Source organism: Rhodococcus sp. IEGM 1409, from assembly GCF_030056735.1.
In the GTDB taxonomy this organism is placed as follows: Bacteria; Actinomycetota; Actinomycetes; order Mycobacteriales; family Mycobacteriaceae; genus Rhodococcus_F.
Genome location: NZ_JASHKN010000005.1, coordinates 211,656 through 326,998, shown reverse-complemented (window position 1 = coordinate 326,998; position 115,343 = coordinate 211,656). Strand labels below are relative to the sequence as shown.

The following is a 115,343-nucleotide window of genomic DNA, read 5'->3' as shown; positions in this document are numbered from 1 at the left end:
TGTCGCACAGTTCGATGAAATGTGCTCCCTTCATGGCGGATTCGCCGAAGAGAACGCCGTTGTTGGCGATGATGCCGACCGGATGTCCCTCGATGTGGGCGAAACCGGTGACGAGCGTCTTGCCGTATTCAGCCTTGAACTCCTGGAACGCGCTGGAAGAATTTCCGGCACCGCCGGGGCCGTCGACGAGCTTGGTGATCACCTCGTGCACGTCGTACGGAGTACGGGGATCAGTCGGAACGACGTCGTAGAGCTCGCTCTGGTCGGCGACGGGCGGAACCGTGGAGATGACGTCCCACGGGCGCTCGGAACGGGGGCCGAGTGTGGCAATGATGTTGCGCACGATCCGAAGTGCGTCGCGGTCGTCCTCGGCCAGGTGGTCGGTGACGCCGGAAACCTTGGAGTGCAGGTCGCCGCCGCCGAGTTCTTCGGCCGTCACGATCTCACCGGTGGCAGCCTTCACAAGCGGCGGTCCGCCGAGGAAGATGGTGCCCTGGTTGCGGACGATCACTGCTTCGTCGCTCATCGCGGGCACGTAAGCGCCGCCCGCGGTGCACGAACCGAGAACTGCGGCGATCTGGGGAATCCCCTTGGCGCTCATGGTCGCCTGGTTGTAGAAGATCCGGCCGAAGTGCTCACGGTCCGGGAAGACTTCATCCTGGCGCGGTAGGAAGGCGCCGCCGGAGTCGACGAGGTAAATGCACGGAAGGTTGTTCTGCAGCGCAACTTCCTGCGCGCGCAGGTGCTTCTTCACCGTCATCGGGTAGTAGGTGCCACCCTTGACCGTCGCGTCGTTGGCAACGATGACGCACTCGCGGCCCGACACACGGCCGATGCCGGTGATGACGCCGGCGCCGGGGCACTCGTCGTCGTACAGGCCGTTGGCCGCCAGCGGGGACAGCTCGAGGAACGGGCTGCCCTGATCGAGCAACGAGTCGACGCGATCTCGCGGCAGCAGCTTCCCTCTGCTCACGTGGCGCTCGCGAGAACGCTCGTTGCCCCCCAGCGCTGCTTGCGCCAGTTTCTTCTTCAGTTCGTCCACCAGAACGGTGTGATCGGACCGGTAGCCCGATCCTTGCGTGATTCCACTGGGAGTCATCCCGCCGCCTTCGCCATGAGTTAATGCTCGATAACTGAAACTAGATTAACTATGATTAACTGAGTTGTCCAGAACACAAGCGAAGAAAGATCGAGAGAATGACCTCTGAGCAGGTAGCAGCTCCGACGCGACGCGATCAGATGAAGGCCGATCGTCGTCGTCAGCTCTTGGACGCCGCCGCCCGGTTGATCGCCGAGCGCGGATTCGTGAGTGTGCGACTCGAAGACCTGGGTGCGGCCGTCGGCATCAGCGGCCCGGCCGTGTACCGGCATTTCCCGAACAAGGATGCCGTCCTCGTGGAGCTTCTCGTCGGCATCAGCACGCGCCTGCACGAAGGCGGATCAGCCGCGGCGGAGGCTGCTGACTCCCCGAGTGCCGCTCTCGACGCACTCGTGGAATTCCACCTCGACTTCGCTCTCGGCGAGCCGGACCTGATCCGCATCCAGGACCGCGATCTCGAAAGCCTGCCGGCCGACGCACGTCGACAAGTACGTCAAACACAGCGCAAGTACGTCGAGGTGTGGGTTGGTGTGCTCGAACAACTCGATCCTCAGCTCGACCAAGCGGATGCACGCATCAAGGCACATGCCACCTTCGGTCTGATCAACTCGACCCCACACAGCGCCAACCCCGCTTCGCCGGCATGCGCACGGCGCGTCCTGCGGGATATGACACTCGCCGCACTGCGCACCCGCTGAAACCGGACACGGCACGATCGGTGGCAGACTGGTTACACCAGCTAACAGATGAGGGTGCCGAACGTGGAAGACAGCAGTGGTGTCAGCAGGGCCGATTTTGCCGAACTGCGGACCGAGTTCTCCCGCTTCATGATGTTGTACCAATTCGGAATCTCCGAACTGATGACCAAAGTGAACATCCTCAAGGACGAGTTCACTCACATCAATCAGTACAGCCCCATCGAACACGTCACGTCACGGGTCAAGTCGCCGGACAGCATCCTGCGTAAGGCTCAGCGCCTGAACATTCCGCTCACGATCGACGACATCTCGAAGAACATCTTCGACATCGCCGGAATACGCATCACCTGCAGCTTCATTTCCGACACGTACCGCATCGCCGAGATGCTCACCAGCCAGACGGACCTTCGTGTGATCGAGCGCGAGGACTACATCGCCGATCCGAAACCCAACGGCTACAAGAGCTTGCACCTGATCGTCGAGGTCCCGGTTTTCATGAGCGACCGCGTCCGGCACGTTCCGATCGAACTCCAGATCCGCACCATCGCGATGGATTTCTGGGCGAGCCTCGAACACAAGATCTACTACAAGTACAACCGCGAGGTTCCCGTCGAACTCCTCGACGAACTCACCGAGGCTGCTGCCGCGGCACACCGACTCGACGTCAAGATGGAACGCCTCAACGACGAGTTCGCAAAGATCAAGGCTTTGCCACATCCCGACGACGAAATCCTCGAGCAGGATCTACCGGCCCAGTTCCTCGAGGCCTTGCATCTTCAGCGACGGGCGCTCTGAATTTACGCGCCCTCCCCCTGAGCGAACGCGCCTTTCGGCGCATCTGAGGCGACGAGAGTGCCGTTCGCTCACAATTGGGCGCACAGAACTGGGGACACAAAACTAGGATCAGCCGAAAAAGTGCGCCCTCCCGAGCCTCGGGAGGGCGCACTTTTCGAATTACGTAGGCTTGCTATTTCTTGCCTGTGACGGCGCTGTAGCCGATCGAGAGCACTGCCGCTGCGGCGATGCTGATGATCCACCGGATCCAGTCAATCCCATCTGTGTTGCCCTTGTCCGAGATCGCTCCCCAGACCCAGTACCCGATAAGCGCTCCGGCGACACCGAGGACGACGGTGATGATCATGCCGTACTGCTGCTTACCTGGCAGTACGAGACGAGCCAGGATTCCGATGACTGCGCCGAAAATGATGGTTCCGATAATTTGCCCCATGACAGCCCCTCTCACACGTCGTGCATGCACGCGGACGGAAGATCACCGCTCAGGGAAACAATAACCACAGTCACACACAACTGTCGCTTGTTGACCGAATTGTTGTCCGAGCTGCAACCTGGACGTGTTACACGCAGGACATTCGCGAGTTATTCTTTCGCAATCAAGCGGACCTAGCGTTCTCGTCCATGGCCACTTCCGTAAAACTGCCGAACAGCGAGCTCGAGCGGCTCGCCAACAAACCACCCTGGTACCGATCCCTGTTTGTGCAATTGATCGCCGCTATCGCCATCGGTGTTCTCATCGGCTGGTTGTGGCCGGAATTCGGCGCGAATCTCAAGCCCCTTGCCGACGGGTTCATCAACTGATCAAAATGCTGATCGCTCCGATCATCTTCTGCACCGTCGTGATCGGGATCGCCCACGTCGGCGACCTGAAAGCGGTGGGGCGCATCGGCGTCAAGGCTCTCATCTACTTCGAGGTCGTGACCACCTTCGCGCTGCTGTTCGGACTGCTCATCGGCAACCTGATGAAACCAGGAGCGGGATTCAACATCGATCCGGAGACACTGGCGAACGGTGCGGACGCCGTGGCCGCCAAGACTGGAAGTGGCGAACTTCCCCACACCGTCGAGTTCCTGCTCAATATCATTCCGGTGTCCATAGTTTCAGCCTTCGCCGAGAACGCACTCCTCCAAGTCCTCTTCTTCGCAGTACTGTTCGGACTCGCCTTGGCCAAGGCAGGCGAGAGCGGCCCACCGATCGTGTTCGAACTCGTCGATCGCCTGAGCCATCTGTTCTTCACGATCATCGGCTGGATCATGAGACTCGCACCATTAGGCGCTTTGGGCGCGATGGCGTACATCGTCGGCCAGTACGGGATTGCTTCGCTCGGAAGCTACGGAAAGCTGATCGCCGCATGCTATCTCGCGGCCGTCCTGTTCATTCTCATCCTGGCCGCGATAGTCAGGTACTTCGCGGGTGTGAACCTGTGGAAGTTCGTCAAGTACATCAAGGACGAACTCTTCCTAGCGTTGGGAACGGCGTCGACCGAAGTAGTTCTGCCCCGAATCATGGTCAAGCTCACCAACGCCGGATGCTCGCGAACGACCACAGGATTGGTGGTACCAACCGGGTACTCGTTCAATCTCGACGGCGCAACGCTGTACCTGTCGATATGCATGCTGTTTCTGGCTCAGGCACTCGGTGTGGACCTGACGCTCGGCGAACAGATCACTGCCGTCCTGGTACTGATGCTCACGTCCAAGGGAATGGCCGGGGTACCGGGATCTTCGTTCCTCGCACTGTCCGCCACCGTGGCCGCAATCGGTCACGGCGCAATTCCGGTCGCCGCAGTCGCCCTCCTACTGGGCGCCGATCGAATCATGGACTCGATGCGGGTGTCGGTGAACCTGCTCGGGAACTGTGTCGCAACCTTCGTGGTCGCCAATTGGGAGGGGCAGCTCGACAAGGAGCGCATGCGCCGCGTGCTCGACGGCGAAGACGTTCCGCCGCTCGAGGAAGTCGATCCGCTCACCGGGAAACCTGTTCCGGCACCCGAAACGGAAGGCATCCTGACCCGGTAGGTAAGTGCCGACTACTGGTTGCACATCGGAAATCGGTGCTGAAGAGTCGCGGGGGGCGTACTTCACTGGAAGATCCAGACCGGACAAGTGCGAAGGCAAATATTTGCAGATGGCGGCAACCTTGCCGACAAGGGACCGTTGAATCCACAAATATGACGCTTGCGCTGCACTGACCCGACATCACTGAAAAGCAACTTGCGATATCTCGATATTGCTACCCGGTTGCCGCAGCGGTGATTCAGAAATCAGCGAACTGCCAGCATTATGTTTGCCGGAATTAAAAGGACTAAAGTCCGGTGTTCAACCGACGAATAGACTTGAGTGGGTAAAAATCAATCAGTGCCGAAACCATTCGCCTGCATGCAGTTATACCTTCTCACCTGCACTTATATTGATAATTTCACGCAATGAGCTATTGCGGGATTGATCGTATGCCCATCGATTCAAATTGTCCGAATGGTCACCTATTGCTATCGTAACCTTTGCGAAGGACTGGACCCAGTTGCCCAGCAAAGGAATACAGTGACCGCATCCATGCAGGATATTGAACACTTGTCCACTAATCGACTTTCGGTGGTTGTTCCGGTATTCAACGAAGAAGACGCAGTTTCCGACTGCATCGAGCGTCTACTGACCCAGTCGGAAATCGATGAGATTCTGATTGTCGACAACAACTCGACGGACGGCACTGCATCGATCATCCAGGAGTTCGCCCAGAAGTACGACAGAGTCAGATATGTCTTCGAGGCCCGCCAAGGCGTCGTACACGCACGGAATGCGGGCTTCGACGCCTCGACCGGCAACATCATCGGTCGGATCGACGCGGACACGCGGGTACAACCGGGGTGGGCTCGTGCCGTCAAAAGATTTTTCCAGCGCAGCACCGCTCATTCAGCGGTCGCCGGACTCACCTACCTCTTCGAATCGCCATTTGCTCGAATCCACCGTTACGCGCTGGACCGGCAGGTCAAGCAAGGAAAGTTCGATTGTGAGCGTCAAGTACTTGCTGTCGCCGGAGCAAACATGGCGATCAGAAAAAGCGCATGGCTGACCGTCCGCGAGCAAGTCAGTGACCGGCCGGACATCCACGAAGATATCGACCTTTCACTGTGCCTTCGGGAGGAAGGGATGACGATCGGTCAGATCGCCGACATGCGAGCAGAAACGTCCGGTCGACGCGGTGAAACCCCTCCGTTGGAGTACCTGAAGTACAACCAGGCATCCGAATCGGTTCTGCACCTTCACAACATCATGAATTGGCGCCTCAAACTGACAATCTGGGGCGACTCGATGCTCCACGCGCTCGCGTGGCCCGTCTACCGCCTCTACAACTTCGAGCAGGAGCGCTTGGAATTCAGACGTTTGTTCGCCAAGCCGCAAGGTCGAATCATGCCGGTTCACCAGTAGCCCATCGAGTTTCATTACTCACCTCAGATTCGAAGTGATAGCGCAGCAGACGGTCACGCAGTTGATCTGCACGATCGTCCGCCGTGTCCTCAGCGAGTTGCACCGACACGCGGTCGCCATCGATTACCGTTCGGCCTCGAAGCCCGAGTTCGACCAATTCCGCGTCGACCACCCGTCGTGTTGCATCGTGAACCAGCGGAACCTTGAATACCTTTCCGACTGCGGTGAGCGGAAGTTCGTCGATTTCATGAATGAAGACCGGAGCTGCAGCCGGCTCGGGCGCGTGGGCTCCAGCCCAGGTGAGCAGGGCGTCGATGTCTGGCGAGGAGTCGACGCTCAGTACGACGTAGGCGACCGGGACCTCCCCGGAATGTGCGTGGGGTCGTCCGACCGCCGCCACCGCGTCGACGTCCGGGTGCTGCAGGAGGACCTCCTCGATGGTTCTCGGGTCGATATTGTGCCCGCCCCGGATGATGAGGTCTTTCGCCCGCCCGCCGAGGCTCACGAATCCTTGTCCGTCGACAGACCCTCGATCGCCGGTCACGAGCCAGCCGTCGAAAACCGATCCCGAGGAATCCAGCCTGGCGTCCTGTGAATGGCGTCTCAAATATCCAGGAAAGACGCACGGCCCCTTGATCGCGAGGATGCCTACCTCGCCGGCCGGGCAGTCACGAATCGGTGCACCTCCTGCGTCCACGTCGACAGCCTTGACGTGCTGATACGGCAAGCGGAGACCGGTGGTGCCGGGAACCCGACCCCCCAGCGGTTCCAGCACACTCGCGCACGTGGCTTCGGTCAGTCCGTACCCTTCGATCATCGGGACGCCGGTGTTCGACTCGAAATGCCGACGCACTCGCGCAGGCAAGGGTGCCGCGCCGACAATTCCGCATCTCAGCGAGGAGATGTCGACTCCGGTCGGAACCTCGGGGAGGGACGAGAAAACCGTGGGAACGCCGGAGAACAATGACACTTCGAAATGCTCGACGATCCGCCAGAAATCTTCGACGGCCATTCTGTCTCGATAGCCGAGTGGACCGAGAGCCACGATCGTGCTGCCTCCGTATAGCGGAGCCAACCCGGTGACGTGGACGGCATTGACATGAAACAACGGAAGACCGCTCAGCACAACAGCATCGACGAACTCTGTGCGCTGCGCGAGCGACCATGCCAACGAGACTTCGTTCAGGTGCGTGTGAGCGGCGACTTTGGGGGCACCCGTCGTTCCCCCGGTGTGGAAGTACGCCGCTACGTCGTTGAGAGTCCGACGTTCTTCGAACTCCAGGTTCGAACCTGATTGCTCGGCACACAACAGATCGAAGTCACCGGTCGCAGTCTCGGCCACGGACTGGGGCGGACCTCCGACAGCGAGCACCATCCGCACAGTCGGTACAGCGGCAGCGATGTCGAGCGCCTTCTGCCAGAGCAACAGATCAAGGCCAGGGGCAGGGGCCAACAAGATCTCGGCCTCTGTCAGTGTGAAGATGTCGATCAGATGTTCGCGCGCGAGCATGGGGTTGACCGGGTTCACGATTCCGAGCGCTTGCGCACCCCACAGTGCGGCGTACGCGGATCCGGAGTTGGGCAACATCAGCGCCACCACTCCCCCCGACGGAACATCCAACGCGGCAAAGAGATTCGCGGCCTTGTTCACTCGACTCAGCAACTGCGAGTACGACCAGGAATTCGGCTCTCGCCAACCCGTTCCACCCGGCAGCAGGTGCAGGGCAATCTTGTCTGGGTGGCGTTTGGCGGATCGCTCGATCAACTCGTAAGTACTCGCCGGCAGATCTCGATCCGACAATGCGACAGCTTCGAGACCCGCCAACTCCTCGAGAGCACTCATCGTGCTGCTACCACAGGATTTCGCAGCATCCCGATACCCTCGATCTCAACCTCTACGATGTCACCCGGAGAGAGGAACCGTCCGCTGAAGATTCCGGCACCGGCGGGCGTCCCGGTGCAGATGACGTCGCCGGGTTCGAGCGTCTGAAATGCCGACAGGTACGCGATCAATGACGGGATGTCGTGGATGAGACTTCCTGTCCGGTCATTTTGGCGTAGTTCACCATTCACGCGGGTGGTAATACGCAAGTCCACCGCGGGTCCGAATTCATCGGCCGTCACAAGGCACGGGCCGAAGGGCGCAAAGCTGTCGAAACTCTTGGCGACGCCGATGGACGCAACAGGGTCACCTGCCATGGCTCGCTTCTGGATGTCGCGCGCCGACACATCGTTCACCACGCTCAGGCCGGCAACGTGTGACCACCCGTTTTCGATCGACACGTCCTTCGCAACGCTGCCGATGACGACGGCCAATTCCCCCTCGTAGTCCACCTGTGCCGGGGCAATCCTCGGCAGCACGATAGGTGACTCTGTGGCCGTCACCGCAGAGCCCGCGGTGACTTGAAAATTGGGTTCGGTAGGGAGATTGCTGACGGTTTTACCCAACGAAGCGAGCATGTCCAACGCTTCGTCCCCATGCGAGGAATAGTTGAGTCCGACGATCAGCACTTTGCCCGGACGGAGCACGGGCGCCAACACCTCCACTTCGACGAAGTCCACCCGCCGCAGAACCGAAGCAGCATGCGCCGCCTCGATGCCCGGTCCACGAAGCAGCGCCCCGATGTCTTCGAACGGCAGATCGAGCACAGACAGGCACCCGGGTTCGTCTTCGCGAGCAAGTCCGTTGTCGGTACTGAACAATCGCATGATGGCTCCTCGTCGTTGACAGGTAGTGAATGCTCTTAACTTATAGTTAAGAGCATCTCATGGCCAAGAGTCAAGAGCGGGCGTGAACCCATAGACTCGAAGGCATGCCGAAGAATCGACAAGACATACCCAAGGCCGAGCGTCAGGCCGAGGTCGTAGAGTGCGCCCGAGAGCTGTTCGTCACCAACGGATTCAAAGGAACGAGCGTGGCAGCGGTGGGCAGAGCGGCCGGTATTGCACCCGCCGCCGTGCACTGGTACTTCCCCACCAAGGATGATCTGTTCGCAGCAGCGCTCGAACAACTCTTCACGAACGCACGTCTTACAGTCCAATCCGATCCGGAGATCGCCGGCAACCCTCGCGGCGAGCTTCTGGCACTCCTCGCTGCGATGCAGCCTTACCGCGGCCTACATCGGGAGGCTTACGAGCGCATCGAGTCATCCAGCGCAGTCGGCGAAGCGTACGCGGAGATGCAGAACTGGCTTGACGAACACCTGCTTGCGATCATCGGCAACCAACTTCCTGCCGGCGCCGACACCTCACTGATCGCCGACACTGCCCATGTCCTCTTCGAGGGGCTGCTCATCAGTTCCAGACGACTCGACCGGCCTACCAGCGACCTGGTCGACTTGCTGACGGAAGCTCTTGTCGCAGTGGCAAAGACGAAAGCCCCTTGACTTTCGAGGCAAATCTTCACATTCTCTTGACTTCCAATCAAGAACCCGTACCTTCTCTTATATGGCATTCAAGAGAGATGCCCCATACGAGGAGGTTTTGTCATGGCTTCACCCGACAAGCTCGCCCACATCGTCTTCAAAACAGGTCAACTCACGCAGATGACGGAGTGGTATACCCATGTACTCGAAGGCAGTGTCACGTTCGGAAATGACTTCCTTGCCTTCATCACGTACGACGAGGAGCATCATCGAGTCGCATTCATCGCCAGTGGCGCGACCGACAAGCCGGAACCGCATCACAGCGGTCTGCATCATGTCGCGTTCACCTACGCCACACTCGGAGATCTGATCGGCACGTATCGTCGGCTTGCCGCGGACGATGTTCGACCCTTCTGGTGCATCAACCACGGTCCGACTACGTCGATGTACTTCGAGGATCCCGACGGCAACCACGTCGAACTGCAGATCGACAACTTCGCCACGGAAGCCGAACTCGACGATTTCTTCCGCTCGGGCGCCTTCGAGGCCAATCCGATTGGTACAGAGTTCGATCCGGACGAACTCGGTCGACGTTTCGACAACGGCGTGCCGTTCGCCGAGCTGGTCAAGCAGTCATGACCGGGCCCGACTCCTCGCCGGTCGTCATCATCGGCGGAGGACCCGTCGGCCTGGCGACGGCCTTGGTTCTTGCCCGCCACGGTGTCCGGAGCATCGTGTGCGAACAGTACTCCGGAATCAATCCACACCCGCGCGCCCACGTCGTCAACACCCGTTCGATGGAGTTGTTCAGGACCTGGGGCATTGCCGACGCGGTGCTGCGCGACGCAGTGGATCCCATGTGGATGATGAACATCTTGTGGAAGAGCACCCTCTCCGGCGAAGAATTCGGCCGCGTGAGCATGCTGGAAGTTCCGGAAGACCAGATTCTTGCTCGCCTGAATTCTTCTCCGGTCTCAATCACCTCCTGCGCGCAGGACCGCGTACAAGAGCACCTGCTCGAGGCTGTCCGCGCGACAGGGCTCACCGAGGTCCGATACGACACCACTGTCACGGCAATCGACAACCTGAACCAACAGGTACATCTCACGACCCGATCGCAGGCCGGTACCGACGCTCTCACCGCCCAGTTCGTCGTCGTGGCAGATGGTGCCACCGGCAAGTTCCGCGACTCGCTCGGGATCGGAATGAACGGACAACCCGATCTCGGCCATCAGCTCAACATCTACTTCCATGCAGACCTGTCACCGTGGACCGATCACTCACCCGCGCTTCTCGTCTGGGCGATCAATTCCCTCTCGCCCGGCGTTTTCATCGGAATGGACGGGCACAACCGCTGGACGTTCAACAGGAATTTCGATCCCGCTACCGAGTCGATCGAGCAGTTCACGCCCGAGCACTGCCGCACGTTGATTCGAGACGCAATCGGAGACCACAGCGTCGATGTCGAGGTCTGCTCGGTGGGGACGTGGACGATGTCGGCGCGAACAGCGGCGAATTATCGCAAGGATCGGGTACTGCTGGCAGGCGATGCAGCGCACCAGTTCCCACCTACCGGCGGGCTCGGCATGAACACCGGGCTCGCCGATGCAGACAATCTCGGATGGAAGCTTGCGGCCGTCGTGCAGGGATGGGCTTCTGATGCTCTTCTCGACACGTACGAATCAGACCGCCGACCCGTCGCCGAATCCAATACAGCGCACAGTGTCCGCAACGCGATTTCCATGGCGCAGAGCGGAATCGGTCCAGGAAGCGCTGATGTGGCTCGCCAACTCGAGAGCCACGACCCGTCGGTGGCTTCGCAGGCCCGCATCAACCTCGGCGCTTCTATTCCGCTGCAGCGCGCGCACTTCGATTGTCTGGCGCAAGAACTCGGCTACGCCTACGACAGTACGTATGATGCGCCGGTCGCCGAGTCTCACGTGCAATCGAATCGGGTAGGCGCCCGGCTCCCTCATGTGTGGATCCAACGCGATGGGTCACAAATATCGTCGCACGATCTCCTAAAGGTGGGCTTCACCTTGATCGCGGGTCCTGCCGGCACAATGTGGGTGGAGGAGTTGAACCGATCCAGCACTGCTGTTCCACACTCGTCAGTCGTGTTCGGTAGCGATGCACATGCCGATCCTCTGGCACTCGCCACACTTGGCCTGGAAGACGATTCGGCGATCCTCATCCGTCCGGACGGTCATATCGCCTGGCGCAGCAACGAGTCCGATGTGCCGTTGACCGTGGGACTCGCGCACGCCGTAGCAGGCGCTCCTACGAGACAGGCGACGACGGCATGACCGATACCCCTTCGGTCCTGAGCATCACCGACCGCTACCGTGAGGAGCCTGGACGTCTGCATCTCACCGGAATCCAGGCACTTGCGAGACTCCCCATCGACCTTCGCAGGATCGACCGTCAGGCCGGGCGCGACACAGCTGCTTTCATCTCCGGATATGAAGGTTCCCCTCTTGCGGGCTACGACATGGAGCTCGAGCGCAATCGAACACTTCTGGACGAGTTCGACATAGTCTTCCGGCCTGGCGTCAACGAAGAACTGGCGGCCACCGCTGTCCAGGGCACCCAACTCGCCGGGATGCAACCGGACAAGCGTGTCGAGGGAATCATCGGTATTTGGTACGGCAAGTCCCCCGGCCTCGACCGAGCTTCGGATGCGTTCCGCCACAACAACATGATGGGAACGCATCCCGAAGGCGGAGCGCTCGCGCTGGTCGGAGACGATCCCGCGGCAAAGTCGTCAACTGTTCCAGGCGCATCCGAGTTACTGCTGGCCGACTTGGGAATCCCGACGCTCTACCCTTCGGACCCACAAGAAGCACTCGATTTCGGGATCCACGGAATCGCGATGTCGAGGGCATGCGGACTGTGGGTTGCACTGAAGATCGCCACCAACGTTGCCGACGGCTCGGGCACCGTCGACATCGACCCGCAGCGAGTTCAGCCCGTCATTCCGGATCGTGTGGTCGACGGCGCACCGTACCGCCACGAAGTAACCGCACAGATTCTTCAACCAACCCTCGGAAGGCTCGAGAAAAGCCGTGACGGAGCGCGATTGGAAATCGCTCGCCGCTACGCCGCAGACAACGAGCTCAATCGCATCACTCACAGCACGCCGAGCGACACGATCGGCATCATCGCACCGGGCAAAACGTATCTTGATCTACGCCAAGCACTTCGAACACTGGGACTCGACGACGACGAGTTGGCACGGCGTGGCGTTCGTCTCCTTCACCTCGGAATGATCTTCCCCCTCGAACCAACGGTGATCGGAAAGTTTTCGGCTGGGTTGAGCCACATCATCGTTGTGGAGGAAAAGCGGCCGATCATCGAAACTGCGGTGAAGGACCTGCTGTACGGCACCGAGAACCCGCCCACCGTCGTCGGCAAGAGGTTGCCGAACGGCCGACCGTTCTTTCCACTCGACGGCGAACTCGACCCCGACTCCATCACCACCCGTCTGGCGGGTCGACTGATTTCCTTCGGATCGTTCCCGACTGTCGATCGTTGGCTACTGGATTCTCGCCCGTCGAGCGCTCGCATAGAACTCCCACTACTCGCCCGGACACCGTACTTCTGCTCGGGATGTCCCCACAACGTATCGACGAAAACGCCGGAGGGTGCGACAGTTGGTGCCGGAATCGGTTGCCACGGAATGGTATCCCTCATGGATCCGGTGCAGGTGGGATCAGTCATAGGTATGACCCAGATGGGCGGCGAGGGGGCACAGTGGATCGGCATGGCTCCCTTTCTGTCCCGGAAGCATCTCATCCAAAACCTAGGCGACGGAACCTTTCACCACTCCGGCAGTCTCGCCATTCGCGCCTCCATCGCGGCCGGCACGAACATCACTTACAAGATCCTCTACAACTCGGCCGTCGCCATGACCGGCGGACAGCAACCCGGCGGGGTCATGTCGGTTCATGCGATCTGTGCCGCACTGACAGCCGAGGGGGTTCGGCGCATCATCGTCACTACCGACGACACCAAGCGCTACCGCAAGGCGAAACTACCTCGGAACGTTGAACTCTGGCATCGAGACCGGTTGATCGAAGCGCAGGAAGAACTCGCGAGAATCTCGGGAGTTACGGTTCTGGTTCACGATCAGGAGTGCGCGACCGAACTGCGACGCAAACGTAAGCGTGGGCTGGTTGCCGAACCGGTGGAGCGCATCGTGATCAACGAGCGTGTCTGCGAAGGCTGCGGTGATTGCGGACAGAAGTCCAATTGCCTCTCCGTTCAACCTGTCGGAACGGAATTCGGGCGCAAGACGCGGATCGATCAGTCGTCGTGCAACAAGGACTACTCATGCCTCGACGGCGACTGCCCATCATTCCTGTCCGTTGAGCCAGGTTCGAAGCTAACAGCCCGTCCATCCTCCGAGCCGCTCGACACCTCCGATCTACCCGAACCCGGATACGAACTCCCTTCGTCGTACACCGTCCGGATCACCGGCGTGGGAGGCTCCGGTGTGGTCACGCTGTCCCAAATCATCAGCACGGCAGCCACACTTGCCGGCAGGCACGTACGCACCCTCGATCAGACTGGTCTGGCGCAGAAAGGTGGTGCCGTTGTCTCCGACGTCAAGTTCACGCTCGACCCACTCGATCAGGGCAGCAAAGCAAGTAACGCAGAGTGCGATCTGTACCTCGGTTGCGATCTGCTCGTCGCCGCCGACGCGAGGTATCTCACGGCCACGGATGCTTCACGCACCACCGCGGTGGTCTCGACCTCCGAGGTTCCCACCGGTCAGATGGTGATCGACACCTCGGTGGACTTCCCTGATGTGGCGAAGGTATCGGAGAGGATTTCTCGGGAGGTCGCACAGCACAGGCTGGTGGACGCGCGTGATCTTGCTGTGAGACTTTTGGGAGAGGACCAGTTCGCAAACCTCCTCCTGACCGGCGTTGCTTACCAAATCGGAGCGCTGCCGGTGTCATCCGAATTCATCGAGGAGGCAATAGCTCTCAACGGAGTCAAGGTCGAATCGAACCTCCGCGCCTTTCGCTACGGCCGCTTGTTCGTTGCAGACCCGTTGCGTTTCGACAACACCCTTCGCGCAGCGGCGGGTAGTTCGAGACGACAGACACCTGTCGACGATCGATCCGTGGCACTTGCACACACTGTTGCAGCGACGCGAGGCTCGGAACTCGAAAGGTTGATGTCGATCCGTGTAACCGAGCTGATTGCCTACCAAAGCGTTTCCTATGCAACGAAGTACACCGAGTTCGTCGAACACGTGCGTGAAATCGAGGCACGCCGCGCCGCAGGTTCGGACGAGTTGACGCAGTCCGTTGCCCGCAATCTGTACAAGCTGATGGCGTACAAGGACGAGTACGAAGTCGCGAGACTGTCCCTCGATCCCGAGGTCCGGCACACCATTGCTGCTCAATTCGGTCCGGATGCAAAGGTTTCGTATCGCCTACACCCGCCTGCGCTGCGCGCAATGGGTATGAAGAAGAAGATCGTGCTGGGGCCGTGGTTCACACCGGCATTTCGCGCTCTTGCCGGGATGCGACGCATCAGAGGTACACGCGCCGACCTCTTCGGGTTGGCTCACGTGCGAAGAGTCGAACGTGAGCTGATCGTCGAGTATCAGGCGCTTATCCGGAATCTGTTGAAAGAACTGACAACTGAAAACCTTCACCTTGCAGTCGAAATAGCTGAGCTACCCGATATGGTCCGCGGATACGAGGGCATCAAACTCGCTGCGGTCGAGCGCTACCGCTCGCGGATCGACGAGTTGAGCCACGGGTTCACTCGAGACTGAATCGTGGCCGGTGTGGTGTGCTGTGACGGACGTGCACGCCACACCGGATCTCACGACAATTTCAACGCCGTGATCCGATCTTCACTGGAGCGCAACAGCACCTTGTCCCCCGCCCACAGCTCCCGCGGCATCGCCCAGGGGGTGAACTCGTCGTCCCCGTCCTGGTCGACGTGAACCTCCCAACTCCGTTGACCCGTGCTGACATCCGTTCCATAGACGTTGCCCTCGTCGATGACGACATCCCCGTGCCAGACGATCTCTCCGGCGCGCTCGGCGTTCGATCGCCACAGGACCTCACCGGTGAGCAGGTCCACGAACTGGACCTCGGGCTCGGAACCGGAACGAGTCACGGCGACCACGTTGCCGATCACCGCCAACGACTGCGCGGTGCCGAACACCTCACTGTTGGTCCACAGCTTCTCGCCGGACTTCCGGTCGAAACCGCTGTCTCCCAGAATGATCGGAGACGATCCTCCGGCGGGATCATCTCGGCTGTATCGCCCGCCGAAATACGAGGACTCAGAGGGGAGTTCGTCCGTCCTGGCGAACTCGCGCCCGTACTGATCGAGTGCGTACTCACTTGTCGGACGGCCGTTGCCCTCGCAACCGCCGTCCGACACCAAAGTCACGCCGTCCGGTGATGTGTGCGCGGTCGAGCAGGTGGAGTAACCGTGCACCCACCGCTGTTCGCCAGTCTTCAGGTCGAATCCCAAAGACTCGTCGAGAGCGATCACACCCAGGTCGCCGTGAACCGACATCACGGGATCCACGTATCCGGCTTCCCACGATCCGCCGACGTCGAATGCTTTGGACCAGTTCACTTCCGGATCGTCGACGGTTCCGCTGTGCACGCGAACGTCGTTGCTCTCGATATCACCTTCGAGAGCGAGGACAGTGTCGCCCGAGACAACCGCGATGATCGGCGACCACGGCGTCTTGACGTCTCGCCGCTCTCCCGTCTCGATGTCGAACAGAGAGTACGAACCACCGGATACGTACGGCCCGGAGAAACAGAGCACCGAGCTGCCGAGCAGAGTCTCGGAACAACCACCGATATCGACCGCCGACGTGCGCCAGCGGACTGTGCCGTCCTCGGCGTCCAACCCGACCAATTCCGCGTCGTCCAACGAATACGCCTGACGGTCCGGCATACCGATCATCGTGACCACGAGTGATCCGGCGTCGATGAATCCGCCCATGTCCATGTTGAATTCGGTTCCCACGAGTGGGCTCCGAAATATCGCGAACTCACGCCCGAGAATCTCGGAGGCCTCGACGCTCCACAACGGCGACGAGGCCGCTGTCGGTTCGGAATTCGTCGACGTGACCACCGTGGCGACGGCGGCAGTGACGGTGACAACGGCAGTGGCGGCCGCGATCCGAAGGCGGGCCTTGGGCGAATACCTGTTGGTCATCGAATCTCCAGCCCGTCGATCGTCGCGAGAAACTCCAACTGCTCGAACGTCATCGGCACGTTCGGTGCCTCCGCCGACGAGCTCACCGTTACTCGCGTCCCACCGGGATGGGTAACGACTACCGATCTGTGGACCTTGTCCCCGCGACTCTCATCGCGTTCGATCACGGATCCATCTTCAGTGGTCTCCATCGAGAGCGGGTGTCCGTCGTACGAAGGGTCGTACTTGTTCGGAGGTGCGGGAAGCTGCTGTCCGCTGGTGATCGAGATGCTCAGACGCGACTCGTTGTTGCCCGACCGCGCAACAAGATCCTGGCATGTGGTGGTGTCGTCGTATTCGGCCAGAACCAGATCACCCAGCTGACTGCCGAGGTCAGGCGATTCTGGAGGTGCTGCGCGCCAACCCGATCGGAGCGCTTCACCGAGTGCGTCTACGATTCCCCGATCCAGTTCCCGCCCTGATGACTCGTCCGTCCAACCGCCACAAACAGTTTGAAGCGGGGCAGTCTCCGGCGGAGCAGGCGTCGTGATTCGCAGTTGCGGCAGGCTGACCAGAGAAACCAGTTCGTCGATGGTCAGTGGAAGCGCGCCGCTTGCCTGAACCTCGGCACCGACCCGATCGGCAGTGTCATCGGTATAGGCGCGAACTCGCGTGCCATCGATGCCGTAAAGGAACGCCGAACGGGAAAGAGTGCGTTGTCCGTTGATTTCACTCCATGTGTCCTGCACGTCTACAACTGAACGGTCCGGAAGGAAGCGGCGTTCGACGAGAGAGCCGGCAACACACGGAGGAATCGGAGCCGTACTGCTGTTGACCGAAACCGTCAACCCACCACTGGATTCGCCGCGAAGTAGCGTCGCCGACGCGTCAGTGGAAGCCAAATCCTCGATCGCCCATCCCTCGGGCAAATCGTCCGAGCTCGACGGTGCCGAGATCGGACCGAACTGGAGTGATCGACTCGGGCTGGCAAACTTGATCTCGACGCCGTCCGGAATCGCATCGGCGACCGCATCCGACATCGATGCAGCCTTAGCGCCGGAGAACCACGGAAAACGTGGGTCGTCGTACGCGTCGTCGCCGCCTGTCGACGTGAAGATCGAGATTCCGTGTTCGTCGTCCGGCGCTTCGACGCTCTCACATCCCGGAATGGTGGTCGGGTAGACCGCTGTCGGTGTCACATACGAATATTCGGACATGTCGCCGGATGGCACCTCGTCCGGAATGGACGTCATGCTGACCGAAGTCGATGCAGCTACCGAGATGCCGGCGGACTGCGAGCCACTCCACCGATCCACCAACCCGGCAACCACTGTGCCGCCGGCGATCAGGGAGACGACCGTCAACGCGAAGGTCCACTTCTCGGCCCGCTTCGAATCGGTTTGCTCGTTCGGCACGAGTCCTCACAGTCATCGTCACGGCTCGCCCCCGATGCGCGTCGCCTCTGGAAGTCCTGTCGCGATCACAGCAATTTCTGTTACCAACCGGATGGTTTCCTAGGTGTGAGCCCCGTAGAGACACAAACGAACGGGGTGCCAGTTGCTCTGCAACCGGCGCCCCGTTCGTTTCACGACCTGAGTGCTTACACCCTGACAGGCACCTGATTCAGGTCTGGATCGGAGTCCGGATCTTGCTCGATCGGAATCCGCCGAATCGCTTCACCCTCAATGTCGACGTTCGGCAGGATCTTGTCGAGCCACGCGGGCAACCTCCACGCCGAATCACCGAGAATCGACATGACCGCAGGGATCACGATCATGCGGATGATGAAGGCGTCGAAGAAGACTGCCGCTGCCAGACCGAAGCCCATCATCTTGCTCGTCGTCTCCGAGGACAGCATGAATGCGCCGAACACGGAGATCATGATGATGGCCGCCGACGCAACCACGCGAGCACCATGGGTGTAGCCGGAGATGATGGCGTCCTTGGCCGACAATCCGTGCACGTATTCCTCGCGCATTCTCGTCACGAGAAACACTTGATAGTCCATCGCCAGCCCGAACACCACGCCGATCATGAAGATCGGTAGGAACGAGATGATCGGTTGAGTGTGCTCGATCAGCCCGAAGTCGCCTTCCTGGAAAATCGCCACCGTGGCGCCGAAGGTCGCACAGACGGAGAACAGAAATCCGAGAGTTGCGGTCAGCGGCACCAGGATCGAGCGGAAGACAACCATCATGATGATGAACGCCAGCCCGACCACCACGATCAGATAAGGGATGAGCGCGGAACTGAGCTTCGACGACATGTCGGCAACGATCGCGGTTTGACCCGCTACACCGAGTTCAGCTCCCTCCGATTTCACCGTCGATCCGTAATCCCGGATCTGATTCATCAGTTCGTGGGTTTCGGGTCCACTCGGTGACATCTGCGGGGTGACCGCGATCAGGGCAGAGTTGGCGCCCGCCATCGGGTTTGCCGCGTCTGGTCCGTTTCCGACCCACATCAGCTGATCCGGTGTTGCGACGTAATCCAGGCCCTTGATGTGGGCGATAGCGTCATCGGCAATCGTTGCGATGTCCGTACCGGCCGGGGCGTCGAGAACGACGAACAGCTCACCGTTGACGCCTTCACCGAATCCGCGTTGCAACAGTGCAAGAGCCGGCCTCTCCTCGTCCGATGTGAAGGAGAGCCCGAGTTCGAGCTTGGTCATCGGAATAGCCGCGATCACCAGGAGAACCAGCGCAGCACCCGCGATCGGCCACGGGTATTTGGTGACTATCTTGGCCCAGCGATGTCCGTTGGATTCCATAGTCTCGGGCTCGTCACCGTGGCGAAGCCCGGGGATACGAGGCGAGAACGCGAACCTGCCGAAGATACCCAGAACAGCGGGGATCAACGTGATTGCGCCGAGGACGGCGATGATGACGGCAACCGCTGCCGAGATTCCCATCTGGGTGATCATCGGAACCCCGACCACCGCCAGGGCTGCCAGCGCGACCACAACCGTCAGGCCTGCGAAGACGACAGACGAACCGGCAGTACCCACTGCGCGCCCGGTGGCGGCTTCCCTCGTTCCGCCCAGATTGAGCTCACTGCGGTAGCGCGAAACGATGAACAACGCGTAGTCGATCGAGACTGCGATGCCGATCATCGTGACAATTCCCGTGACGCCTTCGTTGATGTCGAAGAAGCCCGAGCCGAGTGTGACCGTCAGAGTGGCCAGCGCAATTCCCAGAATTGCAGTGAACAACGGGATGAACGCCGCAATGAGTGCGCCGAACGCCACGATCATCACGATGAACGCCACCGCGAAGCCGAGCATCTCGGCGACGCCACCGGCCTCCTGCACCTGCATCATCGAGCCAGTGCCCTCGACTTGCAGGCCGCCGTCGCGGAACTCCACCATCAAGTCGAGGAACGCCGTCTTGTTGGCCTGCGTCTGATCCTCGATGCGAATCGACTGATTGAGCTGGATCAGCCCGACCTTGCCGTCGTCGCCGAGAACGGCCGACGCCACCGCCGGATCTGCCTCCGCGAGAGTCACCGGGTTGACGATCTTCTCGGGATCGACGATGTCCGGCAACGTCTTCGCCTGCGCGATCAACTGGTCGATCTGATCGCTGTGCGCGGCAAGTCCGTCGTCTGCCGCGATGAGAATGCTGGTCGACGCCTGAGTTTGCTGCTCGGCCGCCGCTGCAAAGTTCTCGTTCATCAACTCGGTCGCACGTTGGGAATCAGTGCCCGGAAGATTGAATTCTTTGGAGAACGTCGGATTTGTGGCGCTGATTGCGCCCCCCACCACCGCGATCACGATGATCCACGCGGCCACCACAAGATACTTGTGGCGGAAAGCAAACTTCCCCAACCTGTAAAGATACGTAGCCAACGTAGGCCTCTCTCGCCGTGGACTGGTCTGTCCGAAGAACACGGAGTCTTTCGGTGCCAAGGACATACGGTACGGACCGATCGGCCCGTTGGCACCCGGTATATCTGCGAAAACGACATATCCGACGCGCCTTCGTCCCGTTTTCAGACCGCTCGGTACCGTGGACACGACACGGGCGGGCGCCTCACCAGAGCAGACATCACGTAGTACGAAAGGCAATCCCATGAATCACGGCCAGGCCGTCGATCGCGATCTCCTCATTGCCGGCCAACAGCGACTCGACGCGCTGGGTCCACGATTGACGGGATCGCCTTCACACCACGCGGTGGTGGAAGAAGTCGCCAACGAACTGACCGAACTGGGCCTCGACGTCCAGCGTGATTCGCATACTTTCGAACGCTGGGATCTACCGGCCACACCTGACGGACTTCGCATCGAATTGCCGACGGGACCGATCAGCGTTTCGTCCGCATTCCCCTACTCCGGATTGACCGGGCCACAGGGAATCTCCGCTCCCCTGGTCTACGTCAGCGCGCGACGTCCCAAGTGGTCGGCGGCCAAGGGCGCGATCGCAGTGATCGAGGTCCCGCACATCGATCTTCCCCGCAAGCTACTGGTCAGCGAGTGGGGCCCGATCGCCACCGACGAGACACTTCGTAATCCGGTTCTCTCCGCGACTCTTCTGGGTCCGAAGCTCGACAAGGCCCGCAAGGCCGGTGTCCTCGGCGTGATCGCGGTGTGGCGTGACATCGCTCCGGACAACGCGCTGGGACAGTATCTTCCGTTCACGCAGCCCTACCACGACATCCCCGCCGTCTGGGTGGCCGGCGACGAGGGCACGAAAGTTGTCGCTGCAGCTCGTTCCGGTCAGCGGGCGACTCTGGTACTGGATGCGACTCTGCATCCGGACACCCGGACTGACACGGTGTGGGCGGTGTCCCCCGGAACCTCACCCGAAGAGACGATTCTGCTCATCACTCACAGCGACGGAACCAACGGCGTCGAGGAGAACGGCCATCTAGGAATGTTGGCGTTGGCGCGGCACGCCGTCGCGCAGCCGCATCGACGGTCGTACGTTTTTGTCCTGACGACTGGCCACCTTCGTATTCCAGCGGTGTCCAAGCACGGACAAGCAACATCCACCTGGCTCGAAGCGCACCCCGAGATGTGGAAGGGCGAAGCCGGTCAGGCGCGCGCAGTAGCCGGGATCGCAATCGAACATCTCGGCGCATTGGGTGACACCGAGGACAACTCGACCGGCAGCTATGCGTTGGAGACCACTCCGGAACCGGAAATGCTCTACGCGACGAGTCGGGAAGTACACGACATCGTTGCACCGCTGTGGCGCGACATCGGGGCGGGCGATCGCCGAATCGTGGCGCCAGGACCGGTCATTCATTTCGGTGAGGGTGAACCACTGTTCGAGCGGAAGATCCCGGCAGTCGCCTTGGTGACGGCGCCGCAGTACCTGCTCGCTCTGCGTGAGGCCGATGCCGTCACGCATGTCGATTTCGATACGATGATCAAGCAGATCGAAAGCTTCCGAGATCTGCTCGACGCATTCGATGCGACCGACACCGCGGCTTTCGGTCCGGTGGTTTCGCGCTCGGTGTTCGCGAAGTTCTCGGCACTCCTTCAGTTGATGCAGATTTTGTCGAGAGCCAAGAAATAGTGCTGTGCGCCTTTATTAACCGCGGGTGGTTAACAAAGGCGCACAGCACTTGGGGTTACTTGTCGTGGATGATCACGCCACGGATGTTCTTGCCGTCACGCAGATCCTGGTAGCCCTGGTTGACGTCTTCGAGGCTGTACGTGTTGGTGATCAGTTCGTCGAGCTTGAGCTGACCCGCATCGTAGAGACGTAGCAGTCGCACGATGTCGTACTGCGGGTTCATCGAACCGAACAGCGTGCCCTTGATCGTCTTCTGATTCAGCGTCAGGTCGGTACCCGACACGTGAACGGTCAGCTTGGCCGGATCGGCGAGACCCGTGATCACCACGGTGCCACCCTTGCCGATCACTGCCGTCGCTGCACTGACGACGTCCTCGTCGACGGTGCCGACAAGGATGAGCGCAGCGTCGGCGCCCTGTCCCCAAGTCAGCTCGTTGACCTTGGCAGCCGCACTCTCGGCGTCTGCAAAGGCATGCGTGGCACCGAATTTCAGAGCAGTGTCACGCTTGAGAGCAACCGGATCGACCACCACGACGTACTTGCAGCCAGCCGAAACAGCGCCCTGGACCGCGTTGATACCGAGACCACCGATACCGTAGATCACCGCGGTGTCACCGGCGCGAAGGTTACCGGCGTTGACGGCCGTTCCCCAACCCGACGGCACGCCGCAGCCGACGACCACTGCCGTCTCCAACGGAAGCCAGTCGTCGATCTTGACGACCGAATGCTGGGAGATGGTCGCTCGCTCGGAAAACGTTCCTAGCATGCACATTCCGCCGAAATCCATTCCGTTGCCGTGGAAACGGAAGGAACCGTCCGGCATCGAACCTTCGAGGATGGTGGCACCCATGTCGCAGAGGTTCTGGCGACCGGTCGAGCAGTAGCGACAGGTGCCGCAGTTGGGAATGAAGCTACACACGACGTGGTCGCCCGGCTTGACCTTCGTGACGCCGGGTCCGACCTCTTCGATGATGCCCGAGCCTTCGTGTCCGCCGACGATCGGATAACGCGGCGGGAGATCACCGTCGGTCAGGTGCAGATCCGAATGGCACAGTCCGGCAGCGGTGTACTTGATCAGTACCTCACCCACACCCGGGCCGTCGAGGTCGAGTTCCATGATCTCGAAAGGCTTTCCGGGCTCGAGCAGTACAGCAGCTTTGGTCTTCACTGGTGATCTCCTTGAATTGTCGGGCGGGGGTTCGAAAGTGGGGATGAACTCAGAGAGCGATGTTGACGGCCTTCGTCTGGGTGTAGAGATCGATGGCAGAAGCGCCGAGTTCGCGGCCCCAACCGGACTGCTTGTATCCACCGAAAGGCATTGCGGTGTCGAAGCCGTTGTACTGGTTGATCCACACCGAGCCGGCCTTCAGACGCTTTGCGGTGCGATGGGCCTTGGAGATGTCGCGGGTCCAGATGCCGGCGGCGAGGCCGTAGATGGAATCGTTTGCGGCAGTGATCGGTCCGTCGTCCGCGTTGAACGGCAACGCCGCCACGACCGGTCCGAAGATCTCCTCCTGGACGATGGAGAATTCGGGCTTCACGTCGACGAAGACAGTAGGCTCGACGAAGTAGCCCTGATCGCCCCAGCGGTTGCCTCCCGTCAGTGCGCGTGCGCCGTCGGCGATCCCCTCACGGAGGTAGCCGGTGACCTTGTCGAACTGCTCCTGCGAGACCAGCGGTCCGAGCTGGGTGGTGGGATCGAGGCCGGGCCCGATCTTGACCTGGCTCGCAGCGTGCGCGACAGCCTCGGTGAACTTATCGAAGATCGTGTCCTCGACGTACAGGCGAGTGCCCGCAACGCAGCACTGTCCGTGGTTGAAAAGCCACGCGTTGAGCGAACCCTCCACCGCGGAATCGAAATCCGCGTCGGCGAACACGATGTTGGGGCTCTTGCCACCGAGCTCGAGCGTGACCTTCTTCAGATTGCCCTTGGCGGCGTCGACGATCTTCTTGCCTACCTCGGTAGAACCGGTGAACGCGACCTTGTCCACGTCATCGTGGCCGGACAGTGCAGCACCGGCATCGCCGAATCCGGGAACGATGTTCACGACGCCGGGCGGGAAGCCGGCTTCTTCGAATACCTCTGCGAGAAGAAGTGCGGTGAGCGGGGTCTGCTCGGCGGGCTTGAGGATCACGGTGTTGCCGGCAGCGAGCGCGGGTGCGAGCTTCCACGACGACATGAGCAGCGGGAAGTTCCACGGCACGATCAGTCCACAGACGCCGATCGCCTCACGCAGTGTGTAGGCGTGGAACTCGCCGCCCGGAGAGAATGGCATCGACACGTTGACAGTGCTGCCTTCGATCTTGGTGGCCCAGCCCGCATAGTAGCGGAAAACGTCTGCGGCCCAAGCCACGTCGACGGCGGTGGCGATGGCAACGGACTTGCCGTTGTCGAGAGCTTCGAGCTGGCCGAACTCTTCGGCACGGGCAGTGAGAATGTCGCCGACGCGCCAGATCATCCGCTCGCGCTCGTTTGCCTTCATACGTGACCAGGGGCCGTCTTCGAAGGCCGTGCGAGCGGCGCGCACCGCGCGGTCGATGTCTTCGGCCTGTCCGTGTGCCACGTCTGCGAGCTTCTGTCCGTCAGCCGGGTTGTATGTCGCGAACGTCTGACCCGAAGCGGCGTCGACGAATTCGCCGCCGATGTAGAGCTTCTTCGGTCCGTTCAGGAAACCCTGTACCGCGGAACTGATGGTGTGCTCGGCTACTGCCGTCATCGGAAACTCCCCTGAAGTAGTGAGGTGCGAATGTGATGCACGCCATACTTCCGCGCTTCCGGGGGTGCTAACTGTCCGAACTTTGTACAACTGGAATCGGACAGCGAACTACACAGTGATGTCCAGCGCCCGCATACGTGTGTAGAGAGTGCTTCGGCTGATTCCGAGCTGCGCCGAGGCGTGAACCTTGTTGCCGCCGCAGTCTTTCAACGCTCCGATGATCGCCTGACGCTCGGCCTTCTCCCGCCCCGCCAACCGCGACACCTTGGTAGTGGTGCGGTAGTCCTCGGGCAGATCGACGACGTCGATGCGGTTGCTGGAGCGATCGCCTGAGGCGCGATGCAGTACGACGCGTAACTCGGCCAGATTGCCCGGCCAACTGGCCGCCGCGAGCGCTTCGGTAGCACTGGCGGTCAACCTCAGTTCGGGCGATATCCCCTCCAGCATCGCCTGCGCCAACTCGGCGATCTCTGCTTGTCGCTCACGCAGTGGGGCTATGACAACCCTGGAAGCACAACGCGAGATGAGCGATGCGATGGTCGGCGGTAGATCAGCTATCGCGCCGCTGGTCAGCACGATCCGCGGCCCCTCGGCGCTGGCGTCGATCAGCTCTGTAACCAGCGGCAACATCGAATCGGGAAGAAGTTGCACCTGTTCGATCACGACGACGCCCGAACGCTTACGGGCGGCTCGCACAAGATCGGTAACCCATTGCTCACGTCCGTCGAATGCGATCCGCGTGGCATCGAGCCAACTCGCGTCGACGCTGCCAACGACGTCGGAAGCTGCCGAGGTTCGGCCGGAACCCGCCTCACCCGAGATCGCCACAGCGGCAGAACCAGCCCGCGCTCGCATCAAGTCTCGGCGCAGTCGTTCACCCGGAGACGGGGCCCGCTCATGTGTTCTACGGATCGGTGCCCGTTCACGCTGGAGCGGTTCGACCAGGAAGAGCGCCCCGCCGTCGGCCCCGGAAATACGGTCGGCCTGAACTCGCGCCAGCGCACCGGACGCCAATTCGACTGTCACCAATCGTGATTGATCCGGGTTGAGGTCGGCGATCAAGGAACGGAGCGACACGTGATCAGCAGTGTCCAGCAGGTCCAGGGCGGTTCGATTACTCAGCAGGATGTCGTCGCCGATGGCCGCGACGGCGATGTGTCGTTGATGTGAAACTCGTTGGAATGCGTCGACCAAACGCTGCTCCGACGCTTTCGAGCCCTCGAGCAGTCGCTTCTCGATGTCCGCTGCCGCACGTGCGAGGAACGGCGCGAACAGCGGGTTGGCCTGCGAGACAACGCCCGTCATGTCGAGTATTCCCTCGACGCGACGGGTGACGGGGTGCAGGATCGGCTGGCCGTAGCAGCTCAATCCCTTGAGGCTCTCGAGGAAATGCTCGTCACCGTGGATCACCACACTGCGTCCGACCTCGAGCGGCGTACCGAGCGCGTTGGTGCCGGCGTGCTCTTCGCCGAAGCGTGAACCGTTGACGACGCCCAACCGCTCGATCGTCCGCTCGACTCGACTGTCGGAGTACACCGAGGCGACCACTCGGCAGTCCCGATCGGCCAGCAGGACGCAAAAACCGGTGCCCGCGATCTGTTGCGAAACCTCGTCCAGCACAGGTGCGGCGGCCCGGAGCAGACGAGACTCGCCGTCCTGCTCCTCGGTGTCCACGGCGATAGCCGACGACGGATCGAGGCCACTGAGTCGAGAACGCTTCCAGGAGAGCGCGATCTCGGGGCGTACCGGCTCACGCTCCCCTGGGTTCGCGGACATACTCTCAGGCCTGACCGATCAATTCGATTGCCTGTTCTCGCATCGCGATCTTGCGGACCTTGCCCGTCACCGTCATCGGGAACTCGTCCACGACGTGGACGTACCGCGGGATCTTGTAGTGCGCGAGCTTGCCGGTGCAGAACGCACGGACCGAATCAGCGTCCAGATCGTCTGCGCCTTCACGCATCTGGACCCACACCATTAATTCCTCGCCGTACTTTGCGTCGGGCACACCGATGACCTGAGCATCGAGAATGTCGGGGTGGGTGTAGAGGAACTCCTCGATCTCACGCGGATAGACGTTCTCACCACCGCGGATGACCATGTCCTTGATGCGTCCGGTGATAGCGACGTACCCGGCCTCGTCCATCACTCCGATGTCTCCGGTGTGCATCCACCTGGCAGCGTCGATCGCCTCGGCGGTCTTCTCCGCGTTCTCCCAGTAGCCGAGCATGACCGAGTACCCGCGGGTGCACAGCTCACCGGGTTCGCCGCGGGATACCGTCAATCCGGTTGCCGGATCGACGATCTTGATCTCGAGGTGCGGCCCTACCCGTCCGACCGTTTCGGTGCGTTGCGCGATCGAATCGTCCGAGCGAGTCTGCAGCGACACCGGCGCCGTCTCCGTCATGCCGTAGCAGATGGACACCTCTTCCATCCCCATGCGATCGATGACCTGCTTCATCACCTCGACCGGGCAGGGCGAACCCGCCATGATGCCGGTACGAAGACTCGACAGATCGAAGCTCTCGAAGTCCGGCAACGCCAACTCTGCGATGAACATCGTCGGAACGCCGTAGAGGGATGTGCACTTTTCGGCCTGAACAGCTTCGAGTGAAGCACGCGGATCGAATGCCGGACCCGGAATGACCATGGCCGCACCGTGACTGGTGCACGCAAGGTTACCCATCACCATGCCGAAGCAGTGGTAGAACGGCACCGGGATGCACACCCGATCAACCTCGCTGTAGTGGCACAACTCACCGACGAAGTAGCCGTTGTTGAGGATGTTGTGGTGACTGAGCGTCGCGCCCTTCGGGAAACCGGTAGTCCCCGAGGTGTATTGGATGTTGATCGCGTCGTCGGCCGACAGCGCGGCTTGGGCAGCGGCGAGCGGAGCCGGATCGATTGCCTGCGCCGCCAACCCGCCTGCAAGCACTGAGTCCCACTCGGGTGAACCGAGCAGGATCACCGACGTCAGATCGGGGCACTGCGGCCGCACCGTCTCGATCATCGACGCGTAGTCCGAAGTCTTGAAGCTCGCCGCAGACACCAGCGTCGAGATTCCGGCCTGCTCGAGCACGTACTGCAACTCGTGCGAGCGGTACGCCGGGTTGATGTTGACCAGGATCGCCCCGATCTTTGCCGTCGCATATTGCGTGAACGTCCATTCCGGACAGTTTGGAGCCCACATCCCTACCCGATCGCCCTTCCCCACACCACGGGAAAGAAGTCCGGCAGCGAGCCCGTTCACCTGCTCGGCGAACTCCCGGTACGTCCATCGTCGACCGCTGGCATGGTCGATCAACGCATCACGGTCACCGTGCGCGGCAACCGTGCGATCCAGGTTGTCTCCGATGGTGTCGCCCAGCATCGGACCGTCCCATACTCCGGACGTATAGCTGGGCAGCGGCGTACTCATGTGTTCTGTCCTCTCCGGTTACCTGTTCAGGCACCTATGAGAGGGGCCGCCGCAGCGGACCCTCTCATCTACGAATTTACTCGATTCGGTGTGATGCACGACATACTTCCCGGTGCGGGGTGCCCGTAACTGTCTGAAGTCCGGACACCCCACCCGCCTGCTGTGCGCCTTTATTAACCGCCGGCGGTTAATAAAGGCGCACAGTGTTTACAGCGCGTGATCCTTGGTCTCGACGAGCGCCCAGGTGCAGATCAGGCTCAGCACACCCAGGATCGACAGCATGACTCCGATGGCCATACTCCCGTAGGCCGAGGCCAGCGGTGCGGCGATCAGCGGCGGCACTGCGCCACCGAGCACTCCGGCGAGGTTGTAGCCGAGGCCGGCACCTGTGTAGCGGTAGCGGGTATGGAACATTTCCGGAAGCAGCGCACCGCAGGGGCCGTATGCGATTCCGAAGATCATCAGCGTGCCGAACATTCCGATGATGAACGCGATCGGCGATCCCGTGTCGAGGAGCGGGAACAGCACCAGCGCCCAGACGACGGCCAGACCACACGAGATCATGATGACTTTGCGACGCCCGATGCGGTCCGAGTACAGAGCGGAGACGATGATCGCCGCACCGAAGACGAAGGCGGAAGCGATACCGACCGACAGGACGAACGGGCGGGAGAAGCCGAGAGTCTTGGTTCCGTAGCTCGTGAGGAACGCCGTGCCCATGTAGAAGAACGCGAACAGGCAAGCCAGGGCGCCGGCCGAGAGCAGGATCTCCTTGGTCTGGAACCGCCAGGCATCCAGGAACGGGAGGGTGCGAGGTGCTTCGTTCTTCTGCTCTGCGACGCGCTCTGCCTGCTCCGCTTTGAAGACCGGGGTCTCCTCGATAGCGAGTCGCATGTAGAGGCCGATTCCGACCAACACGATGGAGAACAGGAACGGGATACGCCAGCCGTAGTCGAGGAAGGCCTGGTTGGTATCGCCGAGAACAACGCCGGTGATGAGGAAGGTGCTGCTCGAGAGTACGAAGGCGATTGCGGGGCCGAGCTGCGGGAACATCGCGTACAGACCACGTTTGCCCGGTGGAGCGTATTCCGCGGTAAGCAGGGTTGCGCCTGCCCATTCGCCACCGACCGCGAAGCCTTGGCCGAATCGCAAGAGCACCAGGATGATCGGAGCGGCGACACCGATAGTTGCCGCACCGGGCAGCAAACCGATCAGGAGCGTCGAAATACCCATGAGCAGAAGCGTCGAGATCAGGGTCTTCTTGCGACCGATGCGATCGCCGAAGTGCCCGAACAACATTGCGCCGACGGGCCGGGCGATGAAGGCGACTGCGAAGGTCGCAAACGATGCGACAGTTCCCGCGGTGGCACCGAGCGCGGGGAAAAACACTGTCGGAAAGACCAGTGCCGCAGCGGTTCCGTAGATGAAGAAGTCGTAGAACTCGATGGTGGTGCCGATGCAGCTCGCGATCGCAACGCGCCGCACGCTGGTGGTATTTGTCGGGGGTACTGCGATGCCGGAGGCATCCGCTCCGCCCGTGGGAGAGACTGTGGTCACTCGTTTCCTCCGTGGTCCGGTGGTGTCGCCCTGTGGGCCTCACCGTCGATAGGAAGAAAGGTAGTGATGTGGCTCACCCCCCACTACCCCCGAAAGGGGGTGAGGCGTGACTCCCGTCACGATTTGTACGCAACTCTAACGAGTTTCACACCTCACCCACCCAACAGGATCAGGACTTACCAGCGGCCCCCAACAGCTCCTGGCGAGCTTCCGCCCACACCGTCGCATAGGAGTCGATGATCGGCTCCGAGATCCACTTGGACTCCCCTGCTTGAACTTTCGCGAGAGCAGCCGCGAAAAGATCCTGATAGCGCGACAGTCGTGGCACGAAGGCGGACAGGTCGTCGAACAGATTCTCGGCCCGACGATCAAGTTCGGCAAGCGAATCCGCATCCGCCGAGCCGATCAGAGCGACAAACTCTGCGTCCAACGGCGCGAAGGATTCGTACACCTCGCCGATGGAATCCTCGTCGATGGAGACGCGCTCGGCGTCGAGCTGATCGTCGAGCTCCGCCAGACCCTTCGCGGTCAGACTGATCGCATCATCCGACTCGGTTGCTTTACCCTGCTCGACGAGCGCGTCGTACGCAGCTCGACCTGACGCTGCACTGACACCCAGGTGCTCGGCGAGAACTACCGAACCCACCCGCTCCTTGAGACGTACCGCCTGAAGCAGTGCCAACTCGTCCACATTGCCAGCAAAGGCCATCGAAATTCTCCTCGTCACGTGCCGCAAGCGGCTCCAGCGTCGTCGCGGACGCCCGAGGGCTCCGCGGCCCGATGATAGGGCTCGAAAAGAATCAGATCACACGGCGCACCCCCGCTGTGAAGTCACCGTTCACAGCGGGGCGCGGGTGGCAAGAAAGTGCGTAGTGGTTGCCACGACAACCGGGCGCTCCGTCGCATAGCCGCCGAGAAACCAGGTCAACGCAATGTGGCTGATCCCGCCGACCGCCGCGGTCACGAGCAACTCGACATCGATTCCGTCGTGAGGACTGAGATCAGCACCGACTCCGCGGAGATAGTCCAACATCAAGGCACCGAACTGTTTCATCGCGCTGAGATACGTCTGCTCCACCCGGGCACTGACGCCAAGAACCTCCAACCAGACGACGCGAGCGAGGTGCGGGTCCTCCACGACGCTGAAGAACGCGTCCAGCCCCCGTTCGGCCACAATCGCAACATCGGTATCCACATCCAACCCTGCCACCGCCTCGACAGTCGTCGTCGTGAGGCGCTCCATGCACTCGCCGTACACAGCCAGAAGAAGGTCTTCGATCCCATCGAAGTACTGGTAAAAGTATCGATCTGCAACTCGGGCTTCACGGCAAAGTCCGCGCACGGTTGCAGCGCGATATCCAGAGGTCCCGAACACCCGCAACCCCGCGTCCACAAGCTGACGTCGGCGACGCTGATCTCGATCGGCGGCACTCTCGCCGCCGTACGATCGCAAACCTCCCTGCGAAACCCCGGTCACGACTACATCAGAACACAAGCCTCGACGTCACCTTGCACGACGGTCCAACTCCGCAGTCAGCCGGGTGACCTCGCTGTCATGCTCCAATATGAAGTCCGACACCGGGTTGACCATGCCGCGCAACCACGAGACCGGAATCCAGCGGCCGGGTACCTGGATGCGAGGTGCGCGCCTGCCAACACCCCGAACCACCGCTCGCGACAGCTTTTCCGGGGTTATCGGGCGCCGCAAGAAGCCTGGGAAGGCACGCGAGACGAGCGACGTCGCAATCGCGTCGCCGCCGAACGCGATGTCGGCGATCGGAGTTGCCACCCATCCGGGATAAAGGACACCCGCACTTGCTCCGGTTCCGGACAGCTCTGTCCGGAGCGCCCGGCCGATCTGCTCGACAGCAGCCTTGGACGCTGCGTACGGGGCATTGACCAGTCCGTTGAGGTATGCGTATGTCGACGACGTGACGAGCACGTAGCCACCGGAGCCGAGAATGTGTGGCAGCGCAGCGCGCACGGTATTCCAGACTCCGAGAAGGTTGACGCCGATCACCCGTTCGAAAACACCGTCTTCGGCCGAGCGAATTGTCAAAGCTGCTGGACCACTGGATATTCCGGCATTCGCAAACACAATGTCGAGTCGGCCGAATGTGTCGATGGTGGCAGCGATCGCCGCGTCGAGTTGCTCGCGCTTGGTCACGTCGGCATGAACGAGCAGTACCCGGTCCGGCCCCAGGCGGTCTGCGACGGCATCGACGTCGGACAGTTTCAGGTCGACCAGCACGACAGACGCACCGTTTCGGTGCAACGCGCCGGCCACCGCCGCTCCGATTCCGCCGCCGGCCCCAGTCACGAAGACAACGCTGTCGCGCCGCTGCCGAGGCTTTCGGATGGACATCACGACTGCGCGCCGTCGACGACAGCGAATCTTGTTACCGCAGACTGGATATAGTGATCTTTCCGGCGGAACCGCCGCGCCCACCGGCGGAAGGTGAAACTGAAGCCGGGGAACATGGCTACGACGTGACCGGAACGAGACTGATACCAGCTGTGGCAGCCACCCTCCTTCCAGACCGTGCCCTCCATCTCCCGATGAATCTTCTCGGTATATGCCTTCTCTGCATCCTCTCTGACTTCGATCGACACCGCTCCGGCTGCGGTCACCGCAGATATGGCTTGTACGATGTACTCCATCTGAGCCTCGATGAGGAAAATCGCCGATGTATGCCCGATACCGGTATTGGGGCCGGTCACGATGAACAGATTCGGGAATTGGGGGATCGTCGTACCGAGATATGCGCGGGGATAGGGGTTCCACGTCTCGGCCAGTTCGCGCCGGCCGCGGCCGATGACCGGATAGGAGATGAGACCGTCGGTCGCGTCGTAGCCGGTAGCCCACACCAGCAGGTCGACGTCGACACGCGCTCCACTCGTGGTCACGATGCCGGTTTCGGTGATTTCGGCAATGCCGTCCTCTCGGTCGTGCACCGAGACGTCGGGCGAACCCAAGGCTGGATAAAGCTTGTTGGACAAAATGATTCGCTTGCACCCGATAGTGTAGTCCGGGGTGATCTTGGCGCGGAGCTTGTCGTCGGTCACCTGCGACTTCAAGAGACCGCGAGCCTTCCTCTCGGCAACAAGTCGCAGACCCAGCTTCGAGTACTTGAACCCGACGATCCTCGTTTCGAGACTCCAGTAGATGGTTGAACGCACTGCTCGGCGAATCAGGCTCACCTTCAACAACTTCCGCTGCAACGGGGTGAAGTCACGGTCGGGCCGCGGCATCACCCAGTGCGGAGTTCGCTGGAATACGTGCAGGTGCGCCACGTCGGGCTGGATCGCCGGAATCACCTGCGCGGCACTCGCCCCACTTCCGACGATCGCTACACGTTTGCCTCGATAGTCGTAGTCGGTATCCCAGTCATTCGTGTGGAACTGGGCTCCGCGGAAGCGATGTCGTCCGGGATATGCGGGAATCACGGGTGAACTGAGTGGCCCGGACGCATTGATCACGAACCTTGCCAGGTAGTCACCGCGAGAAGTCGAGATGAACCAATGATCCCCACACCACTCGACCTTGGTGACGTTCGTATCGAGATGAGTGAGTGCAGCCAGACCGTTGGACTCGATGACGTGCTCGGTGTACCTCTCGAGTTCGTCCTGCTCAGCGAACATTCGGGTCCACTCGAACGGTTCGGAAGCAATCGAATACAACGGGCTTTGGACGTCGACTGCAGCGCCCGGATAGCGATTCTGCCGCCACGTCCCCCCGGCAAACGACCGTCGTTCCAAGATGACGAGGTCATTGATTCCTTGTTCCAACATAGCCTTGGCTGCGCACTGCCCGCCAATCCCGCTTCCGACAACTACAACTGTGTAGACATGCATCGAGCCCCCCGGCGCCGAATATCATCTGATGATGAAGAACATCACTTTAGGGTGACCGCGCTCGATCCGCAACGCCGACTTTCTGCAGGATCGGGATGCAGTGTCTGGACCGACTCCGGTCGCTCGGGCGAGATATGAAGGGCAGGAGACTCAGTCGAGCGTGATGGCCTCACCTGAAGCCACCACGCCTGTGGTCACAGCGTCGGCGCGAGAGGTGTCCTTGAGGTCGACGCCGGAGCGGCCCAACTGGCGCGCTCCCGCCACCAACCCCAGGACGACACGAGCAGCCTGCTCGTATCCGAGACCCTCGGGCGGGTGGACATTGGAAATGCAGTTTCGATCCGCGTCGGTACGACCGACGCGCGGAAGGTGAGTCAGATAGATCCCGACGCTGTCCGCAACAGAGAGCCCTGGACGTTCGCCGATCAGGACGATCGCCGTCTGCACTCCCATCGCGGCGGCGATGTGATCGCCCAGTGCAACACGAGCGTTCGTGGCGATCACGGGCGGCGCTATGGAATACCGCTCCCCCAGCACCGTGACCAATGCGGACAGGAGTTGTTCGCCGTGGTCCATCAGCGCGCGCGGGGATAGTCCGTCGGCGAGGATGAATCCGATTTCCTTGTCGGAACTCGTGATCGCACTCAGGTCGGCAGGCTGGCGTCCCAGATCTGGCCGCCGGAGATACTCGCTACGCGTGGAGACGCTGCTCGCCACCACCGCCGGCGCCCCGATGCCCACCCCTTCGACCCGGCTGGCAAGCGTCTGCGAATCGAGTGGCTCGTGGACTGCGTCGCGAGCTGCGGCGTGCGCTGCCTTGAATTCGAGAACCCGTTTGGTGGGCAACGAATCACCGGCACGACCCAACCCGATACGCGATTGCGTGGTCTTGCGCAGTGGACCCCAGAAATCGAGGATCGGAGCCTGATCTTCGGTCATGAGTTCACCGTCAAAGCCCGCAGGGGTGAGATCCCGGCATCGATCGGAAGAACCCGACCGTTCGAGTCCGTCATCCCCAAATTGTGGAGCCACGTCTCGAATTCCGGTGCCGGTTGCAAACCGAGCACTTTGCGGACGTACAGCGCGTCGTGGAACGCCAGACTTTGATAGCCGAGCATCACGTCGTCAGCGCCAGGGACCGCGATAACAAACGCAGCGCCGGCGACGCCCAGCAAGGTGAGTAGGTTGTCCATGTCGTCTTGATCGGCTTCGGCGTGGTTGGTGTAGCAGACGTCCACTCCCATCGGTAGCCCGAGTAGTTTTCCGCAGAAGTGATCTTCCAAGCCCGCACGAATGATCTGCTTGCCGTCGTAGAGATACTCGGGACCGATGAAGCCGACCACCGTGTTGACCAGTAGCGGTTCGAGATCACGTGCCACCGCGTATGCTCTCGTTTCGAGAGTCTGCTGATCGACCGGGGCGCCGCCGGTGCCGTAGTGCGCCCCTGAACTCAGGGCGGACCCCTGCCCCGTCTCGAGGTACATGACGTTGTTGCCGACCGTTCCGCGGTTCAAGGAACGCCCGGCCTCGTTACCCTCACGCAACAGCGGAATATTCACTCCGAAACCGGAATTCGCGCCTTCGGTGCCGGCGATCGATTGAAAAACCAGATCGACCGGCACTCCCGATTCGATCAGTCCGATCGTGGTGGTCACGTGCGAGAGCACGCACGACTGAGTCGGGATCTCGAAACGCTGACGGATGTCGTCGAGCAGGTGGAGCAGATCCGAGGTGGCCTGGGGCGAATCCGTCGCGGGATTGATACCGATGACGGCGTCGCCGCATCCCATCAGGAGGCCGTCGAGTGTTGCCGCCGCGATGCCGCGCGGATCGTCCGTCGGGTGATTCGGTTGCAGGCGAGTGCTCAACCGTCCAGCCAGACCGATGGTCGTGCGGAACCCCGCAGTGACCGTGATGGCCTTGGCGACAGCGATCAGGTCCTGATTGCGCATGATCTTGCTGACCGCGGCAACCATTTCCGGGGTGAGCCCGGGACTGACGGCAGACAAGCGTGCGGAAGCTTCCGGTGCCGACGCAGTCTCGAGCAACCAGTCCCGCAATCCGCCGACGGTCAGGTGCGCCACCGGCGCAAAGGCCAGGCGATCGTGGCTGTCGACGATGAGCCGAGTTACCTCGTCGTCCTCGTACGGAACCAAAAGATCCTCGAGGAATATCGTCAAGGGAAGATCAGCCAGAACCCATTGGGCAGCAGCACGTTCGGCGTCGGAGCTTGCCGCACAACCGGCGAGCTCGTCGCCTGAGCGCAGCGGTGTCGCCTTCGCCATCAGATCGACGAGACCGTCGAACGAGTAGTTGGTTCCGGATACCTGCTGGTGATACTTGGCCATCCCGCGACTCATCCCAATTCTTCTTCCGCCTGTGCAAGTACAGCAAACTCCTCGTCCGGCGAGTTGGCAACAAGGTGGTGACGACTGTAGAGGCCGAAGTAGGCCATCAGAACACCGAAGGCGACCAACGTCAGCAGTGCCGCAACGGGATCGACCAGGAAGGTGGCCACCACTGACACTGCTGCGATCACGAGTGCAAACGAGGTGGTGACGATGCCGCCGGGCGTGCGGTAAGGGCGCGGCATGTTCGGCTCACGCTTACGAAGGACGATGTGACTCACCATCATCAGGACGTAGCTGACGGCCGCGCCGAACACCGCCATGTTGAGCAACATGGCACCTTCACCGGTGAGTGAGAGCGCGAAGCCGATGATTCCGGGAACGACGAGCGCAAGAGTGGGTGCCTTGCGCTTGTTGGTCACCGACAGGTTCTTCGGCAGGTAGCCGGCACGTGAGAGCGCAAACGTCTGACGTGAGTATGCGTACATGATCGAGAAGAAGCTCGCGACCAGACCGGCAAGCCCGATGTAGTTGACCGCCTTCGCCGCTCCGCTGTCCCCCAGAGCCTCGACGAGCGGATTTCCGGAGGTGGACAGGGCGTCGGCACCGAGCGCGCCGGTAGCGAGGAAGAGAACCGTTGCGCCTGTGACGATCAGGATCAACATGCTGATGATGATGCCCCGCGGGACGTTCTTCTCCGGCTCCCGCGCTTCCTCGGCGGCCAGCGGCACACCTTCGACGGCAAGGAAGAACCAGATCGCGAAGGGCACGGCGGCCCAGATACCCAGCAGACCGAACGGCAGGAACGACGACGATCCGACTGCACTGGTGTCGACGGCGATATCGGTGAGGTTGGACGAATCGAAAAGGCCGACAGCCGAAACCGCGAACACAATCAGGCCGACAAGTGCGATGGCCGTGATGATGAACATCGCCTTGAGTGCCTCACCGGCACCGGTGAGGTGAATTCCGATGAAGATCGCGTACACCGCGAGGTACACCCACCACCCGTCAGTGATCCCGAACAGGTTCAGGGACTCGACGTACGCACCGATGAAGGTCGCGATCGCTGCGGGCGCTATCGAGTACTCGATGAGAATTGCTGTGCCGGTGGCAAATCCACCCCAGGGCCCCATGGCCCGTCTGGCGAACGTGTACCCGCCGCCCGCAGCAGGAAGCGCCGACGACATCTCGGCCATACCGAGCACCATCGCCAGGTACATACCCGCAATGACGACAGCCGCGATGAGAAGACCACCGAAGCCTCCTTCGGCCAGTCCGTTGTTCCAGCCGGCGTAGTCACCGGAAATCACATAGCTGACGCCCAACCCCGCAAGCAGCACCCACCCTGCTGTTCCCTTTCGGAGTGTTCGTTTCTCCAGATACGAATTGTCTTCCGCATGGAAGTCGGCGCCGTCGTGGTGTGCACCCGCGGCACCGGCGTTTTTCCCGGTTGCGTGGTCGGAAAGAGACATGTCCATCCTCTGAATCAGTCAAGAATGAGACGACGCACGGTGGATGCGTCGCGTGAAGTGAACGGTATGTGGGCGATGTACGGAGAAGGTCGCCTGGAGATGACCGCTCTGTTAACTGGCTGTCATGTGGTCGGCCCCCGCGTTTCTTCAGGCCCGGCGGGCCGCACCCGGCACCGGGCAGGCGTCGACGGCCTCGGCGACCACCTGGGGAACTGTCGGCGGCAAAGGCCGCACGCCCGATTCCCAATCGGCGCCTACTAGAATGCTCGACGCACTGAGTGCTTCGTTCTCTTCCGGTGTGAATGCCCTTGCTCGACTGAGGAATCTGAATCCTTCAGGAGACTCCAAGCTGAATCCACTGCCTCGCCCGGGCACGACGTCCAGAACCAACTGGGTGTGCTTCCAGGCTTCGAACTGTGATCCGGAAATCCAGACCTGTACAGCGTCCGTTCCGGTGGGAAGGTTTTCGGGAATCTCTCCGACAGCGAGCCGGAGGTCGACAATTCCAAGTAGTACGTCACGGTCTCCGACGATGAATTCCCCTGAGGGATAGCACATCGGGGCGGAGCCGTCACAGCATCCACCGGATTGATGCATCATCAGTTCGCCGTGAGTCCCGCTGAGGCGGCGCAGGAGGTCAGCCGCCCCAGCGGTGGTCACCAACCGGGGTGGAACGGCGCCGGTATCGGGTGTCACCGTGGCGCTCATTCCAACCTCCGTGTTGTTGTGCAGGCGTGTTGTTGTGCAGGTTTGCGTGTTGCAGTCGTGCTCACCGGCACCCGCAGCGAGGGGCTCACGGGTGCCGGGGGTCGATCAGAAGAAGCCCTGAGCCTTCTGGGCGTAGCTGACCAGGAGGTTCTTGGTCTGCTGGTAGTGCGAGAGCATCATCAGGTGGTTCTCGCGACCGATGCCGGACTGCTTGTATCCACCGAAGGCGGCGTGTGCCGGGTACTGGTGGTACGTGTTGGTCCAGACGCGACCGGCCTGGATGTCGCGCCCTGCGCGGTACGCAACTCCGCCATCGCGGGACCAGACACCGGCACCCAAACCGTAGAGGGTGTCGTTGGCGATTTCGATGGCCTCGTCGTAGTCCTTGAACGAGGTGACCGAGACGACGGGTCCGAAGATCTCTTCCTGGAAGATGCGCATCTTGTTGTTGCCGGTGAACACCGTCGGCTGGACGTAGTAGCCGCCGGACAGGTCTCCGCCGAGTTCGGCCCGCTCGCCGCCCGTGATGACCTTGGCGCCTTCGGCCTTGCCGATCTCGATGTACGAAAGAATCTTCTCGAGCTGGTCGTTGCTGGCCTGCGCGCCGATCATGGTGTCGGTGTCGAGCGGATCTCCTTGGCGCACAGCCTTGGTCCGGATGGCTGCCATCGCGAGGAACTCGTCGAAGATGTCTTCCTGGATCAGCGAACGCGACGGGCAGGTGCAGACCTCGCCCTGGTTGAGGGCGAACATCGTGAAGCCCTCGAGCGCCTTGTCCTGGTAATCGTCGTTGGAGGCGAGAACGTCGGAGAAGAAGATGTTGGGGCTCTTGCCACCGAGTTCGAGGGTGACGGGGATGAGGTTCTGCGATGCGTACTGCATGATCAGGCGACCGGTGGTGGTTTCGCCGGTGAACGCGATCTTCTTGATTCGCGGGCTCGACGCCAGCGGCTTTCCGGCCTCCACGCCGAAGCCGTTGACGATGTTGAGAACACCGGCCGGCAGCAGGTCACCGATGATGCCGATGAGATGCAGGATCGAGACGGGTGTCTGCTCGGCAGGCTTGAGCACGATGGCATTGCCGGCAGCGAGGGCGGGAGCAAGCTTCCACACGGCCATGAGGATCGGGAAGTTCCACGGAATGATCTGGCCGACTACACCGAGCGGCTCGTGGAAGTGGTAGGCCACGGTGTCGGAGTTGATCTCCGAGAGCGAACCTTCCTGTGCGCGAATAGCTCCCGCGAAGTAACGGAAGTGATCGATGGCGAGCGGAATGTCGGCGTTGATGGTCTCGCGGATCGGCTTGCCGTTGTCCCACGACTCGGCGAGTGCGATCGATTCGAGGTTCTCCTCCATACGGTCAGCGATCTTGTTCAAGATGATCGCGCGCTCGGCGACCGAGGTCTTGCCCCAGGCCGGAGCTGCTGCGTGCGCTGCGTCGAGAGCGAGCTCGATGTCTTCTGCGGTGGAACGAGCCACATCACAGAAATTCTGTCCGGTCACCGGTGTCGGGTTCTCGAAGTACTGACCCTTGACCGGAGCAACCCATTCGTTGCCGATCCAGTTGTCGTATCGAGACTGGAAGGACATGATCGCGTCGGCGGTACCTGGGCGGGCGTACACGGTCATTGCAAGCTCCTATGTAAACGTGTTCTTCCTGGGCGCACCCACCAAATCGGTGACTGCAATCCCACCCCCCGATGGGGTGTGATTCACAACACTAGGAGTTGCAACGTTGCAAGTACGTTGCGTGCGAGAAACGCAGCTGATTCTCAGATGCCCAATTGGCGGTCGAGGAGATCAATTCTTGCTTGGACCTGCGAATACAGCGGAGATTGCGGATCCAACGTGGAGAGGTAGGCCTCCCACACGACGGAGTCTTCGCGGCCGTGTACGGACGTGGTCCACCGGGCCAGGAGGTTCGCGTCGCCTCCACGCAGCAGAGCTGCCTGAACCCTGGTGCGCAGTTCTTCCCGTACCTCTTCGATCCCGGGAGAGGCCGAGCCTGCAAGCACGGGGCCCGAATACAGTTTCATCGCCGTCGCCGCGTCTCCGCGATCCAACGCTGCCCGCACGTCGCCGACGTCTGTCGTGAACTCCGTGATGATCCGATAGGGGCGCGAAGCCAGCCGGTCCGCGCCGAAAACCTTACGAAGCCGCGACATTTCCGCACGAATGGTCACTGCGTCGAGTTCACCCTCGTCGAGCAGGACTGCAAGGTGGTCGGAGCTGAGACCCTCCGGATGTTCGGAGAGCAGCAGGAGAATTTCGGCGTGCCGCTGCGAAATCGGAATTCGGTCGCCACCGCGAACCAGCGTCGGCCGGCCGGCACCGAAGGTTTCGAGGCGCGGAGCCGTGGCGCTGAGCGGGATGGGCGAGTTCAAGAGGTGGAATCGCAATTCCGATTCGGCGGCAGCAACAGTTGCACGGATCAGCGACAGCACTTCGGGAACCGCGACCCTGGGTCCACCGGTGATGTCGATGGCACCGAGGATTTGCCCAGTGGTGGGGTCGTGGACGGGTGCGGCCGAACAACTCCAGTCGTGCACGGTTCGGTTGAAATGCTCGGATCCGAAGATCTGTACGGAGTGATCGAGAGCAAGCGCCGTTCCCGGCGCGTTGGTACCGACACGATCTTCGCTCCAGTCGGCGCCTTCGACGAAGTTCATGGACAACGCCTTGTCCTTGGCCGAGTTGTCACCCTCCACCCAGAGCAGTCGACCGTGTGCGTCACTGATCGCGATCAGCAAGCCGGTCTCGGCGGCATCTTCCACCAGCAGTTTCCGGATCACCGGACGTATCAGTGACATGGGATGCGCGGATCGATACTTTTCGAGCTCCAGTCCTTCGAGCATTTCGGGGTTGCCGACAACGTCGGGATTTACTCCCTTGTTGCGGCTCCGCATCCAGGATTCGAGCACGACCGAACGGACATGGGAGTCGTCGGTAAGTCCTTGGCCGGGCACGCCCCGGGCATCGATGAACGACTGATGGGCAGAGGAAAGTCGCCGCGCAAGTAACGCGACGTCATCGCCTGGCCTGACCGCCACCCACGGGTTGCCGGACACAGCCTGTTCACGTGCCATATTTTGCGTTCCTCCGCTCCGTGGACCACTGTAACGCCGATCACAGCTCATCGGCGAGAACGACCATTCGGTTCGCCTCTCGGTACCTGCCTGTTGCCGCCCGTGGTCACTCGTCACCGAGCAAGATGGCGCTTGCTCGTTCCGCGACCATCACTGCGGTCGCGTGCGGGCCGCGAGTCGGGATCGTCGGCAGGATTGACGTGTCAACAATACTGAGCCCTTGCACACCGATCACACGGCACCGACCATCGACGACTGCGAACGGGTCCGACTCGGCCCCCATCACGCAGCTACCGGACATGTGCAACGACGTTCCTAGACGGGATTCGATCCACTCGTCGGCGTACTCCACAACGGGGCGGTCGATCAAACCGGTCTCGGCGATCGACTCGAGAAGATTCTCGGCGATCTGAATCCCTTCCCGCATGGCAGCTCGATCGTGCGCCGACGCGACGTAGTTGTATCGAATACGCGGCGCCCCAGCGGGATCCCCCGATGCCAGTTCGATGCTTCCCCGACTGCGCGGCGCCATGAGGACCACCCCGACGCCGTGATCCATGCGAGGCACACCGGGTACCAAGTCAGTGAAAGACGAAGTGTACGGCCGGATTTCGAGCTCAGCGAGATTGAGGGCCGTCTCCAGCACCGGAGTCTGCGATCGAATCGTTCGGGGCGTCGAAAAATTGCACGGCAGAAGCACTTCCGGATGGTCGACGAAGTTCTGTCCGACGCCTGGTAGGTCGAGGATGACGGAAACTCCTTGCTCTGCAAGTTGTTCCGCTGGACCGATGCCGGAATTCAATAGAATGTGTGGCGTCGCCACCGCACCCGAACACACGATCACGTGGTCGGCACGAATGCGCCGGACGTTACCGCCGTCGAGTACCTCGACGCCGATCGCACGGGTTCCCGAGAACGCGATGCGAATGACGTTCACGCCGGATTCCACCCGCAAATTCGGGCGGTGCAACACCGGCATCAGATAGGCGATCGCAGTACTGATCCGACGATGATCCGCCACGTTCAGTGGAACCCGGCCCACGCCGAACGAGTCGGGCGCATTCTTGTCGACGTCGTCGGGGAAGCCAGCCGCGAGCGCTGCGGCCTGGAACTCACCGCTCAGTGGATGCAGTTGGTCCCACGCTCGACGCTCGACCGGGATCGGACCGGCGCTCCCGTGGAACTCGCCCTCGAAATCGCGATCGGATTCGGACTTCTTGAAGTACGGCAATACGTCCTCGTATCGCCACGAACTCGGCCAGTTCTCGAAATCAGCGCGGGTTGCGCGGGTGAAGTACGCACCGTTGACGGCCCCGGACCCACCGAGTGTCCGCCCGCGCGCAATCGTGGACGCCCGACGCGGGGTCAGCTCGACCGGATACGTCCACGTGTATTCGCTTGCAGGTCCGACCGGCAGTCGGTACGGATCACTCAGGACGTCCGGAAGTTCGAGCGTCGAACGGTATCCGCTTCCCGATTCGAGGAGCATCACCGCGGCGGATGGATCTTCACTGAGCCTGGCTGCGACGACGCAGCCACACGTGCCACCACCGACAACCAGGAAATCTGCGTAGTCGGCTTCTGTCACTTGGTGATTCGAGGTTTCAGCGCCGCGCGGTCGCGGGCGTCGAATGCGCCACGCCAGAGTCCGGCTCCATACGCGATGTCGTCTGCTCGTTTGAAGAAGACGTACCGAACCGGTCCCAGTCCGCCTGGCTCACGGTGGCGATACCAGTCCACCAACCCTTCGGCGACGGCCGCTGCGACGGCCAGTCGTCGTATTCGACGGGAGGCGATCACCGCCAAGAGCGTCACGGGCCAGTAGTGACGACACATCGCCGATGCGAGTTGCCAGAACCCGCCGACAAACCCTTGCGCGGTGAGGATCGCCGCGATCCGGGTGGGCTGGCTCAGACCGGTGAACATCTTTCGCAGCCGGTAGACGGTAAACAGCAAAGCGCCGAGTGCGCCGGCAAGACCGGAACGTGTCAGTGTTGCGGCGGCGATGCACGCGAAGAGCGTCGAGAACGACATGGCCATCGGCGGAACCGAACCCTCGTGCCTGGCAGCCAACGGCGCCGCACCCGTGCCGTAGAACGCACGTCTGGAGAACCACTTGTCGAACTGCACTCGATGATCGTGAGCGACGTGCGCTACCGGCTCGTACCGTAGGCGCCAACCTGCTGCCTGGAGGCGCCAGCAGAAATCGACGTCCTCTGCTACCTCGAGACTCTCGTCGAAACCGTTGCATTCGAGCGCTACGTCGCGCCGAACGATCACGGCCGCGCTGGGAACATAGGCGACCGGACTGCCCGACTTCACCGCAGCTTCCTTGCGTCCGAGGTCGAGAGACGATCGCATGTTCTCGTACCGCGCCAGCGCCGTCCCGTACGGATCGAGGGCGACGATTCGGGGCGCAACGAGGGCAACCCCTGGATCGCTGAAGTGACCCAACATCAACTCGAGCCAACCGGCACGCGGGATGACATCCGAGTCGAGGAAAGCAACGAAACGTGTTTGGGCCGAATGCAATCCCGAGTTCCGTGCCGCCGAGGGTCCGCGGGCGCTCTCGTGCCGCACCACTGTGATGGTGCCGGTGCCCGGGCAGGCGCGCCGAGGTTCCACCGGCACTTCCGAACCGTCGTCGACAACGATGACGGTCAGATCCTTGAGGACGGGCAGCAGGCGTTCGACGCCGGCCTGGTTGTCCTTGACCGGAATCACGACCGTGACATCCGCAGCGGACGGCGTCGACATCGGACGAGGATTCGCGACACCCGAATCGAGTAGGTGTCGAGCAACCGCAGCGCTCTGCTGATCGACCACCTCGAGGAAGCCGTCACCGATCATCGCCGCAGCCGTCGGCGCCAGCTTGAGCATCCGCGTCGGAGATCCGCCGATGAGTACCCGGCCACCCGAGTACGTGCGCACCTTGGGGTCCAACCGAATGCCGAAGCCGTCGGGGAGTCTTGCTGGTCGCATCAGATGATCGTAAGGGACGTAGCCCGTCGTGCTGCAACTCGTCGCAGCCTCGAAAGCCGTCGCAGGTGGACCGTCCGCCCCCACTCGGTCGTGGTCGTCACCGAAGCCTCCCATCCGGACCAGGCTCCCACCGGGCCAGTCCATCCGTCACGCGTCCTACCAACTCACCGAAGATGTATGCGCCGTCTTCGGCGGTAGCCCCGACTGGATTGCCGAGAACGCCGTTTTGCGACACAGCGACCATACCGCCCGAACGCATTCCTGGCATCAGGTCTGAGATAGGAGACAAATTTCCTGCCTCAGCAAGGCTCATATGCACCAAATCGGGCGAAAGGTGCAGCAATAGGCTCGTTTCAGTGTGTCCGGCATGCGCGTCGGCACCCGGAACAGCGCACGGCACCCAAGCGGCATCACGCCCCTCATACCGCAGAAGTGCCACCGCTTTGGCCAATACGGGTCCATTTCCGCCGTGGCCGTTGACGAACAGAACCCGCTTCGCCCACCTGAATGCGGACCTTCCGTATTCGACAACGACGATTTCCATAGCCTCGGCACCGATCGAGATAGTGCCGGCAAAACTTTCGTGCTCGCCGCTCGCTCCGTATTCGATGGCCGGGGCGACGACGACGTCAGGCAGAGCCTGTGCGACTGCTCTCGCGATCCGAGTGTCGGTATCGAGGGGCAGATGCCGACCGTGTTGTTCGAAAGAACCGACCGGGACCACGACGGTGAGCGCAGTGCCCTCGAGCGCCGGACTCGGGATAGCAGCAAGGTCACGCGGAGAACTCATCCCCCGATGGTATTGGTGTCGGCCCCTCCCACTGCAACACAGCATGCGCAACACAGCATGCGTGTACCCCGGGGCATGGTTCATCCCCGGTGTACACGCTGACGTTTTCAGTTATGTCCGTTCAGGCGGCCGTCGGTGGACTGTTCCCGCCGATCGGCTGTTGGTACGGATCAACAGACATCGGCGGGTAGAACACCGTTTTTCGATCGGGGCCTATCTCCACCCGCCACTGCGTGTGGTGCATCGTCCGATGATGATGGCCGCACAACAAGATCAGATTGTCGAGATCCGTTGGGCCACCATCACTCCAGTGAACAATATGATGAGCATCGCACCACCCGACGGAGTCCCACACCCCCGGAAACGCACACCCACCATCGCGCACCGCCAACGCCCGCCGCTGCGGAACCGTCGCCGTTCTCACTTCCTTGCCGCACTCGAGCGGAACACCTTTCTCATCCAACAAGATTCGAGTGACCGTGCAGTCGCAGGCCAACATCCGGGCGGTATCGATGCTGATCGGGCCCACCCAATCTGCCCACGCGAACCCCAACTCTTCTGTCGACGGCAACAAGTCCTTCAAAGCCTGCATATCGGTCATGTCCTTCGCCGATGCGGTCACAGTGATGTGCGGTTTCACGCCGCCTTCGATCGGACCCAACCCCGCCCGCTCGTACCGCCGCAGTAATTCGCAGAACCCGTCCGCCCGCCGTAGTGCCGGAGTGCGGGTGTCTTTGACGCCGTCCTTCTCCGGCGTCGGCGCCGACAGGCTCGACAGCAACGTGATCAGACGGGCACCGTTGATCGCATCCAGATCGCCTTTTAGGGTGACTCTGCCGTACAAGCCTGTCGACGCGTAGAACTCGTTACGCTCCGAATCTTCCCCAACTGGAACGCCTTCTTCGCGTTTGCCGTACTGCCTCTCGACCCGCCGGATCGCCGCTCGCACCGCATCACAATCCGCAATATTCTTCGACGCCAACCCCAACAAGATTCCGCGGGCCTTGTCCACATCCGCCGGGGTCATGTTCTTCGGTGGATGCTGACAAAACGACGCCACCTGGCGGGCTTTCAACGCATCCACATCCCCGCGGTGAAACGCATCCGCGACAACAGGTTCGAGCAACAGCAGCCTCGCCAAACCGACCAGCAGACTGCACTCACCGATCTCCAAATTCGTCGAACCATGCAACCACTGCGCGATCGCCCGAAAACCCTTCCCGACCACAGTCTCCCGGGAAAACATCTCCACAATCAGCAACACCATCCGCGACTGCAACTCGTGCCGGACGCGCACCAGATCCAGAACCTCACTCTCGAGGTCCTCGCCATCCAGCTGCCACGCTCCCCGACTGTCCATACCGAAAGCTTAATCGAACATACATTCGAGAACCAGAGACAAAACGGACGACTTAAATCGTCAACGCAACCCGATGACCCTCGATGACCGCGGCATGCGAACGTCTCGGCGACAACGCGTCACCGATTCGAAAGATCTCGAAAGAACTCCCCTGCAACGCATTCCAAAGATCATCGACAGGTTCCTGCTGCGTCGCGAAGACCACCCAGTCGACCGCGACTTCCTCGACCTCACCCGTCGGAAGGTGCACCAACCCCACGAGAGGCAAGGCCCCAGCGCTCACGGAAGTCACCATCACATCTGTCCGTTGCACGATCGACTTCTCGAACGCCCGGCGGTTCCACGCCTCGAAATCCAGGGTGATGCTCAGGTCCTGCGCGACCACCATGCCGTTGGTCGCGATCGTCACAGCACAACCTCGATCAGCGAGGAATTCCGCCACCGACGTACCTTGATGGAATCCCAACTCGTCGTACACGAGCACCGTTCCACTCGGCAGAGCCTTACCGTCGAGAACTTCTCGCACACCCACCACGCGCTCAGATCCGCCCGCCCACGCCGGTCGCACAGGCCGTGCCCCGGTTGCGATCACGACCACGTCGGGCGCCCGCTCCTCCACGATCGCGAGATCAGCTCCAACACCCAGCTCGATCGTGACACCGCTTCGGCGACACTCCGATTCGAGATTTCGGACGAGGTCGGCGAGCTCACGGCGGGCCGGCACCACCGAGGCGGTAAGAATCTGTCCGCCCAGTCTTCCTTCACGCTCGAACAGCGTCACCGAATGACCTCGCTCGGCCGCGGTAGCTGCAGCTTGCAGACCGGCAGGGCCGCCACCGACCACCACCACGGGGCGACCTCGTCGCCGCGGCATCGGAAGTGGGACCGATTCCCGACCAGCGCGCGGATTTTCGGTGCACCCCAACCAACGCCCCAGACCCATCCGCCCGACGCATTCCTGGTTGCAGGACAGGCAGGTTCGCACCTGTGCCGACTGACCGGCACGCGCCTTGTTCACAAAATCCGGATCGGCGATCTGCCCGCGAACTACACCCACCAGATCGCACACACCTTCCTCGAGTGCAGCTTCGGCTTGCTCCGGCGTCTTGAAACGGCCGACTCCGACGACTGGAAGGTCGACTACCTCCCTGATCGCAGACGGGACGAAGTTGGCGTAGCCGGCGGGAACAGCCATCGACGCTTCGACCAGATGCAGTGTTTCCGTGGCCATTCCGACGGTGGTGTTGATGTAGTCGACGTGACCGTCAGCTTCGATGAGTTGGGCGGTGGCTACCGCGTCGGACAGTTCGATCCCACCCCGCGTTCCTTCGTAGCCGCTCAGGCGCACGCCGAGCACACGATCCGGGCCGACGGCCTCACGAAGTACCCCCAGCACCTCGAGCAGGAAACGCGCACGATTTGCCACACCCCCGCCGTAGCGATCGGTGCGTAGGTTCGTCGAGGGTGCAAGAAAGGCGCGCACGATGGACGACTGCGACGCCTGCAATTCCACCCCGTCAAAGCCACCGGCGACGCAGTTGCGCGCAACTAGTGCGAACCCTGCGAGAATCTCGGCGATGTCCGCGTCGTCGACCGCTTTGGGCACCTCGCGAAACAACGGATCGGCGACCGCACTCGGCGCCAACAGCGGCAATCGCGAATAGGTTCCAGCGCCCTGACCGCCATTGTGGTTGATCTGCGCGAGAATCGACGAACCATGAGCATGAACGGCGTCGGTGATCCGCCGGTACCCCACGATCGCGTCGGGCCGATAGCCTGCAATCATCTTCTCGTACGGTCGATCCGAAGGATGCGTCGAGTGTTCCTCGGTGATGATCAGACCCGCACCGCCGCGTGCCCGCGCCTCGTAGTAGCTTGCGTGCTGCTCCGTCGGCAACCCGTTCTCCGCGTAATTGGTCAGGTGTGCGGAGAACACAACCCGATTGCGGAGTGTCAGGTTGCCCAGGCGCAGTGGCGCGAAGAGGCGCGGGTACGGCGTCATCAGACCTTGGAGTTTCCTTGATCGAGCGCGATATGACTTGCCGTGACGGTGCGTGAACCGTCACCGGCGAGCCACAGGACGGTGTCGGCAATCTCGTCAGGTTCAGCGAAAGCAATGTCCGAGAGGATCGGAGTGAAGTTGGGAAGGTACTGCGGGAACTTGGCAAATACCTCGAGTGCGCCCTGGTCGACACCCATCGGCGTATTGACTCCGTAGGGATGGATCGAGTTGACCCTGATCTTGTACTCCCCCAGTTCCTTTGCCGCGGCCTGCGTCAGCCCGACCAAGCCGAACTTGGCGCTCGCGTAATGCGCTTGCCCGGGTAGCGCCTTGAGTCCCGCCACCGAACTGACCACGATGATCGATCCACCGCGCCCACCGTCGATGATCGCCGGTACCGAGGCCTTGAGTGTCTTCCAGACTCCGGTCAGGTTGATGTCGATCAGCGTCTCCCACTGCTCGTCCGACATTTCCCAGAATCGATTCCAGTTACAGACGCCGGCATTGGCGACCACGATGTCGAGACGTCCGAACTGCTCGACACCGTCCTTGACCACCGCGGTGAGCGCTGCGCCGTCACGGACATCGACCTCGCGCGCAAGGATCTTCCCGCCCTCCCCTTCGACCAGGCGCACCGTCTCGGCAAAGTCCTCGGAAGTTGCTGCCTCGTAAGAATTGTCCGACGCCACCGACGCGCACACGTCGACAGCAATGATCGCCGCTCCCTCGCGCGCCATCTTGACCGCGTGCGCACGTCCTTGACCGCGCGCTGCGCCGGTGATGAAAGCAACGCGGCCTTCGAGCGAACGAACTGAACCCTGTGTCATGAGATAGCCCTCTCTGCAGAATTGAAACTCGTTCTAGTAGTAAACCCTGCAAAGCGGCCTTCGCGGATGGATTCGAGAACAGTTCTCGGGGCAACCGAGTCCCCCACCCGGATGCACACGGTTTCATTCAGGGTTTCGTCCGGCAGACGGGGCGAGCAGTCGATCAACACTTCGCACTCGAGCCGAGACCGCTCACCGCTGTAGACGTGTTCGACCCAGACTGCGTCTCCAACGATTTCGACGACACGAGACAAGAGCACTCGGGTGATCCCGGCCTGCTGGATACGGGTGTTGGCGCCGACCAGATCCCCACTCGCGCCGAGCCTCGAACCGACGATGGTGTCCGGGGTGACAATCGAGGCGCAGACGCCCTTGTCCGCGAGGGCTTCTGCGAGCGCCACCGCGATCGGTCCACCGAGTGGATCGATCAGCACTACCGGACCCGGCCCCACCGTAGCGAACTTCTCGAAGGCCTCCGATGCATCCAGCCATCGAACCGAGTCGTCGATCGGATATGCCGGTGGCCGCGCAGCACTACCGGTGGCAACCACAACCAGCTCGCCCCGCCTGCGTGCGTCGTCGAGATCCTGTGCGTCGATCGCCACCCCGGTTCGCATCGTCACCCCGCTTCGACGGCATTCGTCCTCGAGCCACTGGGCGAGGAGTGTGAACCGGCTGCGGCCGTCACCTCGCGCGAAAGTTCGGATCATGCCGCCGAACTGCGATGAACTCTCGACGAGTGTGACCGAGTGTCCCCCGGCCGCCGAGATCCGCGCAGCTTCCATTCCGGCGGGACCCCCACCCACGACGAGGACGGCTCCCGGTGTCGAAATCTGCTCTCGCTCATCGGGGTCCACCGTCTCGAAACCCGCGCTCGGATTTCCGACGCACGTCACCAGCGGATTGCGCGGATCACGCACCAGGCACGTCTGATTGCAGAGCACGCACGGCCGAGGACGATCGCCGCGCGCAGCTTTCACGACCACGTCAGGGTCCGCGATCTGTGCTCTCGTCATCTCCACGAACTCGGCTATTTCCAGCGCTGCGTGAGCGTCGGCAAGATCAACGACACTCCCCTGCACGACAACGGGAATCGAGACCGCTGCCTTGATCCGAAGGCACAGGTCGAGGTTGAAGTTCGTCGTGCAGTGAAAGTCGGGACGGTACCGGTCAGCCGAATAGAGTCCACCTCGGACGACGACAAGGAGATCGAGGAGCGGAGATACTTCACGCGCAAAGCCTGCGGCAAGATCGGGTGTCAATCCCGCCCACGGTGCGTCCTCGTCGCAGGACAACCGCAAGGAGACAACGTGGTCCGGTCCGAGTTCCTCACGCACTCCCGAGATGACCTCACGAAGAAGGCCAGCGCGATCAGTGCCGTATCGATCTTGTCGAGTATTGGTCAGGCCCGAAAGGAATTGCCGCAGAATACTTCGAGGGCCGGCATCAAGTTCCACTCCGTCCATTCCCGAAGCGATCGCCAGCGCCGCCGCTTCACGAAAGCCCGCTATCAGCTGGTCGATTTCCGGCTGTCCCATTGCCATCGGCAACTCGCGCGTCACCGGGTCGGCTATCCGCGACGGTCCCCACAGCACCGATTGTGAATATGCGCTCGAACCCTGCATCCCGGTATGACCGAGACCGGCAAGAACCACTGTTCCGTACGGAGCGCACGCAGTCGAGATCGACTGCCACCCCGGGCCACACTGCGACGCCAGCGGTGCTCGCTCGTACGGCCAGTCGTTGGCCACTACCGACGCCACTTCGGTGACGACGATCCCGGCACCGCCCTCGGCGCGGCGTTGGTAGTACGCGCGGTGTCGATCCGAAAGGTCGCGGCCGAGAGCCAGATTGGTCTCGTGCGGACCGAAAACAACCCTGGACCGGACGGTGCGTCCGGCCAGGGTTGTGTGTTCGTGAAGGCTCAACTCACAGCTCGATCAGAGCCGGAGATTCAGCTCGCACCCAGCGTGCGGGTGAAGCCTTCCGGGATCACCAGGTCCGCCGGGCTCAGTTCGGTGATGGACGAGTGGCCTAGGCCCATCAGTCCCGAGTCGATGCCCATCCGCATCAGGTCGAGCACGTTCTCGACACCGGCCTGGCCGTTTGCCGAGAGGCCCCACAGGTACGCGCGCCCGAGCATGACGGCCTTGGCTCCGAGGGCGAGCGCCTTGACGACATCGCCGCCGCGTCGAATGCCGCCGTCGAGAACAACTTCCACCTGATCGCCCACGGCTTCGGCAATGCCCGGGAGAACGCGGATCGGAGCGGGAGTGCCGTCGAGGTTGTTACCACCGTGGTTGGAGACGGAAATCGCGGAGACGCCTGCGTCGACAGCTCGCTTGGCGTCGTCGATGCGCATGATTCCCTTGAGCATGAAGGGCCCGCCCCACTGCTCACGCAGCCAGGCAATGTCTTCCCACGTCGGAAGCGGAGTCTGCATCCACTCGCCGTACGCGCCGAAGAACGTCGGCGCCGGCTGACCCGGCGCCGCAAGGTTCGGGGTGGTCAGATCCGGGATCTTGCCGGTTTTGGCGAACTCCAACAACCACTTCGGGCGCATGATGCCCTCGGGCGCAAACTGGAACATCGCCTTGAGGTCCATCTTTTCGGGGATTGACGGGCTGCCCCAGTCGCGACCGTACGAGAAGGACCAGTCGGTGGTGATGATCAGGCCCTTGGCACCGGCGGCGCGAGCACGCTCCATACGCTGCAGGAGCACGTCGCGGCTGCCGACCCAGTACATCTGGAAGAACACCTGCGGGTTGGCTGCCGCAACTTCTTCGATGGACTTGCTGGCGAAAGAACTCAGGCCGATCGCCGTTCCCCGTGCTGCGGCCGCTCGAGCCACCGCTACCTCGCCGTCGGGGTGCACTGCCTGCACACCGGTCGGCGAAATCATCACCGGAAGCGAAATGTCCTGCCCCATAACGGTGGTAGCCATGTTCCGCTCGTTCGGCAAGCCGGCCGCATGCGGAGCGAAACCCAGTTCACTGTAGGCCGCGACATTGTCGTCGACGGTCAGACCCTTTTCGGATCCGGCCACCAGCGCCGCATACACGGACTTGGGGAGCCTCTTCTGCGCACGTCGCTGTGCTTCAGCGACGGTCTCGAAGAATGCGTTCTTTGCCATCAGTCAAACCTCTCGTATCGCAAGTGGCCGGAAAGGCTACTTACATTCCCGCAAGCGGGTTTTCGTCACAAATCTTGGCGGGGGGACGCATCATCAGTGTCAGTGGCACCGATGCACGCGGGGTTTTACGTTGACCGGAACGTGAGTGGTCGACGCTGGACTTGGGGATCTCTCCCGCGCCGGCCAAGGCCATTTCACCGTTTCCGATGACGCACTCGGGATCAGGACCGTCCATCGGCAGCCCGGTGAAGAACTTGGCTGCCATGCAGCCACCGCGGCAGGAGTCGTAGTGGTTGCACTTGCTGCAGGCACCACCGGTCTGCGGCGAGCGCAGTTCTTCGAACAGGTCCGAGTGCTGCCAGACTTCCTGGAATCCACCGTCTTTCACGATATTTCCGGCAAGGAACTGATCGTGAATCGCGAAAGGGCACGCGTACACGTCACCGACCGGGTCGATCAGGCACACGACACGGCCAGCGCCACAGAGATTGAGACCAGGCAGTGCATCGCCGAACGCGGAAAGGTGGAAGAACGAGTCGCCCGTCAGGACGCCCTCACCGTTAGCCACCAGCCAGTTGTAGAGCTCACGCTGCTGCTCGGGGCGTGGGTGCAGGTCGTCCCACACGTCGGCGCCGCGGCCCGAAGGACGCAGTCGAGTGATGCGCAGGGTCGCGTCGTACTTGTCGGCGAGAGCCTTGAACTCGTCGAGCTGACTGACATTGTGCCGCGTGACGACCACCGAAATCTTGGCGTCCTTGAAGCCGGCTTCCTTCAGGTTCGCGAGAGCGCGCTCAGCCATCGCGAACGAACCAGGCCCGCGCACAGCGTCATTGACCTCAGCGGTGGCACCGTCGATGGAAATCTGCACGTCGACGTAGTCACTGGCGGCAAGGCGCGCCGCGACCTTCTTGTCGATCTTCACGCCGTTGGTGGAGAACTTCACACCAACCTGGTGGTCCGTCGCGTAGTCGACGAGCTCCCAGAAGTCGGAGCGTACCGTCGGCTCGCCGCCACCGATGTTGACGTAGAAAACCTGCATACGCTGCAGCTCGTCGATGATGGACTTGCACTGCTGCGTGCTCAGCTCGTTGGGGTCACGCCGACCCGACGACGACAGGCAGTGCACGCAGGACAGGTTGCAGGCGTAGGTGAGTTCCCACGTCAGGCAGATCGGGGCGTCGAGTCCGAGTTCGAACTGATCGACGAGGCGACCCACCTTGGCGGGCGGGGAGGGCTGTTCAAGAACTGAGGTCATGGCTGTGTCCTCGCGAAGAAATGAAGCGGGCGAACGTGCAGAAGGGCTGTTCCGCACGTGGGGGCGAGCGTCTGGCTCAGACAGGCACGATCATGTGCGAGTCGGCGAGAGTGCTCAGCGCGCGGGCATATTGGGGAGCCGCGTCATCTTCGATGCCTTGCGCACGTAGTGCGGACCGGACATCAGGATGGTCTGGCAACGCTTTGACCACCGCAACGATGGTCGTGTTCTTCAGGAACGAGAGCTTGCGCGTTCCGAAGTGGTAGAGCAACGCCCCGAAAGGTTCGGGGCGAAGCGCTACCTGCGGGTGGAGTTTCCACCCCGCGTCGAGATCCAAAGCAGACACGGTCAGTACACGCCGCACATGCCGTCGATGGAAACTTCCTCCACGAGGGACTCCTCGACGAGGTCGTTCTCGAGCGCCTTGTTGTCACGATCTGACATGGATTCCTCCTGCGGTCGGACTCCGTCTGGAAGTCTGTAGATCAGACTTCCAACCTGGGAGTTGGTGGTCACTAGTGGGACTTCACTGTGACTCGGTTCACCACTGTAATGGCATCGAGTGCAGAATGACACACATGGAGCGAAAAAAGTATGCGTAGCCGCAAGAAACCGTCCGCTCGGATAGGCCGTCGCCCCTCCACAACGAAGGAGGGAATCAGCACGATCGGCATCGAACTGTTCTCCACAGTCGGCTTCAACGAGGTGAGCGTCGACCAGATAGCCGACGCCGCCGGCATCGCGCGTCGGACTTTCTTTCGCTACTTCCCGTCCAAGAACGCCGTTCCCTGGGGAGACTTCGACGGACATCTCGGCGAGATGCGCGAGCACCTGGATTCACTGCCCGCCGACATCCCGCTGGTCGACGCGCTCGAATCGGCGTTGTTGACGTTCAACACCTTCCCGCCGGAAGAGACTGCGGTACATCGCAAACGGATGGAATTGATCCTCGAAGTTCCGACGCTTCAGGCATACTCTGTGGTGATGTACGAAGGTTGGCGGCAGGTGGTCGCCGACTACGTCGCACGGCGAATGAATCTCGAACCGACCGATCACGGCCCACGCACGGTCGGCTATCTTCTGCTCGGGGTGGCCATGTCGGCATACGAGCAGTGGCTCACCGACGATGCACTCGAACTACCGGAACTCTTGAAAACAGGTACGCAGTCCCTGCGGACCGGCATCAGCACCTGAGAAAGCATCAGCTACCCGAGAAAGGTGATCATGTCCACCACCACAAACGAACCGGCCCTGGATTCACTGGCACCGTCGACGCCGGGCTTGTGGTCGTTCGGGCATGTAACCGTCGAACGGGTCGATTCCGGTCCGATCTCGCTCGATCGTCGAGGCGGTCGCCTCCACGTCCGGCACTCCCTCAATCCTGCCGATCTGAGCGAGCGCCTCGTCGCCGGAGTTACCTCGTCGATTCAGGACGCGGAGTTCGGTCAGGACGAATTCGAGCTGACGATGGTCGGCCTGGTTCGCTCCACCGTGGACGGCGCTCTCGAATCCTGGACCACCTACTACCGGAACTCGCTTGCCGAACTACTGGACGGCACTGCGGATTTCGCGCCGATCCACGACAAAGCCGAAAAACTGGTTCGCGGTTCCGTGCTCGATCTGGGGTCCTGCTTCGGCTTCCTGCCCCTGCGGCTCGCGCGCGCCGGAATGGACGTGACCGCCACGGATATCCTGCCCGGAACGATGATCCTGCTCGACGCGGTAGCCCCCGAACTCGGCATCAAGATCGACACGGTGATCTGCGACGCGGGGGAAGTCCCGGCTCCGGACAACAGCGCCGACACCGTGACCGCGATTCATCTCCTCGAGCACGTCGACGACTCAGTGGGCGAAGCAGTGATTGCGCAGGCACTCCGGATCGCACGTCAGAGGGTCGTCATAGCCGTCCCCTTCGAAGACGAAGCCACCGCATGCCACGGCCACATCCGCACTTTCGACCTCGAGTCGCTGCACGCAGTCGGCCGGCAGACCGGTGTGCCGTTCGAGGTATTCGAGCATCACGGCGGCTGGTTGGTGCTGGACGCTACTGCCGCCTGAAGTGAACTAGCCTTCTTTCAACGTATGCGCGACAAGAGCATTCGCGTGACCATGGCCCATACCGTGCTCCGACTTCAACCGATTCACCAATTCCATGTGCTTGGTGAGCTCTGAGCTTCGGATCAGCTCTTGCCATTCGCCGATCGGCCGACCGTACTTCTTCTCGATCGACGGAAAGTACGACGCCGGGCCCTTCACAGGTTCAGTCATGACCGGAATCTACCTCGGCCGGCCGACACCATTCGCGCAACTCTCTCGCCTGCATGTCCGCACCTGCGGAATCGCTGGGTATCCACGGGCCCGGCAGCTTAGGGTCGAAGTACACCTACCCGAGAGCACAGGAGTTCAGAGATGCGACTGTCCACACGAAATCAACTCACCGGCACCATCACCGAGGTCAACCTCGGCACCGTCATGGCAACGGTCAAGGTGAAATTGGACGGCGGGAACCAGATCGTGACTTCGTCGATCACCCGCGATGCCGCGCTGGATCTCGACCTTGAACCAGGCCAAGCTGCAACGGTATTCGTGAAGTCCACCGAGGTGACGATCGGCGTCGAATAACTGGCGAGCGCTCTGATCAGGGCCGGGTGAGATGCGTGGTCATCGTGTAGTCCTTGCTCGGCCCCGTCACGGTCCAGACGACAGTCCAGGCCGATCGATCGCCGGCAGTGACGTCGATTCGCCCGCGGTAGGTATCCGCACCGCACAGGTGCTCGACTTCCTCCCCCGGTGCCCAGTCGTGAAACTCTCTGCCGTCCTCGAATGTCACAGCCCACTCGAGACCGTGCTCGGCGATGAACAGAGTCCGGAACACGGGCAGTTCCAGATCGCCGTCACGCAGAGTGCCACTCTCGTACCAGCGCATCCGACCGTCACCGGCGTCGGCGATAGTGGTCTCTCCGAAGACATGCTTGGTGGAACCGGAAAGGCGGTCGACGATGTCGCGCTCGAAGTGCCACGTTCCTGCCAGCGCCCTCGGCTCGATCTTCGCGTCGTCAACCATGTGACGATTCTAGTGACCCTGGATTACCTGACGACACCGGAGACCGACTCGCGACGGAGTCGAACACGCTGCGGGAGTATGTTCCGAGTACACCCGGAACACGCAGGAGATTTGCACAACCATGAACGATTCGGCCGCCCTTCACAAACGCACAGTGTTCGCCGACGATGTCGAGATCGGCCAAGTGATCCCATTGGGCTCGTATTCGGTGACCGAAGAGGAAATCGTCGAGTTCGCAACCCAGTGGGATCCCCAGTGGTTTCACATCGACAAGGAAGCCGCCGGGTCCGGTGTCTTCGGTGGGTTGATCGCCAGCGGCCTGCACACCCTGTCGATCTGCCAGAAGTTGGTGGTTGCCAGTCTCTACGACCAATGGAACGTGATCGCCGGAAAGACCATGCGCGACGTGAGCTTCCTCCGTCCACTGCGCCCCGGCGACACCCTGAGCGGAAAGGTCACCGTCGACAACGTCGTGTTCGACAATCGCTCCCGAGGATTGGTCACAATCACAGCAAAATTGGTCGATGCGCACGGCAATCGCGTTCTCGACGTGGTCACCGACGCCTACCTGCACTGCCGCCCGACTCGCGGACAGTGAATTATCGGTAAATTCCGCACCTCTTTGTCTGAATTGCCGTACTTTCAGTGACGTTGCGACGCAACAATACCCATCCCCGCAATCAGGAGTTCCTCACACATGAGCAGCCTCGGCGAGATCAATCCTCTCGGCATTCTTCAGATCCTCATCTACATGCTCTTCGGTGGGTCGTCCAGCACTCCCGAATAGACCCTAGCTTGCCATTGCCATAGTCAGCCTTCACAGTGCTGACTATGGCAATCGCTAGTCAGGTGCCCGTGACGGCTCAACCGCCGAGCAACGAAGTGCACCATCACACTGAATTCGACTCCAGCTGGCGCAGTTTCGACGGCATCCAGGGCAGGCTTGCCGTGGCAAGGATGCTGCGAGTGGCCGCCGACGCGTCCGGAGCCGAGCCCCTGGCAGTCACCGCGCACCTGGACCGCCCTGTCCCTCCGAAGCCGACCCGTCAACCCTGCCGTCACTGGAGATCCCGGTGGATTTTGTGCCGTTCGCCCAGCACCTCGACATTCGGCCGATCAATTCCGCGAGACCGTTCGCCGGTGGCGACTCCCCGGAATTCGACGTCTGGATCCGATTGCTGAGCGATCTCGACTTCACAGCCCAGGAGCGCGCCGCGGTCCTGCTCGACGCGCTTCCTCCCGGATTGTTCGCGACACTGACGATGCCCGTGGCCATTCCGACCATCGAGTTCACCGCACACTTCACGCCGGAGCACATCGCGACGCTCCCCCAGCCACCGTCGCAGTGGTATCGCCTGCGCCACGGGACTGTTTGGGCGACAGACACTCTCTGCGTCGACGAATCCGAATTGTTCGACTCGACCGGACGTCTCGCTGCGCGGGCGCGTCAGCTTCGCCGAATTCCGAGTTGAGTTCAGCTCTACTACATCTGGATGTCGCGGCGACGGAACGCGGTGAGCGACAAGATCGAAAGCATTACTGCCACAACAATCATCGCGAGCAGAGGTAGAACAGTCACAGGCTCGGCGGGGGCACCGGGTACGTGGGTGAACGGCGACAGATCCAGCACTACCTGCGGAAGCTTCAGCAACGTACCGAGTTGTCCGAGCACGATGCATACCGCCAAGATTCCCCAGGAGAGGGACGACGCATACGTCGGAAACAGTCCGAAAGCCAACGACACCAACCCCACGACGACAAGCACCGCAGGCAGATATGCCAACGCCGCGCCGATCATCCGAAGTGTGTTGCCGCCGATGTCATCCGTGACGAGCCCGAAGGCGAATCCGGTGAACGCACCCATCAAGACGTGCGCGAGGATCACACCGCCCACAACCACCCCCAGGTGGGACAGCATCCACTTCCGCCGCGACAGCGAGGTTGCCAGCAACGGTTCGAGCCGTCCCGACGTTTCCTCGCCCCGCATACGGAGAAGACTCTGGACCGAATACGCCGCGATGACTATCGACGTGAGACCGAGAGCGGTGGCCAAGTAGGAGTCCACCAGATCCGCACCGCCGCCACCGAGTTTCTCGAACATCTCCGCGGTCTGCTGCGACGATCCCACCATCGCGTCGATCTCGTTGCCCACAGCGCCGTACGCGAACCCGAGTATGACAACGGCAAAGATCCACCAGAACATCGTCATTCGCTGCATGCGCCACGACAGGCCCCAAGCCGACGGTAGCCACGATGCCGCGGCCGGTGGGCCGGGCCGGGGCTGAACGAGTCCCGCTCCCTGATCGCGATGGTCGATGAGAACGAACGCCACCACCACGTGCACAGCCGCAAATCCGATCAGCAACAACAGGATCCACCAGGCGTCGTCGTCGAAAGGCCTGATCTGTTGTGCCCACCCGATCGGTGAGAGCCACGACAACCAACCGCTCACCACACGAGTTCCGTCGTCGACGACCGTACTGTTCACGTCACCGATCGCGCGCAGCATGAAGGCAACAGCGATTGCGGCGCCCGCCAGACCGTTGGCCGTACGAGCACCGTCGGTGATTTGTGCCGTCACGGCTGCAACTCCGGCAAACGCGATTCCGGTACCGCCGATCGATGCACCCAGCGCGAGCGAACCACCGACCGGCAGGCCGACGGCGATCGACCCCAGAGCAATTCCCAGTGTCAGAACAATGTTCGCACCGACCGTGACAATCAGCGCGGAGGTCAGGAGCGCTCGCCGACCTACCACCGCAGCACCGATCATCTCGGCACGGCCGGTCTCCTCGTTTTGTCTCGTATGGCGAACCACCGCAAGGGTACTCATCAATGCCGCCACCAAAGCGAACACGAGCACCGACTGACTGGCGACTATCGCGCCCTGCGAATCGCCGGACACGATTCCGTTGGTCGCCAGCGCCACCGGCGATACCGCGGAACTGACTGCGATGTTTCGCAGTTCCTCGGGTGTCGTGTACAGCCCGGTCACACTGGCGACGACAAGCAGCATGAACAGCACGATCGAGATGACCCACACGGAAAGCTGAATCCGGTCCCGTCGTAAAGCCAGCCGAACCAGTCGGCGCGTGCCGGTGAACTGACTTGCCGACGCCGGTACCGGTGGAGCGGCTTCGACAACGACGGTCATGGCAGTACTCCGGTCTCGGCTCGCAGGTGGACCGAAGTCTCCCTGGCCCGCTCGTCGCCGTAGTGCCGCAAGAAGAGTTCTTCGAGCGTCGGCGGAGTGGAAGTGAGCGCCACGATCCCGAAGCCGACCAAGTACGTCATGAGCGGCCCGAGTTGTGCACTGTCGACTTCGCAGGTGAAGTGGTTACCGTCGATCACCGCGTCGTGGACACCGCCGAGCCCGTCGAGTCCACCGATCGGGCGCTGCGTCTCCGCCGAGACAGACGTGCGCGTGAGATGCCTGAGTTCGGACAGTGTTCCCTCTTCCACCGTCCGCCCGTCGCGGATGATGCTCACGCGATCGCACAGCGCTTCGACCTCGGCGAGGATATGGCTCGACAGCAGAACCGTCTTCCCGGCGTGAGCCACCTCCTCGACACAGTCCTGAAACACGGCTTCCATCAACGGGTCGAGTCCTGATGTCGGTTCGTCGAGGATGTAAAGGTCGACGTCCGACGAAAAGGCTGCCACGAGTGCAACCTTCTGCCGGTTGCCTTTCGAGTACGTTCGCGCCTTCTTGGTCGGGTCCAGTTCGAAGCGCTCGAGCAACTCGCTTCGCCGTTTTCTGTCCAAGCCACCGCGCAGACCGGCCAACAGGTCGACAGCCTCCCCGCCGGTGAGGTTGGGCCACAGATTAACGTCGCCAGGTACGTACGCGAGCCGTCGATGCAAAGTCACGGCGTCTCGCCACGGATCGCCGCCGAGAACGGTTGCGTCTCCGGAATCGGAGCGGAGCAGGCCGAGGAGCACCCGAATGGTGGTGGACTTTCCGGAGCCGTTCGGCCCTAGGAAACCGTGCACTTCACCCGTCGAGACATCGAGATCGAGGCCATCCAGCGCGCGGGTGGCACCGAACGTCTTGACGAGGTTCTTCACTGAAATCGCCGCACCCATGAACTTGACCGTACGCCGATTTCACAAATGTGTGAAGATAGAAAAAGAGGAAAGATCGAAGGGTTCCGATGACCGACACCAGCCATACCGTTGCACCGGACGAGAGCCGCCATTATGTCGAGCGACTCTCACTCGTGCTGAGCGACATGGGTTTTCCGCCGATGCCCGCCCGCGTGTGGGCCGCGCTGATGACCAGCGAGACGCCCTCGTCCACACCCGGAGATCTCGGATCTCGGTTGGGAGTGAGCCCCGCTGCCATTTCCGGAGCCGTCAGATACCTCCAGCAAGTCGGGTTGATCGAGCGTGTGGCCGTCCCCGGATCGAGGCGTCAGCACTACTGCGTCAGCATCGACATGTGGGCCGACGCGTTTGTCACGAAACAGTCCTCGCTCTACCAGGTCTCGGCAGTTGCGGACGAGGGCATTCGGGTCCTCGGTGAAGGAACCACTGCCGGCGATCGCATGGCCGATCTGCGCGACTTCTTCGACTTCATGGCCGCGGAAATGCCGCGCATGCTCGCGGACTGGCGCTCCCAGCGAAAAGACCGGACACCTGGCAGGTAACTTCAGGTTTACCCGCAATTTCGGCGGGGTACCTCAATCCTCGTTCCAGCACGGTGAAGTGCGGTGTACCCGAGGAGTTGTTTGATGAAGCTGTCGATCAGGGGCGCGAACACTTCACCGACTCCCCCCTTCGGACATACCGCTTCACCCGAAACCTGTGAACGATCGATTTCGTTGAATCGCACCGCCGCCGAGGCATTCGCCGGCGACCACCATGCGCTCGCGAAACTCCTGGCGCGATTGCACCCTCGCGTCGTTCTCTACTATCGCGCCAGACTTCTCGGGACGTCTGTCGCATCATTCGCCGACGATCTCGCCCACCAATGCACTCTGGACGTCGTCACACGAATGTCCGACTCGATCTCGGCCGACACACGAATCGAGACTTTTGCCTACGAGTTGGCCTCGCAACGGATTGCAGCAATTCCCCAGTCACACAACATCGCCGGGCAATTCAAACGCCCACGTCGTCTGACCGACGACCAACGTGAGGTTCTGGTACTACGAATCGCAGTCGGCCTGACTGCCGACATGACCGCGTCGACTCTCCGCGCGACTGGAGCGAGTGTCCTCCTCGTCCAGCATCAGGCACTACGCGCCTGGACGGTCCCCGACCGAAGCTAGATCAGACCTTGCTTACTCGCGGCATAGACGGCCTCCGCTCGCCGGCTCACCTCGAGTTTGCGCATGATGTTGCTGACGTGGAACTTGACGGTGGTCGGTGAGATGAACAATCGCTCACCGATCTTGATGTTGGACAAGCCATTTGCAAGAAGCCTCAGCACTTCCAGTTCACGATCGGTCAATCGTTCCTTGGTTACCGACTGTCCGTTGAGCGAACGGACGACAGCCGATGCACTGCGAGAATCGAACGCACTCTCGCCTCGCGAGACCGCTCTGATCGCCCGCACCAATTCGGTGGTGTCGACGTCTTTGACCACATAGCCGCGAGCACCTGCGTGCACGGCTCGCACCACCAGTTGATCATCGAGAAAGGTGGTGAGAACCAACAGTCCGAGCCCAGGATGCGCCGCGGACAACTGGCCACAGAGGGTCAGTCCCTCGTAATCGGAACTGGCGGAGAGTTTGAGATCCATCAGGACGATGTCCGGACCGACCTTGTCGACGACGGCAAGCGCCTCGGCGAGGGACGACGCCTCCCCCACGATCTCGAGGTCGCTTTCGCGCTCGAGCACCGAGCGGAGCCCCTGCCGAAGTATCGCGTGGTCGTCGACCAGGACTATGCGAACCAAACTTTGAACCGGTGACGCTCCACGGGTGACGACGGGGCGGGCAGTGGTCATGATTCCTCGCTCTCGATTTCAGTTGTAGAGCACAGGTTTTCAATGCCCGAGTCGAGCGGCAGTGCTCCTGGCAGTGGCAGTGCTCCTGGCAGTGGCAGTCGCACGAGAATCTGTATCCCACCGATCCGAGCCCGCCGCACTTCCAACGCGCCACCCAACTCCAAGGTTCGCGCCTGCATGTTCGCGAGACCGCGGTGGCGGCCGTCGACATCGTTGGTGGCTGCGAGTTTGAGAATGAGCCGCATCCTGGCGGGGTCACCGTCACCGTCGTCGGAGACCGACAGCAACACGGAGTCGGCCCGATAGGTCAGACGAAGGACAGCCCGATTCGCGTGAGCATGGACCGCTGCGTTGAACAGGGCTTCCCCGGCGATCCGGAGAAGGGCGTGCTCGGCATCGCCCGGAAGTTCTGTCGGGGTACCGCCGACGCGAACGCTGACCGCCAACTCGTCCGGCATGTGAACCACGCCGAGCTGCTCGAGCATCTCGGGCAGCGACGTTCTGTCCGCGTCCGAGGAATGATTGAGAGCGTAAATCGCCGAGCGAAGCTGCTCGACTGCCCGTTTGGTCAAATCCTTTGCCAAGTCGAGTCTTTCGCTACGTTCGGCTTCCGGGATGTCGCTGCGGCAGACCTCGATCTGCATGCCGGCCGACAACACCGCCTGCGTCACGCTGTCGTGAAGTTCGCGGGCGATCCGGTGACGTTCGTCGTCGACCACCTGATGTCGGTGCGCCACTCCGAGTTGACGCTGAGTGGACTCCAATTCGCTGTTGCGCACCGCAAGATCGGCCGCAGTGCGATTGGCCTCCGCATACGCATCTTCAGCCCGTTCGAGCAGTAGCTGTCCGCGCTGATAGAGCGCCGAATTCTGCAGGGCCACAGCAGTCTGGCTGGCCAGGATGCTGAGCACGGCCCCGTCCGTCGTATCGAGCGTCCGGTTGACCGGCGTCCAGGCCGCAAAGGCGCCGACCACACCACCGCCGAGCACGATCGGCACAAACGCGTAGTGAGCGTCGATCACCGAGTTGGACTCGATTCTTCCGTGCCTGATGTCGTCGAGGCATTCGACGACGTCCTCCGGAAGCGGTGGCCCTTCCACATTGTCGACCAGGAACGGCGTCGCATCCGGACCGAGGACCAATCGCCGTGGCCCGGCGTCGGGCAAGGTCCCGTCGGCCAAGGCGAAGACTATCCAGTTGGCACTCAGATGAGCACGGGCGGCTTCCGCGACCGCGCAGACCAGGGTTTCCGGCCCCTCGACGGTCCGCACCAAGGCTCGCGAAATCAATTCCAGAGCATGTACGACGCGCTCGAGTCGCTCGGCCGCACCTCGATACTGCGGGTAGAACGAACTCTTACCCGACCGTAATCCGGTGAGCCGGGACAGGTCCGCGGTCATCGTCTGCACCTCTTCACAGTGTCCCGCTTCACAGTGTCCCGCTTCACAAGGCACCTCTGAACAACGCCACCATCTGCTCCTGCGTCGCTTCCCTGGGATTGGTGGACATGCAGGCGTCGAGCAACGCGAAGCTGGCGAGCCTACTGAGATCTTCCTCTCGAACACCCACCTCCCCAAGCCCCTTCGGCACGCCGACCTCGCGCGCGAGCCGTTCGACCCGATCGGCCACCGCCAGCGCTGCTTCCTCCGGAGTGCCGTGCTGCTCGGGAAGACTCAGTGCCGCAGCGATGGCAACAAAGGGGGCAGCGTCCGTCGTTGAATTGAACCGGATGACGTGGGGCAACAGAATTCCGTTGATGACGCCGTGCGGCAGGTCGAGCATGCCGCCCACCTGATGGCTCATCGCGTGCGCGGCGCCGAGTATCGCGTTGGTGAACGCCAACCCAGCCTCGAGGCTCGCCTGCGCCATCACCGACCGCGCTTCCATCTCCATCGGGTCCTGGATCGTGTGCACCAGATTCTCGGTCACCAACCCGACAGCGCGGAGCGCGTGATGATCAGTCAACGGATTGTGCGCCAGCGAGACGAAGGCTTCGATACCGTGCGTCAATGCATCCAATCCCGTTGCAGCATTGAGCCACTCGGGCATCGTCGTGAGCAACCGCGGATCGATGACCGTCACATCGGGGACCAGTGCCCGGCCGATGATGGTGATTTTGGTGCCGCGCGTCGTGTCCGTGACGATGCAGAATTGCGACACGTCCGCGCCCGTGCCGGACGTGGTGGGAACCATCACCAACGGCGGTATCGGTTTTGTCGCCTGATCTACACCCTCGTAGTCGAGTATGTTGCCACCGTTGGCAGCGAGGACGGCGACGCCTTTTGCCGCGTCGATGACGGAACCGCCGCCAAGCGCGATGATGACGTCGCACTCGCCTTCCTGGTACACCTCGAATCCGGCCGCGATCTCGAAGTCCTTGGGGTTGGGCGTCAGCCCTGACCACACCGTCGCGGTCAATCCCTGCTCGGTGAGATGGCCTTCGAGTTCGCTGACCCATCCCGCGTCGATCAGACCGGGATCGGTCACCAGGAACGGCCGGAACCCGCCGAACCTCAGAGTCGCGTGTGCTGCCTCGACCAGGGATCCAATGCCGAAGACGATCTCGGGGGCGTGAAATTTGACCAGTCGAGCAGCAGTGCCACGGCGATGAACACCGTGGTTCACAGCATCCGGATAAGCCACGGACACGACCCCACTCTCCTCTCGCGGCTCTGAGATTCCCGCCTCGGGATTGCCCAGCCGTCGCTGTCACGTGCACCAACTGTCACGTGCACCAACTGGTGTGATCCACCTTACAAGTGCTGGCCCCGAGCCTACGCGGACGGCAGTAGCGGCACACCCACCGAAGGAGAGGCACTTACCTACCCATTTGGGCAGGTGCGGCGTCGCCGGAAAATGGATGGCGCGGCAATTGGGTCCCGTTGTACTTTCGGTTTCGGCCAGAGCGGCCGGTAGTACTGATCCAGAAGGTGTTTATGAACCAACCCGCGCCGAGTACGCCTCCCGCCCCTGCTCTGTCCACAATCCTCGAGATCACCTGATGATCCCCGAAACCTGATCCTGCAAACGACGGACTGACAGCCGCGAGGTTCCCTCGGCCTGCTCCTACCTGCTTTGTTCACTCAGCTAGGAGTTCTCCAGTGCCTCAATCACACAATTCGATCTCGGTGCTGCGAAGCGGCGATTGGATGATCATCCACCGCTGCGCACAATGCCTCGAACTCACCTCCAACCCCGTCAGCCGAGACGACAACCAGTTGTCGTTGATGAGGATGGCAGTGCGGCCACTCGCGCAACCGCCCTTCCCACTCGAAGCCTTCGGCGACTTGGGAGGGGAGAGAACGCAGATGCCACGTAAGAATCCCGGCTCCCGCTCGCGGCGGTCACCGCAACGCACCAACTACGTACTGCACGAATTCGGCGGCGAGCCAGGATCGAGTTTCCGTTGTCTCACATGCCGTTTGGACATCTCCACCGCGGCCCCGGAGACCGCCCATCGGAACCGCTGCCCGAACTGTCTGGCAAGCCGACACGTGGACGGGCGTATACCCGGCGACCGAGCACAACAGTGCAGAGGCGCAATGGCCGCGCTGTCCTTGACAGTCCGGCAAGACGGTGAATGGATGCTCGTTCACCAGTGCGTCGAGTGCAATACGTTGAAAGTCAACAGGATCGCCGGCGACGACAACGCCCTGGTCCTGCTGCGCTTGGCGCTACGCCCGTTGGCGGATCCCCGACTGGGCACGCGAGCGTTGCTAGCGCTCTGATGATCCGTCAGGTGTAATCGCGCGGTTCTGCGCGTGATTACGCCTGAAGAACACCACAAACACGATCCCGGCGAGCAAGCCGACAACGGTCGGCCCGAGGACAAGTCCCGAATACAACCACGGGGCAGGTTCTGCCGGAAAGAGATCCATGAATCCGGGTCCGGTGAATGTCGGTTCGGAAAATCGATCCCGATAGGTTCCGCCGGTGAGAATGTGCGGTGACGCCAAAGACTTCCACCACCACTGAAACACGCCGAGCGCGACAAGCCCGCAAACTGCTCCGAGCACTGTCAGCGCCGCTATCGGTCGCCAGATCGATCCCCTGATTTCGGTCATCAGATCAAACTAGTTCACGACGGATCGCGCAGTGACATCAGCGAAGTGCGTGCCCCAGTTCAGCGGCCTTTGCCATCAGTTGCGCGGCATCTCGGGCAACAACAACCTCGTCGCAGATCTCCGAATACTCCGGCATCGCGCATGACGCCTGGTTCCAGTAGCGCTGTGGTTCCGGCGTGATCCAGGCCAGACGGTGGACCTTGCGTCGTAACTCTTCCAGCTTGTCCACCTGCGGAGGCAACCCGTTGCATCGACCGTCGCCCACGATGATGACGGAAGTCCGCGAGTTCAAGGTGTTTCCGTGCTCGTCCGACAATTCTGTGAGCACCCGCCCGTAGTCGCTGCTGGCTTCCAGATCCAGGCCCGGGTGCGCGAGTACAGCGGCCAGTGCACCATCACCACTACTGGCGAGAAGGGTGTCGGTCACGTCGACCGGACGATCGACGAACGCGAGCACCTCACAACGATCTGCCCGGCGATGCATTGCCTGAGCCAACCGCAGAGTGAACGCGGTGATCGGGCGCACCGACAGGGACACGTCTGCGATCAGAAGTAGTCGGACACGATCGGGGCGAGGAGCTTTCACGACCAGATGGAAGGGTATCCCGTCGGTGCGCAGGCTCGAACGCACCGTGCGTCGCATGTCGAGATGCCCACGGGAGCGCTCACGAGGACGAGGCCTGGACGGCCCTCTCATCCGCCGAAGCACCTCGTGGCACGCGAGTTCGATGTCGTTGTGCGTTGCACCTGCAGCAGATTCGCTGTCCGGCGCGTCGGGAGCGGATTCGGCCAGCGCAGCGGCCGAGAGCGCTTGCACAAACGCTTCGACTGCCTCGACGAGCCGATTCAATTGCGCCTGCGTCAACGGCCCGTCGTCGGAGACGTCGGCGTACGCCTTGCTCGGGTCGTATGCGTCCAGCCAGGCCAGGATCGACGTCGGATCGTCCCATGACAACGAACCGACCGCTGCTGCAGCAACACTGGTACTGAGGTCGCCGACCACCGCCGATGCGGCACGGTCCACGTCGACCGTGTAACTGACTCCGCGTCGACCGGTCTCCGAACCGGTATCGACCGACAGTTCGGCGTCACTCGACGTCATGGAGACGTCGTCGTCGTCCTTGTGCGGGTTGAAGCCTTTCTCCGCTTCCGGAGTATCGAAGTAGTCGCCTACCTCGGCCGCACGCTCGTTGTACTCGGCGTACCGACCAACTTCTTGATCCTCGTCGATCCCGAGCGCGGTAGGTAGACCGTCCGCCACCTCGGCTCGCGATGCCATCCGCTCGGCGTGCGCTTTGTCCGCGGCCGGCCGGAACAGCGCGTCGAACGCCCGCTCGAAACCGGCTTGCTCGTGAGAGTACTTGGCGCACACTGCCCGGAGACACGCTCGCAATGTCTCGCGATCCGAGGCGCCGACCATCGCGAGGACACGCCGAACCTCGACGACCTCGGCCGGTGACGCGGAAACTCCGGCCGCCCTCAGCAATCGGCCGAAGCTCGCGGACACCACGTCGAGAACAAACGACGGCTGCCACACGGCAAGCCCACCGAGCGTCGTCATCGCGTCGAACGGATTCCGCTGCCGCCGCGGATTCCCTGTTGATGGGGGTCGCGTCCGCCGGTTCCCCGGAACACGGCCGTCGTCGTGTTGGCGGGTTTGCTTGCCACCGTTGCTCGCTCGATCGGTTCACCACCGTCACGCGACGGAGATTCGAGAAGCTTTCCGTCGAATCGTTCCTTGGCCAGCGTCACGTCGGAGGAGTACTTGAGCAACGCCGTCAGCAAGATGTCGCGCACCTTGGCGTCGGAACCGGTGTCGAATCCGCTGGCCGCGAGCACTGTTGCCGCCCTGGCCGCGTCGATGACCTCCGAAATGGACGGGCTCTTGCGCAGCGGAAGATCACGCAGAATGCGAGCGAGTTCGACAACCTCGGTGGCCGTAGCCGCATCGACCTCCGGCGCTCGGGCCGTGACGATCTCGCGTTCACGCTCCGACGTCGGATAGCCGAGATGGTAATGCAGACACCGACGCTTGAGCGCGGGTGAGAGTTCGCGAGTGTCGTTGGACGTCAAGATGACCCAGGGCTGCGACCGGGCCACGAACGTACCGACCTCGGGAATGGTGATCTGCTGTTCGGCAAGGATCTCCAGTAGCAGTGCTTCCATCGATTCCTCGGTGCGGTCCACCTCGTCGACCAGTAGCACCACCGGTTCGGGTGAGAGGATCGCTTCGAGCAGCGGCCGCACGGACAGGAAGTTCTCGGAGTACAACCCGAAATCCTGATCGGCCAGAAACTTCGACGCTTCGGCTACGCTGTCGAACTCGGAAACCTGATCGCTGATCCGGTCGCGGAGCATCTGCACGTGCAGGAGTTGCTTCGCGTAGTCCCATTCGTAGAGGGCGCGATTGTCGTCCAACCCCTCGTAGCACTGCAGTCGCACCAGCTTGCGTCCCCCGATCGCAGCCAGCGACTTCGCCAGTTCCGTCTTGCCGACACCGGCCGGCCCTTCGAGCAGGAGCGGGCGCCCCAGCGCCGTCGCCAGATGAACGACTACCGCGAACTCGTTATCGGCAATGTAGTCCTGCTCTCGCAGAGCATCTTTCACTTCGATTCCACTGGAGAAACTGCGACCGGACATGGAACACCTTTCGATAGGGGCACAGCCCCTGTGCGCGGTTAGGGAGTCTCTGGACTCCTTAACCGCGCACGGGGCCGGAGGCCCTGCTAAAAGTACGACTTGTTGATCGCGTGATCGACAACCGGGATCATCGACTCCACGGTGACCTCACGGGGGTTACCCGGGGTGCACCAATCGTCCTGAATGTGCTCGGAGATGGCGCGCACAGTCTTCTCGTCACCCTTGATGACATCACCACGACCCTCGTACTTCTTGGTGTTCATCTGGTTCTTCGCGTACGAATCGGTGCGAACCTGACCGAAGTTGTCGGGGATACCGACGTCCTTGGCCAGTCGGATGGCAGCCTCGACGGCAGCATCTGCGGCCTGAACCGTGGTGAGGTTACGAGTGTCGACACCGAGTGCACCGGCCAACTGGGCGTAGCGCTCGTAGCGCGAAGGCAGGTTGTACTCCCACACACGCGGCAACGCGATGGCGTTGTTCAAACCGTGATGGCTGTCGAAGAAAGCACTGACCGCGTGCGAGATCGAGTGAACGATGCCGAGGCCGCCGGAGTTGAAGGCCTGCCCGGCAATGTACTGCGCGTTCATCATTCCCTCACGGGCCTTGAGGTTACGCGGCTCGAAGACAGCCTCGCGCAGGTTCTTCGCGACCAACTCGACCGAGTAGATCGCATTACCGAGCGAAGGCGCGAAATCGAGACGAGACACGAAAGGCTCACTGCCGTGCGCGAGTACGTCGAAACCGCAGTACGCAGTGAAGTGCTGGGGGCAGGTGTAGTAGAGCAGCGGGTCGTCGATCGCCAAGGTGACGATGGTCGCCTCGTCGAACCCGACCCACTTGTGTGGGTTGTTCATGTCCGACGTGTCAGTGATGACGTATGCCCACGACGTCTCGGAACCCGTTCCAGCCGTGGTGGATACGGCAATGTGCGGCGGGTTCTCCTTGTTGGTGGACTTGGCGAAGCCCTCGAACTCGTTGATGTTGCGACCGTCGTGTGCGATCACGACGCGAGCACCCTTGGCGGCGTCGTGGCTCGAACCACCGCCGATCGAGATGATCGAGTCGCACTTCTCCTTCTGGTAGAGAGCCGCGGCCTCCATGACGTTGTAGTCCTTGGGATTCGACTCGACCTTGTCGTAGAGCACGACCTCGACACCCTGGTACTCGATCTTGCCGACCAGTTCCTCGATGATGCCCGAACCGCGCAGACCGGTTGTCATCAGAAGGGTGCGCTTGAAGCCGAGATTCTTGGCCTCCACACCGATGATGTCGTGAGCGCCCACACCCATCAGGGCGCGCGGGAAGGGATGGAACTCCTTGATGGGAAAGTCCCAGATCTGGTTGAGCTCGATAGCCATCGGTATCTCCTCGGGGATGTGCACGAATGTGACTGCGGGAGGGATTCGAGCCGATTCTTTGTGACCGGCGTCTCACCTGGTTCCCACTGTGTACCGACAAACAGCCCGTGCACAGGCTTCGGCAGCTCAACCGCCCGGACGCCGCCTGCGAACCGCCCGTTCGGGCAGGTAGTCGCCACCCCGGACCGCCAGGACGGCCGGATCAGACCGCCCTGGTTCCCGCTGATCGGGAACGTGTTGCTCGGCGACTACGATCCCCAGTAGCTTTTCATCACTGCTAACATTGAACTAGAACACGTTCTAGATGTTGCACTTCACTGACCTGCGCTTTACCCAGCTTCACGAGAGGACTAGCTTCGCGATGACGACAGTCGAGGTACCGCACAGCTCGCGATCGGCGGTACTCACCGTGTCCGGAGTCATCGAAGAGACTTCCGACGCCCGGTCGCTGGTGTTCGAAATTCCCGCAGAACTGAAGGACAAGTTCGACTACAAGCCCGGTCAATTCCTGACCCTGCGCATCCCCAGCGATCAGACCGGCTCGGTCGCACGCTGCTACTCCCTGGCCAGTTCGCCCTTCACCGACGACGCCCCCAAGGTGACCGTCAAGCGAACCGTCGACGGCTACGGCTCCAACTGGCTGTGCGACAAGCTCCAGGTCGGCGACACCATCGAAGTGCTGCCGCCGTCAGGTGTCTTCACGCCCAAGTCGCTAGATCACGACTTCCTGCTCTTCGGTGCGGGCAGCGGGATCACGCCGGTGATCTCGATCCTCAAGTCCGCCCTCACACAGGGCAACGGCAATGTCGTGCTGATCTACGCGAACCGCGACGAGAAGTCCGTCATCTTCGGCGCCGAACTGCGCGAGTTGGCCGCGCAACACCCCGGCCGCCTCACCGTGGTCCACTGGATCGAAACCGTGCAGGGGCTCCCCGCCGTCTCGCAGTTGGCGACGCTGGCCAAGCCTTTTGTCTCATACGAAGCCTTCATGTGCGGCCCCGGCCCCTTCATGGACGCCGTCCACAAGGCACTGGCAGAGGCCGGCATGCCCCGCACGCAGGTTCACGCCGAGGTCTTCAATTCACTCGCCGGAGACCCGTTCCGAGATGTCGAGGTAGCCGAAGTCTCCGACGAGGAAGCAGCCGACGCCGCGACTGTCGAGGTCGAACTGGACGGTGAAACCCACACCCTCGTCTGGCCTCGCAAGCAGACGCTCGTCGACATCATGCTCGCCAAGGGCCTCGACGTTCCGTACTCCTGCCAGGAAGGTGAGTGCGGGTCGTGTGCCTGCACCGTCACCGAAGGCGAAGTTCAGATGGACAACTCCGAAATCCTCGACGCCGAGGACGTGGCGAACGGCTACATCCTCGGTTGCCAGGCGAAGCCGGTCACCGATCACCTGAAGATCGAGTTCTGAACCCTGCTTCGACGCTTGACGGCCCCTGATTCCCTGCGGAATCGGGGGCTTTGTCATCTTGCGAGTCATCTTCCGAGTCCCGCCCCGAAACCCACGCAGGCGCCGTTGTGGGCAACCTCCACAGCGCGAAGATCAGCACGAGGGTCACGATCAGGAAACCCTCCCGCAGGACCACCCCCAGCGGCAGCAGGAGCGGCGACGTCTCGATGAACTGCTGTCCCATACTCGGCCCGCAGTAGACGACGGCCAACCCCAGTGCGGCCGCACCGAACTGCAGCGGCGATCGAAGCCGAAAGAGAACCGTGACAGCCGCCGGCACGAGATACACCCAGTGATGAATCCAGCTGATCGGCGACAGGATCGGCGCGCTCAATCCGATCACCAACGCCGCATCGACCGCACGCCCGACGCGATATACATCTCGGGCGACCCAGAGCGCTGCCGCCGCGCACAGCACGGTCAACGGCATCGTCAGCGCCGCCGTCTGCGTGCCCAGCGCCGCAAGTCCGCCCTGCAGCGAACTGTTGCCGGCACTCGCGATCGCCTGCCCGCTCAAGTCCACCCGATCACTGAGATTCCAGACGACGTCCGACCAGAAGGTCCAGCTGACGGCCTGGTCGACCAGTGCTGCGACGGCAGTTGACGCGGCAAATCCGATCGAACTCCAGATCGCGAGCCGCCACTGCTTCGTCACGAGAAAGTAGATGACGAACAGCGCCGGAGTCAGCTTGATCGCGGCCGCGACGCCGATCAGAAGTCCTCGCGGAATCCATCGGCCGAATCTCGAATCCTCCCGGCGGGTCATGTCGAGCAGTACGAGCACCATCAGCACCAGGTTCACCTGGCCGAAGGAGATGTGCGCACTGACGATGGGCGTCACCGACACGGCCAGGACCAGTGCCGCCAGGACCAGGGGCCGCTTCGGGACGCGAGCGGGCGTGAACCTCGCGACCGTCCACACGACTGCCGCGATGCACAACGCCGACCACAGCAGATAGGCCGTCCACCAGTCGAAGAGAACGGTCGGCCAGAGAAAGATCACCGCGAACGGGGTGTAGGTGAAAGGCATGCCCTCGTCGACGATCAACGAGCCGACAAGGTTGTTCTCGTAGATGTTCGATCCGGCTGCGAATGCCTGGGCAGCGTAGCGGTAGACGAGAAAATCAACGGGTTCGACAGCTCGAACGGAGTACACGAGATAACACAGAGCTGCGACGCCGGCAGCGATCAGTGAACCGATCGTCACAATTCGAGACGCCTCGACACGGGTGGCGGGCATACCGAGATCGTCCCACAAGCTACCGAGCGGTACTCGGCTAGCTGGCCGCTCGGAAGTGCGCTCGCTCGTCTGCGGTCAAGTGCTCACAGGCGTAGCTCAGCGCCGTACGGCCCATGTCTCCTGCATTCTCCTCGAGGAAGCCGGTCAACAGAACCCGATCCACCCGTTTGCCGACCTCCCGGAGCATCCAGCCCATCGCTTTCTGGGTCAGGTCCCGTCGATCGTCCAGTACCTGCGCGGCAAGTTCGAGCGTGGTCGACGCGTCGCCGCGTGTGATGAATCCGTACGTCGTCAGCAGCGCCACCCGTCGTCGCCACAGGTCACCCGAATCGGAAAGCTCGAAGATCAGCCGGCGATCTCGGTCGTACAGCCAGCCGCCGAGAATCTGTCCGGCTGACGAATCCACGAGATCCCAATTGTTCACCCGCCCGTCCTCGACAGCGGTGAGATAGAAGTCGCCGATGCGGGCGCGACTCTCGTCGTCGAAAAATTTTGGGCGACTGACTTTTTCGAATTGAGCGACCAGGATCAGCAGCCCGGCCAACCGGTGCTCGTGAACGTCGCTGTCGAGAAGGAGGCGTATCTGAGGCAACGCGAGGCCCACATGCTTCTTCACCACCGAACGCGTCTTCGGCACTCGCACTCCGATGAACACGTCACCCTCGCCGTACTCCCCCGGCCCCGTCTTGAAGAACCGCTGAAGGTGGACGGCATCGGCGGGATCCGCGAGATCGGCCAACTGCTCGATCACGTCCTGGGCACTCGATTGCGTCACCCCAGAACCTTCTCACGGGTCACCTTTGCGGACTCTTCGATTCTCTCAGCGTTTTCACACCGTGTGCCCGGCTCGGCCACAGGTCGGCGGACGACACTCGAGGGCAGTCAGTGAAAGGACCACCCATGATCACCGCCGCTATCGCATTCACCACTCTCACCCTCATGGCACTCTCGGGACATATCGCGGCAAGCGCGCCACGCGGGCTCGTGGCAATCCGGACGAATGGTCACAAATCTTGATATTCGGCCCTCCGTATCGACCCTAACTGCAACGCGAATGCAATTGGCGGAGAGTTGATCTCGATCTGCCGCGGGCGTGTACTACAGGTGGACACACTCTCGTCTTTGGAGGTCTCGTCATGAAGTCGTGGAATCGAATGCAAGATGCCGTCGCGGTGGTTCTCGGCGTCTTTGCGGCTCTCTCGCCGATGTGGCTCGACACCACCGATCGGGCAATGTGGTCACTCGTCGTCCTGGGTGTCCTGGTTGCACTGTCGGGTCTGGCGCACATGGCTCGTCCGGACATGGCCATGGCGGATTACGCGATGGGCGTTTTCGGCGTCTTGATGTTCATTTCACCTTGGGTCATGAACTTCGACGCTCTGCGCGGTGCGTCGTGGACGGCCTGGGTGGTCGGGGTCCTGACCGTCGTGGTCGCGGTGAGTGCGATGCCGGTGATGAGTGCGCGGATGCATCACGGGGGTCACGGCGGCGTAGCTGCCCATTGACAGAGCGGCGTAGCTGCCCATTGACAGAGCGGCGTAGCTGCCCAGTGATGAATGGCTGTATCAGGGCCGGGTCAGGCTTTGATCGCGCCCAACAACCGCCCGGCGTCGAAGGCTTCGGCGCTGGGCGGTAGCGCGCCCGGCCGCCCGCTCACAAAAACCTCGACGGTTCCCGATCCCACGCCCGCGGTGCTGAGCCCGTCGATCCGCCGCAAAGTCTGTCGTGCAACGGCTTCGGCGCTGTCGAACAGTGTGACGCCGGCGGGCAGCCGCGCTGCGATTTCGTCGGCGAGCAGAGGGTAGTGGGTGCACCCGAGGACGACGCCGCTGACGTCGTCCGGGGTACGGGCAACCGCGGAATCGATGGCAGCGAGTGCGGCTGCGCGATCACCGAGATCTATCGAATCGGCCAGGCCGTGGCATGGCACTCCGACCACCTTGGCGCCGTTACCGAACTGCTCGATCAGGTCGGCTTGGTACCGGCTGGCAGTCGTAGCGGCGGTCGCCCAGATCGCCACTGAATCGCACGCGGCGGCAGCGGGCTTGATCGCGGGCACGGTTCCGATGACCGGCACTTGCGGCCCGACGAGCTCGCGGACGTGCGGCAGCGCAGTGACGCTGGCGGTATTGCACGGAAGAACGATGACCTGAGCCCCACAATCGAGGCTCCGCCGCACCGCACCGAGGACCCGGTCGATCACCCAGGGCTCGGGCTTGGGCCCCCAAGGCGCGCCGTCCGGATCCAGGGACAGCACCAGATCGAGATCCGGGCGCAGGCGTCTGAGCCACGCAGAGGTAGGGAGCAGGCCCAGTCCCGAGTCGATGAGTGCAACGATCACCGCACAAATCTATCGCCTCGGAACCGGTCCTGCCTCATCCGTTCAGGCTGGTGTGGACTCCAACACGTCCGAGATGGGCGTGCCGGCCGCGATCTTTGCACGCATCTTCATCACCGCGCCCGCGCTACCTCCGCCGACGACAGCCGCCAACACACCGTCGCGCTCGTAGTAGGCGACGAACTTGCGGCCGTCGTCCTTGACGATGTGAACGGTGTCCGTGGGTGCGACGGTCCCCAAAGCCTGGATCTTGACGTCGTACTGATCACTCCAGAAGTACGGAATCTGCGTCGGCGCATCTGGATCACCCGTTCCGGTGATCGCGCCTGCCAGGATCTTGGCCTGGTCCCCCGCGTTGGTCCAGTGTTCGACACGCTTGCGTCGATCGCCGATCTGCCAGGCCGCAACGTCGCCGACCGCCCAGACGTGTTCGGTGCTGGTGCGGCCGACGCCGTCGCAGAGCACTCCGTTGTCGAGTTCGATCCCCGAACCGTCGAGCCATCCCGTGACAGGCACCGAACCGACTCCGATCGCCACCACGTCGACCGGGATCTCCGAACCGTCGCTCAAGGTCGCGGCGGCAACCGCTCCCTCGCCGGACAGCGAGGTCAAGCCGGTGCCGACGCGGACATCGATGCCCTCGTTCCGGTGCAGACGTTCGACGAGGGCGCCGACGACAGGGCCCAGCACCGATGCCAGCGGTGTCGGTTGGGGCTCGAGCAGGACGACGTCGACGCCGTGAGACTTCATGCTCGCGGCCAGTTCACAGCCGATGAAGCCGGCCCCGACTATCAGCGCGCGCTTGCCGGGAGCCAAGTCGGCACGAAGGGCCAACGCCTCCTCGATGGAGCGCAGAACGTGCACTCCGGACAGCTCCGGAAGGCCGGCGATCCGACGCGGAGTCAGTCCGGTCGCGATGATCAACTCGTCGTAGTCCAGGGTGGATCCGTCGGCGAACGCCACGGACTTCGCAGCAGTGTCCACCGAGGTTGCCGGCGAACCGAGCTTGAGATCGACCTTGTTCTCGACGTAGAACTCGGCCGGGCGCAGCGTCGTCTCGTCTTTGTCACCGCGGATCACTTCCTTCGACAACGGAGGCCTGTCGTAGGGCAGATGCGTTTCCCCACCGGCGAGCGTCAACTCGCCCTCGAAACCCGCTCGTCGTAGTTCCTCGACGGTCCGCAGTCCCGACAAACCTGCACCCACGATCACTATCCGTGCCACCACGTACCACCCTGTCCGACCCACGTCACTTGCAGCGCTCACTATGAACGCCGTCACTATTTTCCTCCGACTCTGCCATACCAATTGCCGGAGTAGGTGTGGTGCATCCCGCATGGCCACCGACCAGTCACTACAGTTGTAAGTACTTCAGACGCACGCACTGACACATGAGCAGGGAGCCCCCATGACCAGCGATTCCAGTGAAAAGAACAGCGTCCGATTCGGCGCCGATGGTGGCGCGGAACTAGTCAGCACCCAAGGCAAGACGATCATCGCCGACGCCGTGGTCGCCAAGATCGCGGGTATCGCGACCCGCGAGATCAACGGCGTGTACGACGTCGGCGGGGGCACAGCGCGTGCGGTGGGGGCACTTCGCGACCGCATTCCGGGCGCCCGCGTCAACCATGCCCAGGGCGTCGCGGTGGAGGTGGGCGAGAAACAAGCCGCCATCGACATCGGCATCGTCGCCGAGTACGGCGTCGCACTCCACGAACTGGCGGTAGGTATCCGCCGAAACGTCATTGCCGCAGTCGAAAGCATGACGGGTCTCGAGGTCACCGAGGTCAACATCACCGTCTTCGACGTCATGCTCTTCGAGGATGCAGAGAGCGGCGGCAGTACCGATCCGGAAGCCAAGCCGAGGGTTCAGTGAGTACCGCCGACGCCGGCCGCGAGATCGACGCGGCCGAGGTTGTCGCCGACGCAGTTCTTGCGATCCCGGAAGTGGCAGATCTGCACGGCGGGCAATTCGGCGAGGTGGGAACCTACCTACCAGGACGCCGAATCACCGGCGTCGTCGTCGACGGAAACTCTTGTGCGGTACACATTTCCGTTCACTATCCGGCCGACGTTCGCAGCGTTGCCGAACGCGTCCGAGCTGTGGTGGCACGGTTGGTCGACGTACCGGTCGACGTCACCGTCGGAGACTTGTCGACAGCGGGGTACCTGCCGGATATCTCCGAGAATGTAGTCACCGAAATTGCACCGAACATTCGAGAAGGGAACTGACATGAACAGCACCACCGTCGGACTGCTGGTCGGTCTGCTCCTCGCGCTCGCCGGAATCATGGGTGGATTCAGCGGATTCGTCTTCGCAGTTCTGCTCGGCGCCGCTGGTATGGCGATCGGAGCACACCGCGACGGACATCTCGATCTGGGCGCGATCCTCCGAAGCCGTGGCCGTGGCTGAGCCGTCCAATCCGAGCGCGGCAGACGATCCCGGCCTGCGCGGCTCGCTGGTCATCAAGGACCGGGCGATGGCCAAGATCGCCACGGCCGCAGCGGTGAACGTCCCGGGGGTGGTCCGCCAGTCCGGAGGCTTGACCCGTCTGACCGGACGTGACCTTCCGCGAGCCGACATCGCGATGGGCAGCGACGCCGTCGCCATCAACCTCTTCCTCGCCGTGTCCTGGCCGTGTTCGGTCACCGAATTGACCGGGCGCGTGCGGGCGGAAGTCGGACGCAGCGTCGAGTCGCTGACCGGCCTGCCCCTCCACGACATGAACGTCATGATCGCGGCAACCGAGGGCACCGACAATTCTTGTGTGTCCGGCGTCGAGATCGCGGAAGACCCTGCACAGGAGGCGCTCTCGGATCCGATTCCACCGCGAGTTCCCTCCGCGAACCCGGCCGCCGCGGTCTCCGCAGTCGTCATCGCCTGCGGCCTACTCGCGCTTGCGTTCGTGGTCTCCCGCGAATGGTTCATCAACCGTGGAACTTTCGAATCGGCACCCTGGATCCGAAACTCCGTGGAATGGACTTCGCGTCTGCACTGGCAACCGTGGCTGCTTCCAGTGGCAATCGCTGCCGTCGTCGCGGGCGTGGTCCTGATAATGTCGGCGATCAAACGCCGCGCTAAAACCCATGTCCCACTGGGGAACCCGAGCGCATCGACGGTATGGATGCGACCGACGGACATCGCACGTCTGTGCAGTAGCCACGCAGCGATCGTTCCCGGCGTCGGCTCGGCCCACACCAGCGTCGACCGCAAACACGTCAAAGTCCACGTCGAATCCAGCGGTGGCGATCGCACCCAACTTGCCGCGGCCGTCGATGCGGCAGTCCGGCCTCACCTCGCGATACTGCAGCAGCCATTGCAACTTTCGGTGGTCGTGAGAGAAGTCGCCGCACGACGAGAAGCTGCAGTACGACGAAAGGACGCCTCGTGAACCGTTGGATCTCCGCGGTCGATCGGACCATCGTCCTCATTGTCGGAATCGCGCTCCTCGCGGCCGGCGCATACGCCATCGCGTGGGACGCGGGTGCCTCGCTGATTCAAACCTGGGTGTCACGACTTGATCGGGAAGTCCTCTTCGGCCTTCCGGAGGAGCCTTGGTGGCACTGGGTACTGTCGGGCACCTTTGTTCTCTGTGTCATCACCGGATTCGGGCTTTTGTACCTGAACCTTCGCCGGCGCCGAACGAGCGCAGTCACATTGCGGCACAACGAATCCGGTACCGACGTCAGCGTGGATCTCGGACCCGTTGCCGACGGTGTAGCTGCCGAACTCGCCCAGCTGAGCGGCGTGCGAAGCACCAGGAGCAAAGCGACAATCGATCGCGGCCTGCCGACGCTGTCGATTGTCGTCACCGCAGACCCGGCGATCGACGTCGCCGGCTTCACCGCTTCGGCCGAACGCATCGCCGGTGCAACCAGGCGAAGCCTCGACGGCTCACCCGTCGCAGTGCAGGTTCTGTTGCATCTCGACCGGGTGGAAGCCACCAAGTAGGTACGAAGCAAACAGACACCAGAATCACAGACCACTTGATCGCAGAAACAGAAAAGGCGCTCACTCCCCGAAGGGAATGAGCGCCTTTTCTAGTGCTGTGAATCAGCTAGCGAGACAAGAGTCTCACTTGATGATCTTGGCAACCTTGCCGGCGCCGACCGTACGGCCACCCTCGCGGATTGCGAAGCGCAGGCCCTCGTCCATGGCGACAGGCTGGATGAGCTTGACGGTCATCTCGGTGTTGTCACCGGGCATAACCATCTCGGTGCCCTCAGGCAGCGTCACGACGCCCGTAACGTCCGTGGTACGGAAGTAGAACTGCGGGCGGTAGTTGTTGAAGAACGGGGTGTGGCGGCCGCCCTCGTCCTTCGACAGGATGTATGCCTGGCCCTCGAACTCCGTGTGGGGAGTCGTGGTGCCCGGCTTGACGACAACCTGTCCACGCTCGACATCTTCGCGCTTGATGCCACGAACGAGCAGTCCGACGTTGTCGCCGGCCTGGCCCGAGTCGAGCAGCTTGCGGAACATTTCGATACCCGTGACGGTGGTCTTGGTGGAGGTCTCCTTGATGCCGACGATCTCCACCTCCTCGTTCACGTTGACCGAGCCGCGCTCGATACGACCGGTGACGACGGTGCCACGACCGGTGATCGTGAAGACGTCCTCGACGGGCATGAGGAAGGGCTTGTCCGTCTCACGGATCGGGTCCGGGATGGACTCGTCGACAGCAGCCATCAGGTCGAGGATGGACTGCGTCCACTTCGGGTCACCCTCGAGTGCCTTGAGTGCCGAGATCGGAATGACGGGGGCTTCCTCGTCGAATTCCTGAGCGGCCAGCAATTCGCGGACCTCCATCTCGACGAGCTCGAGGATCTCTTCGTCGTCAACCATGTCGGCCTTGTTCAGGGCGACGAGGATGTAAGGAACGCCGACCTGGCGAGCGAGCAGGACATGCTCGCGCGTCTGGGGCATCGGGCCGTCGGTAGCTGCGACGACGAGGATTGCGCCGTCCATCTGAGCTGCGCCGGTGATCATGTTCTTGATGTAGTCGGCGTGACCCGGTGCATCGACGTGCGCGTAGTGGCGCTTTTCCGTCTGGTACTCAACATGCGAGATGTTGATCGTGATGCCACGAGCCTTTTCCTCGGGAGCCTTGTCGATCTGATCGAAGGCCGAAGCCTCGTTCAGGTCGGGGAATGCATCCGCGAGAACCTTGGTGATGGCCGCCGTCGTCGTGGTCTTGCCGTGGTCGACGTGACCAATGGTGCCGATGTTCACGTGCGGCTTCGTCCGCTCGAACTTCGCCTTCGCCACTTTGTGTCCTCCTGGACTGTTATTGCTTGCCGTATGCAGCAGTGCGGTTGGTTGTTACTTGGTCGTGCTTCGTGCCGGAAGAAACCGAGGTCACTTGCCGGCGCGGGCTGGGGAGCTCGCTGTGCTTACTCGCCCGTCGCCTTGGCGATGATTTCCTTCGCAACGCTCGCGGGGACCTCTGCGTAGGAATCGAACACCATGGAGAAGTTCGCGCGACCCTGGGTCCTGGACCGCAGGTCACCGATGTAGCCGAACATCTCCGAGAGCGGAACCTGCGCCTTGACGACACGGGCACCACTGCGTTCCTCCATGGCCTGGATCTGGCCACGGCGGGAGTTGAGGTCGCCGATCACGTCGCCCATGTAATCCTCGGGCGTAGTGACCTCGACAGCCATGATGGGTTCGAGGATGACGGGGCCGGCCTTGCGGGCGGCTTCCTTCAGTGCCTGCGAACCGGCAACCTTGAACGCCATTTCCGAGGAGTCGACGTCGTGGTAAGCACCATCGAGCAGCGACAGCTTCAGGTTCACGAGCGGGTAGCCGGCGAGAACACCGTACTGCATCGCGTCCTGCGCACCGGCATCCACGGAGGGGATGTACTCGCGCGGGATACGTCCGCCGGAGACCTTGTTCTCGAACTCGTAGGTAGCACCGTCTTCGCCCACGAAAGGCTCCAGAGCGATGATGACCTTTGCGAACTGGCCCGAGCCACCCGTCTGCTTCTTGTGGGTGTAGTCGTGCTTCTCGACCTTCTTGGTGATGGTCTCGCGGTAGGCGACCTGCGGCTTGCCCACGTTGGCCTCGACCTTGAACTCGCGACGCATGCGGTCGACGAGGATGTCGAGGTGGAGCTCGCCCATGCCGCCGATGACAGTCTGACCGGTCTCGTCGTCGAGTTCGACCGAGAAGGTCGGATCCTCTTCGGCGAGCTTCTGGATGGCGACACCCAGCTTTTCCTGGTCGGACTTGGTCTTGGGCTCGATGGAGACCTGGATGACCGGCGCCGGGAACGACATCGACTCGAGGACGATGGGGTTCGCCTGATCGCACAGGGTGTCACCGGTGGTGGTGTCCTTGAGACCGATCATGGCGTAGATGTGGCCGGCTACGGCCTCGTCTACCGGGTTCTCCTTGTTGGCGTGCATCTGGAAGAGCTTTCCGATGCGCTCCTTCTTGCCCTTGGTCGCGTTGAGCACTTGCTGACCCGGGTCGAGACGGCCGGAGTACACACGAACGAAGGTCAGCTTGCCGAAGAACGGGTGAGCCGCAATCTTGAAGGCAAGGGCCGCGAACGGCTCGTCCTTGCTCGGCTTGCGAGTGATCTCTACTTCTTCGTCACCGAGCTTGTGGCCGACGACCTCGCCGATGTCCAGCGGGTTCGGCAGGTAATCGATGACTGCGTCGAGCATGGGCTGAACGCCCTTGTTCTTGAACGCGGAGCCACAGATGACCGGGTACAGCTCGGAAGCGACCGTCATCTTGCGGATGGCGCCCTTGATTTCCTCGACCGTGAGCTCTTCGCCGCCGAAGTACTTCTCCATGAGAGCTTCGTCGGACTCGGCAACGGTTTCGAGCAGCTTCTCGCGGTACTCTGCAGCCTTCTCGACGAGGTCCTCAGGGATCTCTTCGATGGTCGGCAGTGCACCGGTCGGAACCACGCCGCGCCAGGTGATGGCACGCATCTCGACCAGGTCGACGACGCCGTCGAAGTCGTCCTCAGCGCCGATGGGCAGCTGGAGAACGAGCGGCTTCGCGCCGAGACGGTCGATGATGGTCTGGACTGTGAAGTAGAAGTCCGCGCCCATCTTGTCCATCTTGTTGACGAAGCAGATGCGCGGAACGTCGTACTTGGCAGCCTGACGCCAAACCTGCTCGGACTGCGGCTCGACACCTTCCTTACCGTCGAAGACAGCAACTGCGCCGTCGAGCACGCGCAGCGACCGCTCCACCTCGACCGTGAAGTCGACGTGGCCGGGGGTGTCGATGATGTTGATCTGGTTGTTGTTCCAGAAGCAAGTCACGGCGGCAGACGTGATCGTGATGCCGCGTTCCTTCTCCTGCTCCATCCAGTCCGTCGTCGACGCACCGTCGTGCGTCTCACCGATCTTGTAATTGACACCGGTGTAGAACAGGATGCGCTCGGTGGTGGTGGTCTTGCCGGCATCGATGTGCGCCATGATGCCGATGTTGCGGACCTTGTTCAGGTCAGTCAGCACTTCCTGTGCCACAGGTTTCTTCCCCGCTCGTTGCTTGGTTTTCGGGTGTCGGCCGTATCCGGTGTGTTCCACCGTCAAGGCCATGGTCTTTCAATTATGTCTCTGCCGAGGCGAACCTGGCCACCTGCGTCCGGAAACCGGCCAGATGATCAGGTCGCCAACGGCGACAAGCGTCGGAGCTCTACCCGATGGCAGTTGCTCCGACGCTTTACATCACCAGCGGTAGTGGGCGAATGCCTTGTTGGCTTCGGCCATCTTGTGAGTGTCTTCGCGACGCTTCACAGCTGCACCGAGGCCGTTGCTGGCATCGAGGAGCTCGTTGGCGAGACGCTCGACCATGGTCTTCTCACGACGTGCACGCGAGAAGGTCACCAGCCAGCGCAGTGCCAGCGTGGTGGAACGACCGGGACGAACCTCGACCGGCACCTGGTAGGTAGCGCCACCGACGCGGCGGCTACGAACCTCGAGTGCAGGCTTGACGTTGTCCAGGGCGCGCTTGAGGGTGACGACCGGATCGGTGCCGGTCTTCTCGCGTGCCTGCTCGAGAGCCTGGTACACGATTCGCTCTGCGGTGGACTTCTTGCCGTCCATCAGGATCTTGTTGACGAGCTGCGTCACCAACGGGGAACCGTAAACCGGGTCGTTGATGAGCGGGCGCTTCGGAGCGGGGCCCTTACGTGGCATTAGCTCTTCTCCTTCTTGGCGCCGTAGCGGCTGCGTGCCTGCTTGCGACCCTTGACACCCTGGGTGTCGAGGGAGCCGCGGATGATCTTGTAGCGGACACCCGGGAGGTCCTTCACACGACCGCCACGGACGAGCACCATGGAGTGCTCCTGAAGGTTGTGACCTTCGCCGGGGATGTACGCGGTGACCTCGACCGAAGTCGTGAGGCGGACACGTGCGACCTTACGGAGCGCGGAGTTCGGCTTCTTGGGGGTGGTGGTGTACACGCGAGTGCACACGCCACGACGCTGCGGGCTGCCCTTGAGGGCTGCCGTCTTGACCTTGGCGGTCTTGTCGCGGCGACCCTTGCGGACCAGCTGGTTGATGGTTGGCATTTACCGGCTTTCTTGTGACGAACAGACTGCTCGAGCGAACTCGGGCCGTTCGAAAACGTGGCTGTTCTGAAATTAGGGATCTAGCAGTTGGAGCAAGAGAGCTACTGCTCCTCACCCACCTCAGAGTCTGTACTCAGCGCTTTCGCGCCTTGCACCACCCCCGAGGTCGGGCGTGTCGCATACCCCCACACAGGCAGCCGGATGCTCGTTCATCAGCAAATTCTGCTCGAACGCGCGCACGGCAATACCTAGCTAGGCACACAGATCGGCCCGGGCATGCCGGACACGACCCATAACGATACCTGTCGGCGCGCCACAAGGTCAAAGCGAGGCCACGGTGATAGTGACCTCATGCTCTGACCAGACACTCTGGCCGCATGCGCAGACCGCGCAGTCAGACCGACCTCGCTCAGATGCTCCGGTTCAACGTCAACCCGCCGAGCTTCGCCGCCGCCTCGCACGGATCCGCTCCGCCTCGAGGCTCGGTAACCCACCACCCGAACACTCCCCCGGCCGGTGCGCTTGCGCTCACCCCGCAACTCAGCGGATCGGCCGGCTGGCGAACCTGGTACCCGGCACTGCCGTTGATGTCGATCTTCGCCACCACGTATCCCAGATGTTCGAAAGCAGCGCGCTCGTGATCGAGGGTGCCCGTCTCGAACCAGTTGAAGGTGATCTTGATCGGACCCGCGGCCCCGATGCCGTCCCAACGGCAGATAGCGCCGAAGAACCCACGCCCGACGGCGTCGGCACCCACGGCGCCGGCGATCTGCTCGTCGGTGACCGCTTCGCATTCTTGGAGGACGTTCGCGAATTCCTGGCTGTCACTACCGCGGTAGCTGCCCTCCGCGCGGGGAGTCCCGGTGACCACCGAGCCGCATCCTGTGAGTAGAACCATCGACCCTGCCAGGGTGAGACCGACCCTTACGCGCTTCAGTCTGCCCTCGAACTTCACTGTGCCCTCGAAACTGTTTTTTCCATCAGATCCCGTGCCACCGTGCATGGATCCGCGGTCGGAGGCAGCAAGCCGTAGGTGATCGACCAGTGCACGAAGTCTCCGCCGAACGCGATACCCAACTCGCACAAAGAACCCGCCGTGGACGCGATGAAGCCCTGGCGGCCACCGATCGTGATGTCGTCTGCGGGACGTCCGAGCAGGTCGGACCCCGCCCGTTCGCGGCCGATCGGACTTCCGCGGTACCAGGAGAAACTGACGCTCGGGCCATTCGAACCGGCGACCTCCCACTGGCAACCGACGCCGTTGCGCGTCGTCGTCGCAAAAGTGCCGAGATTGAAGGCGTTGACAACTTCTTCGTCGGTCACCGAGCCGCATTCGGCGAACATCGGACCGGGATCGGTGGGTGCGAGCACCGGCGAACTGGTGCCGTCGCCCGGTCGGTCGGCGGGCCCGTCGTCGGAGGTGCAGCCGACAACCGCCGAGAGCACGGCAGCCGAGACCAAGACCGAAGTCCCGATCGAAGTGAGAGTGCGTGCGGCCATGGAGCCGACTGTACTTCTCGGTGGCCCCCGACACACGCCTCGCGCATCGGTGGCAGTCGCGCCGCTACCGATTCAGGGCGCTGTGACCGGTACCCGAACCAGCGTGGAATCCAATTGCGCCGCCCACTGTTTGACCACCTCGGTGCGTCGGCGCGAGTCGTCGGTGAGTACGTCTGCCAGACCCAACCCACGGGCCAGGTCCAGTGTCGCCTGTACCAAGCGGTGCGTCACAGGATCGGAGTCGTCGACACCCAGACTCTCGATGGCCATCCGGTGTGCGATGCGCCCGAACCGTTCCTCGAGGGGTAGTACGCGGGCACGCAGGTCGGGGTCGGAGGCGGCGGCCGTCCACACCTGCAATGCTGCCTTGAAAAGGGTCCCGGTGTAGTACTCGACCAGCCGCGAAATGATCGCCTCGGTACGTCCGGCACCCACCGGAAGGTCGGTCGATTCCTTTCGTGCCTGATCCATCCGGGCGTCGAACATCACCTCGAGCGCCGCGGTGATGAGGTCCTCTCGCGTCGGGAAGTGGTGCTGCATCGCACCTCTGGACACCCCGGCACGCTGCGCGACGACGCTCATCGTCGTCGCGCTCCACCCGAGTTCGGCGAGACACTCCACCGTCACTTCGAGCAGGTGGGAGCGCGTGACTCGACTTCGGTCCTGCTTGGGTTCCCGAGTCATCGCGCCGCCATCCCTTCTACTCCTGTGTTCCAGTACGCATGCTCTATTGCGCCCAGGCCGCCGGACGCTTCTGCAAGAAAGACATCATGCCCTCACGAGCCTCGTCAGAGGAAAACAGCCGTGCCGACTGCGCGATCATCTCCTCGCCGTCGCGGTCGAATCCGGCCAGGACCGAACGCGTCGTGATCCACTTCGATTCGGCCAGCCCCTGCGGTGAACATTGGCGCAAGGTGCCGAGCAGTTCGGTAATCGACTCTCCCGTGTCCTGCGACGCAGAGGTGACCAGTCCGATCGATTCGGCCTCGTGCTGGCCGAACTTCTCTCCGGTGAGCAGGTAGCGGCTCGCAGATCGCTGGTCGAGCCTCGGCAGGACCGTGAGCGAAATGATGGATGCTGCCAAACCCAATCGTGATTCCGTCACCGCGAAGGTGCTCGCCGGTCCGGCGACGACGATGTCGCACGCCCCGACAAGACCCATACCCCCGGCCCGGACGTGACCGTCTATCCGCCCGATCACCGGCTTGGGCAGCTCGAGAATGCTGCGCAAGAGCGTCAGCATCCCCCGGCCGCGCTCCTTGACGGCGTCCTCCGGTGACGCGGACGACCCCGAAGCCTCACTGAGATCGGCTCCCGCACAGAATGTTCCACCGGTGTGGGTGAGCACTACCGCTCGAACCGCTGGATCGACAGCCGCCGACGTCAACCCCGCCTGCAACTCCGTGACCAACCGCGTCGAAATCGCGTTGCGGTTGTGGGGTGAGTCGAGGGTGATCGTGGCAGCACCGCCCGATACTTCGTACCGTACGTATGGCTTGTCCTGATCCGTCATGGGCCTCCCCTTCTAGTAAGACCGCGGGAGACCGAGGGAATGCTGCGAGACGAAGTTGAGGATCATCTCGCGACTGACCGGGGCAACGCGGGCGATACGTGCCGCGCCGAGCATGGCAACCAATCCGTATTCCTTCGTCAGACCGGCACCGCCGTGCGTCTGAATCGCCTGATCGAGTGCCTTGATGCTGGCCTCGGCGGCCGCGTACTTCGCCATGTTCGCGGCCTCGGCAGCACCGAAATCGTCACCGCTGTCGTAGAGCACCGCAGCCTTCTGCATCATCAGTTTGGCGAGCTCGAGTTCGATCTTCACCTGCGCGAGAGGATGCGAAATGCCCTGGTGCGCACCGATCGGCGTCTTCCACACCGTTCGCTCGTTGGCGAATTTCACCGCAGCGTTGAGGGCGTAGCGGCCCATGCCGATCGCCATCGACGCACCCAGAATGCGCTCCGGATTGAGGCCGGCGAACAACTGCATCAAAGCGGCATCAGCTTCGCCGACCAGAGCGTCGGCCGGCAGGCGCACATCGTCGAGGAACAAGATGAACTGGTGGTCCGGTTCGATGATGTCCATCTCCATCTGCGTCGCCGCGAATCCGGGAGAATCCGTGGGGACGATGAACAGAGCGGGCTTGAGCTTGCCGGTCTTGGAGTCCTCGGTGCGCGCAACGATGAGAACCGCATCAGCCTGATCGACACCCGAGATGTAAATCTTGTTCCCGCTCAGGATCCAGTCTTCTCCGTCACGCCGAGCAGTCGTCGTGATCTGATGCGAGTTGGAACCAGCGTCCGCCTCGGTGATTCCGAACGCCATGATCTTGGAGCCGTCGGCGAGGCTGGGTAGCCATTGCTGCTTCTGCTCCGCCGTGCCGTACTTGCCGATGATGGTGCCGCAGATGGCCGGCGAGACGACAACCAGGAGCAGACCGGCACCCTGTGCCGCCAATTCCTCCTGCACCAGCGCGAGTTCGTAGATACCCGCACCGCCGCCGCCGTATTCCTCCGGCAGGTTGACACCCAGGAATCCGAGTTTGCCCGCCTCGTTCCACAATTCCGTGAGCGGCTCACCCTTGCGTGCTTTGGGCAACACGTAGTCGACGTAGTTGAAGCGCTCACCCAGTTTGGAAACGGATGCCCGCAGTTCCTTCTGCTCTTCGGTTTCGATGAAACTCATCATGCTTCCTCTTCTGTAGCGGGTTCTTCTACACGTGCGAGTACCGATCCGACCTCGACCTGCTGGCCGACGGCGACCGGAAGTTCCACCAGGACACCGGCAGTCGGCGCGGTGACGGTGTGTTCCATCTTCATGGCCTCGAGCCACAGAATCGGCTGGCCTGCAGTGACAGTGTCACCGAGTGCGGCGCCGAGGCGGATAACCGAGCCCGGCATCGGAGCGAGCAACGAACCGGCAGCGACCTCCGCCGACGGATCCACGAAGCGCGGTGCTGCCGTCAAGGCGACAGGTCCGAGCGAGGATTCGACAAAAATCTCACTCCCGTAGGCTGCCACGTCGAACGAACGCCGAACTCCGCTCTGCTCGAGCACTACCCGGGCCGCAGTTGCCGATACCAGACTCACGTCGTCGAAGCCTTCTGCACTCAGGCTGCCGCTTCGGCTCAGGGAGTAGCGGACGTCGTAGTCGCCCGACGCAGTGGAGTAACTCTTGCTCTGCGGCTGCGACGGTAGGTTGCGCCACCCGCTGGGCAAGCGGCCGATGACGCGGGCCGACGCCCGGTTGTGCGCGGCATCGGCAAGTGCCGCCGCCAGCGCCGAGATCCTTTCGGCGTCGGTGTCGGCCAGAGGCGTGGACAGCTTCTCGAGATCATGAGTCACGAAGAAGGCCGTGTCGGTATCTCCGGCAATGAAGGCCGGGTGAGCCAGGACGTTGACGAGCAGGTCGCGGTTGGTGCGCAAGCCGTGAATCCTGGTGCGCGCCAGCGTCGATGCGAGCAGTCGCGCAGCTGCCGTTCGCGTCGGCGCATAAGAGATGACCTTGGCCAGCATCGGGTCGTAATGGACGCCGACAACACTGCCGTCGACGACGCCCGAATCGAGGCGAACACCCTGCTCACGCAGAACACTGAATTCTGCCACGTCACCGGGCAACTCGATGTGGTGAACGGTACCGCTCTGCGGCTGCCAGTTCTTGGCGGGATCTTCGGCGTACAGACGCACCTCGATCGAATGCCCGCGGATCTGCGGCTGTTCGCCTGGGAGCGCGTCACCCGAAGCGACCCGCAATTGCAGCTCCACCAAATCGAGTCCGGTGGTGCATTCGGTGACCGGGTGCTCCACCTGCAAACGGGTGTTCATCTCGAGGAAGAAGAAGTCGCCCTTTTCGTCGGCGAGGAATTCGACGGTTCCCGCGCCTTCGTAGCCGATGGCGTTGGCGGCGAGTCGTGAGGCGTCGAAAAGCTTGTCGCGCATCGCTGGGATGCGTTGCACGAGCGGCGACGGTGCTTCTTCGACGACCTTCTGGTGCCGACGCTGGATCGAGCACTCGCGCTCCCCCACCGCCCACACGCCGCCGTGTCGGTCGGCCATGACCTGAACCTCGATGTGCCGACCGGTCTCGAGGTAGCGCTCGCAGAAAACCGTCGGGTCGCCGAATGCGGACTGCGCCTCACGCCGAGCTGCTTCCAGTTCGCCGTCCAGCGCCGACAATTCACGAACGACACGCATTCCGCGTCCACCGCCACCGGCCGACGCCTTGATGAGCACCGGCAGATGAGCCTCGGTCACCGCGGCGGGATCGAGTTCGGAAAGCACCGGCACTCCGGCGGCGTCCATGATCTTCTTGGACTCGACCTTCGAACCCATGAGCTCGATGGATTCGACGGGCGGGCCGATCCACGTCAGCCCCGCATCGATGACGCTGCGCGCGAACTCCGCATTCTCGGAGAGGAATCCGTATCCGGGGTGAATCGCGTCGGCGCCCGAAGCCTTTGCTGCGGCGATGATGAGCTCACCCCGCAGGTATGTCTCGGCAGGCGTGTTACCCGGCAGCCGAACCGAAGCGTCGGCTTCGACGACGTGCGGGCTGTCGGCATCTGCGTCGGAAAATACCGCTACCGTGCCGATTCCGTTCTTGCGGCAGGTTGCAAAGACACGGCGGGCGATTTCGCCACGATTGGCGACCAGTACTGAAGTGATTGTCACGGCGTGCCTCACATACGGAAGACGCCGAAGTTCTCGGTGCCTTCGATCGGGGCGGTGGCAATGGCCGACAGGCACATTCCCACCACGGTGCGGGTGTCTCGGGGATCGATGACGCCGTCGTCGTAGAGACGCCCGGACAAAAACATCGGAAGTGACTCGGCCTCGATCTGGTTCTCGATCATCGCGCGCATGCCGGCATCAGCCTGCTCGTCGAAGACCTGGCCGCGCGCCTCGGCGGCAGCGCGTCCCACGATGGAGATGACGCCGGCGAGTTGCGCACCGCCCATGACGGCGGACTTGGAACTGGGCCAGGCGAAGAGGAATCGCGGATCGAACGCGCGCCCGCACATGCCGTAGTGACCAGCGCCGTACGACGCTCCGAGCAGGATGGAGATGTGCGGAACTTTGGAGTTGGCAACCGCATTGATCATCATCGATCCGTGCTTGATCATGCCGCCCTCCTCGTATTCCTTGCCCACCATGTAGCCGGTGGTGTTGTGCAGGAACAGCAACGGCGTGTTGGAGCGGTTGGCCAGCTGGATGAACTGTGTGGCCTTCTGGGATTCCTCACTGAAGAGAACTCCACGGGCGTTCGCCAGGATGCCGATCGGGTAGCCGTTCAGCTCCGCCCAGCCGGTCACGAGAGACGACCCGTAGAGCGGCTTGAACTCGTCGAAGTCGGAACCGTCGACGATGCGGGCGATGACCTCACGCGGATCGAAAGGGATCTTCAGGTCGGCGGGAACGATGCCGAGCAACTCTTCCGGATCCTCGAGCGGTTCGATGATCTCGGCGCGAGGCGCCGGCCCCTTCTTGGTCCAGTTGAGTCGCTTGACGATCGAGCGCCCGATGCGGATCGCGTCCTGCTCGTCGGCGGCGAAGTAGTCGGCCAGTCCGGACTTGCGGGCGTGCATTTCGGCGCCGCCGAGTGCCTCGTCGTCGGATTCCTCTCCGGTGGCCATCTTGACCAACGGCGGGCCCGCGAGAAACACCTTGGAGCGTTCCTTGATCATCACGACGTGGTCGGACATGCCGGGAATGTACGCGCCGCCGGCCGTCGAGTTGCCGAAGACCAGTGCGATGGTGGGGATTCCGGCGGCGGAGAGCTGCGTGAGGTCACGGAACATACGCCCGCCCGGGATGAACACCTCCTTCTGCGTCGGCAAATCTGCGCCGCCGGACTCGACCAGGGAGATCACCGGAAGGCGGTTCTGCATGGCGATGTCGTTGGCGCGAAAACCCTTACGAAGCGTCCACGGGTTACTGGTGCCGCCGCGCACGGTCGGATCATTGGCAACGATCAGGCATTCGACTCCTTCGACGACGCCGATACCGACCACCGTGCTGGCGCCGACCTGGAAATCGCTTCCCCAGGCGGCGAGGGGGCACACCTCGAGGAACGGTGAATCCTGATCGAGGAGAAGCTCGATCCGCTCACGAGCCAGGAGCTTTCCCCGCTTGTGGTGCCGCTCGGTGTACTTCTCACCGCCGCCCGCCAGCGCCTTGGCGTGCTCGACCTCGATCTCGGCGAGCTTGGTGTTCATGGTCGAGGTTGCGGTCTTGTACACCTCGGAATTGGTGTCCAGAGTGGACCGGATGACACTCATGACTGATACCCCAATCGCTTGGCTGCGAGGCCGGTGAGGATTTCGGTGGTACCGCCACCGATTCCCAGAATTCGCATGTCCCGGTACTGCCTCTCCACTTCACTTTCCTGCATGTACCCGAGGCCACCGAACAGCTGAACGGCTTGGTTGGCAACCCATTCACCCGTTTCGACGGCCGTGTTCTTCGCGAAGCACACCTCGGCGATCAGATCTCCGTCACCGGCCATGTACCGCTCGATCACCGAGTGCGTGTACACCTTGGCCACATCGATCTTGCGGGCCATCTCGGTGACGGTGTTCTGCACTGCCTGGCGGCTGATCAGTGGGCGGCCGAACGTCTCACGGGCGCGGCACCATTCGAGGGTCAATTCCAGGCATCGCTCCGCGCTGGCATACGCCTGCGCAGCGAGGGCGACACGCTCGGAGACGAATGCCTGCGCGATCTGCGCGAAGCCGCTGTTCTCTGCCCCCACCAGATTCTCCACCGGAACCCGGGCGTCGACAAAGGACAGCTCCGCGGTATCGGACGCGCGCCACCCCATCTTCTCGAGCTTGCGTGACACCGTGAATCCCGGTGTGCCCTTCTCGATCACGAGTAGTGAGACGCCACCAGCTCCGGAGCCGCCGGTGCGCACTGCGGTGACGACGAAGTCGGCGCGAACCCCGGAGGTGATGAACGTCTTGGCGCCGTTGACGATGTAATGGTCGCCGTCGCGCTTGGCTGTGGTTGTCAGGTGTCCGACGTCGCTGCCGCCGCCCGGTTCGGTGATGGCGAGCGAGCCGATCTTGTCTCCGCGCAGGGTCGGCTTGACCCACTTCTCGATCTGGGCATCGTCGCCGGCGGCAATCAGGTGCGGTACGGCGATACCGCAGGTGAACAGCGAGGCGAACAATCCGCCAGACGCACCTGCCTGGTGCATCTCCTCACAGATCACGATGGAGTCGACGGCGTCGCCGCCTTCACCGCCTGCCGATTCTGGAGCACTGGCCCCGAGGAGCCCCAGAGCGCCTGCCTTGCGGTGCAATTCGCGCGGGATCTCACCGTCACGCTCCCACTGCGTCAGGTGGGGCAAAATCTCCTGGTTCACGAATCCGCGTACGGTCTCGCGAAGCGCAAGCCTTTCCGGTGTGGTCCACACGGTCACCGTGAATCCTCTTTCTCGTCAGTTGTGGGGAGTAGCGAAATCGGGATGTCGATGTGGCGCGAGCGCAGCCATTCGCCAATCCCCTTGGCTTGCGGATCGAACCGCGCCTGCGAGGCCACACCCTGACCGAGGATTCCCTCGATCACGAAGTTGACGGCACGAAGGTGCGGAAGCTGGTAGCGAGTGACGGTCAACTCTGCCGCTTCGGGCAGTAGTTCCTTGAGCTTTTCGACGGTGAGGGTGTGCGCCAACCACTTCCACTGATCGTCCGTGCGAACCCAGACGCCGACGTTGGCGTTTCCACCCTTGTCGCCGCTGCGAGCGCCGGCGACCGTGCCGAGCGGCACCGAGAGCGAAGACTGAGGCGGCAAGGGCTCCGGACGCTCGGGTTCGTCAACGGGTTCGAGGTCCTGCGTCAGCGTCGACGGAGCGATGTCCACACGAGTGCCGTCGGGAAGCACGGCGACGTGAGGCACCGATCCCGCGTCGACGTAGCCGGGGGTGAAGACTCCGTACGGTTGGCCGTTGCTCGGCGGAGCAGTCAGCGAGAAGCCTGGGTAGCTGGCGAGTGCCATTTCCACCGCAACCGCGGAGAAGGGGCGACCGATCACCTTGGGATCGGAATCGCGAACCACGCAGCGCAGCAACGCACTTGCAGTTTCTTCGGTTTCGGAATCCGGATGATCCGTGCGAGCGAGGGTCCAGACCAGTTCGGCCGGCTTCTTCGTGAGCCAGGATTCGAGTTGGCTCTTTGCCAGATCTGCCTTGGCCTCGATGTCGAGACCGGTGAGAATGAACGTGGCCTCGTTGCGGAACCCGGCCAGTGTGTTCAGCGAGACCTTGTACTGCGGCGGCGGAGCCTCGCCTGTGACGCCGCTGATCAGCACCCGATCCGGGCCTTTTTGGGTGAGCACCGCGTTGTCGATGCGTGTGGTCACGTCCGGGCCCGCGTAGCGTCCGCCCGTGATCTCGTACAACAGCTGCGCCGTCACGGTGCCGACGCTCACCTCGCCGTCCGTTCCGACATGCTTGGTGATGACGGACGATCCGTCTGCGTTGATCTCGGCGATCGGGAAGCCAGGGCGGCCCAGATTCGGAATCTCGGTGAAGAACGCGTAGTTGCCGCCGGTGGCCTGGGTGCCGCACTCGATGACGTGGCCCGCCGCGACAGCACCGGCCAACTGATCGAAATCATCGCGCTTCCAACCGAAGTGATGAGCGGCCGGACCGACGATCACCGAAGCATCGGTGACACGTCCGGTGACCACGACATCGGCGTCGGCCGACAATGCTTCGACTATGCCCCAGGCGCCGAGGTACGCATTGGCCGTCAGCGGGGAACCGAGTCCGAGTTCGTCAGCACGGGAGACCAGATCGTCCCCCTCGACGTGGGCGATCTTCGCATTCAAACCCAGCTTGGTGTTGACCTCACGCAGCGCATCGGCCAGCCCGGCCGGGTTGAGACCGCCGGCGTTCGCAACGATCTTCACGCCCTTGTCGAGCGCGAGGCCGAGGGTGTCCTCCACCTGCCGCAGAAAGGTCTTCGCATAGCCGAGCGACGGGTCCTTCATCCGGTCGCGGCCGAGGATCAACATCGTCAGTTCGGCAAGGTAGTCGCCGGTCAGGTAGTCGAGTTCTCCGCCCTCGAGCATCTCGCGCATCGCCGAGACGCGGTCGCCGTAGAAGCCGGAGCAGTTGCCGATCCGTACCGAACTCATTTGTCCACCTTTGCTTCTCGTCCCTCGCCGCTGAATCCGATGGCGGCTCGTCCCTCGCCGCTGGGTCCCGCAAATGCCTGCGCGAACCCAAGCCACTCGTCCGCGTCGGCACCAACGGCGACCAGATCGAGATCGGCGCGATTGGCGCGCTGAGTGACCAGCAAGCAGAAGTCCAACGCAGGCCCGGTCACCTTCTGCGTCGCATCTCCCGGCCCCCAGGTCCAGATCGAACCGTCGGGCGCCGTCAACTCCACCCGGAAATCCTCGGCGGGCGGCATCTTCTCGTTGACCGAGTACGCAAAGTTTCGCGTGCGGACACCCAGATGAGCGATGTTCTTGATGCGCGACGTCGGAACTCGTTCGGCACCAAGAGCGTCGGCGACGTCCTGTCCGTGTGCCCACGTCTCCATCAACCGCGCGGTTGCCATGGAGACACCGCCCATGGGCGGGCCGTACCAGGGGAACTTGGTACCGGCCGGGGCAGCGGTGAGCGCCTCGACCAGAGCAATTCGCCCCGCTCGCCAATCGGCGAGCAACTCTGCGGGCGGCCGGGCCGCCTGCTCGGCCGCCCCGTCGTCGACAAACCCCGCCGGATTCACGAACGCCGCCTTCAACTGCTCCGCGAACCCGTCCGGGTCGGTGATCGCCAGGATCGCTGCACTGTCCGTCCAGTGCAGGTGCCCGATCTGATGGGCAACGGTCCACCCTTCCGCAGGCGTCGTTGTCGCCCACTTCTCCTCGGGCAGATCCGCAACCAGGGCGTCGAGGCTCTCGCCCTCGGCCCGCAGGTCATCGATGAACGTCTGAAGTTCGGCCATGCGACCAGCATCACACTCGTGCCTAGAAAAATCAAGCACGAATGATTGTTATTGCGAAATCTTGTGGTGAGAGACTGAGCGCAACCGATCACCGACCCTGCATCATCGATCAAACAGGAGCACCCATGAGCGACGCCGTACTCATCTCACGAACCGGCGACGTGGTCACCTGGACCCTCAATCGCCCGGATACCCGCAACGCCATCTCCGAGATCGACATGATCGAGGCCCTCGAAGACGCGGTCACCGCGGTCAACCGAGATCAGAGCGTGCGCGCGGTCATCCTCACAGGAGCCGGCTCGGCCTTCTCCTCCGGCGGCAACGTCAAACACATGCGAGACAAGGAAGGCATGTTCGGCGGCGCTCCCGGCGAGATCCGCCAGGGTTACCGGCACGGGATCCAGCGCATTCCACTCGCGCTGTACACGTGTGAGGTGCCGACCATCGCAGCCGTCAACGGCCCCGCCATCGGAGCGGGCTGCGACCTCTCGCTCATGTGCGACCTCCGCATCGCGTCGACGGCGGCGGTCTTCGCCGAGAGCTTCGTCAAGGTGGGACTCATCCCGGGCGACGGCGGAGCCTGGCTGCTCCCCCGCGCGATCGGCAACGCCCGCGCCGCCGAGATGGCGTTCACCGGCGAGCCGATCGACGCGACCAAGGCACTCGACTGGGGGCTGATCTCGCAGGTCACCGAACCCGAAGAATTGCTCTCCGCCGCGCACGCCTTGGCAGCGCGAGTAGCGGCCAATCCCCCGCAGGTGCTCCGCATGACCAAGAAACTGCTCCGTGAGGGCCAGCACCAAAGCCTCGAGAGTCTGCTCGAACTCTCGGCCGCCATGCAGTCGATCGCCCATCACACTCGCGATCACCACGAAGCCGTCGCCGCGATGCTCGAACGTCGTGGTCCTGAGTTCACCGGAGAATGAAGGCCGGCAGTCAGCTACTGCCGGTCGGCGCAGTCCTCACCTCGATACTTTCGCTCCAGTTCGGAGCGGCATTCGCGACCACACTGTTCTCGCAGATCGGGCCGGCCGGAGCCACGACGCTGCGGCTGACGATCGCCGCGATCATCCTCGGCGTCATCGTGCGCCCGAGATGGAGCAGGTGGTCGAACCGGCAGCGCAAAGGCATCTTCGCGTTGGGTATCGCGCTGGCCGTCATGAACGGTGCCTTTTACCTCGCCCTCGACACGGTGCCCATCGGCACCGCAGTCACCATCGAGTTCCTCGGACCGTTGACGCTGGCCGCAGTGCTCTCCCGTCGGTGGGCCGACGGAGCGTGGGTGCTGCTCGCCTTCGGCGGAGTGTTGCTGCTCGGGTTGGGAGATCACGGCGAATCCGGATTGGACCCGGTCGGGATGATGTTCGCGTTGATCGCCGCTGCTGCGTGGGCCGGCTACATCGTGGCCGGTTCACATCTCGCTTCGACCCTCCCGAGCGCCGACGGGTTGGCGGGTGCAAGCATCGTCGCGGCGGTATTGACGCTGCCCTTCGGCATCGTCTCGGGCGGAAGTGAACTGCTGGATCCGAAAATGCTCGCTGCCGGCGCAGCCGTCGCCATCCTCTCGTCCGTCATCCCCTACAGCCTGGAGATGTGGGCCCTGCGCTCGCTGGCCAAGAAGGTCTTTGCCGTCCTCATCGCCCTCGAACCCGCTGCGGCTGCACTGGCCGGAGTTCTCGTGATCGGGCAAACGCTCGACGCTTTCACACTTGTCGCCATCGGACTGGTGGTGACTGCGGGCGTCGGGACTGTTGTCATGAATCGAAAGTCCACGCCGAAATAGTCCAGGTACCGTCAGAGCACGTCATTCCAACGCACAGGAGAACCATGACCAACCCGATCATCGCCACCGTTCTCGGACGCACCCCGCAGATCGACGAGAGCGCGTTCATCGCACCCAACGCCACCGTTGTCGGCGCGGTGACCATCGCTGCGGGCGCCAGCATCTGGTACGGCGCAGTCCTGCGCGGCGACGCCGAGTCGATTTCCATCGGGGCGGACACCAACATTCAGGACAACTGCACGGTTCACGCCGACCCGACGTTCCCCGCGATACTGGGCGAACGAATCTCGGTCGGCCACAACGCGGTGCTGCACGGGTGCACCGTCGAAGACGACGTGCTCGTCGGTATGGGAGCCGTGGTGCTCAACGGCGCGCACATCGGTTCGGGATCGCTGATCGCGGCCGGCGCCGTCGTGTCGCAGGGGATGCACATCCCACCCGGATCACTGGTCGCCGGTGTGCCCGCCAAGGTCAAACGTGAACTCTCCGAAGGCGAAAAGGCCGGAATCACCGCCAACGGCGCCGGCTACCTGATGCTCGCGAAGGCCCACCAGGACATCGAGCAGGCCTGATCGATGTCTACAGAACTCGAACTGGCGCAACAGGTCCTGGCCAGCTCAGCCGTTCAGCGCACTTGACCTTCGCGGCCGGTAGCGTCCTCGGGTCCAGCATCGTCACCGCAGGATTCACCATCAGTTACCTGCGTCCCGCGCGCGGAGCACTACTCCGGGCGCGGGCGGGCGTGGACAGCAAGAGCAGATCCCAGGCCCTCGCCCGCTGCGACATCTTTGCAGTATCCGAGGACGGCAGCGAAACCCTGTGCGCCGCAGCTCAGGGAACGGTCAGCGTCATCACGTTGCGCGACTAACCTCGGGGCCGCAACGTACTGTTCGGCAACTCGGGAGCGGGCAGCGCCCGACCGTTGTATCCCGGCACGACACCAAAACGCTGATCCGGGATGCTGCCGTCGAACCCGGAGGCCAGTTCGGCCTGCCACTTGCGTCGATACTCGACAATCTCTTCATGTGTACGGCCCATGAAGTTCCACCACATGATGACTTGCTCTCCCAACGGTTTACCGCCGAGAAGTAGCAGTCGAGTCGGTTCGGGACCCGGGTTGCGCAGAGTCAGTTTACCGAAACCCGGTGCTTGATAACCCAACTCAGCCCAGCCGACGGTGGTTCCGCGTAGCACAACCGATCCTTGATCGACGATCACCCCGTGCTCATGTGAACGATCGACGTCGAGGGCAATCTCGGCGCCAGGAGCCAAAATCACCTCGGCGCCCAACAATTCGGTGAAGGTCGACACCGGGGAAGAGTCACCGGCAAGCGAGCCGAGGAACACACTGAGCGTGGCGCCGCCGATGGTCACCGGCTCGGGCCGGTAGTGAACAAATGCGGGTGCGGTCTCGCGCGCCGCATCCGGAAGCGCCACCCACAACTGCATCCCGTGCAGAACCTTCGTATTCGGCGTCGACACCTCGGAGTGCGCGATCCCGCTCCCGGACGTCATCAAATTCAGTTCGCCCGGCCGCACCATCGCATGGGAACCGATGCTGTCACGGTGCTCGATCTCTCCGGTGAACAGCCAACTCACCGTTTGCAATCCGGTATGCGGATGCGGCGGCACATGCATGCCGGGTGCATTACCGGCACCGCCGGAGGGTCCACTGCCGACATCGTCGGGCCCGTAGTGATCGGCAAAACACCACGCCCCGATCAACGAACGCTCGCGTTGCGGAAGGGTGCGTCGTACTCGCATTGCCCGCGGGCCACCGAGCGGCACGTCGCGCGGGGTGAGAATCTGAATCTCGCTCTCGGCCGGATGGCCTTCGCATTCCTGCTCGACGGGTTGCGCTTCGAGGTTGCTCATATCGTCCATCCTGCCTCTAGTCATGCCTGCGCGAGACGCAGACGCGTGCACAATTCGGCCAACAGTCGAAGTTCGTCCGTGTCCAACGCCGGTCCGACGTGGCGGCGAATACTTGCCGCATGACGGCGACCCACTGATTTCTGCAGCGCTGCACCCGCTTCGGTGAGTTGCACGATCGTGCCGCGGCGGTCACGCGGATCAACACTTCTCGATACCAAGCCTTCGCCTTCCAGCCGCTCCACCAGGCGACTGAGCGACGGTTGACTCAACAGAATCTCCCGATTCAGGTCATGCAGGCGCAGACAGTTCCGCGGCGCCAGACTGAGCGTGAACAGCACGTCGTACTCGCGCATCGTCACTCGATCCCAGACGTCATCGGCAGAGAGCCGCCGCATCACCGACACCTGGGCGCGAAACAAGGCTTCCCAGGCGTCGGTGGCGAGCTCGGTGGTGCTGACCGGAGCCTCTGCCTGTTGCGCGTCAGGCAGTGACACTGCTTGCCTCACGAGCCGCTTTCATCGACGCGTGAGTGGGCGGGTTGTCCGGCACGTGTGCGGGCCGCCTGGCCGCGAACTCACGGCGTAGAACCGGAACAACTTCCTCACCGAGCAGATCGAGCTGCTCGAGCACCGTCTCGAGCGGAAGACCCGCGTGATCCATCAAGAACAGCTGGCGCTGGTAGTCACCGAAGAAATCAGCAAACGCCAAGGTCTTCTCGATGACCTGCTCGGGGGAACCGACCGTCAGCGGGGTCTGCTCCGTGAACTCCTCGAGCGAAGGTCCGTGGCCGTACACCGGGGCATTGTCGAAATACGGACGGAATTCCTTGACCGCGTCCTGACTGTTCTTGCGCATGAAGACCTGACCGCCGAGGCCGACGATCGCCTGATCCGCGGACCCGTGGCCGTAGTGCTCGTAACGCTGGCGATAGAGGTTGATCAGCTCGATGTAGTGCTCTTTCGGCCAGAAGATGTTGTTCGCGAAGAATCCGTCACCGTGATAGGCCGCGATCTCCGCGATCTCGGGGCTGCGGATCGACCCGTGCCACACGAACGGAGCGATGCCGTCCAGCGGGCGCGGAGTGGACGTGAATCCCTGGAGCGGTGTGCGGTACTCCCCCTGCCAGTTCACGACCTCCTCGTCCCAGAGCCGGCGAAGAAGTTGATAGTTCTCGAGCGCCAACGGGATACCGGCGCGAATGTCCTTGCCGAACCACGGGTACACCGGCGCGGTGTTTCCACGTCCCATCATCAGATCGACGCGCCCCTCGGCGAGGTGCTGGAGCATCGCGTAGTCCTCGGCGATCTTCACCGGGTCGTTGGTGGTGATCAGCGTCGTGGACGTGGACAGCGTGATCTTCTCGGTCTGAGCAGCGATGTACCCGAGCATCGTCGTCGGTGACGACGGAACGAACGGCTTGTTGTGATGCTCGCCGGTCGCGAAGACGTCGAGCCCGACTTCCTCTGCGTGCTTGGCGATGGTCGTCATGGCCTTGATGCGATCGTGCTCGGTGGGCGTGACCCCAGTCGTGGGATCAATGGTGACGTCGCCGACCGTGAAGATTCCGAACTGCATGGTTGCTCCTCCGCGGACTAGATCCATGCGTTTGCATGTAACTGATCAAACATTCAACCACTGAGGTCTATTCCACGCGAGTTTCGGCCGCGAGGGATTCCGACTCAGTCCCCTTGGTGCCATCCGCGATCTTGAGCCAGACGACGCCGCCGATGACGACAGCCAGCCAGAAGGCTTTGGCCGGTGTGAGGGTCTCGTCGAAGAAGACCGGTCCGAGCGCGGCGGCGCCCACTGCGCCGATCCCAGCCCACACGGCATAGCCGATTCCCACATCGATGCTGCGGAGCGCGACGCTGAGCGCGAACAGCGTCAGGAGGAAGAAGACTATTGCGACCAGCGACCAAGGGCGCACTGTGAAACCTCGACTGCCTCCGACCGAGAGTGCGTAGCCCACCTCGAACACGCCGGCCATGAGTAGGACAAGCCAGGCACTAGAGAAGGCGCTGCGGAAAGTTGTTGCGTCCGTGGACATCTGACTGTCCTTCCTGTGAGGATTGGCCAAGCTGGTGGGCTGAGGGCGCGGCTGCGTGCGTGGGGTCATGCCATTCCACTGATGTTGAGCCCCACGACGCCGACGATGACCGCCGCGATCCCGAGAGCCTTACGCCAGTTGAGGCGCTGGCCGAAGAACAGGGCGCCGAGGACGACGATCCCGACACCTGCCACGGAGGTCCAGATCGCATACCCCACCCCGACGTCGAAGGTGAGCAGCGCCAGGCTGAGGAAGTAGGTGGCGACGCCGCCACTGACGAGAGTCGCGGCGGTCCACCCGATGTGGGTGAAGCCTCGCGCTTTACCGGCCGCGATCGCGACGGTGATCTCGAAGAGAACGGCGATGCCGAGGTAAAACCAATGCATGGTTGGTCCTGTCGTGTGAGTGTGAATTCTGGGAACGGTGTGACCCGTCCATGGTGGAACTTCACACCGGTGTCAACTGCAATACTGGGGCCAGTTCGGCCCGACCTGGAGGTGTCATGCGCATCGGTGAACTGGCAGACGCTAGCGGCGTCAGCCCACGGTCACTCCGCTACTACGAGGACCACGGTCTGATCCGATCCGACCGCACAACCGGCGGCTGGCGCGACTTCGACGACTCCATGGTCGAACGCGTCATCCTGATCCAGCACCTCTTCGCCGCAGGCCTGTGCAGTGCGACGATCAGCGATTTGCTCCCCTGCCTGCAGGCGCCACCGGAGGAGCGCACCGGCGTGATGGAACAACTCCTGGCCCAAGAGGTCGAGCGCCTGGAGGCCAAACGACGCGACATCAACCGCGAACTCGACATCCTTCAAGAACTGCGAATCGACACCGCGCTGCCCAGCGCCTCGCGCGGCTGAGGCGCACTCCTCCTGCCGCACGCCGCACGCCGCACGCCGCACGCGAGAACTAGCGAGGTCGCATCTCCAATCGAAGGTTCTCGGGCCGGATCGTCAGTAATTCCTCGACGGACAACTCGTACCCGGGGACCGCGGCGATGTCGAAGCGAGTCAGAATCTGCGCGAGCGCCAGCACTGCTTCGTGCAAGGCGAACTGTCGTCCGATACATGCGCGGGCACCGACCCCGAACGGTTTGTACGCGTGCGCCGGTCGTCCGCGCACAGACTCCGGCAGGAAGCGATCCGGATCGAACGTCGCAGCATCGTCGCCCCACAACTTCGGGTCGGTGTGCAGCGCCAGCAGTACCACCAGGATTGTCTGACCCTTGCCGATCGGAAAGCCGGACAGCGTCGTGGCCTGCCGAGCCTTGCGGAAGAACGCCGGGCCCGATGGCCACAACCGCAGTGTTTCGTCGATGATTCGGCGGAGGTATCGCAACTTGGCAACCTGCTCGAAGTGAAGCGTTTCCCCACCACTGCCGCGCACCTTGTCGACTTCCGCCCGCGCGCGCTCGACCATCTCCGGGTTGAGGGACATGTAGTGCAGCGCGAACGACAGAAGGCCGGCTGTGGTCTCGTGACCGGCGATGAGGAATGTCAGCACCTGGTTGCGGATGCTCTGATCGGACAACAACTCGCCGGTATCGGGATCCGGGTTCTCGAGCATCCGCTGAAGCAGATCGTCTTGCCGCGGCGATGCTCCGCTGCGGCGGGCAGCGATGACGTCGTCGACGGTGCGCTTCATCAACGCGATGTCCTTCGGGTTCTGGCGCATCGCCTTCCGCCCGAGGATTTCTCGTATGACCGGGAGGTCGTTCGCTGTTTGCGACACGTAGGACAGTGCTCGCGTCATCGATTCGACAAACGGATGACGACCGGAGGCGAACGAGTCGAAGCTGTAGCCGAAACCGGTACGCCCGATGACTTCCAACGTCAGACGATTCATATCGGACGACACATCCACCAGCCCCTTGCCTGCCTGGATCGTCCAATAGCCACACAGCTGGTCGACGCACTCGACCATCGTGTCGTGGTAACTGCGCATCGACGACTGGCTGAACGCCGGCATCAACACGTTGTGGGCCTGGGCCCATGCCGGTTCAGTGTTGAATGCCGTGAAGAGTCCGTCGCCGGCCAGTTCACGCAAGCTACTCAGTGGTGGCACAACAGCTTTCGCGAACCGGGCTTCGTCGAACACCTCTGCCGCAGCGGATCCTCCCCCGACCACGACGATCTTCTGCCCGACGATATCGATCTCGAAGACATCTCCCAGCTCACGCACGAACCGCGTTTCCCGCTGAACGGGGCGCCTCGGATCCAGGCGCAACACATCACCGATCAGCGGCAGCCTCCATGCCGGCCTCGGCATAGGTCCGGCAACATCTGCACTTTCCCGTGCACTGTCGGTCGTCGCGATATCGCCGGAACCGGCACTCCCCCTAGAACTCATACTTGGCAGTATTCCGCACAAAGAGGCGGGGGTGGCACACCGATCGTGTGCCACCCCCGCCTCGACCGACAAACGGTCAGTGCACCATGATCGGCGCCGCCTCAGTGCATCATGATCGGCGCCTCAGCGCCCTCTTCCTGCGGCCGGACGGTCTTACTGCGCGGCAGGAAGAACGCCGGGATGAGGGTCAGGACGATCAACACAGTGGCAACGAGGAAGGTATTGCCGAATGCGTCCGACGCTGCGCTGAGAATCGAATCGGCCGCAGACTCTTGCGGGCTACCCGGCTCGGTCGGAATATGCGACGCCGCTCCGACCATCGTCGTATCGAGGCCACGATCGAGGAGCTGGTTGGTGAGAACCACCGACATCACAGCGGTACCGATCGAACCTGCGGTCTGCTGAACGATGTTCATCAGGGTGGAACCGCGAGCGATCTGCTCGTTGGAGAGCGTCACAATGGCTGCGGTCATCAGCGGCATCATGGTGCAACCCATGCCGAGGCCCATGACGAACAGCGCGCCCATCAGCAACCACGTCGGGGAATCCGAGGCGACCTGTGTGAACACACCCAAACCGATGAGAATCAACGGCAAACCGGTCAGGACGATCTTGCCCGGGCCGATCTTGTCGACCAGTCGGCCGGCAATCGGCATCGTGACCATGGCACCGAGACCTTGTGGGGCCATCAACAATCCGGCCGCGAGCGTGGTGTGACCGCCGACCTGAATGAAGTAACTCGGGAAGAGCAGACCGGCGCCCATGAAGGCGACGATGAACAGCGACGTCGTGATGACGGCGGTGCTCAACTGGCGGTTCTTGAACAGGTGCAGGTCGATCAGCGGGTGATCCTTGTTCAGCGCGTGGAACACGAAGGCGATGATCAGCGCCAGACCGATACCGACCGACACCAGAACCCTGGCCGAGGCAACGGTTCCCACCTCGGGGATGGACGACACACCGAACAAGAACAGCGCGAGGCCGGGCGACAGCAGAATCATGCCGAGGAAGTCGAAGGACTCCGAAGGCTTTGCCTTGTCGGACGGCAGAATGATGAATGCCGCTGCCAACGCGATGATGCCGATCGGCAGGTTGATGAGGAAGATCCAGTGCCAGCTCGCGGCCTCGATCAGCCAACCACCGAGAATCGGGCCACCGATGGGGCCGAGCAGCATCGGGATACCGAGAACTGCCATGACACGACCGACACGGTCCGGGCCGGCAGCCCGGGTCATGATCGTCATGCCGAGCGGCATCAACATGCCACCACCGAGGCCCTGGAGCACACGGAAGCCGATCAGCGAGGTGATGTCCCACGCCATCGCACAGGCGACCGAACCGAGAACGAACAGCACCAGAGCAGTCATGTAGAGGCGTTTGGTACCGAATCGATCTGCTGCCCAGCCGGTGACCGGAATGACCGTCGCCAAGGCAAGTGTGTACGCCGTCATCGTCCATGCGACGGTGGCGTACGAAGTCTGGAAGTCCTCGGCAAAAGTGGTGAGCGCGACGCTCACCACGGTTACGTCGAGAATCGACATGATGGCGCCGAGCACCACCACGGACGCGATCTTGAGGACCGCTCCGTCAAGTTTGTCGGACGCCGGTGCCGGCGCGTTCGGCGAAGTCATCGCGAAGTCTCCTGGTTAAGTGCTCGCAGATAGTCACCCGCGAGAATGGGCTTGAGAGCCTCGAACAAACGAATCCGCTCAGGCTCAGGAACGCGCGACGCGAATTCGCGAAGCTGGCCGCGCTTGCACTCGATGTGGTTGGTCGTCACCTTACGACCGGCCTCCGACAAGGAAACCCGCTTGACGCGCCGGTCCCGCTCGTCTTCGCGGCGATCGACCAGACCCATGTTCACGAGCTGATCGATGTTCCGCCCCGTAGCTGCCACCGAGAGCCGAAGCTCGTCGGCAACCTCGTTGATCGGGATCGCCGCATCACGTTGTGCAAGTACGAACAGCACACGCACCTGAGAGAACGAGAGATCCAGTTCGATCAACGCATCGATCGACTCCGAATCACCGGCGCTCATCAGGCGAGTGAACAACTCGTCGAGTGCTCCATACAGGTCATCAGAATCGGAAGCGATCACCTGGCAAATGGTAGTGCGGTTGCAACTATTGCCCAAATGAAAACATGTTGCAACTTATTATCTGGTGACCACCATCACGTTGCGAAGAATCATTCCTGCAGCAAGATGGCCTTTCCGAGAACTTTGCCGCTTTCGAGATCTGCCAGGGCAACTGCTGCCTCCGCAAGTGAATACCGCGCCTTGACCAGGGGTCGCAAGCCGTTTCGAACGTGCGCGACCAACGACGCGTGCACCTCGGCTACCGCTTCGGGATTGGTGCGTGTGAATTCGCCCCACGCCGCCCCGACAATGCTGATGTTCCGGAACAGCACCCGATTCACCTTGACCTCGGGAATACCGCCGCCGGCGAATCCGATCACCACGAGTCGTCCTTCGGGTGCCAGAACACGCACCGCGTCGTCGAACGCGTCGCCGCCCACCGGATCCACGACGATCTGAGCGCCGACGCCGTCGGTCAGTTCTCGAATCCGCTCTCCCCATCCCGGGGCAAGCGCGACTACCTCGTCGGCGCCGAGCTCACGCAAGAAGTCCTCGACGCCTTCGCGTCGTACCACTGCGATCACCCGGGCGCCGTGCGCCTTTGCCAGCTGGATGGTTGCCGTTCCGACTCCGCCCGCAGCGCCGAGTACAACCACCGTCTCCCCCGCGACGATCTTCGCGCGACGAGCTAGCGCGAACTCCATCGTCTGATAATTGATGATCAGCGACGCCGCCTCGTCGAATGCGAGTCCGTCCGGAATTCGAAGCACCTGCGCCGGGTTGACTGCAATCCGCTCCGCATAGCCGCCCAGATACGCGGCCGCCAGAACACGATCGCCCGGAGCGAAACCCGATCCCTCCGGCGCGGAGACAACGACGCCCGAGATCTCCGCTCCGGGAATGAACGGCGGTTCCGGGCGGATCTGATACTTACCGTAGGTGATGAGTAGGTCTGGAAAGCAGACCCCGCTGGCCTTCACGTCGATGAGGACCAGACCTTCGGCTGTGGGTTCGGGAACTTCCTGCGCGACAATTCCTTCGGGACCGGACAGTTCCGTAACCACCATTGCGCGCACAGAAAGCTCCTCTTCGGGACATCTGAAGTCTGGGCCGGTAACCCGGTTTCTCGACTTTAACCCGGTACTGACGTCAGATCATCGTTCGCTCCCGATCTGCAGTCGTTCGAGTCCGTCGAGAATCAGATCCAGACCGAAAGCGAATTCGGCAGCGTAGCTGTATCCCGGTGCCAGCACGTGCTCGGTGGTCAACTCGGCCAGGTGCGGGTACTGACCGCCCTCGAACGATCCCATGATCGCGTTCGCCAGTTCCGTCGTCTCCTGCGCAGTTTCGAACGGCAAGCTCACCTCTTGCAGCACGAAGCCGTAGATGTATGCATCCATGATCGAAAAGGCATGTGCAGCAAGGGCGACCGGAAAGTCGGCAGCGCGTAGCGTTCCGATGACGGCGTCGTGGTGACGCAGGGTCGCGGGACCAGGCGTCGTTCGAGACTCCATCAACGGAGTTGCCCACGGGTGCCTCCCCAACACTTTCCGAGTCGACACTGCTCGCGCGTGAAGTTCCGTTCGCCACGGGCGTCCCGGAGTCGGCAGATCGATCTCCGCAAAGACCGCGTCGACCATTCCGTCGAGCAGATCCCCCTTGTCCGACACATGGTTGTACAGAGACATCGCCTCGACGCCCAGGTGCGCCCCCAGTTTGCGCATCGTCATCGAGTCGATCCCCACGGAATCGGCCAGTGCGACGGCACCGCCTACGACGTCGTGCCGGGTCAATCTCGCGCGCTTCTCCACGTTGACAGAACTTACACCGTAAGTGACATACTTACGGTGTAAGTATTCGATGAACGGAGACTCGCATGGCACACGAACTGATGACCGCCGTCGTACAGGATCGCTACGGCGAAGCCGACGTTCTCTACCTCGATCGCATTCGGCGCCCCACCGTCGCCGACAACGAAGTGCTGATACGCGTCGAGGCCGCATCCGTCGATCGAGGGGCCTGGCACCTCATGACCGGGTTGCCATATTCGTTGCGCCTCGCAGGATTTGGGCTGCGCGCACCCAAGAATCGAGTACGCGGGCTGGACGTCTCCGGTCGCGTCGAGGCCGTCGGCAGTTCGGTTACCCGCGTGGCAGTCGGCCAGGAGGTGTACGGGATCGCGGTCGGTTCTTTTGCGGAGTATGCGTGCGCGCTCGAATCGAAGATTGCCGCAAAACCTGCCCGGTTGTCGTTCACGCAAGCGGCAGCGGTGCCGGTCTCCGCCCTGACAGCGCTGCAAGCGGTGCGCGATCACGGCCAAGTGGAGGCAGGGCAATCCGTGCTCGTGCTCGGTGCATCCGGTGGCGTCGGAATCTATGCAGTCCAAGTGGCCAAAGCACTCGGGGCGCACGTCACCGGCGTATGCAGCACCTCGAAAATCGACACCGTCCGCTCTCTCGGAGTCGACGAGGTTCTCGACTATCGAAGCGAGGACGTCACCGACGGGTCACATCGGTACGACGTCATCATCGATACCGGCGGCAACCGCCGACTGCGAGAACTTCGCCGAGCGCTCACGCGCACCGGAACGCTCGTCATCGTCGGCGGCGAGAACGGTGGACGCTGGCTCGGCGGAATCGATCGCCAAATCCGCGCACTGTGCTTGTCTCCGTTCGCATCTCAGAAGCTCGGGTCTTTGATGGCTTCGGAGAACGCCGAGGATCTGGAGGTGCTGACAGCAATGATCGACGCAGGTGTCATCACCCCGGTGATCGACTCGGTTCATCCCCTCACCGACACCACCGCCGCCGTGGCACGAATGATCGACGGTTCCGGCTGCGGAAAGCAGATAATCGCCACTCGCTGAAAAGCCTGACAGAATCGGCTCACTCCAGCGAACAGGAATCTCACGTGAACCCAGATCTCACGCTCGCGCAGCAGCCGGACAGAGGACCGATCTTCGTCAAGTCCCGCCCGGTACGCACCGGCGACATCGACGTCGCCAAGCAGGTCAGGCTCGACGCCGTCGCCCGCTACCTGCAGGACATCGGCAACGACAACATCGAAGCCGCGGGAGCCGTCGATACACACCCGCTCTGGATAGTGCGTCGTACGGTCGTCGACGTCGTCCGCCCCGCGATCTGGCCGGAAGAGTTGACGATGACTCGCTGGTGCTCCGGCTTCTCCACCAGATGGGCGAATATGCGCGTGCGCTTCGACGGCAGCAACGGCGCGCTGATGGAAACCGAAGGCTTCTGGATCAACATCAGCGCCGAGTCGGGCATGCCCACCCGGATGAGCGACGACTTCATGCGGCCGTTGGAAGAATCCACCGACGAGCATCGCCTGAAGTGGAAACGCGTCCTCGCCGAGAACGCACCCGAGGCGGACGACACCGGTGTTCTCGACACGCCGTTCGCTCTGCGCGCCACCGACATCGACCCGTTCGACCACGTCAACAACGCCGTCTACTGGCAGGCTGTCGAAGAGGTCCTCAGCGCTCGCACCGAACTACGTACCGTGCCGCATCGAGCACTGATCGAGTACCTCTCCCCCATCGTCTCCAGCGACGACGTCGTCCTCCGCAGCCGCGTCGACGACAAGACCGTCACGGTCTGGTTCCTGGTGGGCGAAGCACTTCGCGCAGTTGCGCAGGTGAGCGCCCTCTAACGCAGTTTCTGGGTCGCGACGGCCGCGACACCGAAAACCAACGCAAGAAGAATCGCGGCCCAGAAACCGAAGAGCCACCACACCACGCCGAACACCACCACTGCCGGGGCAACAGTGATGAAAGCGATGGTGGGGCTTTCGCGTACCACCTCGAGTGCAGTTCGGGCATTAGTTCGATCGAGCTTCTTACCGGCCATCGAAAACCTCCTTCAAGGTCCTGACCATCCAGAGTAACCGGACTGACGGGCATAAAGCGGATACCGTGAACGCATGGCCGACCACCGCACCCTCGTCCTCATGCGACACGGCAAGTCCAGCTACCCCGAGGGCATCCGAGATCACGAGCGTCCACTCGCAGAACGGGGCCTGCGCGAGGCCCGCATCGGCGGCGAATGGATCCGCGAAAACGTTCCACCCGTCGACGCCGTTCTGTGCTCCACCTCCCGGCGGACCGTCGAAACACTTGCCTCGACGGGTATCGAGGCGCCTGCTGGATTCGAGAAGTCCATCTACGGCGGCTCACCCGCAGACGTCATCGCAGCTGCGCGGACCACGTCCGACCACGTCAAGACGCTCCTGATCGTCGGACACGAACCCGGAATCCCTTGGACTGCACTCGATCTGGCGTCCAACGAAAACTCGGAAGCCGCCCAACGTATCCGGGACAAGTTCCCGACTTCGGCGATCGCTGTCCTCTCGGTACCGGTGCCGTGGACCGAACTCGACGACTCCGTAGCGACGCTTCTCGAATTTCACGTACCCCGCTAGATCACCTCACGCAACAGGCGGTCCGAAAGTGCAAGCGCGTCACGGTCGTACGTCGACGTGGACGCCAGCAATTCGTCTGCACCGGTCCGCTCGGCCAGATCGTGAAGCTGCTGCTTCACCTCCACTGGCGTCCCGTGCAGCGCCGACGCCTTGAACGACTCGATACGCCGGGCGTTTCGATCACTGCGCGGGGCGCGCCTGATCTCGTCCGGCGACGCGAGCGGCGGAAACTCCCCTGTCCGTGACGATTCTGCGAGCGCGTACGCCTCCGGGATCAGCAACTCACGTGCCGCATCGGTGGTATCGGCAACCGCCACCTCGAGGGACACCACCACATACGGTTCGGGATGCGTGTCGGTGGGCCGGAAAGCTCGGCGGTACTCGTCCAATGCATCCACCCGGTCGGTGCTACCGACTCCCAGCATCGGCCCACCCACGACCACCGGAAGCCCTAGCTGCGCTGCCACTTTCAGACCTGTGCGCGTCGCGAGCACGAAGATCGGGACTCCAGTCTGCGACGCCGGCCGTGCCGTCACTGCGGCGGATCCGTCCAGGTAGCGCCTTACCTCTTCCATATCTGACGCAAACGTGTCCGGAGCGTCCTTGCTGCGTCGTAGTGCCTGACGAACAGGCTCCGTGAATCCCAGCGATCGGCCGAGACCGAGATCGATTCGCCCGGGATACAGCGCCTCCAACATCAGGAACTGCTCGGCGACGATCAGCGGTTGGTGATTCGGCAGCATGACCCCACCGCTCCCGAGCCTGATGTCGCGCGTATGTGCGCCGATCGCAGCGAGCAGTACTGCCGGCGATCCGCTCCCGATCCCCGGCACCGCATGATGCTCGGCCACCCAGAACCGGTGGTAGCCGAGAGCGTCGGCGTCGGTGGCGCGTTCGAGCGAATGCGTCAGAGCTGCGGAGTCGGGGTATCCGCTCCTGGTTCGGGATCGGTCGAGCAGTGAGAGAAGCACTCTCGGAGCAACAAGCAATTCGGAAAGTTTCATCCGGACGCCGAACGAGGACCGTTTCTGACCGCAATACCCGCCACACTGGACCTGTCGCCGGAATTCACCATCACATGAAGGGCACGTCATGGACATCAAGCTCGAACTGGTCGCCATTCCCGTCACCGACATCGACCGCGCCAAGGACTTCTACGTCCGTCTCGGCTTCAACGCCGACCACGATCACACGGTCAGCGAGGACCTGCGATTCGTCCAGCTGACCCCACCCGGTTCTGCCTGCTCGATCTGCATCGGCAAGGGCATCACCGACGCGGAGCCCGGCTCGGTCGTCGGCATGCAGGTGGTCGTCAAGGACATCGAGGAAGCCGAACGCGAATTCAAGAGCCGCGGCATCGACATCAGCCAGATCGACGACCAAGCCTGGGGACGGTTCATCTACTTCGCCGACCCCGACGGAAACAAGTGGGCCGTCCAGGAGATCGTCATCCCGGACCTCAGCGGCAGCAACTCCTGACAGACAAAAATCCCCCCTACCTCTTTCGAGGTAGGGGGGATTTCCTACGAACTAACCGCTAGCGGTAGTCGTTGCTGAAGCCGTAGTCGTCCAGCGGAACTGCAGCACCGGTGTTCTGGCCGAAGCCGTCCGGACTGTAGTACTGGTCGTCGTACGACGGCACTGCGTAAGCAGCGGCACGTGCCTCTTCGGTGGGCTGAACCTGGATGTTGCGGTAACGGTTGATACCGGTACCGGCAGGGATCAGCTTGCCGATGATGACATTTTCCTTCAGACCGATCAGCTTGTCCGAACGGCAGTTGATAGCCGCGTCGGTCAAGACACGAGTGGTCTCCTGGAACGATGCCGCGGACAGCCACGAATCCGTCGCGAGCGACGCCTTCGTGATACCCATGAGCACCGGACGGCCGGCTGCGGGCTCGCCGCCCTCGGCGACAACGCGGCGGTTTGCCGACTCGAACTCGGCGCGCTCGGTGAGCGAACCGGGCAGGAACTCGGTGGCACCGGAATCGATGATCGTCACGCGACGAAGCATCTGGCGCACGATCACCTCGATGTGCTTGTCGTGGATCGACACACCCTGGCTCCGGTACACCTCCTGGACCTCGTTGACCAAGTGGATCTGAACCTGACGCGGACCCATGACTCGCAGGACCTCGTGGGGATCGGCAGCACCTTCCATGAGCTGCTGTCCGACCTCGACGTGGTCACCGTCAGCCAAGAGGCTTTCGCGACCGTCGGCGTGCTTGAAGACGCGCAGACGCTGACGCTTGCTGAGCTTGTCGTAGACAACCTCTTCGCCGCCGTCGTCCGGCACGATGGTGATCTTGTAGAAACGATCTCCGTCTTCGAGCTGTACCCGACCGGTGACGTCCGCGATGGGAGCCTTGCCCTTGGGCACACGTGCCTCGAACAGCTCCTGGACACGCGGCAGACCGCCGGTGATGTCATCTCCTGCGACACCACCCTGGTGGAAGGTACGCATGGTCAGCTGGGTACCGGGCTCACCGATCGACTGTGCGGCGACGATACCGACAGCCTCACCGATGTCGACCAGCTTGCCGGTGGCCATCGAGCGGCCGTAGCAAGTGGCGCAAACGCCGGTGCCGGTGGTGCAGGTCAGGACCGAACGGACCTTGACCTGCGTGATGCCGGCTTCGAGCAGAGCATCGATCGCGGGGTCACCGAGATCGTGGCCACGCTCGACGATGACGGTGCCGTTTGCGTCGACTGCATCGGACGCCAAGGTACGGGCGTACGTGCTGGTCTCCACGTGAGCATCGCGGATCATCGAGCCGTCGGCCTGCTTCTCGGCGATCGTGGTGACGATGCCGCGCTCTGTTCCACAGTCGACCTCGCGGACGATGACGTCCTGCGAAACGTCCACCAGACGACGGGTCAGGTAACCCGAGTCGGCGGTGCGGAGTGCGGTATCGGCCAGACCCTTACGAGCACCGTGCGTGTTGATGAAGTACTCGAGAACGGTCAGGCCTTCCTTGAAGGAAGACTTGATCGGACGCGGGATGAACTCACCCTTGGGGTTTGTCACCAGGCCCTTCATACCGGCGAGCGAGCGAACCTGAGTCATGTTGCCGGCTGCACCGGACTTCACGATCATCGGGATCGGGTTGCTGTCGGGGAAGTGAGCCTCCATGGCCTTGCCGACCTTGTCGGTCGCTTCCTGCCAAATGGTGACCAGAGCGCTGTTGCGCTCCTTCTTGTCCAGAGCACCACGCTGGTACTGCTTCTCGATCTTGTCGGCCTGAGCCTCGAAGTCCTCGATGATGGCAGGCTTCTCCGGCGGCACGAGCACGTCGGAAATCGAGACCGTGACACCCGAACGGGTGGCCCAGTAGAATCCGACGTCCTTGAGCTTGTCGACGGTCTGAGCGACCACGATCATCGGGTACCGCTCGGCGAGATCGTTGATGATCGTCGCCTGACGCTTCTTCGGCATCTGCTCGTTGACGAACGGGTAGTCCGCCGGGAGCAGCTCGTTGAAGAGAACGCGGCCCAAGGTGGTGGTGGCGGTCCAGCCCTCACCGTAGGTCCAGCCCTCGGGGAACAGCTCGGTCTCGCGGTCACGCGGCGGACGCTGCTGCGTCAGACGCACCTTGATCTGAGCCTGTACCGAGAGCGCGCCACGGTCGACTGCCATCTGAGCCTCGGCGGGCGAGGAGTACACGCCCTGCTCTGCCTCGTCGTTGGTCGGAGCAACGAGCTCACCAGTGACCCCCTCGTCGAGACGGGTGAGGTGGAACAGACCCGTGACCATGTCCAGACGCGGCATGGCGAGCGGGCGACCCGAAGCAGGAGAGAGGATGTTGTTCGAGGACAGCATCAGGATGCGTGCCTCGGCCTGAGCCTCTGCCGACAGCGGGAGGTGAACAGCCATCTGGTCACCGTCGAAGTCGGCGTTGAAGGCCTCACACACCAGCGGGTGGAGCTGAATGGCCTTGCCCTCGACGAGCTGCGGCTCGAATGCCTGGATACCCAGACGGTGCAACGTAGGTGCACGGTTGAGCAGCACGGGGTGCTCGGCGATGACCTCTTCGAGGACGTCCCACACCTGGACGCGCTTGCGCTCGACCATGCGCTTTGCCGACTTGATGTTCTGCGCGTGGTTCAGATCGACCAGACGCTTCATCACGAACGGCTTGAACAGCTCGAGAGCCATCAGCTTGGGCAGACCACACTGGTGCAGCTTGAGCTGAGGACCGACGACGATCACGGAACGACCCGAGTAGTCGACGCGCTTACCGAGCAGGTTCTGACGGAAACGACCCTGCTTGCCCTTGAGCAGATCGCTCAGGGACTTCAGCGGGCGGTTACCCGGTCCGGTGACCGGACGTCCACGACGACCGTTGTCGAACAGGGCGTCGACCGACTCCTGCAGCATCCGCTTCTCGTTGTTGACGATGATCTCGGGAGCACCGAGGTCGATCAGTCGCTTGAGGCGGTTGTTGCGGTTGATGACGCGGCGGTACAGGTCGTTGAGGTCGGACGTTGCGAAACGTCCACCGTCGAGCTGAACCATCGGGCGAAGCTCCGGCGGGATCACCGGAACAGCGTTGAGGACCATGCCCATCGGCGAGTTGCCGTTGGTCTGGAAAGCCGCAACCACCTTGAGGCGCTTGAGAGCACGCAGCTTCTTCTGGCCCTTGCCGCTGCGGATGGTCTCGCGAAGAGACTCAGCCTCGGCGTCGAGGTCGAAGTTCTGCATCAGGATCTGGATGGACTCTGCGCCCATCGCACCCGTGAAGTACTCGCCGTAACGGTCGACCAGCTCGCGGTACAGGAGCTCGTCGATGATGAGCTGCTTGACGCTCAGCTTGGTGAAGGTGGTCCAGATCTCGTCGAGACGATCCAGCTCACGCTGCGCGCGGTCACGGAGCTGACGCATTTCGCGCTCGCCGCCGTCCTTGACCTTGCGTCGGACATCGGACTTGGCGCCCTCTGCCTCGAGCTCCGCGATGTCGGCTTCGAGCTTCTGCGCACGTGCCTCGAGATCGGCGTCGCGCTGATCTGCGACGGTCTTCTTCTCGACCTGCATCTCGGCTTCGAGGGTGGACAG

106 protein-coding genes and 2 pseudogenes (2 of these 108 cut by a window edge) are annotated in these 115,343 nt (G+C 62.3%); 33 read left to right on the top strand and 75 right to left on the bottom strand.

What is annotated here, in order from left to right:
* Positions 1–1,099, bottom strand: partial view of a carboxyl transferase domain-containing protein gene (locus QM716_RS16745; protein ID WP_283305141.1) — the 5' portion only. It extends 515 nt beyond the left edge of the window; the window shows 1,099 of its 1,614 coding nt (coding positions 1–1,099); it begins with the start codon at positions 1,097–1,099; its stop codon lies beyond the left edge, outside the window.
* Positions 1,100–1,197: 98 nt separating this feature from the next.
* On the opposite strand from QM716_RS16745, the gene QM716_RS16740 reads away from it, so the two are divergent.
* Both QM716_RS16740 and QM716_RS16735 read left to right on the top strand, forming a co-directional pair.
* Entirely contained in the window at positions 1,198–1,797 is a 600-nt protein-coding gene (locus tag QM716_RS16740) for an SACE_7040 family transcriptional regulator (protein WP_283305140.1), read from the top strand.
* A 48-nt stretch (positions 1,798–1,845) separates the two neighbouring features.
* Positions 1,846–2,592 (top strand): GTP pyrophosphokinase, encoded by a 747-nt coding sequence (locus QM716_RS16735; RefSeq protein ID WP_283305139.1) that lies wholly within the window; start codon positions 1,846–1,848, stop codon positions 2,590–2,592.
* A 172-nt stretch (positions 2,593–2,764) separates the two neighbouring features.
* Here the strand turns inward: QM716_RS16735 and QM716_RS16730 are convergent, their stop codons facing one another.
* On the bottom strand, positions 2,765–3,025 hold the full coding sequence (locus QM716_RS16730) for a GlsB/YeaQ/YmgE family stress response membrane protein (protein WP_283305138.1): 261 nt from the start codon (positions 3,023–3,025) through the stop codon (positions 2,765–2,767).
* 188 nt (positions 3,026–3,213) lie between these two features.
* On the opposite strand from QM716_RS16730, the pseudogene dctA reads away from it, so the two are divergent.
* Positions 3,214–4,610, top strand: a pseudogene (dctA, locus tag QM716_RS16725) (C4-dicarboxylate transporter DctA).
* Positions 4,611–5,144: 534 nt separating this feature from the next.
* Entirely contained in the window at positions 5,145–6,017 is an 873-nt protein-coding gene (locus tag QM716_RS16720; RefSeq protein ID WP_283305137.1) for a glycosyltransferase family 2 protein, read from the top strand.
* Here the strand turns inward: QM716_RS16720 and QM716_RS16715 are convergent.
* Both QM716_RS16715 and QM716_RS16710 read right to left on the bottom strand, forming a co-directional pair.
* Positions 5,998–7,860, bottom strand: a complete 1,863-nt coding sequence (locus QM716_RS16715; protein WP_283305136.1) for an acyl-CoA synthetase — start codon at positions 7,858–7,860, stop codon at positions 5,998–6,000. The genes QM716_RS16720 and QM716_RS16715 overlap by 20 nt on opposite strands.
* Positions 7,857–8,726: a fumarylacetoacetate hydrolase family protein gene (locus tag QM716_RS16710; protein ID WP_283305135.1), complete on the bottom strand. Its 870-nt coding sequence runs from the start codon at positions 8,724–8,726 to the stop codon at positions 7,857–7,859. Before QM716_RS16710 ends, QM716_RS16715 begins: the two co-directional genes overlap by 4 nt.
* Before the next feature lie 104 nt (positions 8,727–8,830).
* Here QM716_RS16710 and QM716_RS16705 point away from each other — a divergent pair, with 104 nt between their 5' ends.
* From QM716_RS16705 to QM716_RS16690, 4 genes are all read left to right on the top strand, one after another.
* Complete coding sequence (locus QM716_RS16705) at positions 8,831–9,403, top strand: TetR/AcrR family transcriptional regulator (protein WP_283305134.1); 573 nt, start codon at positions 8,831–8,833, stop codon at positions 9,401–9,403.
* 102 nt (positions 9,404–9,505) lie between these two features.
* Positions 9,506–10,021: a VOC family protein gene (locus QM716_RS16700; RefSeq protein ID WP_064689512.1), complete on the top strand. Its 516-nt coding sequence runs from the start codon at positions 9,506–9,508 to the stop codon at positions 10,019–10,021.
* Entirely contained in the window at positions 10,018–11,688 is a 1,671-nt protein-coding gene (locus QM716_RS16695; RefSeq protein WP_283305133.1) for an FAD-dependent monooxygenase, read from the top strand. The genes QM716_RS16700 and QM716_RS16695 overlap by 4 nt, the downstream gene beginning before the upstream one ends.
* Entirely contained in the window at positions 11,685–15,176 is a 3,492-nt protein-coding gene (locus tag QM716_RS16690; protein WP_283305132.1) for an indolepyruvate ferredoxin oxidoreductase family protein, read from the top strand. The genes QM716_RS16695 and QM716_RS16690 overlap by 4 nt, the downstream gene beginning before the upstream one ends.
* Positions 15,177–15,226: 50 nt before the next feature.
* Here the strand turns inward: QM716_RS16690 and QM716_RS16685 are convergent, their stop codons facing one another.
* The 3 genes from QM716_RS16685 to QM716_RS16675 form a co-directional block, all read right to left on the bottom strand.
* Positions 15,227–16,591 (bottom strand): outer membrane protein assembly factor BamB family protein, encoded by a 1,365-nt coding sequence (locus QM716_RS16685; protein ID WP_283305131.1) that lies wholly within the window; start codon positions 16,589–16,591, stop codon positions 15,227–15,229.
* A complete protein-coding gene (locus QM716_RS16680) occupies positions 16,588–17,985 on the bottom strand; it encodes a hypothetical protein (protein ID WP_283305130.1) in 1,398 nt (465 codons plus the stop codon). The genes QM716_RS16685 and QM716_RS16680 overlap by 4 nt, the downstream gene beginning before the upstream one ends.
* Before the next feature lie 185 nt (positions 17,986–18,170).
* Positions 18,171–20,417 carry an MMPL family transporter gene (locus QM716_RS16675; protein WP_283305158.1) on the bottom strand — a complete coding sequence of 749 codons (2,247 nt, stop codon included), beginning with the start codon at positions 20,415–20,417 and terminating at the stop codon, positions 18,171–18,173.
* Positions 20,418–20,640: 223 nt separating this feature from the next.
* Between QM716_RS16675 and QM716_RS16670 the strand changes: the two genes are divergently transcribed.
* Positions 20,641–22,089: a zinc-binding metallopeptidase family protein gene (locus QM716_RS16670; protein ID WP_283305129.1), complete on the top strand. Its 1,449-nt coding sequence runs from the start codon at positions 20,641–20,643 to the stop codon at positions 22,087–22,089.
* Between the two features lie 55 nt (positions 22,090–22,144).
* On the opposite strand, the gene QM716_RS16665 is transcribed toward QM716_RS16670, so the two are convergent.
* The 26 genes from QM716_RS16665 to mftA all read right to left on the bottom strand — a co-directional run bounded on the left by QM716_RS16665 (position 22,145) and on the right by mftA (position 54,046).
* The gene (locus QM716_RS16665; protein ID WP_283305128.1) at positions 22,145–23,257 is read right to left on the bottom strand and encodes an NDMA-dependent alcohol dehydrogenase; all 1,113 of its coding nucleotides are present in this window, start codon (positions 23,255–23,257) and stop codon (positions 22,145–22,147) included.
* Between the two features lie 49 nt (positions 23,258–23,306).
* Positions 23,307–24,806 (bottom strand): aldehyde dehydrogenase family protein, encoded by a 1,500-nt coding sequence (locus tag QM716_RS16660; protein WP_283305127.1) that lies wholly within the window; start codon positions 24,804–24,806, stop codon positions 23,307–23,309.
* Positions 24,807–24,914: 108 nt separating this feature from the next.
* Entirely contained in the window at positions 24,915–26,582 is a 1,668-nt protein-coding gene (locus tag QM716_RS16655; protein ID WP_283305126.1) for a sigma-54-dependent Fis family transcriptional regulator, read from the bottom strand.
* A gap of 4 nt (positions 26,583–26,586) precedes the next feature.
* Positions 26,587–28,224: an AMP-binding protein gene (locus QM716_RS16650; protein ID WP_283305125.1), complete on the bottom strand. Its 1,638-nt coding sequence runs from the start codon at positions 28,222–28,224 to the stop codon at positions 26,587–26,589.
* Between the two features lie 207 nt (positions 28,225–28,431).
* Positions 28,432–29,781: an MFS transporter gene (locus tag QM716_RS16645; RefSeq protein ID WP_502942063.1), complete on the bottom strand. Its 1,350-nt coding sequence runs from the start codon at positions 29,779–29,781 to the stop codon at positions 28,432–28,434.
* 169 nt (positions 29,782–29,950) lie between these two features.
* Positions 29,951–30,490: a hypothetical protein gene (locus tag QM716_RS16640; protein WP_283305124.1), complete on the bottom strand. Its 540-nt coding sequence runs from the start codon at positions 30,488–30,490 to the stop codon at positions 29,951–29,953.
* 129 nt (positions 30,491–30,619) lie between these two features.
* Entirely contained in the window at positions 30,620–31,258 is a 639-nt protein-coding gene (locus tag QM716_RS16635; protein WP_283305123.1) for a TetR/AcrR family transcriptional regulator, read from the bottom strand.
* A 27-nt stretch (positions 31,259–31,285) separates the two neighbouring features.
* Complete coding sequence (locus QM716_RS16630) at positions 31,286–32,101, bottom strand: SDR family NAD(P)-dependent oxidoreductase (protein WP_283305122.1); 816 nt, start codon at positions 32,099–32,101, stop codon at positions 31,286–31,288.
* Between the two features lie 44 nt (positions 32,102–32,145).
* On the bottom strand, positions 32,146–33,636 hold the full coding sequence (locus tag QM716_RS16625) for a flavin-containing monooxygenase (protein ID WP_283305121.1): 1,491 nt from the start codon (positions 33,634–33,636) through the stop codon (positions 32,146–32,148).
* 150 nt (positions 33,637–33,786) lie between these two features.
* Positions 33,787–34,575 (bottom strand): ethanolamine ammonia-lyase subunit EutC, encoded by a 789-nt coding sequence (eutC, locus tag QM716_RS16620; protein WP_283305120.1) that lies wholly within the window; start codon positions 34,573–34,575, stop codon positions 33,787–33,789.
* Complete coding sequence (locus QM716_RS16615; protein WP_283305119.1) at positions 34,572–35,996, bottom strand: ethanolamine ammonia-lyase subunit EutB; 1,425 nt, start codon at positions 35,994–35,996, stop codon at positions 34,572–34,574. The genes eutC and QM716_RS16615 overlap by 4 nt, the downstream gene beginning before the upstream one ends.
* Complete coding sequence (eat, locus tag QM716_RS16610; protein WP_283305118.1) at positions 35,993–37,465, bottom strand: ethanolamine permease; 1,473 nt, start codon at positions 37,463–37,465, stop codon at positions 35,993–35,995. Before eat ends, QM716_RS16615 begins: the two co-directional genes overlap by 4 nt.
* Positions 37,466–37,606: 141 nt before the next feature.
* Positions 37,607–38,167 carry a DUF779 domain-containing protein gene (locus tag QM716_RS16605; RefSeq protein WP_283305117.1) on the bottom strand — a complete coding sequence of 187 codons (561 nt, stop codon included), beginning with the start codon at positions 38,165–38,167 and terminating at the stop codon, positions 37,607–37,609.
* Positions 38,168–38,272: 105 nt separating this feature from the next.
* A complete protein-coding gene (gene adh, locus QM716_RS16600; protein ID WP_283305116.1) occupies positions 38,273–39,796 on the bottom strand; it encodes an aldehyde dehydrogenase in 1,524 nt (507 codons plus the stop codon).
* Positions 39,797–39,939: 143 nt separating this feature from the next.
* Positions 39,940–41,253 (bottom strand): sigma-54-dependent transcriptional regulator family protein, encoded by a 1,314-nt coding sequence (locus tag QM716_RS16595; protein WP_019744245.1) that lies wholly within the window; start codon positions 41,251–41,253, stop codon positions 39,940–39,942.
* Positions 41,254–41,359: 106 nt separating this feature from the next.
* Complete coding sequence (gene mftG, locus QM716_RS16590) at positions 41,360–42,841, bottom strand: mycofactocin dehydrogenase MftG (protein WP_283305115.1); 1,482 nt, start codon at positions 42,839–42,841, stop codon at positions 41,360–41,362.
* Positions 42,838–44,235 (bottom strand): mycofactocin biosynthesis glycosyltransferase MftF, encoded by a 1,398-nt coding sequence (mftF, locus tag QM716_RS16585; RefSeq protein ID WP_283305114.1) that lies wholly within the window; start codon positions 44,233–44,235, stop codon positions 42,838–42,840. Before mftF ends, mftG begins: the two co-directional genes overlap by 4 nt.
* A 97-nt stretch (positions 44,236–44,332) precedes the next feature.
* Positions 44,333–45,025, bottom strand: a complete 693-nt coding sequence (gene mftE / locus QM716_RS16580) for a mycofactocin biosynthesis peptidyl-dipeptidase MftE (protein ID WP_283305113.1) — start codon at positions 45,023–45,025, stop codon at positions 44,333–44,335.
* Positions 45,026–45,146: 121 nt separating this feature from the next.
* Positions 45,147–46,385, bottom strand: a complete 1,239-nt coding sequence (locus tag QM716_RS16575) for an HNH endonuclease signature motif containing protein (RefSeq protein WP_283305112.1) — start codon at positions 46,383–46,385, stop codon at positions 45,147–45,149.
* A gap of 52 nt (positions 46,386–46,437) precedes the next feature.
* Positions 46,438–48,387 (bottom strand): mycofactocin system FadH/OYE family oxidoreductase 2, encoded by a 1,950-nt coding sequence (locus tag QM716_RS16570; protein WP_283305111.1) that lies wholly within the window; start codon positions 48,385–48,387, stop codon positions 46,438–46,440.
* On the bottom strand, positions 48,387–49,214 hold the full coding sequence (locus QM716_RS16565) for a mycofactocin-coupled SDR family oxidoreductase (protein ID WP_283305110.1): 828 nt from the start codon (positions 49,212–49,214) through the stop codon (positions 48,387–48,389). Before QM716_RS16565 ends, QM716_RS16570 begins: the two co-directional genes overlap by 1 nt.
* A complete protein-coding gene (locus QM716_RS16560) occupies positions 49,211–51,142 on the bottom strand; it encodes a mycofactocin system FadH/OYE family oxidoreductase 1 (protein WP_283305109.1) in 1,932 nt (643 codons plus the stop codon). Before QM716_RS16560 ends, QM716_RS16565 begins: the two co-directional genes overlap by 4 nt.
* 26 nt (positions 51,143–51,168) lie before the next feature.
* A complete protein-coding gene (gene mftD / locus QM716_RS16555) occupies positions 51,169–52,347 on the bottom strand; it encodes a pre-mycofactocin synthase MftD (protein ID WP_283305108.1) in 1,179 nt (392 codons plus the stop codon).
* A 40-nt stretch (positions 52,348–52,387) separates the two neighbouring features.
* On the bottom strand, positions 52,388–53,602 hold the full coding sequence (gene mftC, locus QM716_RS16550; protein WP_283305107.1) for a mycofactocin radical SAM maturase: 1,215 nt from the start codon (positions 53,600–53,602) through the stop codon (positions 52,388–52,390).
* A gap of 76 nt (positions 53,603–53,678) precedes the next feature.
* Entirely contained in the window at positions 53,679–53,966 is a 288-nt protein-coding gene (mftB, locus tag QM716_RS16545) for a mycofactocin biosynthesis chaperone MftB (protein WP_007728309.1), read from the bottom strand.
* Positions 53,951–54,046, bottom strand: coding sequence for a mycofactocin precursor MftA (gene mftA, locus QM716_RS16540; RefSeq protein WP_063836238.1), 96 nt, complete (start codon positions 54,044–54,046; stop codon positions 53,951–53,953). Before mftA ends, mftB begins: the two co-directional genes overlap by 16 nt.
* Positions 54,047–54,196: 150 nt before the next feature.
* On the opposite strand from mftA, the gene mftR reads away from it, so the two are divergent.
* Both mftR and mftM read left to right on the top strand, forming a co-directional pair.
* Complete coding sequence (gene mftR, locus QM716_RS16535) at positions 54,197–54,796, top strand: mycofactocin system transcriptional regulator MftR (protein WP_283305106.1); 600 nt, start codon at positions 54,197–54,199, stop codon at positions 54,794–54,796.
* Between the two features lie 30 nt (positions 54,797–54,826).
* Positions 54,827–55,660 (top strand): mycofactocin oligosaccharide methyltransferase MftM, encoded by an 834-nt coding sequence (gene mftM, locus QM716_RS16530; RefSeq protein ID WP_283305105.1) that lies wholly within the window; start codon positions 54,827–54,829, stop codon positions 55,658–55,660.
* Between the two features lie 6 nt (positions 55,661–55,666).
* On the opposite strand, the gene QM716_RS16525 is transcribed toward mftM, so the two are convergent.
* The gene (locus tag QM716_RS16525) at positions 55,667–55,870 is read right to left on the bottom strand and encodes a DUF4287 domain-containing protein (RefSeq protein WP_283305104.1); all 204 of its coding nucleotides are present in this window, start codon (positions 55,868–55,870) and stop codon (positions 55,667–55,669) included.
* Between the two features lie 141 nt (positions 55,871–56,011).
* Between QM716_RS16525 and QM716_RS16520 the strand changes: the two genes are divergently transcribed.
* Positions 56,012–56,224, top strand: a complete 213-nt coding sequence (locus QM716_RS16520) for a TOBE domain-containing protein (RefSeq protein WP_003942061.1) — start codon at positions 56,012–56,014, stop codon at positions 56,222–56,224.
* A gap of 16 nt (positions 56,225–56,240) precedes the next feature.
* Here the strand turns inward: QM716_RS16520 and QM716_RS16515 are convergent, their stop codons facing one another.
* Positions 56,241–56,666 carry a DUF6314 family protein gene (locus tag QM716_RS16515; RefSeq protein ID WP_283305103.1) on the bottom strand — a complete coding sequence of 142 codons (426 nt, stop codon included), beginning with the start codon at positions 56,664–56,666 and terminating at the stop codon, positions 56,241–56,243.
* A gap of 121 nt (positions 56,667–56,787) precedes the next feature.
* On the opposite strand from QM716_RS16515, the gene QM716_RS16510 reads away from it, so the two are divergent.
* Together QM716_RS16510 and QM716_RS16505 are read left to right on the top strand one after the other, a co-directional pair.
* The gene (locus QM716_RS16510; protein ID WP_283305102.1) at positions 56,788–57,264 is read left to right on the top strand and encodes a MaoC/PaaZ C-terminal domain-containing protein; all 477 of its coding nucleotides are present in this window, start codon (positions 56,788–56,790) and stop codon (positions 57,262–57,264) included.
* Between the two features lie 475 nt (positions 57,265–57,739).
* A complete protein-coding gene (locus QM716_RS16505; protein ID WP_349307354.1) occupies positions 57,740–58,138 on the top strand; it encodes a hypothetical protein in 399 nt (132 codons plus the stop codon).
* An 11-nt stretch (positions 58,139–58,149) separates the two neighbouring features.
* Here QM716_RS16505 and QM716_RS16500 read toward each other — a convergent pair whose 3' ends face one another.
* Positions 58,150–59,820 (bottom strand): ABC transporter permease, encoded by a 1,671-nt coding sequence (locus tag QM716_RS16500; protein ID WP_283305101.1) that lies wholly within the window; start codon positions 59,818–59,820, stop codon positions 58,150–58,152.
* A complete protein-coding gene (locus tag QM716_RS16495) occupies positions 59,817–60,752 on the bottom strand; it encodes an ABC transporter ATP-binding protein (protein ID WP_283305100.1) in 936 nt (311 codons plus the stop codon). The genes QM716_RS16500 and QM716_RS16495 overlap by 4 nt, the downstream gene beginning before the upstream one ends.
* Before the next feature lie 68 nt (positions 60,753–60,820).
* Between QM716_RS16495 and QM716_RS16490 the strand changes: the two genes are divergently transcribed.
* Entirely contained in the window at positions 60,821–61,315 is a 495-nt protein-coding gene (locus QM716_RS16490; RefSeq protein WP_283305099.1) for a GbsR/MarR family transcriptional regulator, read from the top strand.
* Positions 61,316–61,489: 174 nt separating this feature from the next.
* Positions 61,490–61,939 (top strand): RNA polymerase subunit sigma, encoded by a 450-nt coding sequence (locus QM716_RS16485; RefSeq protein ID WP_283305098.1) that lies wholly within the window; start codon positions 61,490–61,492, stop codon positions 61,937–61,939.
* Here the strand turns inward: QM716_RS16485 and QM716_RS16480 are convergent.
* The 3 genes from QM716_RS16480 to QM716_RS16470 are packed head-to-tail and all read right to left on the bottom strand — an operon-like array spanning position 61,936 to position 65,268.
* Entirely contained in the window at positions 61,936–62,619 is a 684-nt protein-coding gene (locus tag QM716_RS16480) for a MadR family response regulator transcription factor (RefSeq protein WP_283305097.1), read from the bottom strand. The two genes, QM716_RS16485 and QM716_RS16480, sit on opposite strands and share 4 nt — an antisense overlap.
* The gene (locus QM716_RS16475; RefSeq protein WP_283305096.1) at positions 62,616–64,019 is read right to left on the bottom strand and encodes a MadS family sensor histidine kinase; all 1,404 of its coding nucleotides are present in this window, start codon (positions 64,017–64,019) and stop codon (positions 62,616–62,618) included. The genes QM716_RS16480 and QM716_RS16475 overlap by 4 nt, the downstream gene beginning before the upstream one ends.
* Before the next feature lie 43 nt (positions 64,020–64,062).
* Positions 64,063–65,268, bottom strand: a complete 1,206-nt coding sequence (locus QM716_RS16470) for an iron-containing alcohol dehydrogenase (protein WP_283305095.1) — start codon at positions 65,266–65,268, stop codon at positions 64,063–64,065.
* Positions 65,269–65,720: 452 nt separating this feature from the next.
* Between QM716_RS16470 and QM716_RS16465 the strand changes: the two genes are divergently transcribed.
* Positions 65,721–66,347: an RNHCP domain-containing protein gene (locus tag QM716_RS16465; RefSeq protein WP_283305094.1), complete on the top strand. Its 627-nt coding sequence runs from the start codon at positions 65,721–65,723 to the stop codon at positions 66,345–66,347.
* On the opposite strand, the gene QM716_RS16460 is transcribed toward QM716_RS16465, so the two are convergent.
* The 4 genes from QM716_RS16460 to mdo all read right to left on the bottom strand — a co-directional run bounded on the left by QM716_RS16460 (position 66,336) and on the right by mdo (position 70,684).
* Positions 66,336–66,683: a hypothetical protein gene (locus QM716_RS16460; protein WP_283305093.1), complete on the bottom strand. Its 348-nt coding sequence runs from the start codon at positions 66,681–66,683 to the stop codon at positions 66,336–66,338. The genes QM716_RS16465 and QM716_RS16460 overlap by 12 nt on opposite strands.
* A gap of 37 nt (positions 66,684–66,720) precedes the next feature.
* Positions 66,721–68,244, bottom strand: coding sequence for a MadC family VWA domain-containing protein (gene madC / locus QM716_RS16455; protein WP_283305092.1), 1,524 nt, complete (start codon positions 68,242–68,244; stop codon positions 66,721–66,723).
* The gene (locus tag QM716_RS16450; RefSeq protein WP_283305091.1) at positions 68,241–69,323 is read right to left on the bottom strand and encodes a MadB family AAA-type ATPase; all 1,083 of its coding nucleotides are present in this window, start codon (positions 69,321–69,323) and stop codon (positions 68,241–68,243) included. Before QM716_RS16450 ends, madC begins: the two co-directional genes overlap by 4 nt.
* An 86-nt stretch (positions 69,324–69,409) precedes the next feature.
* Entirely contained in the window at positions 69,410–70,684 is a 1,275-nt protein-coding gene (gene mdo, locus QM716_RS16445; RefSeq protein WP_003942095.1) for an NDMA-dependent methanol dehydrogenase, read from the bottom strand.
* Positions 70,685–71,045: 361 nt separating this feature from the next.
* Between mdo and QM716_RS16440 the strand changes: the two genes are divergently transcribed.
* Positions 71,046–72,101 (top strand): ferredoxin--NADP reductase, encoded by a 1,056-nt coding sequence (locus tag QM716_RS16440; protein ID WP_283305090.1) that lies wholly within the window; start codon positions 71,046–71,048, stop codon positions 72,099–72,101.
* Here the strand turns inward: QM716_RS16440 and QM716_RS16435 are convergent.
* Both QM716_RS16435 and QM716_RS16430 read right to left on the bottom strand, forming a co-directional pair.
* The gene (locus QM716_RS16435; protein WP_283305089.1) at positions 72,073–73,380 is read right to left on the bottom strand and encodes a glycosyltransferase 87 family protein; all 1,308 of its coding nucleotides are present in this window, start codon (positions 73,378–73,380) and stop codon (positions 72,073–72,075) included. The genes QM716_RS16440 and QM716_RS16435 overlap by 29 nt on opposite strands.
* 37 nt (positions 73,381–73,417) lie before the next feature.
* Entirely contained in the window at positions 73,418–74,155 is a 738-nt protein-coding gene (locus QM716_RS16430) for a DNA alkylation repair protein (protein ID WP_283305088.1), read from the bottom strand.
* A 361-nt stretch (positions 74,156–74,516) separates the two neighbouring features.
* Here QM716_RS16430 and QM716_RS16425 point away from each other — a divergent pair, with 361 nt between their 5' ends.
* A complete protein-coding gene (locus tag QM716_RS16425; RefSeq protein ID WP_019744276.1) occupies positions 74,517–74,885 on the top strand; it encodes an SPW repeat domain-containing protein in 369 nt (122 codons plus the stop codon).
* A 71-nt stretch (positions 74,886–74,956) separates the two neighbouring features.
* Here QM716_RS16425 and QM716_RS16420 read toward each other — a convergent pair whose 3' ends face one another.
* Together QM716_RS16420 and QM716_RS16415 are read right to left on the bottom strand one after the other, a co-directional pair.
* The gene (locus QM716_RS16420) at positions 74,957–75,721 is read right to left on the bottom strand and encodes a glutamate racemase (RefSeq protein WP_283305087.1); all 765 of its coding nucleotides are present in this window, start codon (positions 75,719–75,721) and stop codon (positions 74,957–74,959) included.
* A 42-nt stretch (positions 75,722–75,763) separates the two neighbouring features.
* Positions 75,764–76,942, bottom strand: a complete 1,179-nt coding sequence (locus QM716_RS16415; protein WP_283305086.1) for an NAD(P)/FAD-dependent oxidoreductase — start codon at positions 76,940–76,942, stop codon at positions 75,764–75,766.
* 184 nt (positions 76,943–77,126) lie between these two features.
* On the opposite strand from QM716_RS16415, the gene QM716_RS16410 reads away from it, so the two are divergent.
* The 5 genes from QM716_RS16410 to QM716_RS16390 are packed head-to-tail and all read left to right on the top strand — an operon-like array spanning position 77,127 to position 79,670.
* On the top strand, positions 77,127–77,594 hold the full coding sequence (locus QM716_RS16410) for an Asp23/Gls24 family envelope stress response protein (protein ID WP_003941912.1): 468 nt from the start codon (positions 77,127–77,129) through the stop codon (positions 77,592–77,594).
* Positions 77,591–77,950, top strand: a complete 360-nt coding sequence (locus QM716_RS16405) for a hypothetical protein (RefSeq protein ID WP_283305085.1) — start codon at positions 77,591–77,593, stop codon at positions 77,948–77,950. The genes QM716_RS16410 and QM716_RS16405 overlap by 4 nt, the downstream gene beginning before the upstream one ends.
* A gap of 1 nt (position 77,951) precedes the next feature.
* Entirely contained in the window at positions 77,952–78,131 is a 180-nt protein-coding gene (locus QM716_RS16400) for a hypothetical protein (RefSeq protein ID WP_003942043.1), read from the top strand.
* Positions 78,118–79,110, top strand: a complete 993-nt coding sequence (locus QM716_RS16395) for a DUF6286 domain-containing Asp23/Gls24 family envelope stress response protein (protein WP_283305084.1) — start codon at positions 78,118–78,120, stop codon at positions 79,108–79,110. Before QM716_RS16400 ends, QM716_RS16395 begins: the two co-directional genes overlap by 14 nt.
* A complete protein-coding gene (locus tag QM716_RS16390; protein ID WP_283305083.1) occupies positions 79,107–79,670 on the top strand; it encodes a hypothetical protein in 564 nt (187 codons plus the stop codon). Before QM716_RS16395 ends, QM716_RS16390 begins: the two co-directional genes overlap by 4 nt.
* A 123-nt stretch (positions 79,671–79,793) precedes the next feature.
* Here the strand turns inward: QM716_RS16390 and tuf are convergent, their stop codons facing one another.
* The 14 genes from tuf to QM716_RS16320 form a co-directional block, all read right to left on the bottom strand.
* Positions 79,794–80,984, bottom strand: a complete 1,191-nt coding sequence (gene tuf, locus QM716_RS16385; RefSeq protein WP_283305082.1) for an elongation factor Tu — start codon at positions 80,982–80,984, stop codon at positions 79,794–79,796.
* A gap of 125 nt (positions 80,985–81,109) precedes the next feature.
* Positions 81,110–83,212 (bottom strand): elongation factor G, encoded by a 2,103-nt coding sequence (fusA, locus tag QM716_RS16380; protein WP_283305081.1) that lies wholly within the window; start codon positions 83,210–83,212, stop codon positions 81,110–81,112.
* A 201-nt stretch (positions 83,213–83,413) separates the two neighbouring features.
* Complete coding sequence (gene rpsG, locus QM716_RS16375; RefSeq protein ID WP_072690599.1) at positions 83,414–83,884, bottom strand: 30S ribosomal protein S7; 471 nt, start codon at positions 83,882–83,884, stop codon at positions 83,414–83,416.
* Positions 83,884–84,258: a 30S ribosomal protein S12 gene (gene rpsL, locus QM716_RS16370; RefSeq protein WP_003941908.1), complete on the bottom strand. Its 375-nt coding sequence runs from the start codon at positions 84,256–84,258 to the stop codon at positions 83,884–83,886. The genes rpsG and rpsL overlap by 1 nt, the downstream gene beginning before the upstream one ends.
* 409 nt (positions 84,259–84,667) lie before the next feature.
* A complete protein-coding gene (locus QM716_RS16365) occupies positions 84,668–85,213 on the bottom strand; it encodes a DUF3558 domain-containing protein (protein WP_283305080.1) in 546 nt (181 codons plus the stop codon).
* Positions 85,210–85,758 carry a DUF3558 domain-containing protein gene (locus QM716_RS16360; protein ID WP_283305079.1) on the bottom strand — a complete coding sequence of 183 codons (549 nt, stop codon included), beginning with the start codon at positions 85,756–85,758 and terminating at the stop codon, positions 85,210–85,212. Before QM716_RS16360 ends, QM716_RS16365 begins: the two co-directional genes overlap by 4 nt.
* Before the next feature lie 72 nt (positions 85,759–85,830).
* Positions 85,831–86,442: a TetR/AcrR family transcriptional regulator gene (locus QM716_RS16355; protein ID WP_283305078.1), complete on the bottom strand. Its 612-nt coding sequence runs from the start codon at positions 86,440–86,442 to the stop codon at positions 85,831–85,833.
* A 43-nt stretch (positions 86,443–86,485) separates the two neighbouring features.
* Positions 86,486–87,271, bottom strand: a complete 786-nt coding sequence (locus tag QM716_RS16350) for an enoyl-CoA hydratase family protein (protein ID WP_283305077.1) — start codon at positions 87,269–87,271, stop codon at positions 86,486–86,488.
* A gap of 12 nt (positions 87,272–87,283) precedes the next feature.
* Positions 87,284–88,444: an acyl-CoA dehydrogenase family protein gene (locus QM716_RS16345; RefSeq protein WP_283305076.1), complete on the bottom strand. Its 1,161-nt coding sequence runs from the start codon at positions 88,442–88,444 to the stop codon at positions 87,284–87,286.
* Positions 88,444–90,429: an acetyl/propionyl/methylcrotonyl-CoA carboxylase subunit alpha gene (locus QM716_RS16340; RefSeq protein WP_283305075.1), complete on the bottom strand. Its 1,986-nt coding sequence runs from the start codon at positions 90,427–90,429 to the stop codon at positions 88,444–88,446. Before QM716_RS16340 ends, QM716_RS16345 begins: the two co-directional genes overlap by 1 nt.
* Before the next feature lie 8 nt (positions 90,430–90,437).
* Positions 90,438–92,036 (bottom strand): acyl-CoA carboxylase subunit beta, encoded by a 1,599-nt coding sequence (locus tag QM716_RS16335; RefSeq protein WP_283305074.1) that lies wholly within the window; start codon positions 92,034–92,036, stop codon positions 90,438–90,440.
* A complete protein-coding gene (locus tag QM716_RS16330) occupies positions 92,033–93,181 on the bottom strand; it encodes an acyl-CoA dehydrogenase family protein (protein WP_283305073.1) in 1,149 nt (382 codons plus the stop codon). Before QM716_RS16330 ends, QM716_RS16335 begins: the two co-directional genes overlap by 4 nt.
* Positions 93,178–94,899, bottom strand: a complete 1,722-nt coding sequence (locus QM716_RS16325) for an acyclic terpene utilization AtuA family protein (protein ID WP_283305072.1) — start codon at positions 94,897–94,899, stop codon at positions 93,178–93,180. Before QM716_RS16325 ends, QM716_RS16330 begins: the two co-directional genes overlap by 4 nt.
* A complete protein-coding gene (locus QM716_RS16320) occupies positions 94,896–95,717 on the bottom strand; it encodes a TIGR03084 family metal-binding protein (RefSeq protein WP_283305071.1) in 822 nt (273 codons plus the stop codon). The genes QM716_RS16325 and QM716_RS16320 overlap by 4 nt, the downstream gene beginning before the upstream one ends.
* A gap of 125 nt (positions 95,718–95,842) precedes the next feature.
* Between QM716_RS16320 and QM716_RS16315 the strand changes: the two genes are divergently transcribed.
* The 4 genes and pseudogenes from QM716_RS16315 to QM716_RS16300 form a co-directional block, all read left to right on the top strand.
* The gene (locus QM716_RS16315) at positions 95,843–96,643 is read left to right on the top strand and encodes a crotonase/enoyl-CoA hydratase family protein (RefSeq protein ID WP_283305070.1); all 801 of its coding nucleotides are present in this window, start codon (positions 95,843–95,845) and stop codon (positions 96,641–96,643) included.
* Positions 96,640–97,500 carry an EamA family transporter gene (locus tag QM716_RS16310; RefSeq protein ID WP_283305069.1) on the top strand — a complete coding sequence of 287 codons (861 nt, stop codon included), beginning with the start codon at positions 96,640–96,642 and terminating at the stop codon, positions 97,498–97,500. Before QM716_RS16315 ends, QM716_RS16310 begins: the two co-directional genes overlap by 4 nt.
* A 44-nt stretch (positions 97,501–97,544) precedes the next feature.
* The gene (locus QM716_RS16305) at positions 97,545–98,072 is read left to right on the top strand and encodes a gamma carbonic anhydrase family protein (RefSeq protein ID WP_283305068.1); all 528 of its coding nucleotides are present in this window, start codon (positions 97,545–97,547) and stop codon (positions 98,070–98,072) included.
* Between the two features lie 62 nt (positions 98,073–98,134).
* Positions 98,135–98,368 (top strand): annotated as a pseudogene (locus QM716_RS16300) (PaaI family thioesterase); the annotation flags it as partial.
* Here QM716_RS16300 and QM716_RS16295 read toward each other — a convergent pair.
* The 5 genes from QM716_RS16295 to QM716_RS16275 all read right to left on the bottom strand — a co-directional run bounded on the left by QM716_RS16295 (position 98,365) and on the right by QM716_RS16275 (position 101,808).
* Positions 98,365–99,375, bottom strand: a complete 1,011-nt coding sequence (locus tag QM716_RS16295) for a pirin family protein (RefSeq protein ID WP_283305066.1) — start codon at positions 99,373–99,375, stop codon at positions 98,365–98,367. The pseudogene QM716_RS16300 and the gene QM716_RS16295 overlap by 4 nt on opposite strands.
* A 20-nt stretch (positions 99,376–99,395) precedes the next feature.
* Positions 99,396–99,869: a MarR family winged helix-turn-helix transcriptional regulator gene (locus tag QM716_RS16290; RefSeq protein WP_283305065.1), complete on the bottom strand. Its 474-nt coding sequence runs from the start codon at positions 99,867–99,869 to the stop codon at positions 99,396–99,398.
* The gene (locus QM716_RS16285; RefSeq protein ID WP_283305064.1) at positions 99,856–100,950 is read right to left on the bottom strand and encodes an LLM class flavin-dependent oxidoreductase; all 1,095 of its coding nucleotides are present in this window, start codon (positions 100,948–100,950) and stop codon (positions 99,856–99,858) included. Before QM716_RS16285 ends, QM716_RS16290 begins: the two co-directional genes overlap by 14 nt.
* A 67-nt stretch (positions 100,951–101,017) precedes the next feature.
* On the bottom strand, positions 101,018–101,422 hold the full coding sequence (locus QM716_RS16280; RefSeq protein ID WP_283305063.1) for a DMT family transporter: 405 nt from the start codon (positions 101,420–101,422) through the stop codon (positions 101,018–101,020).
* A 65-nt stretch (positions 101,423–101,487) separates the two neighbouring features.
* A complete protein-coding gene (locus QM716_RS16275) occupies positions 101,488–101,808 on the bottom strand; it encodes a DMT family transporter (RefSeq protein WP_283305062.1) in 321 nt (106 codons plus the stop codon).
* A 116-nt stretch (positions 101,809–101,924) separates the two neighbouring features.
* Between QM716_RS16275 and QM716_RS16270 the strand changes: the two genes are divergently transcribed.
* Positions 101,925–102,287: a MerR family transcriptional regulator gene (locus tag QM716_RS16270; protein WP_283305061.1), complete on the top strand. Its 363-nt coding sequence runs from the start codon at positions 101,925–101,927 to the stop codon at positions 102,285–102,287.
* A gap of 49 nt (positions 102,288–102,336) precedes the next feature.
* Here QM716_RS16270 and QM716_RS16265 read toward each other — a convergent pair whose 3' ends face one another.
* The 5 genes from QM716_RS16265 to QM716_RS16245 all read right to left on the bottom strand — a co-directional run bounded on the left by QM716_RS16265 (position 102,337) and on the right by QM716_RS16245 (position 107,664).
* Positions 102,337–103,695, bottom strand: a complete 1,359-nt coding sequence (locus QM716_RS16265; RefSeq protein ID WP_283305155.1) for a cytochrome P450 — start codon at positions 103,693–103,695, stop codon at positions 102,337–102,339.
* A gap of 182 nt (positions 103,696–103,877) precedes the next feature.
* On the bottom strand, positions 103,878–105,407 hold the full coding sequence (locus tag QM716_RS16260) for a DHA2 family efflux MFS transporter permease subunit (protein ID WP_283305060.1): 1,530 nt from the start codon (positions 105,405–105,407) through the stop codon (positions 103,878–103,880).
* Positions 105,404–105,874, bottom strand: a complete 471-nt coding sequence (locus tag QM716_RS16255) for a MarR family winged helix-turn-helix transcriptional regulator (protein WP_003941890.1) — start codon at positions 105,872–105,874, stop codon at positions 105,404–105,406. The genes QM716_RS16260 and QM716_RS16255 overlap by 4 nt, the downstream gene beginning before the upstream one ends.
* 89 nt (positions 105,875–105,963) lie before the next feature.
* Positions 105,964–106,929, bottom strand: coding sequence for an NADPH:quinone oxidoreductase family protein (locus tag QM716_RS16250; RefSeq protein WP_283305059.1), 966 nt, complete (start codon positions 106,927–106,929; stop codon positions 105,964–105,966).
* Between the two features lie 78 nt (positions 106,930–107,007).
* Entirely contained in the window at positions 107,008–107,664 is a 657-nt protein-coding gene (locus tag QM716_RS16245; RefSeq protein ID WP_283305058.1) for a TetR/AcrR family transcriptional regulator, read from the bottom strand.
* Between the two features lie 65 nt (positions 107,665–107,729).
* Here QM716_RS16245 and QM716_RS16240 point away from each other — a divergent pair, with 65 nt between their 5' ends.
* Both QM716_RS16240 and QM716_RS16235 read left to right on the top strand, forming a co-directional pair.
* Positions 107,730–108,719, top strand: a complete 990-nt coding sequence (locus tag QM716_RS16240; RefSeq protein WP_283305057.1) for an NAD(P)-dependent alcohol dehydrogenase — start codon at positions 107,730–107,732, stop codon at positions 108,717–108,719.
* A 44-nt stretch (positions 108,720–108,763) separates the two neighbouring features.
* On the top strand, positions 108,764–109,522 hold the full coding sequence (locus tag QM716_RS16235; RefSeq protein ID WP_283305056.1) for an acyl-[acyl-carrier-protein] thioesterase: 759 nt from the start codon (positions 108,764–108,766) through the stop codon (positions 109,520–109,522).
* Here QM716_RS16235 and QM716_RS16230 read toward each other — a convergent pair.
* Complete coding sequence (locus tag QM716_RS16230; protein WP_003941897.1) at positions 109,519–109,719, bottom strand: hypothetical protein; 201 nt, start codon at positions 109,717–109,719, stop codon at positions 109,519–109,521. The two genes, QM716_RS16235 and QM716_RS16230, sit on opposite strands and share 4 nt — an antisense overlap.
* 73 nt (positions 109,720–109,792) lie before the next feature.
* Between QM716_RS16230 and QM716_RS16225 the strand changes: the two genes are divergently transcribed.
* The gene (locus tag QM716_RS16225) at positions 109,793–110,290 is read left to right on the top strand and encodes a SixA phosphatase family protein (RefSeq protein WP_007728426.1); all 498 of its coding nucleotides are present in this window, start codon (positions 109,793–109,795) and stop codon (positions 110,288–110,290) included.
* On the opposite strand, the gene QM716_RS16220 is transcribed toward QM716_RS16225, so the two are convergent.
* The gene (locus tag QM716_RS16220) at positions 110,287–111,294 is read right to left on the bottom strand and encodes an LLM class flavin-dependent oxidoreductase (RefSeq protein ID WP_283305055.1); all 1,008 of its coding nucleotides are present in this window, start codon (positions 111,292–111,294) and stop codon (positions 110,287–110,289) included. The two genes, QM716_RS16225 and QM716_RS16220, sit on opposite strands and share 4 nt — an antisense overlap.
* Positions 111,295–111,382: 88 nt before the next feature.
* On the opposite strand from QM716_RS16220, the gene QM716_RS16215 reads away from it, so the two are divergent.
* The gene (locus tag QM716_RS16215; RefSeq protein WP_283305054.1) at positions 111,383–111,769 is read left to right on the top strand and encodes a glyoxalase superfamily protein; all 387 of its coding nucleotides are present in this window, start codon (positions 111,383–111,385) and stop codon (positions 111,767–111,769) included.
* 58 nt (positions 111,770–111,827) lie between these two features.
* Here QM716_RS16215 and QM716_RS16210 read toward each other — a convergent pair whose 3' ends face one another.
* Positions 111,828–115,343, bottom strand: the 3' portion of a protein-coding gene (locus tag QM716_RS16210) for a DNA-directed RNA polymerase subunit beta' (protein ID WP_283305053.1). Its footprint extends 441 nt past the window's final position; 3,516 of the gene's 3,957 nt are visible here — the last part of the coding sequence; its start codon lies beyond the right edge, outside the window; it ends in the stop codon at positions 111,828–111,830.

Coding starts and splice junctions, on each gene's coding strand:
- QM716_RS16740 (WP_283305140.1), top strand. CDS start 1,198: ATGACCTCTGAGCAGGTAGCAGCTCCGACGCGACGCGATCAGATGAAG.
- QM716_RS16735 (WP_283305139.1), top strand. CDS start 1,846: ATGAGGGTGCCGAACGTGGAAGACAGCAGTGGTGTCAGCAGGGCCGAT.
- QM716_RS16730 (WP_283305138.1), bottom strand. CDS start 3,025: ATGGGGCAAATTATCGGAACCATCATTTTCGGCGCAGTCATCGGAATC.
- QM716_RS16720 (WP_283305137.1), top strand. CDS start 5,145: ATGCAGGATATTGAACACTTGTCCACTAATCGACTTTCGGTGGTTGTT.
- QM716_RS16715 (WP_283305136.1), bottom strand. CDS start 7,860: ATGAGTGCTCTCGAGGAGTTGGCGGGTCTCGAAGCTGTCGCATTGTCG.
- QM716_RS16710 (WP_283305135.1), bottom strand. CDS start 8,726: ATGCGATTGTTCAGTACCGACAACGGACTTGCTCGCGAAGACGAACCC.
- QM716_RS16705 (WP_283305134.1), top strand. CDS start 8,831: ATGCCGAAGAATCGACAAGACATACCCAAGGCCGAGCGTCAGGCCGAG.
- QM716_RS16700 (WP_064689512.1), top strand. CDS start 9,506: ATGGCTTCACCCGACAAGCTCGCCCACATCGTCTTCAAAACAGGTCAA.
- QM716_RS16695 (WP_283305133.1), top strand. CDS start 10,018: ATGACCGGGCCCGACTCCTCGCCGGTCGTCATCATCGGCGGAGGACCC.
- QM716_RS16690 (WP_283305132.1), top strand. CDS start 11,685: ATGACCGATACCCCTTCGGTCCTGAGCATCACCGACCGCTACCGTGAG.
- QM716_RS16685 (WP_283305131.1), bottom strand. CDS start 16,591: ATGACCAACAGGTATTCGCCCAAGGCCCGCCTTCGGATCGCGGCCGCC.
- QM716_RS16670 (WP_283305129.1), top strand. CDS start 20,641: ATGAATCACGGCCAGGCCGTCGATCGCGATCTCCTCATTGCCGGCCAA.
- QM716_RS16660 (WP_283305127.1), bottom strand. CDS start 24,806: ATGACGGCAGTAGCCGAGCACACCATCAGTTCCGCGGTACAGGGTTTC.
- QM716_RS16655 (WP_283305126.1), bottom strand. CDS start 26,582: ATGTCCGCGAACCCAGGGGAGCGTGAGCCGGTACGCCCCGAGATCGCG.
- QM716_RS16650 (WP_283305125.1), bottom strand. CDS start 28,224: ATGAGTACGCCGCTGCCCAGCTATACGTCCGGAGTATGGGACGGTCCG.
- QM716_RS16640 (WP_283305124.1), bottom strand. CDS start 30,490: ATGGCCTTTGCTGGCAATGTGGACGAGTTGGCACTGCTTCAGGCGGTA.
- QM716_RS16625 (WP_283305121.1), bottom strand. CDS start 33,636: ATGCATGTCTACACAGTTGTAGTTGTCGGAAGCGGGATTGGCGGGCAG.
- eutC (WP_283305120.1), bottom strand. CDS start 34,575: ATGACCGAAGATCAGGCTCCGATCCTCGATTTCTGGGGTCCACTGCGC.
- QM716_RS16615 (WP_283305119.1), bottom strand. CDS start 35,996: ATGAGTCGCGGGATGGCCAAGTATCACCAGCAGGTATCCGGAACCAAC.
- eat (WP_283305118.1), bottom strand. CDS start 37,465: ATGGACATGTCTCTTTCCGACCACGCAACCGGGAAAAACGCCGGTGCC.
- QM716_RS16605 (WP_283305117.1), bottom strand. CDS start 38,167: ATGAGCGCCACGGTGACACCCGATACCGGCGCCGTTCCACCCCGGTTG.
- adh (WP_283305116.1), bottom strand. CDS start 39,796: ATGACCGTGTACGCCCGCCCAGGTACCGCCGACGCGATCATGTCCTTC.
- QM716_RS16595 (WP_019744245.1), bottom strand. CDS start 41,253: ATGGCACGTGAACAGGCTGTGTCCGGCAACCCGTGGGTGGCGGTCAGG.
- mftF (WP_283305114.1), bottom strand. CDS start 44,235: ATGCGACCAGCAAGACTCCCCGACGGCTTCGGCATTCGGTTGGACCCC.
- mftE (WP_283305113.1), bottom strand. CDS start 45,025: ATGAGTTCTCCGCGTGACCTTGCTGCTATCCCGAGTCCGGCGCTCGAG.
- QM716_RS16575 (WP_283305112.1), bottom strand. CDS start 46,385: ATGGACAGTCGGGGAGCGTGGCAGCTGGATGGCGAGGACCTCGAGAGT.
- QM716_RS16570 (WP_283305111.1), bottom strand. CDS start 48,387: ATGACGCCGTACCCGCGCCTCTTCGCGCCACTGCGCCTGGGCAACCTG.
- QM716_RS16565 (WP_283305110.1), bottom strand. CDS start 49,214: ATGACACAGGGTTCAGTTCGTTCGCTCGAAGGCCGCGTTGCTTTCATC.
- mftD (WP_283305108.1), bottom strand. CDS start 52,347: ATGGCAAAGAACGCATTCTTCGAGACCGTCGCTGAAGCACAGCGACGT.
- mftC (WP_283305107.1), bottom strand. CDS start 53,602: ATGACCTCAGTTCTTGAACAGCCCTCCCCGCCCGCCAAGGTGGGTCGC.
- mftA (WP_063836238.1), bottom strand. CDS start 54,046: ATGTCAGATCGTGACAACAAGGCGCTCGAGAACGACCTCGTCGAGGAG.
- mftR (WP_283305106.1), top strand. CDS start 54,197: ATGCGTAGCCGCAAGAAACCGTCCGCTCGGATAGGCCGTCGCCCCTCC.
- mftM (WP_283305105.1), top strand. CDS start 54,827: ATGTCCACCACCACAAACGAACCGGCCCTGGATTCACTGGCACCGTCG.
- QM716_RS16525 (WP_283305104.1), bottom strand. CDS start 55,870: ATGACTGAACCTGTGAAGGGCCCGGCGTCGTACTTTCCGTCGATCGAG.
- QM716_RS16520 (WP_003942061.1), top strand. CDS start 56,012: ATGCGACTGTCCACACGAAATCAACTCACCGGCACCATCACCGAGGTC.
- QM716_RS16515 (WP_283305103.1), bottom strand. CDS start 56,666: ATGGTTGACGACGCGAAGATCGAGCCGAGGGCGCTGGCAGGAACGTGG.
- QM716_RS16510 (WP_283305102.1), top strand. CDS start 56,788: ATGAACGATTCGGCCGCCCTTCACAAACGCACAGTGTTCGCCGACGAT.
- QM716_RS16500 (WP_283305101.1), bottom strand. CDS start 59,820: ATGACCGTCGTTGTCGAAGCCGCTCCACCGGTACCGGCGTCGGCAAGT.
- QM716_RS16495 (WP_283305100.1), bottom strand. CDS start 60,752: ATGGGTGCGGCGATTTCAGTGAAGAACCTCGTCAAGACGTTCGGTGCC.
- QM716_RS16490 (WP_283305099.1), top strand. CDS start 60,821: ATGACCGACACCAGCCATACCGTTGCACCGGACGAGAGCCGCCATTAT.
- QM716_RS16480 (WP_283305097.1), bottom strand. CDS start 62,619: ATGACCACTGCCCGCCCCGTCGTCACCCGTGGAGCGTCACCGGTTCAA.
- QM716_RS16475 (WP_283305096.1), bottom strand. CDS start 64,019: ATGACCGCGGACCTGTCCCGGCTCACCGGATTACGGTCGGGTAAGAGT.
- QM716_RS16460 (WP_283305093.1), bottom strand. CDS start 66,683: ATGACCGAAATCAGGGGATCGATCTGGCGACCGATAGCGGCGCTGACA.
- madC (WP_283305092.1), bottom strand. CDS start 68,244: ATGACGACGCTCGGTGGGCTTGCCGTGTGGCAGCCGTCGTTTGTTCTC.
- QM716_RS16450 (WP_283305091.1), bottom strand. CDS start 69,323: ATGTCCGGTCGCAGTTTCTCCAGTGGAATCGAAGTGAAAGATGCTCTG.
- mdo (WP_003942095.1), bottom strand. CDS start 70,684: ATGGCTATCGAGCTCAACCAGATCTGGGACTTTCCCATCAAGGAGTTC.
- QM716_RS16440 (WP_283305090.1), top strand. CDS start 71,046: ATGACGACAGTCGAGGTACCGCACAGCTCGCGATCGGCGGTACTCACC.
- QM716_RS16435 (WP_283305089.1), bottom strand. CDS start 73,380: ATGCCCGCCACCCGTGTCGAGGCGTCTCGAATTGTGACGATCGGTTCA.
- QM716_RS16425 (WP_019744276.1), top strand. CDS start 74,517: ATGAAGTCGTGGAATCGAATGCAAGATGCCGTCGCGGTGGTTCTCGGC.
- QM716_RS16410 (WP_003941912.1), top strand. CDS start 77,127: ATGACCAGCGATTCCAGTGAAAAGAACAGCGTCCGATTCGGCGCCGAT.
- QM716_RS16400 (WP_003942043.1), top strand. CDS start 77,952: ATGAACAGCACCACCGTCGGACTGCTGGTCGGTCTGCTCCTCGCGCTC.
- rpsG (WP_072690599.1), bottom strand. CDS start 83,884: ATGCCACGTAAGGGCCCCGCTCCGAAGCGCCCGCTCATCAACGACCCG.
- rpsL (WP_003941908.1), bottom strand. CDS start 84,258: ATGCCAACCATCAACCAGCTGGTCCGCAAGGGTCGCCGCGACAAGACC.
- QM716_RS16360 (WP_283305079.1), bottom strand. CDS start 85,758: ATGGCCGCACGCACTCTCACTTCGATCGGGACTTCGGTCTTGGTCTCG.
- QM716_RS16355 (WP_283305078.1), bottom strand. CDS start 86,442: ATGACTCGGGAACCCAAGCAGGACCGAAGTCGAGTCACGCGCTCCCAC.
- QM716_RS16350 (WP_283305077.1), bottom strand. CDS start 87,271: ATGACGGATCAGGACAAGCCATACGTACGGTACGAAGTATCGGGCGGT.
- QM716_RS16345 (WP_283305076.1), bottom strand. CDS start 88,444: ATGAGTTTCATCGAAACCGAAGAGCAGAAGGAACTGCGGGCATCCGTT.
- QM716_RS16335 (WP_283305074.1), bottom strand. CDS start 92,036: ATGAGTGTCATCCGGTCCACTCTGGACACCAATTCCGAGGTGTACAAG.
- QM716_RS16325 (WP_283305072.1), bottom strand. CDS start 94,899: ATGAGTTCGGTACGGATCGGCAACTGCTCCGGCTTCTACGGCGACCGC.
- QM716_RS16320 (WP_283305071.1), bottom strand. CDS start 95,717: ATGGCCGAACTTCAGACGTTCATCGATGACCTGCGGGCCGAGGGCGAG.
- QM716_RS16315 (WP_283305070.1), top strand. CDS start 95,843: ATGAGCGACGCCGTACTCATCTCACGAACCGGCGACGTGGTCACCTGG.
- QM716_RS16310 (WP_283305069.1), top strand. CDS start 96,640: ATGAAGGCCGGCAGTCAGCTACTGCCGGTCGGCGCAGTCCTCACCTCG.
- QM716_RS16305 (WP_283305068.1), top strand. CDS start 97,545: ATGACCAACCCGATCATCGCCACCGTTCTCGGACGCACCCCGCAGATC.
- QM716_RS16295 (WP_283305066.1), bottom strand. CDS start 99,375: ATGAGCAACCTCGAAGCGCAACCCGTCGAGCAGGAATGCGAAGGCCAT.
- QM716_RS16285 (WP_283305064.1), bottom strand. CDS start 100,950: ATGCAGTTCGGAATCTTCACGGTCGGCGACGTCACCATTGATCCCACG.
- QM716_RS16280 (WP_283305063.1), bottom strand. CDS start 101,422: ATGTCCACGGACGCAACAACTTTCCGCAGCGCCTTCTCTAGTGCCTGG.
- QM716_RS16275 (WP_283305062.1), bottom strand. CDS start 101,808: ATGCATTGGTTTTACCTCGGCATCGCCGTTCTCTTCGAGATCACCGTC.
- QM716_RS16270 (WP_283305061.1), top strand. CDS start 101,925: ATGCGCATCGGTGAACTGGCAGACGCTAGCGGCGTCAGCCCACGGTCA.
- QM716_RS16265 (WP_283305155.1), bottom strand. CDS start 103,695: ATGCCGAGGCCGGCATGGAGGCTGCCGCTGATCGGTGATGTGTTGCGC.
- QM716_RS16260 (WP_283305060.1), bottom strand. CDS start 105,407: ATGACTTCGCCGAACGCGCCGGCACCGGCGTCCGACAAACTTGACGGA.
- QM716_RS16240 (WP_283305057.1), top strand. CDS start 107,730: ATGGCACACGAACTGATGACCGCCGTCGTACAGGATCGCTACGGCGAA.
- QM716_RS16230 (WP_003941897.1), bottom strand. CDS start 109,719: ATGGCCGGTAAGAAGCTCGATCGAACTAATGCCCGAACTGCACTCGAG.
- QM716_RS16225 (WP_007728426.1), top strand. CDS start 109,793: ATGGCCGACCACCGCACCCTCGTCCTCATGCGACACGGCAAGTCCAGC.
- QM716_RS16220 (WP_283305055.1), bottom strand. CDS start 111,294: ATGAAACTTTCCGAATTGCTTGTTGCTCCGAGAGTGCTTCTCTCACTG.
- QM716_RS16215 (WP_283305054.1), top strand. CDS start 111,383: ATGGACATCAAGCTCGAACTGGTCGCCATTCCCGTCACCGACATCGAC.